The following is an 82,204-nucleotide window of genomic DNA, read 5'->3' as shown; positions in this document are numbered from 1 at the left end:
GACCCCGGCCGTCCACATGAACACCCGCATGTTCTGGACCCCCGCCGGCTGGTGGTTCGGCGGCGGCTCCGACCTCAACCCGGCGATCGAGGACGCAGCCGACACCGCCGACTTCCACGCCGCGCTCCGCGGCGCCTGCGACGCGCACGATCCCGCCTACTATCCCCGCTTCAAGGCCTGGGCGGACGAGTACTTCCTGATCCGCCACTGGAACGAGCCGCGGGGCGTCGGGGGCATCTTCTACGACGACCTCTGCACCGGCGACTGGGAGGCCGACTTCGCCTTCACGCGCGACGTGGGCGCGGCCTTCATCGCCGCCTTCCCGCCGATCGTCGCGCGCCACATGCGCCGCCCCTGGACCGAGGCGCAGCGCGAGATCCAGCTGGTGAAGCGCGGGCGCTACGCCGAGTTCAACCTCGTCTACGACCGGGGCACCAAGTTCGGGCTGGAGACCGGCCACAACCCCGAGGCGGTGCTGATGTCGCTCCCGCCCGTCGCCAAGTGGCCGTGACGCGGCTGCGTTCGGGCGGCCGATTAACTGAGCATCCGCACCTTGCTTGATCGACGCGGGCTGACGACTACCCTTCTGCGTCGTCGAAGCATTGCGAGGCCTCGGTGACGCCGTCTCCCTTTCGTGACAATGACCTCGGCGCCGGCGTCGACGACCTGCTGCGTCTCGCCGGTTCCTACCACGCCGCCGCCGAGGCCCTGCTGGCCGCCGGGGACGCCGACGACGCGTCGCGCGTCCCCGCGCGCTTCTGCGCGCTCCATGCCATCGAGCTCTACCTCGACGCCTTCCTGCGGGCGCTGGGCGAGCCTGCCGGCCGGCTCCGCGCGCAGGGCCACGACCTGCGCCCGCGCGCCGCCCTGGCCATCGAGCTCGGCCTCGAGATCCGGCGAAAGACCGCTCTCCACCTGGTGCGCCTGACGCTCGATCGCGAGAACCTCGCGCTGCGCTATGGCCCGGTGCGCCCGCTCGAGCCGTGCGAACTCAACCGGCTGCGGCGCACCCTCGACGAGATCGGGCGCAAGGTCCGCGCCGCCACGTCGCGCCCGCGCGGGGCGGTCGCCTGATCGCTCCCGCCTGCACGCGCCGGATCCGGCCCGCGACCGTCGCCGCCTCCTTCGCGACAGGCTTGCCGCCGCGCCTAGTCGTTCTCGCGCAGCGCCCTTCCGGCCAGGTAGAGCGAGCCGCAGATCAGGATGCGCGCCTCCGGCGCCTGCCGGGCGACGTGCGCCACGGCAGCGGCGAGATCGGGCGCGGCCTCGGCGGCGATGCCGAGGTCGCGGGCGGCGGCCACCGTTTCGGAAGCGGAAAGCGTGGCGGCCTCGCCGGGGATGTCGACGCCTTGCAGGCTTGCGGCGATCGCGGCGAAGGGACGCAGGAACCCGGCCACGTCCTTGGTCCGCAGCATACCCACGATCAGGTGCAGCGGCCGCGACGGCAGCCGGCCGACCGCCTCGGCGAGCGCGAGCCCCGCGGCGGCGTTGTGCCCGCCGTCGAGCCAGACCTCGGCCCCCGGCCCCGCCGCCTCGACGAGCGGCCCGCGCCGCAGCCGTTGCAGCCGCGCCGGCCATTCCGCCTTGGTCACCGCCGCCTCGCAGGCCGCCTCGTCCGCGCCGAGCGCGCGCAGGGCGGCGAGCGCCGCGCCGGCGTTGGTCACCTGATGCGCGCCGATCAGCGCCGGGCGCGGCAGGTCGAGAAGCCCGCGCATGTCCTGGTAGACGAGCCGCCCGTGCTCCTCCCAGACCTGCCAGTCCTGGCCCTCGGCCACCAGCGGCGCGCCGACGGCCTCGGCCCGCGCCACGATCGCGTCCCAGGCGGCGGCGGGTTGCGGGCCGACCACGCAGGGCGCCCCCGGCTTCAGGATGCCCGCCTTCTCGACGGCGATCTCGGCCACCGTCTCGCCGAGGTATTGCTGGTGGTCGATCGAGACCGGCGTGATCACCGTCAGCGCCGGCCGCTCCACCACGTTCGTCGCGTCGAGCCGGCCCCCCAGCCCCACCTCCAGCAGGCACCACTCCGCCGGCGTCTCGGCGAAAGCCATGAAGGCCGCCGCGGTGGTGATCTCGAAGAAGGTGATCGGCGCGCCGCGGTTCGCCTCCTCGCAACGGCCGATCAGCTCGACCAGCCGTTCCTCGGCGACCAGTTCGCCCGCCACGCGGATGCGCTCGTGGAACCGCGCCAGATGCGGCGAGGTATAGACATGGACCCGCCCGCCCGCGGCCTCGAGCCCGGCGCGGATCATCGCCACCGTCGAGCCCTTGCCGTTGGTTCCGGCGACATGGACCACCGGCGGCAGCCGCCGCTCGGGATGCCCGAGCGCGGCGAGCAGCCGCTCGATCCGGCCGAGCGACAGGTCGATCACCTTGGGGTGCAGCCCCATCACCCGCGCGAGCGCCGCATCGCTGCCGGCGTCGAGGCTCACGGCGCGGCCGCGGGCTCCGCGGCCGACAACTCGGGCGCGGCGAGTTCGCCCATCACCGGCGGCGGCTGGTTGGTAAGCTGCCGCAGGATGGTCGCCAGTTCCGCCCGCATCGCCTTGCGCGGCGTCACCCGGTCGAGCATCCCGTGGTCGAGCAGGTATTCCGCCCGCTGGAACCCCTCCGGCAGCGTCTCGCGGATCGTCTGCTCGATCACCCGCGGTCCGGCGAAGCAGATGAGCGCGCCGGGCTCGGCGATCTGCACGTCGCCGAGCATGGCGTAGGATGCGGTCACGCCGCCCGTGGTCGGATGGGTCAGCACGACGACATAAGGCAGCCGCGCCTCCTTCACCATCTGCACGGCGACGGTGGTGCGCGGCATCTGCATCAGGCTGAGGATGCCCTCCTGCATCCGTGCGCCGCCTGCGGCGGAGAACACCACCAGCGGCGCCTTCAGCTTGACGGCCCGTTCCGCGGCGGCGATCAGCGCGTTGCCGACCTGCATTCCCATCGAGCCCGCCATGAACGAGAAGTCCTGGGCGGCGGCGACGACCTTCAGCCGGGCGATCTCGCCCTCGGCCACCAGCATCGCCTCCTCCTCGCCGGTCGTCTTGCGCGCCTCGCGCAGGCGGTCGACGTATTTCTTCTGGTCACGAAAGCCGAGCGGGTCGGTCAGCGGCTTCGGCGCCCTCACCTCGACGAAGACGCCGCCGTCGAAGAGCGCCGTGAACCGCTCGCGCGGGCCGATCGGCATGTGGTGGCCGCAATTGGTGCAGACCTGCTGCGAGGCGGCGAGTTCGCGGTGGAACAGCATGGTTCCGCACTCGTCGCACTTGACCCACAGGTTCTCCGGCATCTCGCGCCGGTTGAACAGCGAGTTGATCTTCGGCCGGACGTAGTTCGAGATCCAGTTCATGCAGATCCTGCCCTCGCGGGAGCCCGCGCTGCCGGCCTAGATATGCGCCGCGCCACGCGAATGCAATCGCGAGGCCAGGGGTTGCGGCTGCCGGGAATCCCCGGAAACTGGGCGCGCGGGACAGGAGGCAGAGACGATGAGCGAGAGCCGGATCGGGTTGGTGGGCCTCGGGACGATGGGCGGGGCGCTCGCGCTCAACATCGCCGAGAAGGGTTTCGACATCGCCGTCTGGAACCGGACGGCCGAGGTCACGCGGCGCTTCCACGCCGGGGCGGGCGATCTCGCGGCGCGGATCACGCCGACCGAGACGCTGGCGGCGTTCGTCGCCGCGCTCGCCCGGCCGCGGGCGATCATCCTGATGGTCCCGGCCGGGAGGGCGGTGGACGAGCAGATCGCGGCGCTGAGGCCGCTGCTCGATCCCGAGGACCTGATCATCGACGCGGGCAACGCCAATTTCCACGACACCGACCGCCGGTCGCGCGACGGCGGCGGCGCCTTTCTCGGCATGGGCGTCTCCGGCGGCGAGGAAGGCGCGCGGCACGGGCCGTCGATCATGGGCGGCGGCCGGCGCGCGGACTGGGACCGGGTGGCGCCGGTCCTCGAGGCGATCGCGGCGCAGCACGAGGGCGAGCCCTGCGCCGCCTGGCTGGGCGAGGAGGGCGCCGGGCATTTCGTCAAGACCGTCCACAACGGCATCGAGTATGCGGACATGCAGATGATCGCCGAGATCTACGGCGTTCTGCGCGACGGGCTCGGGCGGAGCGCGGCGGAGATCGGGGCGACCTTCGAGCGCTGGAACCGCGGGCGGCTGCAATCCTACCTGGTCGAGATCACCGGCAAGGTGGCGGGAACCATCGATCCGCAGAGCGGCGGGCCGCTCCTCGACGTGATCGTCGACGCGGCGGGGCAGAAGGGCACGGGCCGCTGGACGGCGATCGAGGCGCAGCACCTCGCGGTGCCCGTGCCGGCGATCGAGGCGGCGGTGGCGGCGCGCAACCTGTCGGCGGCGCGGGCGGCGCGGCGCGAGGCCGAGGCGATCTTCGGCGCCGGGCCGCGGCGGCTGGCCGGGGGCGCGCTCGACGAGGCGACGCTGGAGCGCGCGCTCGTCTGCGGCAAGGCGCTCTGCTACGCGCAGGGCTTCGAGATGATCGCCGCCGCCTCGCGCGAGTTCGGCTGGCTGCTGCCGCTGCCGCTGATCGCGCGGATCTGGCGGGCGGGCTGCATCATCCGCTCGGCGATGCTCGACGACATGGCCTCGGCGCTGGCGGAGGCCCCGGACCGCAACCTGATCTTCGCGCCGTTCTTCGCCGGGCTGGTGAAGGAGACGCATGGCGCGCTGCGCGAGGTCGTCGCCGCCGCGGCGCTGAACGGGCTCGCCACGCCGGCGCTCGCCTCCGGCGTCGCCTATTTCGATGCGCTGCGCACGGCGCGCGGCACCGCCAACATGATCCAGGGCCAGCGCGACTTCTTCGGGCTGCACGGGTTCGCGCGGCTCGACGACGGGCGGACCGGGCAGCACGGCCCCTGGGCCGGATAGGACGCGGCCCCGGAAGGCGGGAAGCCTTGCCGGGGCCGGCCGGACGGCGCCTGACGGGGGTCAGGCCGCCTTGGCCGCCGACTTGCGGCGGGCGACGGCGCCGAGGCCGCCGAGACCGCCGAGCAGCAGCCAGGCGGCCGCGGGCAGCGGCACGGGCGCGACGTCCATGCGGACGACGAGATCGTCATAGTCGGTGTCGGAGGTCGCGCTGTCGTTGAAGAGCGCGAAGACCGTCGACGGCGACTTCTGGAACAGCGCGATGCTCTGGTAGAAGCCCCTGGACGCGCCGTTGGCCACCGTGCCGGCCGGGTTCGCGGTGCTGAACGAGAACGGCACGGCGCCGGCGTCGAGCTTCAGCGAGAAGCTGTCGTTGGCGGCCGCCTTGTTGTCGAACCCCGTCATGCCGTCGATCGAGAACTTGTTGTGGTAGTCGGCCTCGGTCCCGAAATAGGTGAACGTGACCTTGCCCGCCTTGTCGAGCGCGAGCGCCGCGTTGCGCTGGATCTGGACGCCCGGGGCGAGATCGCCCGAGGGAACGCCGGTGCCGAAGTTGGACGGCAGCCAGAACGCATCCCCGCCGGTGACGGCGAAGGTGGCGGCCTCGGCGGTCGCGGTGAAACCGAAAGCCGCGACGGCGGCGACGGCGAGGAACTTCATGATCGTTACTCCCTGGTACAGATCTCGGGAGCAATCTCGGCTTTCCTCGACTTTCGTTCAATCATGACGCGACATGGTGGTTAACTCGCGATCAACCCCAGACGGTCGCCGCGCCGAGTGCCGAGATCAGGAATCGTCGCTGGCCGGCTCGCCGGGGCCGAAGCCGTCCATGATGACGGCGAGGGCGGAGTCGAGCGCGGCGAGGCGTTCGGGCCCGAGACGGGCGACGAGCATGGCCTGTTGCTCGCGGGCGAATTCGACGAGCTCGCCGAACGCGCTCCGGCCCGCCTCGGTCAGCTCCAGGTTCTCGATGCGACGGTCGGCCTCGTCGGTCGAGCGGCGGAGCCAGACGCGACGTTCGAGCGCGGCGACGGCGCGGCTGACCTTGGTCTTGTGCATGCCCGAGCGTCGGACGATCTGCCCGGCGGTGAGCCGGCCCGAGCGCCCGAGCATCGCGATCACGCGCCATTCGGGTCGCGTCATGTGATGCCGGGCGCGAGCGAGTTCGACGAAGCCCGCGCTCGCGGCGTCGCCGGCCCGGTTCAGCCGATAGGGCAGAAACTCCTCGAGGTCGAACACGGCTTCCATGGCCCGTACTTCGGAGTCCCTTGCCGGATTGCTACGACCATATTCGACTTGCCTTTGCGCCCGCAACACGGGGGCGCCGAGGCCTGCGGCGGAGAACCGCCGCTTCGGCAGGCGACGATTCGGCGTCACGTTGGGCTTCGGGCCGATCGACACGCATTGTCCTCTCGGCCCGGCAGACCTAAACGCTTCCGGGTCAGCCTTCGGAGAGACGGGCATGGGCTTCACCGGCCGGCGGATCGCCGCAGGGCGCCTCATTGGCGGCCGGACTCCGCGCGCGCCCGCGCGGAGCGTCCGCGCGCGGCGCTGACGGAACGGGAACGCCATGTCCGGGGCCGCGCGCGGCGCATTGGCGATGGTCACGGCCTGCGTGATCTGGGGGCTGTCCGGGATCTTCTTCAAGGCGCTCGCCGCCGTGCCGCCGCTCGAGGTCCTGTCGCACCGGGTAGTCTGGACGGTCGCCTTCGTCGGGCTGGTGATCGCGGCGCAGGGCCGCTTCGGCGAGGTGGTCGCGGCGGCGCGCCAGCCGCGGACGCTCCGCGTTCTCGCCGCGACCGGCCTGCTGATCGCCGCCAACTGGTTCGGCTTCATTTCGGCGGTGCAGGCGGGCCGCGCGCTGGAGGCGAGCCTCGGCTACTACGTGTTCCCGCTGATCGCGGTCGTGCTCGGCTTCGTCGTGCTGGGCGAGCGGTTCACGCCGTTGCAGGGCGCTGCGATCGCACTCGCCGCGCTCGCGGTCGCGGTGCTGACCTGGGGTTTCGGCGCGCCGCCATGGATAGCACTTATGCTGGGTTCGACCTTCGGGCTTTACGGCCTGCTCAAGAACCGGCTCGGGATCGGTCCGCTGGCGAGCGTGCTGATCGAGACGGGCCTTCTGCTCGTCCCGGCGCTCGTCTGGCTCGCGGGGCTCCACGCGGGCGTCTTCGCCGATCCGAGCGGGCGGCCGGGCGGGTTCTTCGGCGCGGACCTGCGGCTCTCGGTCCTGCTCGCGCTCTCCGGCCCGCTGATGACGGGGGGGCCGCTCATCCTGTTTTCCTATGCAGCCAGGCGGCTTCGGCTCGCGACGCTCGGGCTGGTGCAGTATCTCAACCCCACGTTGCAGTTCCTCGTCGCCGTGCTGGCGTTCGGCGAGCCCTTCACCCGCTGGGACGCGATCGCCTTCCCGATGATCTGGGCGGCGCTGGCGCTCTATGGCTTCGAGACTTGGCGGAGGGCGCGCCTCGCGCCGCCCGGGCCTTCCGGCACGGTCGGGTGAGCCGTCACCCGAGGCGCCGGCGCAGGCGGGCGATCAGGTCGGGGACGGTGGGCGCCACCTCGAGATAGGTCAGGAACTCCGGTTCGGCGAAGCCCGCGGCGACGAGATGGCCGAGAAGGGCGCGCAGCGGCGCCCAGTAGCCGCCGACGTCGAGCAGGTAGACCGGCTTCTCGTGGAGGCCGAGCTGGCGCCAGGTGAGGACCTCGAAAAGCTCGTCGAGGGTGCCCGGGCCGCCGGGCAGGGCGACGACCGCGTCGGCGTTCATGAACATCACCTTCTTGCGCTCGTGCATCGTTTCGGTGACGACGAACACCGACAGGTCGCGCCGGGCGACCTCCCGATCGGCCAGGTGCTTGGGAATGACGCCGAAGGTCGCGCCGCCGGCCGCCTGCGCCGCACGGGCGGTCTCGCCCATCAGCCCGACGTCGCCCGCGCCGTAGACGAGCCGCAAGCCCGCCCCCGCGAGGCCGGCGCCGAGAGCGCGGGCGGCCTCGGCATAGGCCGGGTCGGCGCCGTAGCGGGAGCCGCAAAAGACGCAGACGGAGGCACGGGCGGCGACGCTCATGGACAGGCGGTCCGTTTCTCAGTAGCTTCAGGGCGTTGACGTGTTAGCAGGCGTTCGGGAGTTCGGCGAGCCCTGCCGCTCGCGGTTCTGCCTGCGCAAGGAGCAAGCCGGGTCATGGCGTTGCCGGCCCCCGCCATCGCGATCGTCGCCGTCCTCGCCGTCGCGGCGACAGGCGCAATCGTGGTCGCCGTGCGTCGGTCGGCCCCGCCCGTCGCCGATCCGCCGGCCGTCGCCGCGCCGTCGGCCGCGCCGGCCGCCACGACTTCGGCCGGGACGGCGGCGGCCGAGCCTGCCGCGCCGAGCCTCGACGTGGTGCGGGTGACGCCGGAGGGCTCCGCCCTCGTCGCCGGACGGGCCGAGCCGGGAGCGACCGTGACGCTCCGGACCGAGGACGGCGTCGTGGCCGAGACCACGGCCGACGCCTCCGGCGATTTCGTAGTGGCGTTCGAGACCACGCCCTCGGCCGAGCCGCGCACCCTGACCCTCGAGAGCAGGACCGGGACCGGCGAGCGCGTTGCCTCCGCCGACATGGTCGTGCTGTTGCCAGAGGCGCCGCCGCTGTCGTTCGAGGACCCGCCCGGCTTCGCCGCGGCGGCAGGATCCGACGAAACGCCGGTCGACGCTCCGCCCGGGCCCGCCACGGAACCGGCCGACGCGCCCGCCGAGGGCGGGCCGAAGCCACGGGTTGCGGCGACCGCGGTGGTGCGCGACGGCGGCGTCGAGGTGAGCCCGACCGACGCGGCCGGCGGACTGACCCTCGCGAGCATCTCCTATGGCGAGGACGGCGGCGAGGTCACGCTCGCGGGCATCGGCGCGGCCGGGGCCCGGATCCGCGCCTATGTCGACGATCGCTTCGCGCGGGACGGCGCCGTCGGGAGCGACGGGCGCTGGGTGCTCGCGCTCGGCGAGGTGGCGACGGGCGTGCATCGCCTGCGCATCGACGCGCTCCACGACGACGGAACCGTCGCGGCGCGGCTGGAGACGCCGTTCCAGCGCGATCTCCCCGACCTTTCGCCCGCGACGCCGCCGGGAATGGTCACGGTGCAGCCCGGCGGCAACCTCTGGACGATCGCACGGGCGCATTACGGATCGGGCGTCCTCTACACCCGCATCTATACGGCCAACCGCGATCTGATCCGCGATCCAGCCCTGATCTATCCGGGCCAGATCTTCGTGCTGCCCGAGGGCGAGACCGGCGAGTGACACCAACTCCGCTTGATCGCTGTTTCGCGCAGCCCCCGGCTGCGCCCATCCGATTTGCCAGTGGCGCCCCGCGCGATCCGATCGGCGCGCGCCGCAAGCGCGGGCCGAGGGGCCATCCGATATCTCCCGGGCTCGCATCGGCGCGCGACTGCCCTGGCTGGCGCGGAACGCGCCTGCCCTCGGAAGGGCAGTCGCGTGCCGATTTCGCCAACGGTCGAAATCGGCGGGGATATCGGCGAGATCACCGCGCCGCGTCGACCGAACCGATCAACCGGAACTCGTATGATACCGGAGAGTCTACCAAGCCACCCGGCGCAACACGGGCTAACACGCGTGATAGATAGGGTAACTATCTGAGTGCACACGATAAAAATGTCAAAGGTCAAAAGGTCCGCGAGTCGTTTCATGAGCCCGCCGGTATGACAGGCCTGCCGCCCACGGGCGCCGAGCCGCCTTCGGCCGGCTGGCGGATCATCCACAAGGTCGGTCCGCATCTCTGGCCAAAGGATGATCGTGAGGCGCGGGTCCGCGTCGTGCTCGCGATCCTGGCGCTTCTGGTCGCCAAGGGAGCGACCGTGGTCACGCCGTTCCTCTTCAAGGAGGCGGTCGACGGGCTGGCGCCGGCGCCGGGCGGGGCATCGGCCGGCGCGCTGCTGGCGCTCGGCGCGGTCGGGCTGACGCTCGCCTACGGGGTGATGCGCTTTCTCGGCGTCGCCTTCGCGCAGCTGCGCGACGCGGTCTTCGCCCGCGTCGGGCAGAACGCGCTGCGCGCCATCGCGCTCGAGACCTTCGAGCACATCCACGCGCTGTCGCTGCGCTACCACATCACCCGCAAGACCGGAGGCCTCAGCCGGGTCATCGAGCGCGGCGTCAAGGGCGTCGACTTCCTGCTGCGGTTCCTGCTGTTCTCCATCGTGCCGCTGGTCCTCGAACTGGCCCTCGTCGGCGTGATCTTCCTTTTCGCCTTCGACGTCTGGTATCTGGCGGTCGTGGCCGCGACGATCGCGGTCTATGTCTGGTTCACCTTCGTGGTCACCGAATGGCGGGTGAAGATCCGCGAGCGGATGAACGCCCGCGACACCGAGGCCAACCAGAAGGCGATCGACAGCCTGCTGAACTTCGAGACGGTGAAGTACTTCGGCGCCGAGCGACGCGAGGCGGAGCGCTACGACGCCTCGATGGAGGGCTACGCCGAGGCGGCGACCGAGACGCAGGTCTCGCTCGCCTGGCTGAACGCCGGGCAGACGCTCATCATCACGGCGGGCCTCGTCGCGGTGATGGTCATGGCCGCCCGCGGCGTCGACGCCGGGGCGCTGACCGTCGGCGACTTCGTCATGGTCAACGCCTACATGCTCCAGATCACCCTGCCGCTCGGCTTCCTCGGCACCGTCTACCGCGAGATCCGCCAGGCGCTGATCGACATGGGCGCGATGTTCGACCTGCTCGAGCAGCCGGCGGAGATCGTCGACGCGCCGGACGCGCGGCCGCTCGTCGTCAGCGCGGGCCGGATCGAGTTCCGCGACGTCAGCTTCGGCTACGAAACGGAGCGGTCGATCCTGCGCGACTTCTCGCTGGTGGTCGAGCCGGGCCAGACCGTGGCGCTGGTCGGCCCCTCCGGTTCGGGCAAGTCCACCGTCGGGCGGCTGCTCTTCCGGTTCTATGACCCGTCCTCCGGGGCGGTGCTGATCGACGGTCAGGACCTACGCTCGGTGACGCAAGCCTCGCTGCGCGCGGCGATCGGCATGGTCCCGCAGGACACCGTGCTCTTCAACGACACGATCGGCTACAACATCGGCTACGGCCGGCCGGGCGCGACCCGCGAGGAGATCGAGGCGGCGGCGCGGGCAGCCGCGATCCACGACTTCATCGCCTCGCTGCCGCAGGGCTACGACACCACCGTCGGCGAGCGCGGCCTCAAGCTCTCGGGCGGCGAGAAACAGCGGGTCGGCATCGCCCGGACGTTGCTCAAGAACCCGCCGATCCTCCTCCTCGACGAGGCGACCAGCGCGCTCGACACCGGGACCGAACGGGCGATCCAGGAGAGCCTCGCCGCCATGGGCCGCGGCCGCAGCGTGATCGTGATCGCGCACCGGCTCTCGACCGTGGTCGAGGCCGACCGCATCGTCGTGCTCGAAGGCGGCCGGGTGGTGGAGGCCGGCCGCCACGACGAGCTCCTCGCCCTCGGCGGCCGCTACGCCCGCCTGTGGCGACGCCAGCACGTCGAGGAGGCCGAATCGGCGCCCGAGCCCTCGGCCATCGGTTGACGCCGGCGCCACGAACGGAGGGGGCCGCGCCAGCCTTGCGGCGACGCGGCCCCCTCGTGGGTCGGGCGGGCCCGCGTGGCGCGGGCCCGGGGCGGATCACCAGGCGATGCGGAACCCGGCGCTGAGGCTGTTGGCGTAGGAATCCCCGAAGTTCTCCAGGCTCGTGCTCACCAGCCCCTCGCCATAGACCCCGTACTTGCCGTCGGCCCAGGTGTAGGTTCCCCCGACGCCGAGCGAGCCCCAGGCGCGGTCGGCCTCGGTGGTGAGCCCGGTCCCGGCGACGACGACCTCGGTGTCGCCGATCAGGTCGTAGTAGACGTTGGCGATCCCGTAGACATGGCTGCGCCGCGCGTCGCCCTCCTTGCCTTGCCAGGCCTTCTCCCGGTCGGCCGCAAGGCCGAGCCGCAGCGGCATGGTCGCGCCGTCGTCGTCCGCGACCCGGACGCCGAAGGGGTCGCGGAAGCTGTCGAACGACACCGACGAGTAATAGACCTGCGCCTGCGGCGTCAGCGTCCAGCCGGGCTTCGCGGCGATGCGCTTGCCCACCTCGACGCCGAGCGCGTAGCCGAACCCGTCGTTGCCGTCGGCGAGATCGCCGAGTTCGTGCGAGCGCAGATCGCTGTCGTACCACATCAGCTGCGCCTGCCCGTCGACATAGACGTCGTCGTCGCGCAGCCAGGTCAGGCTGCCGCCGATCCCGTAGCCGTCGGTTTCGATGCGGCCGTGGCCGTCGCGCGACGAGACGTCGGTGTCGACCGAGCCGGCGCTGAAGCTCAGCCCGCCGACCAGCAGGCCGTTCCCGACCTCGCGCACCTCGCGGTCGATGCCCACCTGCACCTTCCACACGTCCATGTCGAACGTCGGCCGCGTGCCGAGCGCGGCGTCGGGCTCGAGGCTCGCGCGCGTGCCCTCGATGCGCGCCCATGCCCGGCGTTCCTCGACGAGGCCGCCGCCGCCGAGCGGGCGGTCTCCCGCCATGACCTGCCCGGCGAGCGCCTCGGGATTGCCCCCGGCCTTCCAGTAGCGGTTGCCGATCCGCTCCTGCATGGTCGGGAGCTTGTTGAGCGCGAGGAGCGCGTAGGGATATGCCTCGTAGACCGGCACCGCCGGGTTGATGACGTCCGGGCCGGGGGCCGGTCCCACCGGCCGCGAGCGGAGATACCAGTCGCCGTCGGTCGGGGTGGCGACGCCGCCCTGGTAGAGCGAGTAGGCGTAGACGCCGCCGATCACCGCCGGCCGGCCGCCGACCACGAGGTCGCCGGCGAGGGTGAACTCCGCATCCGAGGCGCCCGCGACGTCGATCAGCTTGATGCCGTTGACGGTCTGCGCTCCCTGGCCGTTCCCGTTCTCTACTTCCACGACGCTGGTTCCGGACGTGTCGCCTTCCACCACCATCTGGTCGGTCGGCGAGTCGTCGTCGCCGAGTTCCGTCGTGAAGTGCAGCACGCCGCCGTCGCCGACATAGTCGCCCGCGACGACGAGCCGCGTGCCCGCCACCTGCCCGAGCGAGACCCGCCCGGAGTTGGAGAGCGCCGCCACCTCCTGGTCGAAGTCGGCGAGGTAGAGCGTGCCGCCGCCGGCCACCGCATGCGCGGAGGCGGCGCTGAACACGTTCGCCGCCCCGGCCCGGAGCGTGCCGGCCGTCACGAGCGTCGCCCCGGCGTAGGCGTTGACGCCCGAGAGCGTGGTCGTCCCCGCTCCCTGCTGGCGCACCACGCCGGAGCCGGAGATCGCGCCCTCGACCGCCAGCGCGTCGGCGCGGTCGAAGACCAGCGTCGCGTCGTTGACGACGTCGCCGGCGAGCGTACCGGTCGTCCCGCCGTCGCCGACCTGCAACACGCCGGCCGCGATCGTCGTGCCGCCGGCATGGGCGGCGTCGCCGGTCAGGGTCAGCGTGCCGGCGCCGGTCTTGGCCAGCGCGCCCGCTCCGCCGATGTCGCCCGCCTGCGCCAGCGTCACCCCGGCCCCGGTCTCGACCGTGCCGCCGTTCGCGCCCAGCGTCGTCGCCCGGTCCGTCGCGAAGCTCGCCGTCGCCCGCAGCGTGCCGCCGTCGAGGCCGAGCCCGCCCGAGGCCGCGCCGAGCGCCGCGTCGGCGGCGACGGCGAGGACGCCGCCCTCGACCGCCGTGCCGCCGGCATAGGTGTTGACGCCGTCGAGCACCAGCGTGCCGAGGTCGGTCTTGGTCAGCCGCGTCGCCCCGGCGAGGACGGAGGAGATCGTCGCGGTCACGCCGGCCCCCGCCGCCGTGCCGTCGCCGACGCGGATCACGCTCTCGGGCGCGCCGACCAGCGTGATCGCGTCGCCCGCGACGACGTAGCCGTCGGTGATGAACTGCATGCCGGAGGCCGCGACGGCGCCGAGGCCGTCGTCGACGCTCACGTCGCCGGCCGCGCCCATGAAGATGGCGAAGCCGCCGGTCTGCCACGGCGCGTTGATCGTGCCGGTCTGCTCGGTCCAGTTGTCGTTGCCGGCGCTCGACTGCCAGACGCCGTCGCCGCCGTCGATGACGCCGTCGTCCTTCGGGCCGGCGTCGCCGTCCCAGAAGGTGAGCGTCAGTCCCGATGTGTTGACGAGGTTGACCTGGTTCGCCACCGAGGTCTGCACGTAGAACTCGGGCGAGGGGATCGTGCCGATGGCGAGCCCGTTGTTCGTCAGCGCGCCGCCGTAGTCGAACACCCGGTAGATGCCGGGGTCGAACGACCCGCCGGGCGCGGTCGTCACGTTCAGCGTGCCGTCGAGGGTGAGGTCGCCCGCCACCTCGGTCAGGTCGTTGAGCGGGCCGCCGACCACATTGGCCTGGCCGAAGCTGTAGTCGAGGATCGAGCCGCCGACGAGCCCGAGGTCGCCCCCGATCGACAGCGTCCCCGGCGCCGCGCCGGCGCCGCCGGGCGCGAGCGTCGCGCCGTCGGCGATCGCCACGTCGCCGCCGATCGTGCCCGTGCCGCCGAGCCGCGTGCCCGTGGCCGCCGTGGTCGCGCCGGTCGCCGCCGACTGGTCGCCCATGACGTAGAGCGCGCCGGCGTCGAGCGCGGTCGGCCCGGCATAGGCGTTCGCGCCGGTCAGCGTCAGCGTGCCGGCGCCGGTCTTGGTCAGGCCGCCCGCGCCGCCGATCGCGCCCGAATGCGTCAGCGCCGCCGCCGTATCGAGCGTGCCGCCGCCCGCGCCGAGCGTCGTCGTCCGCGCCGTCGTCATCGCCGCGGTGTTGCGCAGCGTCGCCCCGTCGATCAGCAGCGTCCCCGCTGCCGCGCCGAGGTTGGCGTCCGCCCCGACCTGCAACGTGCCGGCGAGGATCTCGGTGCCGCCGGCGTAGCTGTTGGCCCCCGAGAGCGTGGTGGTCCCCGCTCCCTGCTGGCGCACCACGCCCGTGCCGGAGATCGCTCCGGTGACGGCGAGCGCGTTCGAGCGGTCGAAGGCGAGAGTCGCGTCGTTGACGACGTCGCCGGCCAGCGTGCCCGTCGCGCCGCCGTCGCCGACCTGCAACACGCCGGCCGCGATCGTCGTGCCGCCGGCATGGGCGGCGTCGCCGGTCAGGGTCAGCGTGCCGGCGCCGGTCTTGGCCAGCGCCCCCGCCCCGCCGATGTCGCCCGCCTGCGCCAGCGTCACCCCGGCCGCGGTCTCGACCGTGCCGCCGTTCGCGCCCAGCGTCGTCGCCCGGTCCATGCCGAAGCTCGCCGTCGCCCGCAGCGTGCCGCCGTCGAGGCCGAGCGGCCCGGCCGCGGCGCCGAGGCCGGCGTCGGCCGCCACCTCGACCACGCCTTCGTCGACCTGCACGCCGCCCGCGAAGGTGTTCGCGCCGTCGAGGACCAGCGTGCCCGCGCCGGTCTTGGTCAGCGCGCCGTCGCCGCCGATCACGCCGGTGAAGTCGATCGTCCCCGCCGTCGTCTCGATGACGCCGCCGCCCGCCTCCAGCGTCGTCGCCCGCGGCAGCGTGAAGCTCGCCGTCGTGCGCAGCGTGCCGGTATCGAAGGCGAGGCCGCCCGTCCCGAGGCTCGCGTCCGCGGCGATCTCGAGCACGCCGCCCTCGATCGTCGTCACGCCGGAATAGCTGTTCACCCCCTCGAGGACGAGCGTGCCGAGGTCGGTCTTGGTCAGGCCCGAGGCCCCGGTCAGTTCGGCCGAGATCGTCGCCGTGGTCGCGGCGCCCGCCGCCGTGCCGTCGCCGACGCGGATCACGCTGTCCGGCGCGCCGACCAGCGTGACCGAATCGCCCGCGATCACATAGCCGTCGGTGATGAACTGCATCCCCGACGCGGTCACCGCGCCGAGGCCGTCGTCGACGGTCACGTCGCCGGCCGCGCCCGTGAAGATCGCGAAGCCGCCGTCGGTCCAGGGGGCGTTGATCGCCCCGCTGTCGTTCGTCCAGTCATCGTTGCCGGCCGGGCTCTGCCACACGCCGTCGCCGCCGTTGATGACGCCGTCGTTCTTCGGGCCGGCGTCGCCGTCCCAGAAGGTGAGCGTCAGCCCGGAAGTGTTGATCAGGTTGACCTGGTTCGCGACCGAGGTCTGCACGTAGAAGTCGGGCGACGGGATCGTGCCGATGGCGAGCCCGTTGTCGGTCAGCGCGCCGGCATAGGTGAACACCCGGTAGATGCCCGGGTCGAACGCGCCGCCGGGCGAGGTGACGACGTTGAGCGTGCCGTCGAGCGTCAGGTCGCCGCCCACCTCGGTCAGGTCGTTGAGCGGGCCGCCAGGCACGTTGGCCTGGCCGAAGCTGTAGGCGAGGATCGAGCCGCCGCCGAGCGTCAGGCCGCCGGCGATGCCGAGCGTGCCCGGTGTCGCGCCGACGTCGCCCGGCGCGAGGGTCGCGCCGTCGGCGATGGTCACGCCGCCGCCGATCAGGCCCGTGCCGCCGAGCGTCGCGCCGGCCTGCGCCATCGTCGCCCCCGTCGCCGCGGACTGGTCGCCCATCACGTAGAGCCCGCCGCTCGCGACCGTCGTCGTCCCCTCGTAGGAATTGTCGCCGAGGAGCCGGGTGTCGCCGGTCCCCGCCTGGACGACCGAGCCCGCGCCGCTGATCAGGCCGGCCATGTCGAGCGCGTTCGAGCGGTCGAAGACCAGCGCGCCGTGGTTCGCGACGTTGCCGGCGAGCGTGCCGGTGGTTCCGCCCGCGCCGATCTGCAACGTCCCCTCGGAGATCGCGGTGCCGCCCGCGTGGGTCGCGTCGCCGGTCAGGACCATCGTCCCGCCCTCGGTCTTGGCGAGGCTGCCGTCGCCGGAGATCGCGCCGGCCTGGGTCAGGGTCGTGCCGTCCGCGGTCTCGAAGACGCCGTCGCCGAGCCCGAGCGTCGTCGCCCGGTTCATCGCCACGTCGGCGGTGTTGCGCAGCGTGCCGCCGTCGAGGCCGAGCGTCCCGGCCGCGGCCCCGAGATTGGCGTTCGCCCCGATCTCGACCACGCCGTCGTCGATCTGAGTGCCGCCGGCGTAGGAATTGGCGCCGGTCAGCGTCAGCGTGCCGGCGCCGGTCTTGGTCAGGCCGCCCGCGCCGCCGATCGCGCCGGTATGGGCGAGCGTTCCGGTCTCGGTCTCGATCGTGCCGCCGCCCGCGCCCAGCGTCGTCGTGCGCGCCAGCGTGAAGCTCGCGGTGGTGCGCAGCGTGCCGTCGTCGAAGGCGAGGTCGCCCGTGCCGAGGCTGGCGTCCCCGGCGATCTCGACGACGCCGCCGTTGATCGAGGTGGCGCCGACATAGCTCTTGGCGCCGTCGAGGACGAGCGTGCCGAGATCGGTCTTGGTCAGGCCCGAGGTCCCGGTCAGGTCGGCGGAGATCGTCGTGGACATCGCCGCGCCGGCGCCGGTGCCGTCGCCGACGCGGATCACCGTGTCGGGCGCGCCGACGAGGGTGATCGCGTCGCCGATGACGACATAGCCGTCCACGGCGTACTGCATCCCCGAGACGGTGACCGCGCCGAGGCTGTCGTCGACGGTGACCGTGCCGGGCGCTCCGGTGAAGACGGCGAAGGAGCCGTCGGAGAACGGCGCGTTGACGAGGCCGGTCAGCTCCGTCCAGTTATCGTTGCCGTCCGAGTTCTGCCAGGTTCCGTCGCCGCCGTTGACGACGCCGTTGTCCTTCGGCCCCGCGTCGCCGTCCCAGAAGTTGAGCGTCAGCCCGGTGGTGTTCACGAGGTTGACCTGGCTGGCCACCGAGGTCTGCACGTAGAAGTCGGGCGAGGGGATCGTGCCGATCTGCATCCCGTTGTCGGTCAGCGCGCCGGCATAGTTGAACACCCGGTAGACGCCGGGGTCGAACGAGCCGCCGGGCGTGGTGACGACATTGAGCGTGCCGTCGAGGGCGAGCGCGCCGCCGACATTGGTCAGGTCGTTGAGCGCGCCCCCGGCGATATTGGCCTGGCCGAAGCTGTAGCTGAGGATCGCGCCGGGCTGGAGCGCGAGGTCGCCCGTCACGGTCAGCGTGCCCGGGGTGGCGCCGAGATCGCCCGGCGACAGCGTTGCGCCGTTCTCGATCGTCACCGCCCCGCCGATCGTGCCCGACCCGCCGAGGGTCGCGCCGGCGCGCGCCACCGTGTCGCCCTGCCCGGTCTGCACGCCGTTGACGTAGAGGCCGCCCCTTTGGACCGTGGTCGTCCCGGCATAGCTGTTGTTTCCGAGGAGGCGGGTGGAGCCCGTTCCGGCCTGGACGACCGCGCCGGAGCCGCTGACGACGCCGGGGACATCGAGGGTGTTGGCGCGGTTGAAGACCAGCGTGCCGTTGTCGACGATGTCGCCGGACAGCGAGCCGCCGGCGCCGCCGTTGCCGAGCTGGAGCGTGCCGGCGGCGATGGTCGTGCCGCCCGTGTGGGTGGCGGCGCCGGTCAGCACCATGGTTCCGTCGGCGGTCTTCGTCAGGCTGCCGGCGCCGGTGATGGCGCCGGACTGCCTCAGCGTCGTGCCGGCGTCGGTCTCGAACGTGCCGCCGCCGGCGTCGAGCGTGGTGGCGCGGGCCATCGTCACGTTCGCGACGTTGTGCAGCGTGCCGCCGTCGAAGCCGAGCGGCGTCCCCGCCGCGCCGAGATTGGCGCTGGTGGTGATCTCCACGACGCCGCCGTCGATGTTCGTGCCGCCGCCGTAGCTGTTGAACTGGGTCAGCCTGAGCGTGCCCGGCCCGGTCTTGGTGAGCGCGCCCGTCCCGGAGATGTCGCCGTTGTGGGTCAGCGTCCCCGCCTGCGTCTCGAACGTGCCGCCGTTCGCGCCGAGCGTGGTCGCGCGCGCCGTGGCGAAGGTGGCGGTGCTTTGCAGCGTGCCGCCGTTCATCCCGAGCGTGCCCGTCACTGCGCCGAGATTGGCGTCCGACGAGACCCGCACCGCGCCGGTGTCGATCTGCGTGCCGCCGGTCCAGGTGTTGTTCCCGGTGAGCGCGAGCGTGCCCGTGCCGATCTTGGTCAGGCGGCCGATGCCGGAAACGAGGCCCGTCTCGGTCAGCGTCGTCGCGCCCGTCGTCTCGAACGCGCCGCCGTCGTCCTCGAGCTCGGTCGGCCGCGCCATGGTGAAGGTGGCGGTGGTGCGCAGCGTGCCGCCGTCGAACTCGAGCTCGCCCGCCGCCGCGCCGAGCGCGTTGTTGGCCGAGACCGCGATCGTGCCCTGGTTGAGCTGCGTCCCGCCCGTGTAGGTGTTGCCGGCCGGGGTCGAGGGGGCGAGCGTGGTGACGCCCGCGCCGGTCTTCTCGACGACGCCCGTGCCGACGATCTGGCCGAGATACGTGCCGTTGTCGTCCTGGGCGAAGCGCAGCCGGCCGTTGTTGCGGATGTTGTTGACGTTGTTCACCGGGTTCGACTGCTCGGGCAGGCTCTGCGCCCGCGCCTCCAGCGTGCCGAGCGGGTTGATGAGCACGCCGGCGGCGTAGTTGACGTTGTTGCCGGTCAGCGCCAGCGTGCCCTGGTTCACCGTCGTCGACTGGAAGCCCGTCAGGGGCCCTGTGATCGTCCAGCGCCCAAGGCCGTCCTTGGTGAGCGTCTGGAAGTTCGTGAGCGCGCCCGCGAGCGTGTCGCTCGTCCCTGCCGCGCCTTCGAGCGTCAGCGCGTTGGTCCCGCCGCCGCCGTTGATGTTGCCGGTCACGGTCGATCCGGCGAAGAAGAACAGGCTGTCATTGCCGTCGGAGAAGGCGAGGCTGCCCTGCACCCGTGCGCCGGTGCGGTTGTAGAAGTCGATGCCCGCGCCGCCGCTCGACCCGATCACCGTGCCGCCGTCGAGCCGCTCGATGGCGCCGTAGTTGTCGACGACGTTCTTGGGACCGGACGTGACCAGATCCTCGAACCACAGCGCCGCGCTCGGCTGGCCGGAGATCAGGCCGTGGTTCTCGATCCGGTTGCCCACCCCGTGGACGTTGACCGCCTCGGCCTGGCCGCTCGTCCCGCGCATGATGACCTGCGCGCCCTGCTCGACCAGCAGCGTGCCGTTGCTGTTGAACTCGATCGCCTGCGGACCGGTGCCGTAGTTGCCCGAGCCGGAGTTCGAGTCCGAGCGCACGAGCGAGCCGGTGCGAAGGTTGATGTTCGCCCCGTCGCCGAGGCTGATCGCATTGCGGTTGGTGACGCGGATCTGCGCGCCGTTCAGGACCTCCACCGTCCGGTTGTTCGTGGGACGACCGGCGCCCACCGTGCTGGTGTAGGGGTTCGGGTTCGCCGTGGTGCAGGTCGTCGTCGATCCGGAGGTGGTGCAGTTCGCAAGCGCGGGCGCCGGCCCCATCGCCGTGGCCGCGAACGCCAGGACGAGGGGGAGCGCACTGGTGGTGGTCAGGCTCCGGACGCGCGAAGTCTTCATCGTCGTTCTCCCCTCCGGACGGCGGCCGGACGTCGTGGTGAATTTCGGGGGCCCAGATCGGGCCGCGAGCACACCGTATTTGGCGTCCGGCACGAAAGGCAAACCGAAAAACTGCGCGGTCTTCGGTGTCAGTGAGATTTCGATCGGGCGTAGAGCCAGTCCATAATGGAGAGCAGCACGCCGCCGACCACGAAGGTCAGGTGAATGCCCACGAGCCAGGCCACCTGCTTGTTCTGGAACTCGTCGCCGGAATCGGCGTTGCCGATCCACAGGAACCACTTGAGCAGGTGGATCCCCGAGATCGCCACCATGGCGCCGATCAGCTTTATCTTCAGCCCCGCATAGTCGATCGTGCCCATCCAGGCCGGCCGATCCGCGTCCTCGCCGATGTCGAGCCGCGAGACGAAGCTCTCGTACCCCGCAAAGAGCACGATCAGCACGAGGTTCGCCGTCAGCGTGATGTCGATCAGCGACAGCACCGCCACCACCACCTCCTCGTCGCTGAGCGTCAGCGCATGGCCGGCGAAATGGACGATCTCGCGCAGGAACACCACCACGAGAAGCAGCAGCGACAGCGCGAGCCCGGCATAGAGCGGGGCCATGAGCCAGCGCGAGGCGAAGATGCCACGCTCGAGGCCCCGTTCGAGGCGCTTGGGATCCACGGGGACGTCCTCCGGGTCTGGACGGGCGATGAATTCTGGCCAAAGGCGAAGGCCCGCCGTCAACCGCAATCTTCGCCGCGCGCGGCCGGCGCGCCCTTGGCGCCACGGGGGGCGGACGGTATACGGGCGCGCCGGCACTCGGAGACGTCGCGTGAGCGAGACCGATTCCTTCATCAGCGAGGTGACCGAGGAGGTCCGTCGCGACACGCTGTTCCGCACCTTCCGGCGCTATCGCTGGGCGCTGGCCGCCGCCGTCCTCGCGATCGTCGGCGGCGCGGCTTGGCACGAGATCCAGACGCTGCGCGAGCGTGCGGGCTCGCAGGATCGCGGCGACGCCCTCCGCGCGGCGATCGCCACCTCGGACCCGGGCGAGCGGGCGGCGGCGCTGAAGGGGCTCGACGTCGGCCCGGCGACGGCGGTGGGACGGTTCGCCGCGGCCGCCGCGGCGCTCGAGGCCGGCGACGCGGATGACGCCGCCGCCACGCTCGCGGCGCTGGCCGCCGACGGCGCGACGCCGCAACTCTATCGCTCGCTCGCCTCGCTCCAGCGGGTGATGGCGCTCGGCCCGCGTCTCGACGCGAGCGAGCGGCTCGCGGCGCTCGACACGCTCGCCGGCCCCGGCGAGCCCTTCCGGCCGCTGGCGCTCGAGCAGCGCGCGCTCCTGCGCATCGAGCAGGGCGACACGGCCGCGGCGCTCACCGACCTTCAGGCGATCGCCGATGCGCCGGAGGCGCCGCCGGCCCTCGCCGAGCGGGCGCGCCAGCTCGTGATCGCGCTCGGCGGCGGCCCGGCTGCCGCGGCGGCGGCGCCGGCCGGGTCGGGCGGCTGAGGTTCTGGGCGGAGCGGGTGCGATGACAAACGGAACCGCCGCGCGCCGTGCGCTCGTCCTGCTCGCGCTCGCCGCGGCGCTCGCCGGATGCCAGGGGCGCGACCAGCCGCTTCCGGGCGAGCGCATCGCCGTGCGCCCCGACGCCACGCCGATCGTCGCCGAGGCCGCCCGGCCGCTGGCGCTGCCGGCGCCGGTCGTCAACGCCGACTGGAGCCACCGCAACGGCGCGGCGCGCGGCCGCTTCGTCCACCTCGCCTTCGCCGCCAACCCCCGCGAGGTCTGGAGCGTCGACCTCGGCGAGGGCGACGCGCGGCGCCGGCGCCTCATCACCGCGCCGATCGTGGCGGGCGGCCTGGTCTTTGCGATGGACGCCGCGGCGCAGCTTTCGGCCTTCACCACCGCGGGCGAGCTGGTCTGGCGGCGCAGCGTCGTCGCCGAGGGGCAGCGCGCCGATTCCGGACCGGGCGGCGGCATGGCCGTCGAAGGCGGCGTGCTCTACGTCACCACCGGCTTCGGGCAGGTGCTCGCGCTCGACCCCAGGACCGGCGGCGAACGCTGGCGGGTGACGCTCGACGCGCCGATCCGCGCGGCTCCGGCGGTTTCGGACGGCCGCGTCTTCGTGGTGGCGCGCAACGACAGCGCCTATGCGCTCTCTGCGGCCGACGGCTCGATCCTGTGGCGGGTGCAGGGCGCGGGCGGCCCCGGCATCCTCGGCGGCGCGACGCCCGCCGTCGACGGCGAGCTCGTCGTGATCCCCTTCGCCTCGGGCGAGGTGCTGGGCGTCCTCGCGCGCTCCGGCCTTCAGGTCTGGGGCACGGCCGTGACCGGCGGCCGCCGCGAGCTGGTCCGAAACCGCATCAGCGACATCACCGGCGACCCGGTGATCGACGGCGGCGCCATCTACGCGTCGAACCAGAGCGGCCGCTCGATCTCGCTCGACCGGCTTACCGGCGAGCGCAACTGGACGATCTCCGAAGGCTCCTGGGGGCCGGCGTGGCCGGTCGGCGGCTCGGTGTTCCTGCTCTCCGACGAGGGCGCGCTCGCGCGCATCGACGCGGCGACCGGCGGGGCGGTCTGGCTCACCCAATTGCCGCTCTACTACAACGCCAAGCGCAAGGAGGCGATCGTCCATTTCGGGCCGGTCCTCGCCGGCGGCCGGCTCTGGGTGGCAAGCTCGGACGGGCTGCTGCGCGCGTTCTCGCCGAACGACGGGGCGCAGGTCGGCTCGGTCGACCTGCCCGGCGGCGCCGCGGCCGCGCCGGCGATCGCGCGCGGGGTGATGTATGTCGTGACCCGCGACGGGCGCCTTCGCGCTTTCCAATAGCCGGAGGCTCGGCTAGAGCGGGACACGCGGGGCCGGGCCAACCCGGCCGTCCGCGCACTGCATCCTGAACACCGGCGATCGTTCCGGGCTGCCTGCCGGACGCACGCCGATCCCCAAGGCCGGCCCATGCCATTCACCCTCGCCATCGTCGGTCGCCCCAATGTCGGCAAGTCCACCCTGTTCAACCGGCTGGTCGGCCGCCGCCTCGCGCTCGTCGACGACCAGCCCGGCGTGACCCGCGACCTGCGCGAGGGGGCGGGCCGCCTCGGGCCGCTGCGCTTCCAGGTGATCGACACCGCCGGGCTCGAGGAGGCGACGGACGACAGCCTGCCGGGCCGGATGCGGGCGCTGACCGAGCGCGCCGTCGACATGGCGGACGTCTGCCTCTTCCTCGTCGACGCCCGCGCCGGCGTCACCGCGACCGATCGGGTGCTGGCCGAGCTGCTGCGCCGTCGCGCCGCGCGGGTGATCCTCGTCGCCAACAAGGCCGAGGGCAAGGCGGGGGACGCCGGCTATTACGACGCCTTCGGGCTCGGCCTCGGCGAGCCGGTGGCGATCTCGGCCGAGCACGGCGAGGGGCTCGACGACCTGATGCGGGCGCTCGAGCCCGTGGCGGCTGCGTTCGAGGACGCCCAGGCGATCGTCGAGGTCGACGTGGACGATGTCGACGACGACGTGGACGAGGAGGGCGAGGCCGCGATCCTGCCCCCGGGGCGTCCGATCCAGATCGCGGTGGTGGGCCGGCCGAACGCCGGCAAGTCGACGCTGGTCAACGCGATTGTCGGCGAGGACCGCCTGCTGACGGGACCGGAGGCCGGCATCACCCGCGATTCCATCGCCGTCTCGACCGACTGGGGCGGAACGCCGTTCCGCATCTTCGACACCGCCGGGATGCGGCGCAAGGCCAAGGTGCAGGCGAAGCTCGAAAAGCTTTCGGTCTCGGACGCGCTTCGGGCGGTGAAGTTCGCCGAGGTGGTGGTCGTCCTTCTCGACGTGCAGGCGCCCTTCGAGAGCCAGGACCTGCGCATCGCCGACCTCGCCGAGCGCGAGGGCCGGGCGGTGGTCCTCGCCGTCAACAAGTGGGACCTCGAGGACGACCGCCAGGAGAAACTCGCGGAGCTGAAGGAGACCTTCGGGCGGCTGCTGCCGCAGTTGCGCGGCGCGCCGCTCATCACCGTCTCGGCGCTGACCGGGCGCGGACTCGATCGCCTGCGCGACGCGGTCGTGAAGGCTCATGCGGTGTGGAACACCCGCATCTCCACGGCCCGGCTCAACCGCTGGCTGTCGCTCGTCGTCGCCGACCACCCGCCGCCCGCCCCCTCTGGCCGGCGGATCCGCTTGCGCTACATGACCCAGGTGAAGACCCGGCCGCCGACCTTCGTGCTCTTCGCCTCGGTCCCCGATGCGTTGCCCGACGATTACCGGCGCTTCCTCGTCAACGGGCTGCGGCGCGACTTCGACATGCCGGGGACGCCGATCCGGCTTCTCGTGCGGGGGGGCGACAATCCCTATGCCGGCCGCCGCAAGCACAACGCGACGAGCCTCGACAAGCACAAGCCGCGGCGATTGACGGAGTAGCGCGATGGCGGCGGAACAACCCGTGGTGCTCGGACCCGGCGAGGGGCGGCGCTACGAGATGGGGCCGATTTCGGCGGTGTTCAAAGCCGACGGGGCCGAGACGGGCGGGCGCTTCTCGATCTCCGAATGGTGGCTCGAGCCCCGCTGCGAAGGCCCGGGCGCGCACAGGCACGACGACAACGACGAGATCTTTTACGTGCTCGAGGGCGAGGCCTCGATCCTCGTCGGCGCGGACTGGCGCCGCCTGCCCAAGGGTTCGCTCTGCGTGATCCCGCGGGGGGTGATGCACGACTTCCGCAACGAGGGCGCGACCCGGATGGGGCTCCTCAACGTGTTCCTGCCCGGCCCCTTCGAGACGATGATGCCCGCCATCGTCGACTGGTTCCGCGACAACCCCGCCCGCCGGATGAAGTGAAACGGGCCGCTCAGCACCGCTCAGTCTTCAGTTTCTCCCGAAGGAAGTCGATGAAGCGCTGTACCCGGGCGGGAAGCAGGCGGGTTTCCGTCACCGCGTGAATTGCGCTTGGGGCGCCGCGCCAGTCAGGCAGCACGGGCACGAGATGGCCCGACGCAAGTTCGGCCTCGACCGCGCGTTGGGGCAGAAGCACCACGCCCATCCCCTGGACCGCAAGGGAGCGCATGAGCGCGACGTTGTTCAACCGAAAGCGACTCTTCGCAGCCAACTCGCAGGACTGCGTGCCCGCATGCAGGGTCCATGTCCCACGGCTCGCCATGGCAAGGCAAGGCAGTCGCTCCAGGTCCGAGGGATGCCTCAGCGGCTCGGCGGTCTGAAGAAGGACGGGCGCCGCGAAGAGTTCTGCCGTGACCCGCCCGATCACCCTGGAGATCAGCGTGTTGCTTGTCGGTCGGGCCATCCGGATGGACAGGTCGAACCGTTCGGAGACGAGGTCCACGTTGCGCGGCGTCAGATCCAGATCGAAGTCGATCCCCGGATAGAGGCGGGCGAACTCGGGCAGGATCGGGGCCAGCCAGATCGTGGCGAAGTCGACCGGCAGGGATACCCGCAAGGTCCCCGTGGGCCGTGCCACCAACTCGCCCAGTTCCTCGTGGGCGATGCGGGCCTCCTCCACGATCCGCCTGGCGCGGTCGTGATAGATCCGGCCCGCCTCGGTCAGCTCCACCTTGCGCGTCGTGCGGTTGAGAAGCCGCAGCCCGATGGACGCCTCGAGCGCCGCAATGCGACGCGACAACGTGGAGGCCGGCACCCCCGCCGCTTCGGCCGCGCCACGAAAGCTGCCGGTTCGTGCGACCTCGACGAACAGGGCCATGTCGTTCAGGTAGTCCATAATTGTCCCGAATCCGGAACAGTAACTTCCATTGATCAGCGTTTATCCCACCAGTGCAAGGATTCATCTAGGGGGCACGCAATTGAAGGAGTTCGCTCGTGTCCCCGCTCTTCACCCCTGCCCATCTGGGCAGGATCGACCTCGCCAACCGCCTTGTCATGGCTCCCATGACTCGCTCCCGTGCCGACAACGCAGGGGTTGTTGGCGAGTTGACGGCCACCTATTACGCGCAGCGCGCCAGCGCCGGGCTGATCGTCACCGAAGGCGTCTTCCCGACCGCCGACGGCAAAGGCTATGTCCGCACGCCGGGGATCGAGACGCCGGCACAGATCGCCGGCTGGAAGGCCGTGGCCGAAGCGGTTCATGATGCCGGCGGCCGGATCGTCATGCAGTTGATGCACACGGGCCGGATTTCTCACCCTTCGATGCAGCCCGGCGGGGCGCTGCCGGTCGCACCTTCGGCGATTCGTCCCGCCGGCCAGGCCTGGACCGACGAGGGGCTGAAGGACTTCGTCACCCCGCGCGCACTCGGCCAGGACGAGATCAGGACGATCGTTGCGGGCTATGCCCGCGCCACCCGCAATGCGCTGGACGCCGGTTTCGATGGGGTCGAGCTGCACGGCGCGTCCGGCTACCTGCCGGAACAGTTCCTGTCGTCGGGCAGCAACATCCGCAGCGATGCCTATGGCGGCAGCATCGGGAACCGCGCCCGCTTCATGCTGGAAGTGCTGGACGCCATGATCGAGGTCGCCGGCACCGGCCGCGTCGGACTGAAGCTGTCGCCCGAGATGAACCTCAACGACATCCATGACGACACGCCGGTCGAGACCTACAGCTACCTGGTCAGCCAGTTGCCCGCCGAAGAGATGGCGTATCTGAACGTGACGCTCTTCGGCAAGCCGCAGGCGGACTATCATGCCCTGCTGAAACCGCTTTTCGCCGGCAACTACCTGATCGGCGGCGGGCTGACGAAAGACGCTGCCGAAGGCTTGCTGAAGGACGGTGACGCTGAAGCGGCCGTCTTCGGCGCGTCCTTCCTCGCCAATCCCGACCTGGTGGAACGCTTCCGCAAGAACGCGATCCTGAACCGGCGTGATCCCGCCACGACTTACACGCCCGGGCCGAAAGGCTACACTGACTACCCGACGCTGGAGGGCTGAACGATGAAGCGCGACAAGAGCTTTACCTACTCGGTCCCGGCCAACCTCGACTTCACCGGCCGGCGTGTCGCCATCATCGGCGGCACCGGAGGCATCGGCCGCGCCTTTGCCCGCGCCGTTGCCGCCAAGGGCGCTTCAGTCACCATCGTCGGGCGGAAGTTCCGCGACCCGGACGTGACGGGCATCGACTTCGTGTCCGCCGACCTGAGCCTGATGACCGAGGCCCGCCGGATCGGCGAGACGCTACCCGCCGAAACCTATGATCTCGTTGTCTTCACCACCGGCATCATGGCAGGCCCGAAGCGCGAGGCAACGGCCGAGGGGATCGAGCGTGATCTCGCGATCAGCTATCTCAGCCGCCTTGTGATCCTGCGCGGCATGGCGGGCCGGATGGGCAGCGACAACCGCCGCCCGCGCGTCTTCGTCATGGGCTTCCCCGGCTCGGGGCAGAAGGCGGTGATCGACGACCTCAACTCGGACAGGAACTACGGCCGCATGAGGGCGCACATGAACACGGTCGCAGGAAACGAGGCGCTGGTGCTCGATGCCGCGCGCCGCTATCCGCAATTCGACACCTTCGGATTGAACCCCGGCTTCGTGAAGACCGACATTCGAGGCAACCTCTTCGGCGGAAAGAACCTGCTCTATCGGGTGATGGAAGGGCTGGCCGGCATTCTGACCAAGGACGCGGACAGCTATGCCCGCCGGATCCTGCCATTGTTCGTCGCGCCCGAGCTTCGAGGCCAGGCGGGACGGATGTTCGATGACAAGGCGCGGGCGATCGTTGCGTCATCATGGCTAACCGAGACCAGCGTCGAGCAGGTCATCGCAGCCTCGGCAGCTCTGGTCGAGGAACGTGCGGGGTTCGCAGTGTAGCGGACCAGGCTTGCGCCCCACGCGCGGGGCGATGTCATACGGGCCCCCGCCTGAATGCCTCGCGCCTGCACTAACGATTCAATCCCGACTCTTTTGCCTGACATATGCGTTGTGCATACGTTGTGCATGGAGCGTGCATCGAAGGATCCGCCGTAAACCCTTGACGCCGAAGTCTTCAGGCGGAAACCGTATCACAGAAAACAGTCCGCGCGGCCGTCCTGCCGGATCGTCGCGGCCCCGGACTGGATCGCCCGGCCGCGGCTGGCGATGAAGCTGGTGCCCGAAACCGGAGAGCGGCGCTTGGGATCGGGCAGCACCGCCATCAGCCGCGCCGCGCGCTGCGGCCCGAGCTCGCCCGCCCCGATCCCCCAGTAGCGCCGCGCCGCCGCCTCGACGCCGAACACGCCCTCGTCGAACTCGGCGACGTTGAGATAGACCTCCATGATCCGCCGCTTCGGCCAGAAGACCTCGATCAGCAAGGTGAATCCGGCCTCCAGCCCCTTGCGCAGCCAGGTCCGGTCCGGCCAGAGGAAGACGTTCTTGGCGACCTGCTGACTGATCGACGAACCGCCGCGCAGCCGGTCGGAATCGGCGAAGGCGGCGCGGATGCCGTCGAGGTCGAAGCCCCGGTGCAGGCAGAAATTGGCGTCCTCCGCCGCGGCCGCGCTCAGCGGCACGACCTCGGCCATCGCCGAAAGGGGGACCCAGTCGCGCTCGATCGACCCGAGCCGCAGCCATTCCCCGATCATCAGCCAGGTGACCGGCGGGGGCACGAACCGATAGACCAGCGTCATCCCGACCGCCGCCAGCACGAAGACAAGCGCCGCAAGCCGCAGCGCCCGCCAGGCCCTCCTCACGAGGCGACGTGTCCAGCGCGCGACCATGCCGGCCCTCTGCCCGGTTTCCCGCCGCCGCGCAAGCCGACCCTGCGGCGTCAGGCAGTCGCCCGCGCCTGCACGAACTGGTCGAAGGCCCGCAGCGCGTCGGCCGCATACATCAGCGCCGGCCCGCCGCCCATGTAGACGCACATGCCGAGCGTCTCGATGACCTCCTCGCGGGTCGCGCCGGCCTCGACCAGCGCCTTGCAGTGAAAGCCGATGCAGCCGTCGCATCGTTGCGTCACCCCGATGGCGAGCGCGATCAGTTCCTTGGTCTTGTGGTCGACGACGCCGCTGGCGGTCGCCGACTTCGCCATCGCCCCGAAGGCCTTCATCACGTCGGGGGCGGTCTGGCGCAACTGGTGGGTATAGGCCGAGATGCCCGCGATGATCGCCTTGTAGTCCTTGTCCTCGTCCATGATCGCCCTCCGGGGGATGTTCACTTCACGGAGTCATAGTCCGATCGGGTCGTAGAATGCAAAGGGCGGACCCTGGAGACTAACCTCCGATCCGGGTGCGAGAATCGCGGAGCGGGCCGGACCGGATGCGCGAGGACGCGCCCGACGGTGCTTTCGCCGGCCGCGCGACCCGGATGATATGATACCCGCGAGTCTACCATGCTACCCGGCGCAACACGGGCTAACACGCGTGATAGATAGGATAACTACCTGAGTACACACGATAAAAGCCACAAAGGTCAAAAAAAGGTCCGCGAGTCGTTTCATGAGCCCGCCGGTATGAGACGCTCAAACCCCCGGCGGCCGGTCGAGCACGACGAGCCGGCGCGGGCGCATCCCGCGCGCGAGCGCGACCAGACCGCCAGCCTGGCCCAGCAGCAGGTTCAGTCGCACCGGCCAGGGCGCCGCGCGCGCCGGGATCGGAGAGAAGCCCCAGGCCTCGTAGAAGCGGGCGCGCGCGAAGGCGGTGACGATGAGCGCACGCCGCGACCCCGCCGCCGCCACCGCCGCATCGACCAGCAACCGCCCCAGCCCGCCCCTTCGCCTGTCCGCACGGACCACCAGCGACCCGATCTCGACCGCGCCGACCCCGGCCGGCCGGAGCTGCACGATCCCGATGACCGCGCCGGCGTCCTCGGCCACGAGGAAGTTCCGCCAGTCGACGCCCACCGGATTCAGCCGCTCGCCCTTCATCAGCGCGCGGATGAGGGGGGCTTCGCCGACGAGCGCCGCGCGGATCTCCGTCACGGCGGGCCCCCGGGGACCCTACTTCGCCGGAATGCGCAGGACCTGACCCGGGTAGATCTTGTCCGGATCGCTCAGCATCGGGCGGTTCGCCTCGAAGATCTCGGTGTAGCGCGCGCCCTTGCCGAGGGTCTTCTCGGCGATCTTCCACAGCGTGTCGCCCTTGACGACGGTGTGGAACACCGGCTCGGGCGCCGGCTCCGGCGTCTCGATGGCGTCCTCGACCCTGGCGACGCCCGCGACGTTGCCGACGGCGAGGATCAGCTTCTCGCGTTCCTCGGCGCTGGCCGCCTTGCCGGTCACCTTGACCGTGTCGCCATCGACTGTGACCTGGAGCCCGTCCGCCTTGAGGCGGAGATCGCCGACCTCCTTCTTCAGCGCCTCGGGGGTCGGCGGCGCCTCGGCGGCCTCGGCATCGCCTATGCCAAGCGCCTTGCCGGCATTCTTGACAAAATCCCACAGTCCCATGGTCATTCTCCCTCGAGCAAGCGGCCCCCTGCGGACGTAGGCCGCGCTCGGGGCAAAGCAAACCGGCGCGGATTTCAACCCAAGCTGACGCTCACCGCGCTCTCGGGAAGCTCCTTGTCGAAGCAGCGCTGGTAGAACTCGGCCACTGTCTGGCGCTCGAGTTCGTCGCACTTGTTGAGGAAAGTGAGCCGAAAGGCGAATCCGACGTCGCCGAAGATGCGGGCGTTCTCGGCCCAGGCGAGCACGGTGCGCGGGCTCATCACCGTCGAAAGATCGCCGTTCATGAAGGCGGCGCGGGTCAGGTCGGCGACCGTGACCATGCGGCTGACGGTCTTGCGGCCCTCGGGCGTGTCGTAGCCCGGATACTTGGCCAGCACGATGTCGCCTTCGGCGTCGTGGGCGAGGTAGTTGAGGGTGACCACCATCGACCAGCGGTCCATCTGGCCCTGGTTGATCTGCTGGGTGCCGTGATAGAGCCCGGTCGTGTCGCCGAGCCCTACCGTGTTCGCCGTGGAGAACAGCCGGAAGTAGGGATGCGGGCGGATCACCTTGTTCTGGTCGAGGAGCGTCAGCTTGCCGTCGACCTCGAGCACCCGCTGGATGACGAACATCACGTCCGGCCGGCCGGCGTCGTACTCGTCGAAGCAGATCGCCACGGGATTCCTGAGCGCCCAGGGCAGGATGCCCTCCTGGAACTCGGTGACCTGGACGCCCTCCTTGAGGCGGATGGCGTCCTTGCCGATCAGGTCGATGCGGCTGATGTGGCTGTCGAGGTTCACCCGGACGCAGGGCCAGTTCAGCCGGGCGGCCACCTGCTCGATATGGGTGGACTTGCCGGTGCCGTGATAGCCCTGGATCATCACCCGCCGGTTGTGGGCGAAGCCCGCGAGGATGGCGAGCGTGGTGTCGCGGTCGAAACGATAGGTCGGGTCGACGTCCGGCACGCGGTCGGTCGGCTCCGCGAAGGCCTTGACCTTGAGGTCGACGTCGATGCCGAAGGTCTCGCGGACGTCGAGCTCGCGCGTCGGCACCGCCGCCAGGTCCAGTCCGCCATCCGCCATGTCCGTGCTCCCGTGCGCGGGTTCGGTCGCTTGGTCCCCGCGCGCCCGGTTATGTGTCGCAAAACCCCCTCCGATGCAAGCGAAGGCCCGCTGTATTGCGCCGGCGGAAGGCGGCGGAAATTCCGGGAAAGTCCGTCGCTCTCCGCGCGAGGCCGCGTCGGGGCCGTCTATGCTCGGCTGCGGGAGCATCGGACGGCCGGGAAGGCCAAGGGCGGCGGCGTGGGGGACAACACCGGCGGAACCCGGCGCGCGCGTCGAAGGCGTCAGAGACCGAGCGCCCCGCGCAAGGGCGGCAGCGCGGCGGCGGCCGCGAGGCCGACGAGCACGCCGGCCACGAAGCGGCCGGCGTGGCCGCCGAGGAAGGGACCCGCCATGCCGAGCAGGCCACAGACGGCGGCGTAGTAAAGCAGCGTGACGGGATCCATGGGCGACGCCTCCGCGCAGGGCCGCAAGGCGCCGATCATTGCGCGGGCCGCCCGTTCCCGCAAGGCCGCCACGCCGCCGTTGCCAGAAGGCCCCCGGGCATGGAACATCCCGCCGGCGCAAACAGGGAGAAAGAGATGGAAATCCAGCATTGGCGGCCGGGCGTCGGGCGCGCCGTCTCGGCGGCGGCGCTGCTGACGGCGGCGGTGACGTTCGCCGGTCCTGCCCGCGCCGACGCGGCGATGGACGCCGCCATCGAGGCGCTCGTGCCGGATCTCGAGGCCTATATCGAGAAGGGGATGGCGGAGTTCGACGCGCCGGGCGTTGCAATGGGGATCGTCAGCGGCGACCGGCTGGTCTGGAGCCAGGGCTTCGGCACGGCGAGCAAGGGCGGCGCGGCCGTGGACACCGACACGATCTTCCAGATCGGCTCGACCACCAAGGCCTTCCTCGCCACGACGATCGCCATCGCCGTCGACGAGGGCCGGCTCGCCTGGGACGACCGCGTCGTCGATCGCTACGAGCCGGGCTTCCAGATGAAGGACCCCTGGGTGACCCAGGAGTTCCGTGTGCTCGATCTCCTCGCGCAGCGTTCTGGCATGCCGCCGGCGGCGAACGACGCGCTCGGCTTCCTCGGCGTCCCGCCCGAGGGGATGGTCCACGCCATGCGCAACGTCGAGCCGGTCTCGAGTTTCCGCACCACCTTCGCCTACACCAACGTCACTCACATGCTCGCCGGCGACATCGTCGCCGAGGCCATGGGCGCCCCGGACTGGGCCTCGGTGGTGACCACCGAGATCGTCGAGCCGCTCGGAATGACCCGCACCTCGCTGACGGAGGAAGCGATCGAAGCAGCGGAGAACGCCACGATCGGGCACCGCTACACGCCCGAGGGCTCGGTCGAGGTTCCGTTCACGCCGCTCTTCCCGTACGCCTTCCAGGGCGCCGGCGCGATCAACTCCACGGTCAACGACCTCGTGCCCTGGGTGCGACTCCAGCTCTCGGGCGGAATGCACGACGGCACGCGCATCGTCTCGGAAGAGAACCTCGCCGTGACGAAGATCCCCCGCATCGGCATGGCGCCGACCGCAGGCTACGCGATGGGCTGGTTGCAGCAATCGACGCCGAACGGCCTGATCACCTGGCACAACGGCGGGACCACCGGTTATGGCGCCTATATCGGTCTCCTGGCCGCCCATGACGTTGCGGTGATCGTGCTGACCAACCTCCAGAACGTCGGCCTGCCGGACGCCATCGGCGAGTGGACGTTCGACCGGCTGCTCGGCAATCCGGAGGTCGACCACGCGGCGGCGAAGCTCGCGGCGGCGAAGGCGGCGGCCGCCCGCCTCGACAAGGTCTTCACCCGGCCGGAGAATCCATCGCCGTCGCCCGCCGCCGCCGGCCTCGCCGGCTCCTACTTCAACCCCTCGCTCGGGGCGGTGGAGCTGTCGGTCGAGGGCGAGGAGCTGACGCTCCTCGTCTCCGGCACGGGGGCGCGGCTCGCGCTCGCACCGTGGAACGGCGACGCCTTCACCGTCACCATCGTTCCCGAAGGGCGGTTCGGGGCGATCGCCGCCAACCTCGGCCCGCTGCCGGTGGGCTTCGCCCAGTTCCGGGTGAACGGGGACGGGGTCGTCTCCGGATTCGACTTCGTGTTGCAGGAAGACGGCCAGACCCTGCCCTTCGAGCGGAACTGAACGCGCGCCCGGGCGGCAGATCGCCGCCCGCGGCGGCAGGCCGAGGTTGATCTGGGCGGCGCAAAGGCGGACAAGGGCGGACCGAGCGACACAAAGACCGAAGGGCCGCGAATGCGCCGTCTCTACCACCAGACCCTGTCCCCGTTCTGCCGCAAGATCCGCCTCGTCCTCGCCGAGAAGGGCATAGAGGTCGAGTTGCGCGAGGAGCGGCCCTGGGAGCGGAGGATGGACTTCCTGCGGCTCAATCCCGCCGGGCAGGTGCCGGTGCTTCAGATCGACGACCTGACGCTTTCCGATTCCGGGGCGATCTTCGAGTACATCGAGGAGACCCAGCCCGAGCCGCCGCTTCTGCCCAAGGATCCCGCGGCGCGGGCGGAGGCGCGCCGCCTCGCCGCGTGGTTCGACGACAAGTTCCACCGCGAGGTGACGGCGAACCTGCTCTACGAGCGGGTGAACAAGAAGCTGGCGAAATCGGGCTATCCCGAGAGCGAGAAGATCAAGGCCGGGCTGAAGAGCATCCGCTACCACCTCGACTATATCGGCTGGCTGATGGAGCATCGCCGCTGGCTCGCCGGCAACCAGATGACGATCGCCGACTTCGCCGCGGCGGCGCAGCTCTCCTGCCTCGACTATGTCGGCGATGTCGACTGGTCGCGCAGTTCCGGGTTGCAGGACTGGTATGCCAAGATCAAGTCGCGGCCGGCGTTCCGCTCGATCCTGGCCGACCTCGTCCCGGGCTTCACCCCGCCCGCCCACTACGCCGATCTCGACTTCTGAAGGGGGGAGGAGCGGCGCGATGGGGCTCCGTTTTGCCCGGGAAGCGCGTCGGGAGGCGGCGGTGGAGGGCGGAGATCTCGCCTTGCGGATCAGGGAACGCGCCCGCGCCGAAGGGTTCGCAGCGGCGGGGTTCTGCTCGCCTCGGGCGATTCCCGAGGCGGCGGGACGGCTCGGGGCCTTTCTCGACGCCGGAATGCACGGGCGGATGGGCTGGCTCGCCGAACGGGCCGCGTGGCGGGGGGATCCGGCGGCGCTCTGGCCGGCGGCGCGCTCGGTCGTCATGCTGGCGGAGGTCTACACGCCCGAGGAGGATCCGCTTGTGGCGCTGGCGCGGCGCGGCCGCGGAACGATCAGCGTCTATGCCCGCGGCGCGGACTACCACGACGTAGTGAAGCGCCGGCTGAAGCGGCTGGGCCGCTGGCTGGTCGCGGAGACGGGCGCCGAGATCAAGGTCTTCGTCGACACCGCGCCGGTGATGGAGAAGCCGCTGGCGCAGGCGGCCGGGCTCGGCTGGCAGGGAAAGCACACCAACCTCGTGTCGCGCGAGCTCGGGAGCTGGTTCTTCCTCGGGGCGATCTTCACCACCCTGGACCTGCCGCCGGACGCGGCGGAGCGCGGACATTGCGGCTCGTGCCGGGCCTGCCTCGACATCTGCCCGACCGGGGCGTTCCCGGCGCCCTTCCGGCTCGACGCCCGGCGCTGCATCTCCTACCTGACGATCGAGCACGACGGGCCGGTCGATCCGGCCCTGCGCGAGCTGCTCGGCAACCGGATCTATGGCTGCGACGACTGCCTCGCCGTCTGCCCGTGGAACAAGTTCGCGCGGGCGGCATCGGAGGCGGTCTATCTGGCGCGTGCGGAGCTGGCCGCGCCGCGCCTCGCCGATCTCGCCGCGCTCGACGACGCGGGGTTTCGCGAGGTGTTCGCCGGCTCGCCGATCAAGCGGATCGGGCGAAACCGCTTCGTGCGCAACGTGCTCTACGCCATCGGCAATTCCGGCGACCCGGCGCTCCTGCCCGCGGCCGAGCGGCTGAAGGCCGATCCCGATCCGGTGGTGCGCGACGCGGCCGAATGGGCGGCGGCGCGGCTCAGCCGTCCGCCGCGAGATTGCGACGCGCATCGGTCGCAAGCGGGTGGTCCGGGTGAGCCGCGATGAGGCGCAGCCAGAGCGCCTCGGCGGCGGCGGCGTCGCCGGTCTCGGCGGCGGCGGCTCCCGCCTCGAACAGGCCCGCCGGCAGGTCCGGGGCGAGCGCCAGCGCCGCTTCCGCCTCGGCGCGGGCCGCCTGCGGATCGCCTCCGAGGCGCAGCGCCGCGGCGCGCAACGCCTTCGCCTCGGCGTCGCCGGGCTCGGCGGCCGCGAGCGTCGCGGCGGCGCCGGCGTGATCGCCCTCGGCCGCCTGGGCGCGGGCGCGCAGGATCAGGCGCGCCTCGGTGCGCGGCGGCGCGACGCGGTCGAGATTGTCGAGGATGGCGAGCGTGAGGTCCGGGCGAGCGTCGTTGAGCCACAGCCGGGCGGCGTCCTCGTAGATGGCGACCCTAAGCGCCGGGGCGAGCAGGCGGCGCTTGTTCTCGGCGAGGTTGGTGAGGATCAGCGCCGCGGAGCCGTAGGCCTGCATCGCCTCGAGCGCCGCGGCCTCGCACAGCTCCGCCTCGGTGCCGCCGCCGAGGCGCTTCCAGATCGAAGCCTCCTCGCGCGCGGTTTCCGGGCTGGCGGCGATGGCGGCCTTGCAGCCGGCGGCGTCGCGGATCTCGGCGGTCGCAGGGGCGGCCAGAACGAGAAGGGCGAGGAAGGCTCTGTGCATCGCGGACGCGATCCCCAAGACGGCGGGCGGAGGCGAGATGGGAGGCCCCGCGTGACCCGACCCGTGCTCCTGACGCTTGGCCATGGCTACTCGGCGGCGGCGCTGGCCGCAAGCCTCGGGCCGGGCTGGCGGAGGATCGGCACCATCCGCACGACGGCCCGGGCGGCGGAGCTGCGGGCGCAGGGCGTCGAGCCCGTCGACTGGGGCGATCCGGCGGCGCTGGAGGCGGCCGTTGCCGTCGCGAGCCACGTGCTCGTCTCGGCCCCCCCGGATGCGCTCGGCGATCCCGTCCTCGCCAGACTTGGCGGGCAGCTGCGGCGGCGGGGGCCGGACTGGGTCGGCTACCTGTCGACGACCGGGGTCTACGGCGACCGGCGGGGGGACTGGGTCGACGAGACCGGCCCGCTCGCGCCCGTCAGCGAGCGGGGGCGCTGGCGGGTTGCGGCGGAGCGAGCTTGGGCGGAGACGGGCCTGCCGGTCGAGGTGTTCCGGCTCGCGGGGATCTACGGCCCGGGCCGGAGCGTGTTCGACCGCCTGCGCGCGGGGCGGGCGCAGCGCGTGATCAAGCCCGGGCAGGTGTTCAGTCGCATTCACGTCGATGACATCGCCCAGGCGCTGGCGGCCTCGATGGCTACGCCGCGGCCGGGCGAGGCGTGGAACCTCGCGGACGACGAGCCAGCCGCGCCGCAGGACGTGCTCATGTTCGCCGCCGGGCTCCTCGGGATGGATCCTCCGCCGGAGATCGCCTTCGAGGCGGCCGAACTCGGGCCAATGGCGCGGAGCTTCTGGAGCGAGTCGAAGCGCGTCTGCAACCGCCGGCTGCGCGAGACGCTGGGCGTGGCGCTGCGCCATCCGGACTATCGCGCCGGGCTCCGGGCCGTCCTCGCCGCCGGAGGATGACGGGCGCCGGCGCAACATTGGCTGGAAATCCGCCGTCCGGGACTTTCTGCGCTGGCCATCCCCGAGCAGGGCGCCTAGACATTGGCCAAATCGGAGGAGCCGAAGCGCTCCGGGAAACGTGGGCAGGGCGAATGGCAAGGCCGCGCGGCGGCGCAGGGGTTTCGACGCTGATGCTCGTGGCGGCGACGGCGATGGCTGTCGCGGGAGCCGCGGGCGGGCAGGAGCGTGGCCCGGTGGTGGGCCGGCCGAGCGTCAACCTCTACGGCATGACCGGTCTCATCGACATGCCGAGCGCGCAGGACCAGCCCGACGCGCAGGTGACGCTCAGCTACAGCTATTTCGGCGAGACGCAGCGGCGGAACTTCAGTTTCCAGATCCTGCCCCGGGTCTCCGGCGCGGTGCGCTACGCGACGATCGACAACTGGGGCCAGCGCGACGAGGACACCGGGGTCTACGACCCGAGCTACGACCTGTTCGATCGCAGCTTCGACGTGCAGTTCACGTTGTGGCGCGAGGGCGACTGGCGCTGGTGGATGCCGGACATCGCGCTCGGGTTCCGGGACTTCCTCGGGACGGGGGTGTATTCGAGCGAGTACCTGGTCGCGACCAAGACGGTTCCGACGGAGCGGGCGGGCGACTTCGTGCTGACGCTCGGCCTCGGCTGGGGACGGCTCAGCCGGGTCAACGGGATCGCCAACCCGTTCTGCCAGGTCTCCGACTCGATGTGCGACCGCGAGAACGACTTCGGCGAGGGCGGCAAGCTCAGCTGGGACACATTCTTCACCGGGCAGAACGTCGCGCTCTTTGGCGGCGCGGAGTGGCGGACGCCGATCGATGGGCTGACCTTCAAGGTCGAGTACTCCTCGGACGACTACAAGCGCGAGCAGAAGAGCCCGTCCAACACGTTCCACCCGGAGAGCCAGGTGAACGTCGGCGCGGAATACACCATCCGCGAGGGGATCACGCTCGGCGCCTACTACATGTACGGCACGACCGTCGGCGTGAACCTCGCGCTCAGCGCCAACCCCAAGCGGCCGCTGGTGCCGCCAGATCTCGGCACCGGGCCGCTGCCGGTCAATCCCGTGCCGGTGGACGCGCCCGATGGCACGGGGTGGGCGCGCAACCCGGCCTCGATCGACAAGCTGGCCACGGCGCTCGCGGAGATCCTCAAGGCCGAGGGCATGCAGCTCGAGGGCTTCTACGCCGATCCGGACGGGCGCGGCGTCGAGGTCGCGATCGACAATGTGCGCTTCCAGCAGAACCCCAAGGCGATCGGCCGCACGGCGCGCGTGCTCCAGGCCGGGATGCCGGCCTCGGTGCAGACCTTCCGCATCACGCCGATGGAAGACGGGCTGCGCACCTCGACGATCACGATCGACCGGCGCGACTTCGAAGCCGAGGTGGACCGGCCCAACGCCGGCGAGGAAAGCTGGGAGAGCGTCGAAATCGCCGGCGCGACGCCCGCGCTGCCGGCGGGCGCCTGGTATCGGCCCGCCTATCCGGATTTCATCTGGAGCATCGTTCCGGCGCCGTTCCTGACGCTGCTCACGCCCGGAGACCCGATCCGGCTCGGGCTAAACATCGACCTCGAAACGCAGGTCATCCTGCGGCCCGGCCTGTCTGTCACCGCGAACATCAGCCAGCCGGCGATCAACATCCCGAACGACCCGGGGCCGTCGGAATCGAACCTCCACCCGGTGCGGAGCGATTCGCCGCGTTACTACGCCGACTACGCGCCGAAAATCGCGCAGTTGAGCGTCGACTACCTCTTCAAGATCAACGAGAGCACCTACGGGCGCACATCGGCCGGCCTGCTCGAACGCATGTTCGGCGGTGTCGGGGCGGAAATCCTGTGGAAGCCGGTCGACCAGAGCTGGGGTCTCGGCGCCGACATCAACTGGGTGGCGCAGCGCAACTTCGACGATCCGTTCGGCTTCGACTACTACGACTACGACGTGGTGACGGGGCACGCCTCGCTTTACTGGGATACCGGCTACTACGGGCTTGAGGCGCAGGTCGACGCCGGGCGCTATCTTGCCGGCGACTGGGGCGGCACGCTCACCGTGCAGCGGCGCTTCCCGAACGGCTGGGCCGTCGGCGGCTACTTCACGCTGACGGACGTCACCGAGTCCGACTTCGGCGAGGGCAGCTTCGACAAGGGCGTGTTCGTCGAGGTGCCGTTCCGCTGGACCGTGCCGTTCGAGACGCGGTCGAACAACTCGATCTCGCTTACCTCGGTCTCGCGCGACGGCGGCGCCCAGCTGGAAACCTCGAACGCGCTCTACCCGATCATCCGCGACTTCGACAAAGGCCGGCTCGGACGCGCCTGGGGGTCGTTCTGGCAATGAGACGCCTCCTCGCCCCCGTCCTCCTCGCGGCGCTGGCGGCCTGCTCGAACGGGCAGGTCAACCCGATCGTCGACGCGGCGGTCGATGAGATCCTGCCCGGCGAACGCGCCCCGGATCAGCCGAAGACCCGCACGCCGGTCACGCGGGAGGCGCTGACCCGCGCCGACGTTGCGGCGATCCGGGTCGGCCTTCTCGACCATCCGAGCCGGACGCTGCTCTTTGCGGCGAGCGAGAACGGCGGCTACATCACCTATTCCTCGGTGCTGCGGCAGAACTTCACCCTGCTCGGCGCCTACATCACCGGCGTGCGCGGCGTGGGCTGGGATCTTCTGTCGGCGGCGTCGAGCCGGCCCGATCCGCTGGTGACGCCGATTCCGCCCGGCCAGTGGCCCGCCGGGGTCAAGCGCACCTACATCTTCCCGAACTTCACGCCGCAGGGACGGGTGGAGGTCTATGACTGCCGCTTCGAGTTCGGGGCCGTGCAGGAGATGGTCGTCGTCGAGCAGCGCCACCGGGGCGTGCTGGTGACGGAGACCTGCACGGGCGACTACGGCACGTTCGAGAATCTGCACTTCGCCGATGTCGGCTCCGGTCAGGTGTGGCGCAGTCTGCAATGGGTCGGCCCGCAACAGGGCATCATCGACCTCGAGATCCTCGTGCCGTTCACCGGCCGCCGGAGCTGAGGCCCGACTCGTAGGATCACGCGCTGCCGCGGAGTCGTGCGCGCCAGATTTCCGGTCGCCCATCGCTACTTGCGGCAGTTTCAGGTGCTGGCAGGCGGTCGGATGGAGATTCCGGCTGGCGCTCGCTCGACGAGCGATTCGCGCTCCCGGACAATTCGAATCGCGCTGGAGCGCCATGCCTGAATGACCAAAGGCGACGCATGGCGCCGCCTTTGGTCGCACCCTGCTGGGGGCGCCGGCGCCACACTTGGGGGGCGCCGGCCCGGCCCGCCGTCAGGCGGGCCTCCCTCGCAAATCAGGAGTCGTCGTTCGAGATCGCGTACGCGACCGCGGCGAGACCGATCACCGGGATCAGCCAGGCGGCGTTGAAGCCACCAACGGGCTCGGGCTCGGCGACGATGATCTCTTCCTCGGCCGGCGCCTCGAAGACGAGGGCGCCAGCGAACGCCTGGCCGGCCAGCAGGAGAGCCGCCGCAGTGCTGACGATAAGCTTCATTCGTATTCCTCCTAAAGAGTGCGGGTCTGCGAAACTGCTAGCTCACCCGGACCTGCGAGCGGACAAGCTAATGACCGGAGATTAGCCCATCGCGCCGCACGTTCAATCTATGAAATCGGGGGGCTGGAGTAAATCCTGAATGTTGTCAAATGAGCAACACCGGGGTCCCCACCTGCACGCGGTCGTAGACCTCGAGGATGTGCTCGTTGAAGAGGCCGATGCAGCCGTTGGAGCTCTGCCGCCCGATCTTGCGGATGTCGTTGGTGCCGTGGATGCGATAGGCCCCCGGAAAGCCGAGGTTGAGCGCCCGGATGCCGAGGGGGTTGTCGGGACCGGGGCCGACATAGCGCGGCAGGTCAGGGTTGCGCGCGATCATGTTATCGGTCGGGCGCCATTCCGGATCGTGCCGCTTCAGCACCACCGAGGTGCGGCCGCGACGGGTCATGTCGCCTGTCATCGGCACCGAGGTCGGATAGATCCGGTAAAAGCCGTCCGGCGACCACAGGTGCAGGACCCGGTCGTTGGTGTCGACGAGAATCGCGCTGTTGCCGATGGACGAAAAGTACGCCTGCCAGTCGCGGCTGACCGAGCCCGACACCCGGCGTTGCAGCCTGGGCTTGTCAGCGCTGTCCGGCACGTATTGCCGCAGCGGATCGACGACGAGCGTGTCGGTGAACACGCCCTGCTGCGCCAAGGCAGGGCCGCCGACGGCGGCGCCGACGGCCGCGCCCGTCGCCAGAACGACGAAGCCGCGACGGTCAATGCTGGTAGGCTCCGACATGCCGCTCTCCTCCGAAATGTCCGGACAGGAACCGAAGCGTAGTAAAACCGTGGCCCCGCCGCAACTCACGCTTGCTTCAGCGAATCATCGCCGATTCCCGTCCCGATTGCGTTTGAACGGGCGGGTGAAAGCGGCTAGTCCTCGCGACCGTCACAAGGCTTATCCCCGGATATCCATGCTCGCCCGCATCGCCCTTGCTGCCCTCGCCTTCGCCGCCGCCTGCGCCCCGACCCAGCAGACGGGCGGCGTGCCCCGGTTGACGGCGGCCGACGCCGACCCGATCCGGATCCGCCACCTCGACGCGGTCAACGCGGCGCGCGCGCAGAACGGGCTCGCGCCCCTGCAACTTTCCGCCGAACTCAACGCCGCCGCCGAGACCCATGCTCGCGACATGTCGGTGCAGAAGCGCGCCTGGCATTTCGGCTCGGACCTGACGAGCTGGCGCGAGCGCGGCTTCCGCGCGGGGTATCGCGGCGAGGTGCTGGGCGAGAACCTCTACGAGGGCGCGGACAGCGACCTGACCGTGTTGAAGTACTGGCTCGAGGTGCCCGACACGCGGCGCGTCATCATGGCGCCGGCGGGGCGCGGCCTCGGGCTCGGCTGGCACCAGGACGCGGGCGGCAAGCTCTGGTGGGTGCAGCTCGTCGGCGCGTGACGCCGACGCGCGGCGCCGAGGCGGGGGCGCGGCCCGCCCTGGCTCAGGCGAGGATGGTGATCGGGGTCGCGAGCGGCGTCATCGCCCAGATCTCCTCGATCTCGTCGTTGGCGACGGCGATGCACCCCGCCGTCCAGTCCTTCTTTCCCTGCGCCGCCCTGATCTCCCGGGGCCGCACCGGCTGGCCGTGGATGAAGATGTCCCCGCCCGGCCTGACGCCCAGGGAACGAGCGCGCGCCTCGTCCTCGGCGTTCGGATAGCTTATGCCGATGCTGAGGAAATACTCGCTGCGCGGGTTGCGCCGGTCGATCCAGTACAGGCCCTCGGGCGTCCGGCCGTCGCCCGAGGCGGTCTTGTGCCCCTCGGGAGTGAACCCGAGCGCGATCCGGTAGCGTTTGAGGATTTCGCCCTTGGCGCGCAACTCCAGCACCCGCTTCGATTTCGAGACAACGATGTGGTCCGCGCGCGGCGCTACCGGCAGCGCGAAGGCCCGCGCGATCGCAGGCGTCCCCAGGCAGGCGGCTCCGGCCGCCAGCCCCAGGAGGCCCCGGCGTCCAAACCTCGGCGCCATTCCTTTCCCATGCTCGTTCATCTGCCTGCCCTCGTCGCAACGGGTCCTTAAGGACCTCATCGTTAACGCCTGATATCTTTACGGATAGTTCAGATGCGCCGCGATCAGGCAAGCGGAATCTCGCCGAGTCATCCCGTCACGCACCGTATCCGGCGGCGGTTGTGGCGCGGCGGACGCGCTCCGAGGCGCTCTTGAGTTGCCCGCAGGCGGCCATGATGTCCTCGCCGCGCGGCGTGCGGACCGGCGAGGCATAGCCCGCCCGGTTGACGATTCGGCCGAACGCCTCGATCCGATCCGGGTCCGAGCGCTCGTAGGGCGCGCCCGGCCATGGGTTGAACGGGATCAGGTTGATCTTGGCCGGGATGCCGGCGATCAGCTTGACCAGCCGCCGCGCGTCGGCGTCGCTGTCGTTGACACCCTTCAGCATCACGTACTCGAAGGTGATTCGCTCGGCGTTCGACAGCCGCGGATAGGCGCGACAGGAGTCCAGTAGCGCGGCGATGTTCCATTTCCTGTTGATGGGCACCAGCTTGTCCCGGACCTCGTCGGTCGTCGCATGGAACGAGATGGCCAGCAGGCAGCCGATTTCCTCGCCGACACGGGCGATCTCCGGCACGACGCCGGAGGTGGACAGCGTGATCCGACGCCGCGACAGCGCCAGCCCGGCGCCGTCCATCGCCACCAGCATCGCGTCGCGCACCGCATCGAAGTTGTAGAGCGGCTCGCCCATGCCCATGAGCACGACGTTCGACACCAGCCGCTTCTCGACCGGCGTGCGGCCCCAGTCGCCGAGGTCGTCGCGGGCGACGAGGATCTGGCCCACGATCTCGGCCGCGGTCAGGTTGCGCACCAGCCGCTGCGTGCCGGTATGGCAGAACGAGCAGGTCAGCGTGCACCCGATCTGGGAGGAGACGCAGAGCGTGCCGCGGTCCGACTCGGGGATGTAGACCGTCTCGACCTCGCCGCCGCCCGCGACCCGCAGCAGGTACTTGCGGGTGCCGTCCTCGGAGACCTGCCGCGCCACGACCTCCGGGCGTTCCAGGGTGAACCGCTCGGCGAGCCGTGCGCGGAGATCCTTGCCAAGGTTCGACATCGCCGCGAAGTCACGCACGCCCCGGTGGTAGATCCATGTCCAGACCTGATCGGCGCGCATCGGCGCCTTCTCCGGCGCGACGCCTGTCTCGACCAGCGCCGCGACGAGGGCGGGGCGGGCAAGGCCGATCAGCGAGCGCAGGCCATCCGCCTCCGGCGCGCGCCGTGGCAGGGCAAGTGCTTCGGGAACGATCGGAGCGGCGTGCATGGGCATGGATCCGGGCGACCGCGCCAGCAGGCGCGCGCCCTCACATAGTCCCGAAGCGCGGTTTGCGCCAGCCCGGGCGTTGCGCGCCGCCTGCGTGCCGGCACGGCGCGCCGGCGCGCAGGCCTACTTGCAGAGTTCGTCCGCCTTGTTGATCGCGGCCGTGAAGCCCGAGAGCGAGAACGTGTCGGTGGTGGTCGTGCCTCGCGCCGAGACGCCGGTGATCGTCGCCGTCGAGCCGCGACGCATCGCGGCGACGATGCCGCCGTCGTCCTGCGCGGCCGGCCAGGCCCAGCCGCTGGCGTCGCCTGGTCCGGGGGTCAGGTTGAAGCTCTCCGAGCCGACCTTCAACTGCACCGGCGTGCCGGCGCGCAGCGGATACCCGCCGGTGAAGCTCACCTCGTTGCGCACGCCCTCGCCGGGATTGAAGCGCACGAAAAGCCGGATGTCGCCCCGGTTCACCTGCACGTTCTGGCCGTCGCGCTTGGCCACGCTGCCCGTCGGCTGGGAGACGATGTAGCATTCCCTGGGGGCGCCGGTCTGGAACACCGTCCAGTCGTTGTGCGCCGCGACGCGCTCGGCGGCAGCCTGGGCGAGCGCCGGCGATGTTACGAGAGCGGCGAGAGTGAGGGCCAAGGCTTTCCACGTACCGGTGGGCATGGGGCTGAACTCCTGCTCGATCACTACCAGACTCGCCCGGTTGCCTTGGAACGGTTGCCGCCCCGCACGCCTCGGGCTTGTTGTTGTATTGAGGCCAACCACAATCTAGCGCGTCCCGGGGTGAGGTTTCCAGCCCCGAATTCATCCCCTTGCGCAGGATTTGACGCGCGCGCGCCCACGGGCCATGCTCGCGCCGCGTCGCGGTCCGGCGGCGCTGGGGGAGAGACTTCCCATGGCCGAGGCAGCGCCCCTCGTGGAACTCTGGCGCGGCGCCCTGCTCGAGTCCCGCCATCGCGGTCACGCGGTCGTCGCAGACGCCCGCGGCGCCGTCGTCGCGGCCTGGGGCGATCCGGGGGCGACGATCTACCCGCGTTCCTCGTGCAAGATGCTCCAGGCGCTGCCGTTGCTGGAGAGCGGGGCAGGGGCTGGCCTCTCGTCCGAGCGGATGGCGCTCGCCTGCGCGTCGCACGAAGGCGCGGCGATCCACGTTACCCGCGTCGCGGCCTGGCTTGCCGAAATGGGCCTCGGCGAGCCGGACCTGCGCTGCGGCCCGCAGATCCCGAGCGACGCCGACGAGCGCCGCCGCCTGCGCGAGGCGGGGCTGGGAACCGACCAGCTCCACAACAACTGCTCGGGCAAGCACGCGGGCTTCCTGATGCTGGGCCGCCATCTCGGCGGCGGCGCCGAATACGTCGAGATCGACCATCCCGTGCAGAAGGCGGTCCGCGCCGCCTTCGAGGAAATGACCGGGGCGGAGAGCCCGGGCTGGGGCGTCGACGGTTGCTCGGCGCCGAACTTCGCATGCAGCGTGACCGGTCTTGCGACCGCGATGGCGCGGATGGCCGATCCCTCCGGCCTCGGCCGCGCCCGCGGCGACGCGGCGCGGGCGCTCGTCGAGGCGATGTGCGCCCATCCCGACCTCGTCGCCGGCGAGGGCCGGGCATGCACCGAGCTGACGCGCGCCGCCAGGGGCGCCGTCGCCGTCAAGACCGGCGCCGAAGGCGTCTTCACTGCGATCCTGCCCGCGCGCGGGCTCGGCGTGGCGGTCAAGATCGAGGACGGGGCGACCAGGGCGGCGGAATGCGCGATCGCCGCGCTGCTCGTCCGGCTGGGTGCGGTAAGCGCCGAAGATCCGGCGACGCTGCGCCGGCTCAGCCCGCCGATTCACAGCCGGCGCGGCTTTCCGGCCGGCGCGACGCGGCCGGACCCGGGTTTCTTCGCCGAAGGGAGGGCGATCTGATGCGCCGGGCGACCCTCTCGGGGCTGCGTCCTGCTCCTGACCGGACCTTGCCGCGTCGCCGATTCGCGCGTATCTGGGCGCCATGACCCGGCGCATCGAGATGGACGACCACGCGCGGCTGCCCTGGCGGTTCTTTCCGCGTCGGCGCGGCCTGTGCGCCGGCGCCTGACGCAGAGGCCCCGCGTCCGCGCCGCCCGCCCCCTCCCGTCAGCCGTTCGAACCTCCGGAGGTTCACATGCCCGCGCAGTCCGCCCCCAAGACCCTCTATGACAAGATCTGGGACGCCCATGTCGTCAACGAGGCGCCCGACGGCACCTGCCTGCTCTACATCGACCGCCACCTCGTCCACGAGGTGACCTCGCCGCAGGCCTTCGAGGGCCTGCGCATGGCCGGGCGCACGCCTCGGGCGCCGGAGAAGACGGTCGCGGTGCCGGACCACAACGTTCCCACCTCGCTCGACCGCGCCCGCGGCATCGACGACGAGGAGAGCCGCATCCAGGTCGAGACCCTGAAGAAGAACGCCGCCGACTTCGGCATCGAGTACTACGGCGTCGACGACGTGCGGCAGGGCATCGTCCACATCATCGGCCCGGAGCAGGGCTGGACCCAGCCGGGTATGACCATCGTCTGCGGCGACAGCCATACCGCGACCCACGGCGCCTTCGGGGCGCTCGCGCACGGGATCGGCACCTCGGAGGTCGAGCACGTGCTCGCCACCCAGACGCTGATCCAGCGCAAGGCGAGGAACATGAAGGTCGAGGTCCGCGGCGCGCTCGGGACCGGGGTGACGGCCAAGGACGTCACGCTGTCGATCATCGGCGCGACCGGCACCGCCGGCGGCACCGGCCATGTCATCGAATACACGGGCGAAGCGATCCGCGGTCTCTCGATGGAGGGCCGCATGACCGTGTGCAACATGGCGATCGAGGGCGGGGCGCGGGCCGGGTTGATCGCGCCGGACGAGGTGACGTTCGCCTATGTGAAGGGGCGGCCCAAGGCGCCGAAGGGCGGGGCCTGGGAGATGGCCGAGGCGGCTTGGCGGGGGCTCTTCAGCGACGAGGGGGCGCACTACGACAAGGTGGTGCTCCTCGACGCGGAGAGGATCGCGCCGGTCGTCACCTGGGGCACCTCGCCCGAGGACGTGCTGCCGATCACCGGGGTGGTGCCGCGGCCGGAGGACTTCGAAGGCGGCAAGGTCGACGCGGCGCGGCGCTCGCTCGAATACATGGGGCTGACGCCGGGCACGCGGTTGCAGGACATCGCCATCGACACGGTCTTTATCGGCTCGTGCACCAACGGGCGGATCGAGGATCTGCGCGAGGTGGCGAAGGTGATGGAAGGCCGGCGCGTAAAGGACGGGATTCGCGCCATGATCGTTCCCGGTTCCGGCCTCGTCCGCGCCCAGGCCGAGGAGGAGGGGATCGCGCAGAAGCTGATCGAGGCGGGCTTCGACTGGCGGATGGCGGGGTGCTCGATGTGCCTCGGCATGAACCCCGACCAGCTCGCGCCCGGCGAGCGCTGCGCCTCGACCTCGAACCGCAACTTCGAGGGTCGGCAGGGGCGCGGGGGGCGGACGCATCTGCTGAGCCCCGCCATGGCGGCGGCGGCGGCGATCACCGGGCGGCTGACGGACGTTCGCGAACTGATGTGAAGGCGTCGGTCCGGGGGGCGGCGATCCCTCTGGAAAGGCTCGAAAAAACCGGGCTGGAATGCGGCTGGAATCGGGCTGGAATGTGGCTTGCCACTTCTTTACGGCCGGTTAAACCTCCCGCTCGACCGCAGCGCGGGGTTCGCGCCGATTTCGACCGTTGGCGAAATCGGCACGCGACTGCCCTCGCTTGGGCAGGCGCGTTCCGCGCCAGCCAGGGCAGCCGCGCGCCGATGCGGGCCTTGGGGATAGCGGCTGGCCCCTCGGCCCGCGCTTGCGGCGCGAGCCGACCGGATCGCGCGGGCGCCACTGGCGCCCGGCAAGATGCGATCCGGGGAGAAATCGGATGGGCGCAGCCGGGGGCTGCGCGGAGCAGGCCATGGCGAACGGACCGGGCGGAAATGCTGCCGCCGGACCCGTCTCAGCGGCGCGCCTGCGCCGCGGCGAGTTGCGCCTTCGTCTCGGCGAGCATCCACCGGTCCCTCGGCGCGAGGACGCCGCGCGCCTCCATGGCGGCGACCCGTTCGGCGGCCTCGGCCCACCAGGCGACGGCGTTGGCCGGATCGACCTGCGCCATCTTCGCCAGCGACACCACGACGTCGCGGGCCCACTCGGCGTTGCCCGCGTCGCGGGCGGCGAGGTCGCGCCGGATGGTCAGGCCCTCGGCGTAGGCTTTGAGCGCGCCGGCGAGGTCGCCCTGCGCGACGCGGACGTCGCCGACCCTGTCCAGGCTCACCGAGACGTCGCGGGCCCACTCGGCGTTGCCCGCGTCGCGGGCGGCGAGGTCGCGCGCGATGGTCAGGCCCTCGGCGTAGGCTTTGAGCGCGCCGGCGAGGTCGCCCTGCGCGACGCGGACGTCGCCGACCTTGTTCAGGCTCACCGAGACGTCGCGGGCCCACGCGGCGTTGCTCGCGTCGCCGGCGGCGAGGTCGCGCGCGATGGTCAGGCCCTCGGCGTAGGCGGCGAGCGCGCCGGCGAGGTCGCCCTGCGCGACGCGGACGTCGCCGACCCTGTCGACGCTCACCGAGACGTCGCGGGCCCACTCGGCGTTGCCCGCGTCGCGGGCGGCGAGGTCGCGCCGGATGGTCAGGCCCTCGGCGTAGGCATTGAGCGCGCCGGCGAGGTCGCCCTGCGCGGCGCGGACGTCGCCGACCTTGTTCAGGCTCACCGAGACGTCGCGGGCCCAGCCGGCGTTGCCCGCGTCGCCGGCGGCGAGGTCGCGCGCGATGGTCAGGCCCTCCGCGTAGGCTTTGAGCGCGCCGGCGAGGTCGCCCTGCGCGACGCGGACGTCGCCGATCTTGCTGAGGCTCACCACGACGTCGCGGGCCCAGCCGGCGTTGCCCGCGTCGCGGGCGGCGAGGTCGCGCCGGATGGTCAGGCCCTCGGCGTAGGCGGCAAGCGCGCCGGCGAGGCCACCCTGCGCGACGCGGACGTCGCCGACCCTGTTCAGGCTCACCGAGACGTCGCGGGCCCAGCCGGCGTTGCCCGCGTCGCGGGCGGCGAGGTCGCGCCGGATGGTCAGGCCCTCGGCGTAGGCGGCAAGCGCGCCGGCGAGGTCGCCCTGCGCGACGCGGACGTCGCCGAGGCCGTCGAGGGCCGCGGAGCGGTCCCTGTCCTGCGCCTGCGCCCGCGCGGCGCGCTCCGCCTCCCCAAAAGCGGCCTCGGCGCCGTCGAGGGAACCGAGGTCCTGCTTCGCCCGGCCGAGTTCGATCCAGTACCAGACCCCGGTCTGGGCGAGTTCGGCCGCCTCGGCGAGCAGGGGCGCGGCCTTCGAGGCTTCGAAGGGGTAGAGCAGGGTCGCCTCGGCGTATTTCAGGCGGGCGCGCTCGATCCGTCGCGCTGCGTCCTCGGCGTCGAGCGCGGCGTTCGCCTCGGCGAAGGCGGCGCGGGCGGCGGCCGGATCGTCGGCGTTGACGGCGCTGATGGCGCGGTCGACGTCGGATCTCAGGTCCGGCCGCTCGCGACGAACCGAGTCGAGCGCCTGCTCGGCGCGGACGAGGCGCTCGCGCAGGTCGGCGGCGTCGCCCGGGGCGAGGAAGCCCTGGGACTCGGCGGCCGACTTCAGCGCCGCGCCGAAGTCGATCACCGGCGTGATGTTCAGGTCGCCTTGGACGTTCGCCGTTTCGATATGGACGGCGGCTTGCGGAACGGGCTCGGCGGCGCCCGGACCGCCTAGGGTTTTCCCGGCGCGGTGTTGCCCTTGATGGTCATCGGACCCTTCGATTCGGCGAGCCGGGCGCGCACCCCCTCGTTGCCTTCGATCAGCAGGTCGGCGTCGGAGCGGATGGTCTCGATGTCGACGGCGCAGGCGGCGAGGGTCGCGGGCGGCAGGGCCTCGATGGCGGCGCGGAGAGCGGCGGCGAGCTTCGCGATCTCGGGGTCTTCGGCGATGTCCGGGGCGGCGAGTTCGGACCTCACCGCCGCGACGAAGCCGGGCCTGTCGAGGGCGTCGAGGCCCGCGACCTTGTGCTCGCCGGCGAGGCGGGCCTTGAGCGCCTCGAAGGCGGCCTTGCCGCCCGATTTGGCGAACTCGCCGACCGCGCCCTGGGCGGCGAGCGCCGCGCCGGCGGTGAGGAGCGGGAGGAGAGTGGCGGCGATGTCCATGGCGTCCCCCGGGGCAAGGGCAGGGCGGTCAATGGCGGCGATGATAGCGCCGGACGGGGCTGCGTGTCATCCGATTGTCCGGGCGGCGGTTCCGGCCCCCGGCGGATCAGGCGCGGCGGCGGGCGGTGGCGAGGCGGTAGGGGACGAGCGTGATCGAGGCCATGGCGAGCTTCACGCCGAAATCGGCCGCGGCGAGGCTGACCCAGAGCGGCAGGACCGGGCCACGGCCGAGGAGCGGCAGGGGCTCGTTCGCCCAGGCGACGTCGACGCCGGGGGCGAGGGTCGAGAGCGCGCCGGAAAAGGCGATGGTGAAGAACAGCGCGGTGTCGAGCGCGCTGCCGGCGAGGCTGGCCACGAAGGGCGCGCGCCACCAGTTGCCGCGGCGCAGGCGGTTGAACACCGTCACGTCGAAGAGCTGGGCGGCGAGGAAGGCCGCGCCCGAGGCGACGGCGACGCGGCTGGTGACGAGCGGGCCGAAGGGGCCCTCGATCTGCGTGCCGACGAAGCTGCACGCGAGACCGACGAGGAAGCCCGCGTAGACGACGCGGCGGGCGGCGGCGGGGCCGTGCAGGCGGTTGGTCACGTCGGTGACGAGGAAGGCGAGCGGGTAGGTGAAGGCGCCCCAGGTCAGCCACTGCCCGAACAGGAACTGCACGAGGATGTTCGAGGCGACGACGATCGCCGCCATGGCGAGGATCGGCGGCAGGAGGGCGGTCTTGGACATCGGGGCGCTCGCGGAGGGACGGGGCCTGATAGGGCGCGCGCCGCGGCGGATCAAGCGGAAGCGGGCTTGTGCGGCTCGAATCCCCTGACGCCGACCTGCGGCGAGCCGTCGCCCCGTCGCCCCGTCCGCAGGCGCTCCGGCCGCCGCGCGCGAGGCCGCCGCGCGCGAGGCCGGGCGCGCAGCGTGTGGTTCGGCGGAAGGTCGCAACCTCCGGTCGGTCCGACGCCGGGGAGTTCGGCAATTCCCGTTGCGGCGCTTGACGGGCGGGTTTTTTGACCGAAGGATCAGAATTGCGAGGGGGGCCGGACGCCGCAGGTGGCGCGGGGACGCCGCCGGGTCGCGTGGACGGTGTGTTTTGCCCAAGGCAGTGGTGACCTATGTGCGCTGGGTGGAGGCGGTCAGCCGCTTCTTCGGGCGCATCGCCATGTGGATGGTCTTTGCGATCATGGGCGTGCTGCTGTGGTCGGCCTTCATGCGCACCGGGTTCAACCGGCCGCCGCTCTGGGCGGTGGAGATGTCGCAGTTCCTGCTCGCGGCCTACTTCATCCTCGGCGGGGCCTGGAGCATGCAGGTCGACGCGCATGTGCGGATGGACCTGCTCTATGCCCGCTGGACGCCGCGCCGGCGCGCCTTCACCGACACGATCACCTCGGTCTGCCTCGTCACCTACCTCGTGGTGATGATCTGGGGCGGGGTGTCGTCGAGCGTCTACGCGCTCGAGTACGGCCAGCGCGCCGCGACGAGCTGGCGGCCCTACATGGCGCCGATCAAGCTGATCATGACCTTCGGCGTCGTCCTGATGCTGCTCCAGACGGTGGCGTTCTTCTTCCGCGATCTCGCGCGGGTGCGGGGGATCGAGTTCGAATGAGCCCGAGCGCCGTCGCCATCACCATGTTCGCGTCGATGCTCGTGCTGCTCCTCAGCGGGCAGCGGGTCTTCGGCGCGATCGGCTTCGTCGGCGTCGTCGGCGCGCTGCTGCTCTGGGGGACGGGCGGGCAGGAACTGCCGTTCAACCAGGCCATCACCGTGATGAACTGGTATCCGCTGCTGACGGTGCCGCTGTTCATCTACATGGGCTACGTATTCTCCGAGAGCGGCATCGCCGACGATCTCTATCGCACCTTCCATGTCTGGTTCGGGCCGGTGCGCGGCGGGCTCGCCATCGGGACGATCGCGCTGATGGTGGTGATCTCGGCGATCAACGGGCTCTCGGTCGCCGGCATGGCCATCGGCGCGACGGTGGCGCTGCCGGAGCTCTTGAAGCGCGGCTACGACAAGACCATGGTCACCGGGGTGATCCAGGGCGGCTCGACCCTCGGGATCCTGCTGCCGCCCTCGGTCGTGCTGGTGCTCTACGCGATGATCGCGCGCCAGCCGGTCAGCGAGTTGTGGCTCGCGGGCGTGTTCCCGGGGCTGCTGATGGCCGCCGTCTTCGTCGCCTACATCTACATCCGCTGCCTTCTCCAGCCCGAGCTCGGCCCGGCGCTGCCGCCGGAGGAGCGCAACGTGCCGCTGGCCGAGAAGCTGCGGCTGCTGCGCGCCGGGATCCTGCCCTTCGCCATCTTCTTCTCGATGACGGGGATCTTCCTGATGGGGATCACCAACCTGACGGAGAGCAGCGCCGTCGGCGCGCTGGCCTCGACCGTCGCGGCCTGGTGGCGCGGGCGGCTGTCGTGGAAGATCGTCGACGCGATCGTGCGCCAGACGCTGGCGATCAGCGCGATGTTCCTGTGGATCATCCTCGCGGCGCTCTGCTTCAGCTCGGTCTTCGACGGGCTGGGCGCCGGCCGCGCGCTGGCGAAGCTCTTCGTCGAGGGCTGGGGGCTCAGCCCTTGGGAGATCCTGCTGATGATGCAGCTCTCCTTCATCATCATGGGGATGTTCCTCGACGACACCGCGATGCTGGTGATCGTCGCGCCGCTCTACGTGCCGCTGGTCATCCAGCTCGGCTTCAACCCGGTCTGGTACGGCATTCTCTACACGATCACCTGCCAGATCGCCTACATAACGCCGCCCTTCGGCTACAACCTGTTCCTGATGCGCGCGATGGCGCCGCCGGAAGTGACGTTGCCGGACATCTACCGTTCGATCGTGCCGTTCACGGCCCTGATGATCCTCTGCCTGGGGTTGATCATCGTGTTCCCGCAGATCGCCCTCTGGCTGCCGGAGAACTTCGACCTTCGCTGACGACCGACAGAAGAAACAACAGGGAGAAGGAGAACGACCATGACTGACCGCCGCGGATTCCTGAAACGGGCCGGCCTCGCCGGCGCCGGCGCGATCGGCGCCTCCACCCTCGCCGCCCCCTACGTCAAGGCGCAGGCGCCGATAAAGTGGCGCCTCCAGACCTATGCCGGCGCGCCGCTCGGCGCATACGTGATCCAGCCCTCGATCGAGGCGTTCAACAAGGCGGCCAACGGCGAGATGGAGATCGAGCTCTATTTCGCCGACCAGCTGGTGCCGCAGGGCGAGCTGTTCCGCGCCGTGCAGCAGGGGACGATCGACGCCGCGCAGTCGGACGACGACTCGATGGGCTCGCCCGCCGACGTCGCGGTGTTCGGGGCGTACTTCCCCTTCGCGACGCTCTACAGCCTCGACGTGCCGGCGCTGTTCCACAACTACGGCCTGAACGAGATCTGGCAGGAGGCCTATGCCGACACCGGCGTGACCTGGCTCGGGGCCGGGGCCTGGGATCCGTGCAACCTCGGCACCACCGTGCCGGTCAAGAGCCTCGCCGACCTGCAGGGCAAGCGCATCTTCACCTTCCCCACCGCGGGGCGGTTCCTGACCCAGTTCGGCGTCGTGCCGGTGACGCTGCCCTGGGAGGATGTCGAGGTCGCCATGCAGACCGGCGAGCTCGACGGCATCTGGTGGTGCGGCGCGACCGAGATCCATTCGGTCGGCTGGTCGAACGTGCTGAAATACTACCTGACCAACAACATCAACGGCGGCTGGATCGGTTCATACTTCGTCAACTCCGAGCGCTGGGCGGAGGTGCCGGAGCATCTGAAGCAGCTCTACCTGCTCAGCATGGACAGCTCGAACTATTACCGCCAGCACTGGTACTGGTGGGGCGAGGCGCACTACCGCACCTCGGGCGACCTGGAGCTGACCACGATTCCGGCCGAGGAATGGGCGACGGTGCAGGCGGCGGCGGAGGTGTTCTGGGACGGCATCGCCGCCGAGAGCGAGCGCAAGGCCAAGGTGGTGCAGATCCTCAAGGACTACGCCGCGGTGATGGAGCGCGCCGGTCCGCCCTATCGTAGCTGACGCGGTCAGCGCCGATCGGGCCGTGCCTCCGGGTCCGGCCCGATCCTCCCGCGGGAGCCCCTTCAGAAGCGGATGCGCAGGCCGATCGTGCCGTACTGCGCGCCGCCCCAGGCGTCGGAAACGAGGCCGAAGATGCCCGAGCGGTGGTGGAAGCGGAAGAGAAGCTCGTATTGCGGGCGACTCGGCAGGGCGAAGGTGATCTCGGGCGCGAAGAAGTGCATCAGCCGCGACCCCTCGCCGTCGTTGGCGCGATCCTGTTCCTTCTCCGAGATGTCGGTGGCGTAGTTGAAGCCGGTCGAGACGGCGGCGGTGGTGACGATGGTCCCGTCCCACGGGAAGCCGCGCCAGCGGAAGAAGAAGGCGCCCCAGACCTCGGTCTCGTCCTGCTCCTTCCAGCGCTGGCCGATGCCGAGCTCGGGCTCGACGTCGACGTGGCGCCAGAGCGTGGCGATGCGGCGCGAGATGGTGGTGGCGACGAGGTAGTCGCCCTCGTAGTCCCAGGTGAACGGCGTTTCGGGGCTGGTGACGAGGACCTGGCCCATCGAGTTGTCGACATACCAGCCGGCATAGACCGCCGTGGCGCAGTTGCCGGCGCAGGGGCCGCGCAACGGGTAGAGCCGGTACCACGAGCCCTCGCCCTCCGCGGCCGCGGCCGCGCAGACCGAGAGCGCCAGGACGAGCCCGGTCAGGAGAAAACGAATCAGGCGAATCGGCAATCTCCGCAGCAGCGACGATTCGCTAGCACACCCGACCCGGTTCGCGGAAGCCGGGACTTGTGAGCGCGTTTGCGGCGGAGGGTGATTCAATCCACCGCATTGCGGTCGGGTGCGAAGTGGATTTCATATGACATCAGACAAACCCAGAGCCGGATCGGACTGCGCGGTGCGGAGGCGGGTCAGCGCGGTCACGGTCAGGTGGAGCGCATCGTGGCGGCCGCCGCGCCAGCGGCGATCAGCGCCGCGCCGCCGGCGCGGTTGACGAGACGGACCGCCTTCGGGCTTGCCGCGAGGCGGCGCGCGCGGGCGGCGAGGATCGCGTAGGCGAAGGCGTTCAGGAACGCGAGCACGACGAACGTCGCCTCGAAGATCGCCATCTGCGGCCAGAACGCTCGTTCAGGGTCGATGAACTGCGGCAGGAAAGCCACGAAGAACACGATGGACTTCGGGTTGAGCGTCGTGACGATCCAGGCATGGGCGAGCATCCGGGCCGGGAAGACCGGGTCGGTGCGGGCCTCGGCGTCCAACGCGGCGCCGGCGCGCCAGAGCTTGATCCCGAGCCAGACGAGGTAGGCGGCGCCGATCCATTTCAGCGCGGTGAAGAGCGCGGCGGAGGATGCGAGCAGGGCGCCGACGCCGAGCATGGAGAGGGTCATGGCGGTGAGGTCGCCCAGCGCGACGCCGGTCGCGACCGGCGCGGCGACCTTCCAGCCGCGGCCGAGCGCGTAGGACACGACGAGGAGGACCGTCGGGCCGGGAATGAGGAGGAGAACGGCGGAGGCGGCGGCGAAGGCGGCCCAGGTCTCGACGCTCATTCAGTCCTCCAGCAGCCGGATGGCGGCGGCGAGGTCGAGCCTGCCTTCATAGAGGGCGCGGCCCGAGATGGCGCCGTCGAGGGGCGCCCCGCTCGCCTTCAGCGCGCGCAGGTCGTCGAGCGAGGAGACGCCGCCCGAGGCGATCACCGGGATCGCCACGGCGCGGGCGAGCGCCGCGGTCGCCGCCACGTTCGGGCCGGCCATGGCGCCGTCGCGCTCGATGTCGGTGTAGACGATCGCGGCGACGCCGGCGTCCTCGAAACGGCGCGCAAGCTCGGTCGCGGTCGTGGCGGTGGTCTCGGCCCAGCCCTCGATCGCGACGCGGCCGTCGCGGGCGTCGATGCCGACGGCGATGCGGCCGGGATGGGCGGCGGCGGCGGCGCGGACGAAGGCGGGGTCGCGCACCGCGGCGGTGCCGAGGATCGCCCGGCGCACGCCACGCGCGAGCCAGCGCTCCAGCGTCGCCATGTCGCGTATGCCGCCGCCGAGCTGCACGGGGACGTCGACGGCGGCGAGGATCGCCTCGACCGCGGCGGCGTTCTTCGGCGCGCCGGCGAAGGCTCCGTCGAGGTCGACGAGATGGAGCCAGCGGCAGCCTGCCGCGACGAAGGTCCGGGCCTGCGCGGCCGGGTCGGTCCCGAACACCGTCGCCGCGGCCATGTCGCCACGCAGCAGGCGGACGCAATGGCCGTCCTTGAGGTCGATGGCGGGGTAGAGGATCATCAGGGCGCGCCTCGTCTCGCGGAACGGGCGCGGCATAGCCGGTTTCGGCCGCGATGCCCAGCGGGCGCTCTATTCCACGGTGACGGACTTCGCGAGATTGCGCGGCTGGTCGACGTCGGTGCCCTTCAGCACGGCCGCGTGATAGGCGAGGAGCTGAACCGGCGCGGCGTAGAGGATCGGCGCCACGAACGGGTCGCAGGCGGGCAGGATCAGCGCCTCGCCGATCTCGCCGGCGTGGGCGGCGCCGGCCGCGTCGGAGAGCAGCACCACCTGGCCGCCCCGCGCCATCACCTCGTGGATGTTCGAGACCGTCTTGTCGAAGAGCGCGTCCGAAGGCGCGAGCGCGACCACCGGGGTCTCCTCGTCGACGAGGGCGATGGGGCCGTGCTTCAGCTCGCCAGCCGCATAACCTTCGGCGTGGATGTAGCTGATCTCCTTCAGCTTCAGCGCGCCTTCGAGCGCAAGCGGATACATGGAGCCGCGCCCGATGAAGAGCACGTCGCGCGCCCGCGAGACGCTGCGGGCGACCTCGGCGACCTGGTGCTCCTGCGCCAGCGCCTGGGCCATGAGCCCGGGCAGGCCGCCGAGGGCGGCGGCGAGCCTCGCCTCCTCGGCCGCGTCGATCGCGCCCCGGGCGCGGGCGGCGGCGATGGCGAGGACGGCGAGGACGAGGAGCTGGCAGGTGAAGGCCTTGGTCGAGGCGACGCCGATCTCCGGCCCGGCGAGGATCGGCAGGGCGAGGTCGCTCTCGCGGGCGATGGTCGACGAGGGGACGTTGATCACCGAGACCACCCGCGCCCCCTGCGCGCGGACGTAGCGCAGCGCGGCGAGCGTGTCGGCGGTCTCGCCCGACTGGCTGACGAAGATCCCCATCGCCCCCGAGCCGAGCGGCGGCTCGCGGTAGCGGAACTCCGAGGCGACCTCGATCTCGACCGGCAGCCGCGCGATGCTCTCGAACCAGTAGCGCGCCACGTGGCAGGCATAGTGCGCCGTGCCGCAGGCGACGAGCGACAGCCGCTCGACGCCCGCGAGGTCGATGCCCTCGGGCAGCGCCACCCGGTCGCGCGAGGGCGAGAGATACTTGCCGAGCGCATTGCCGAGGACGGTCGGCTGCTCGTGGATTTCCTTGGCCATGAAGTGCTTGTAGGGGCCCTTCTCGGCGCTGAACGCCTCGGCCGGCATCGACTGGATCTCGCGCCGGACGGGCGTGCCCGCAGCGTCGAAGATCTCCGCCGAGGTCCGGGTGATGCGGGCGTGGTCGCCCTCCTCGAGATAGGCGATGCGGTTGGTGAGCGGCCCGAGCGCGAGCGCGTCCGAGCCGACGTACATCTCGCCGTCGCCATAGCCGATGGCGAGGGGCGAGCCGCGCCGCGCGACGATGAGCAGGTCGTCCTCGCCCTCGAACAGAAACACCAGCGCGAAGGCGCCTTCGAGCCGCGCCAGCGCCGCGCGCACCGCCGACAGGGGATCGCCGCCGTTCCCGAGCCCCCGGTCGACGAGGTGCGCGACCACCTCGGTGTCGGTCTCGCTCTCGAACGTCCGGCCTTCGGCCTCCATCTCGGCGCGGAGCGCGCGGAAGTTCTCCACGATGCCGTTGTGGACCACCGCCACCCGGCCCGTGGCGTGGGGATGGGCGTTGCGGATCGAGGGCGCGCCGTGCGTCGCCCAGCGGGTGTGCCCGACGCCGGCGCGGCCGCGGATCGGATCCTCGACGAGCAGGTCGGAGAGCGCGATCAGCTTGCCGAGCGCGCGCCGCCGCGCGATGCGTCCCTCGTGGATCGTGGCGATCCCGGCGCTGTCGTAGCCGCGATACTCCAGCCGCTTCAGCGACTCGACGATCAGCGGGGCGACCTCGTGGTTGCCCAGCATTCCGATGATGCCGCACATCTCAGTGAGCTCCCCGCGCCCTGGCGGCGCGCAGCCGCTCCATCAACCGTTGCCCGAGCCCGGCCTTGACCGACTGGCGCGCCCGGCCGAGCGCGAGGCTGCCTTCGGGGACGTCCTCGGTGATCGTCGAGCCGGCCGCGACGACCGCGTGCGCGCCGATGCGCACCGGCGCGACGAGGGCGGCGTTGGAGCCGATGAAGGCCCCGGCGCCGATCTCGGTGCGGTGCTTGAACACGCCGTCGTAGTTGCAGGTGATCGTCCCCGCGCCGATGTTGGCGCGCGCGCCCACGCGGGCGTCGCCGATATAGGTGAGATGGTTCACCTTGGCGCCTTCCTCGACGATGGCGTTCTTGACCTCGACGAAGTTGCCGACGTGGACGTCCTCGGCGAGCTCCGCGCCCGGACGCAGGCGGGCGAAGGGGCCGACGACCGCCCCGCGGCTGACGTGGCAGCCCTCGAGGTGGCAGAAGGCCCGGATCGTGGCGCCGCTCTCGACCGTGACCTCGGGGCCGAAGACGACGTTCGGGCCGATCTCCACGTCGCGACCGATCACGGTGTCGAAGGCGAACCATACCGTCGCGGGGTCCGTCAGCGTCGCGCCGTTCGCCATCGCCTCGGCGCGGGCTCGCGCCTGAAAGGCGGCTTCGGCGCCGGCGAGATCGGCGCGGGAGTTCACGCCGAGCGTCTCGGCCTCCGGGCAGACGATGGCGGCGGCGGCGAGCCCGCGGCGGCGTGCGAGACCCACCACGTCGGTAAGGTAGTACTCGCCCTTGGCGTTGTCGGGCCGCACCTCGCCGAGAAGCCCGAAGAGCAGCGCCCGGTCCGCGGCGACGACGCCGGAGTTGCAGAGCGTGATCGCCTTCTCGGCGGCGGTCGCCTCGCGCGCCTCGACGATCGCCTCGAGCCCGCCGTCGGCGCCGCGGACCAGTCGGCCGTAGCCGCCGGGCTCCGCCGCCTCGAAGCCGAGCACGACGACGGCCGCCCCGCCGATGCGCGCGTCGAGCATCGCCTGCAACGTGTCGGCCTGCACGAAGGGCGTGTCGGCATAGAGCACGACTACGTCGCCGGCGAAGTCGCCGAGCGCCCCGGCCGCTTGCAGGACGGCGTGGCCGGTGCCCTTGCGCTCCGCCTGCACCGCGACCACCGCCTCGGGGGCGATCCCGGCGAGCGCGGCCTCGACCGCCTCGGCGCCGTGGCCGGTGACGACGACGATCCGCTCGGGCCCGAGCGCGCGGGCGGCGGCGAGGGCATGGGCGATCAGCGGCGCGCCGGCGAGACGGTGCAGCGGCTTGGGGATGTCCGAGTTCATGCGCGTGCCCTCGCCGGCGGCGAGCAGGATGACGGCGGTTGGCATGGGCGGTCTCCGGCGCAGTCGGTTTCCGCAGGCTTCTAGCCTGCGCTCGCGGGGCAGGGAAAGGCCGCAAGGCTTCAGATATTGTTTCGCCAGGTTGCTGCGGCCGCGTGGAGGCGCCAGAAGGAGCCCATGCGCCTCGCCGTGTTCGACCTCGACGGCACCCTCGCCGACACCTCGGCCGACCTGATCGCCGCCGCCAATGCCGCGCTCGCCGAGGCGGGCTTCGGCGCGCCGCTCGATCCGGAGGCGGACAAGGTCCACGCCTTCGCCGGCGGACGGGCGATGCTGCGGGCCGGCATGGCGCGCGCGACTGGCGGGTGGGAGGCCGACCGCGTGGAGGCCGGCTATCCGCGCCTCCTCGAAGCCTATGCGGCCGACATCGCCCGTCACACCCGGCTCTATCCCGGCGTCGTGCCGGCGCTGGACGCGCTGGAGGCGGACGGCTGGGGTCTCGCCATCTGCACCAACAAGCCCGCGGCGCTGGCCGAGACGCTGCTGGCGGCGCTGGGGATCCGCCAGCGCTTTCGCGCCATGCTTGGGGCGGACAGCCTCGCGGTGCGCAAGCCCGATCCGCTGCATCTCCTCGAGACGATCGCCCGCGCCGGCGGCACGCGGGAGCGGTCCGTGCTGGTCGGCGACACGGCCAATGACCGCGAGGCCGCGCTCGCGGCGGGGGTGCCCTGCGTCCTCGTCGGCTTCGGACCGGAGGGGGAGGCCGTCGCCGCGATGGAGCCGGAGGCGATGCTCGACGACTATGCCGCGCTGCCCGCGCTTCTCGAGCGCCTGGTTCCCGCCTGATACCGGGCGGGATCATGAAACGACTCGCGGCCCCTTTTGGCCTTTCGCTTTTTTATCGTTTGTACTCAGATAGTTACCCTACCTATCACGCGTGTTAGAGCGTGTTGGCCCGTGTTGCGCCGGGTAACCTGGTGGGCTCGCCGGTATGAGGGCCTTGCCTGCTCCGACCTTCCGCGTGTTGGCTGTGTCTGTGTGCTCGCCGCTTGACTCTCGCCCGGGAGATCCCAGTCTCCGGGGGCTATACGGGCACGACCAGCGATCGGTCGTCACGACCCGGCCGAGGGGGAGACAGACATGGCGGTGATCAACCGGATCGCGGCGTTCGAGGCCGATGCGACCGCCTGGCGGCGTCGGCTGCACGAGATGCCGGAGCTCGATTTCGACCTGTACGAGACGGCGGCCTTCGTCGCGGAGCGGTTGCGCGAGATCGGGGTCGACGAGATGCACGAAGGCATCGCCAGGACCGGGATCGTCGCGCTGATCCGCGGACGTGCGCCGGGGCCGGTCGTCGGGCTGCGCGCCGACATGGACGCGCTGCCGATCGCGGAGGCGGTCGACCGGCCGTGGAAGTCGCGCAATCCCGGGGTGATGCACGCCTGCGGGCATGACGGGCACACCACGATCCTGCTGACCGCGGCGCGCTACCTTGCCGAGACGCGCAACTTCGCCGGCACGGTCGCGCTGATCTTCCAGCCATCGGAGGAGCTGTCCGGGGGCGCGCGGGTGATGGTGGAAGAGGGGATCATGGAGCGCTTCGGCGTCTCGCGGGTCTTCGGCCTCCACAACTCGCCGGGCGTCGAGCTCGGCCGGATTGAGACCCGGCCCGGGGCGATCATGGCGGCCGCCGACCAGTTCGACATCACCCTGACCGGGCGCGGCGGCCATGCCGCCCACCCGCACGACTGCGTTGATCCGGTGGCGGCGGCGCTGTCGCTCGGCCAGGCGCTGCTGGCGATCCCGGCGCGGCGCGTCGACCCGATCCGCTCGGGCGTGCTGTCGCTCACGGTGATCCATGCCGGGGACGCGACCAACGTGGTGCCGGCGACGGCGCGGCTCGCGGGCACGGTGCGCACCCTCGACGCGGCCGAGCGCGAGCTGATCGCCGACGCGGTGGCGTCGGCGACATCGGCGATCGGCGCGGCCTTCGGCGTCGAGGCGAAGCTCGACTACGAGTTCGGCTATCCGGTGACGCGCAACGATCCCGACGAGGCGGCCTTCGCCGCCCGGGTGGCACGCGAGGTCGTCGGCGCGGCGAACGTCGACGCGGACCGCCGGCCCGAGATGGGGTCGGAGGACTTCTCCTACATGCTGGAGGCGCGGCCGGGGGCCTATGTCTTCGTCGGGGCCGGCCCGGGCGCGGGCCTGCACCATCCCGCCTACGACTACAACGACGCGGTGACCCCGATCGCGGCGTCCTTCCTTGCCCGGCTGGTGGAGACGGCCCTGCCGATCGAGGGGTAGGGCAGGGGACGCGTCCGGATCACCGGCGGCGAGGGAACTACGGCTGGCCGCCGAGGTCCTTGGTCCAGCGGCGGTGGAGCCAGAGGTACTGGCCGGGATGGGCGCGGACGTGGCGGGCGAGGCTGTCGTTGACGACCTGCATCATCTCGGCGGGCGTGGTGTGCGGCACCGGCGGGTCGAGCTGGATCGCGATGCTCACGCCGTCCGGCTGGCGGATGCCGCAGCCGGGTATGAGGGGCGCGCCGAACTTCAGCGCCAGGTCCGCGGCGAGCGTCACCGTGGGGGCCGGGCGGCCGAGGAAGTCGAGCCGCGGGGCGCGCCGGTCGTACTGGTCCACGAGGATCGCGGCGAGCCCGCCCGAGCGCAGATGCGCGACCAGGCCGCGCAGGCCGGCGGCGCCCTTGGGCAGCATGGGCCGCCCGCCGATCTCGAGCTGGCGGCGGTAGATCGGCTCCAGCCAGCGGTTGTTGAGGGGACGGTAGACCGCGGCCGCCTCGCGGTGCGTGGCCTTCGCCCAGGCGCGCCCCGCCTCCCACTGGCCGAGATGGCCGCTGACGACAATCGCCGGGCGGCCTTCGCGCGCCGCGGCGGCGACGGCTTCCGCGCCCGGACCCGTCGGCGCGATCCAGGCGCGGGCGGCCTGAAAGTCGGCCATGCAGAAGGTCTCGACGAAGGTCCGCCCGAAGCTGTCGCCGACCTCGGCCGCAATCGCGCGGCGTTCCTTCGCGTCAAGCTCCGGCATCACGTAGCGCAGGTTGGCGTCGACCCGGCCGCGGAGCTTCGGCAGGCCGAGCACGATCCGCCGCCCGAGCCAGCCGCCGAAGCCCAGCCGCGCCCGCCAGGGCAGCGCGCGGACGAGCCCCAGCGACAGCGCCGCAGGCGCGAAGGCGAGCGCCTCGGCGAGGGGGCGGCCGCGGCGGGACACGTTCAGGACTCCGTCACGGCGAGAGCCGTGGCGCGGGGGCGGGATCGCGGAACGCAAGGCATCCGATCACGGGCGCGGTCGCCCGTCCGGCTCAGTGGCGGACGGGGTTGATCATCATGACCATCTGCCGGCCCTCGAGCCGGGGAATGGCCTCGACCTTGCCCAGCTCGCTCACGTCCCCGGCGACGCGCTCGAGCAGCTTGCGGCCCAGGTCGGCGTGGGCCATCTCGCGGCCACGGAAGCGAAGCGTGATCTTGACCTTGTCGCCGCCCTCGAGAAACTTCATCACGGACCGCATCTTGACCTCGTAGTCATGCGTATCCGTGTTGGGGCGGAACTTGATCTCCTTGATCTCGATGACCTTCTGCTTCTTGCGGGCCTCGGATTCCTTTTTCTGGGTCTCGTACTTGTATTTTCCGAAATCCATGATCTTCGCGACGGGCGGCGTCGCGTTCGGAGAGATCTCGACGAGGTCGAGGCCTGCCTGCTCGGCCAGGAGCATCGCCCTTTCGGGCGTGATCAAGCCGATGTTCTCGCCCTCGGCGCCGATGAGACGGATCTCGGGGGCGCGGATGCGGTCATTGACGCGGGGGCCGGTGTCGCGCGTGGGCGGCGCGTTGTGAGGTCTGCGAGCTATGGTTTTCAGGTCCTTCGTATCGTTTCCCGGATGAAAAACCGGGGCACACTGCGCCCCGGAGCGCGTAGGATAGTGCAATCGCGCGTGCAAGTGAAGGGGGCGCGGCGACGGCGCCACGCCTTGCGGCGTCGTTGGCGGCGCGCCGTGATTTCTGTTGCATCGCCACGGGCTCGGCGTTCAGTTCGCGCGATTGGCGCGCGCAGGTGCGCCGCGCCAAAATGTCTGGGAGAGCGCAATGCGCATTCTGATCCTGATCGCGGGCGCCGTCCTCATCGCGCTGGCGCTCTATTTCGGCTTCGGCGCCAAGGAGCCCGAGGCCGCGGCCGAAAAGGCGGGAACTGCGGCCGAGGGCGCTGCGGCTGCCGTCGGCGAGGCGGTCGAGAACGCAGGCGCCGCGGTCGAGAGCGTGGCCGAGGGCGCTGCGACTGCCGCTGGCGAAGCGGTCGAGAAGGCGGGCGACGCCGCCGAGGCCGCGGGCGAGGCGATCAAGGAGGCGGTCGAGGGCGCCCCTGCCGCTCCTGCCGCTCCGGCGGGAAACTGAAGCGCGCCTTCCGGCGGTTCCTCGGCGACGTCAGGGCAGCCGCCGCGGCACGTGCGGCAGCAGGATGGTGAGCAGCCCGAGCAGCGGCAGGAACGACACCACTCTGTAGACGAACGCGATGCCGTGGCTGTCGGCGAACCCCCCGAGCAGCGCCGCCCCGAGCCCGCCGAAGCCGAAGGCGAAGCCGAAGAAGACGCCACCGATCAGCCCCACCCGCCCGGGGACCAACTCCTGGGCGAAGACGACGATCGCCGGGAAGGCCGAGGCGAAGACGAAGCCGATGAGCACGACGAGGATGGCGGTCCAGAACAGCGACGCATATGGCAGCATCAGCGCGAAGGGGATCACGCCGAGGATCGAGAGCCAGATGACGAAGCGCGCCCCGAACCGGTCCCCGATCGGGCCGCCGGCGAACACACCCACGGCGGCCGCGCCGAGGAACAGGAACAGGTAGAGCTGGGCGTCGCGGGTGGAGAGGCCGAACTGGTCGATCACGTAGAAGGTGAAGTAGCTCGACAGGCTCGCCATGTAGACGTTCTTCGTCGCCGTCAGCAGGACGAGGAGCCCGAGCGCGAAGCGCACCCGTGGCGCGGGCAGGGGCAGGGCCTTGCTCGCCGCCGGCGCGCCCGCATTCGCCCGCCGGTGCGCGGCGTACCAGCCGCCCACCCGCGTCAGCGTGACCATCCCGACCATGGCGATGCCGGCGAACCAGGCGACGCTCGGCTGGCCGAGCGGCAGCACGACGAAGGCGGCCAGCAGCGGCCCGATGGCATGGCCGAGGTTGCCCCCGACCTGGAAGAACGACTGCGCGAAGCCGTGCCGCCCGCCGGAGGCCAGCCGCGCCACCCGCGACGCCTCGGGATGGAACACCGCCGAACCGAGGCCGATCAGGCAGGCCGCCAGCACCAGCATCGTGTAGTCATGCGCATGGCCGAGCAGGATCAGCCCGAAGAAGGTGCTCGCCATGCCGACCGGCAGCGAATAGGGCATCGGCCAGCGGTCGGTGACGAGCCCGACGATCGGTTGCAGCAGCGAGGCCGTCACCTGGAAGGCGAAGGTGAGCAGTCCGATCTGCACGAAGTCGAGAGAGTAGTTGGCCTTGAGCACCGGATAGAGCGACGCCAGCAGCGACTGCATGATGTCGTTCAGCATGTGGCAGAAGCTCACGGCCACGAGGATCGACACCGCGGTCCTCTCGTAGCGGGCGCTCCCGCCGGCAAGCGCGTCGGCCATCTCGGTTACTCCGGATACGTGATTCGCCCGCACGGCGTCGGCGCGGGCGAATGTCCGCGCGAAACGGTGTGATAGCGCGGTTGCCGCCGCCCGTCTTTCGTGCTGTGGTCTATCTTCTTCGCGATCGGGCCAATGAGGATGTCCCAGGCGACGCCCCGCATGCAGCGCGTGGAGCGCCCGGACGCCGTGCTCCACCTCCTCGACGAGCAGGCCCCCGCCGGGCACCGCGCGCCGCGGCACAGCCACGACCGCACCCAGTTCCTGTGCGTGCTCGCGGGGCTCGCTGCGGTGACGACCGATCGCGGCCGCTGGATGGTGCCGCCCGGCCATGCGCTGCGCATTCCGCACGGGCTCGAGCATGAGGTCGAGATGCTGAGCGAGGTCGACGTGACCTCGCTCTACCTGCCCCCGCGCGCCGACGAGCCCGTCGACGAGGCCCCCAGCGTGCGGGCGATCTCGCCGCTTGCCCGCAGCCTGATCGAGGAGGCGATCCGGCTCGGCGACGCCCCGGAGGGCGACCGCAAGGCGACGCTGGTCTATGCGCTTCTCGCCGAGGAGGCGGCGGCGCTGCCGGTGCGTCCGCTCGGCCTGCCGTTCCCGTCCGACCCGCGCCTCGCCGCGCTCTGTCGCGGCTTCATGCGCGATCCCTCGACGGAAGCGCGGATCGACGACTGGGCGGCGGCGCTGGCGATGAGCCGGCGGACCTTCACCCGCTTCTTCGCCCGGCAGACCGGCGCGGGCTTCGCCACCTGGCGCCAGCAGGCCAGCATCTTCGCCAGCCTGCCGCACCTCGCCGCCGGCGAGCCGGTGTCGCGCGTCGCCATGCGCGCCGGCTACAGCAACGTCTCCGCCTACACGACGATGTTCCGCAGGATGCTCGGCGCCGCGCCGCGCGACTACGTGCGCGCGCGGCGGCCTACCGGATGATGGCCGCCGTCTGCTCGGCAGGCTCGAAGGCGCGGGCGATCGATTCCGGCACATCCGCCACGACGCCGAAGCGCTCGGTGATCGCGGCTGGTTCCAGCGGCACGTCGCGCACCGCGCGGGTCCCGCTGCCGAGCGGCCCCCGCAGCTCCTGCCCGAGCCGGACGTAAACGGAGCCGGAATTGCCGGCCCAGATCTTCGGCTCGACGAGATCGGGCGGCAGGGCGTAGCTTTCGCCGGTCTCGAGGATGCGCTCGAAGACCACCGTCTTGTCGGCGAGATAGACCCGCACCCAGGCGGCGCGCTCGGCGACGATGGTGATGGCCGGCTCCGCTGCGGCGACGTCGGTGGCCGGAACCGCCGGCGCGCCGGCCGGTTGCGGTCCGAAAGGCGTCGCGGCGGCGCCCTGATGCTGGCCGCCCTCGGCGATGACGCGCGGCCCGCTCCCGGACGCGACCGCCCCCGACCGCGCCGCGGCCGCCTCGGCGGAGGCGAGCAGGCCCACGCTGTCGGGATCGAGTGCTGCGATCGGTCCGTCGCGCGGGGCGAGGATCGGCACCTCGAGTTCCTGGCTGCGGTAAAGCTCGGTCAGCGCCGTCGCGGCGACCGGCTTCGCGAGTTCGGTCAACTCCGGCTCGCCCAGCGAGGGGGTCTCGGGAGCGGCGACCGGCGCGACGGCGGCGAGGGCCGTCGGCGTCTCCTCCACCGGGGCGAACTGCACGCGCTGGATGTTCTGGAGCACGGTCCAGCCGCCCCAGCCCAGCGCGCCGACCACGGCCGCGAGCACGGCAAGCGATCCGAACGCCGAAAGCCCCGCCGCCGACAGGCCGAGCCGCCGCGGCTCGGCAAGCGGAAACCTCGGGAGCCCGATCCTGCTCGCCCCGGGCGTGTCCTGCCGGCCGGACTTGCGCCCCGCGGGCGGCGTCGCGCCGAGGCCGACCGGGTGGCGGAAGCCGCTGTCGGCGCAGAAACGCCCATAGACCTCGTCGGGGTCGCGCCCGAGATAGCGGGCATAGGCGCGCACGTAGCCCGGCACGAAGCTCGGGTTGGGGAACACGCTCGGGTCGGTGTTCTCTATGGCGGAAACGTAGACCGCCTTGATCCGCAGGTCGCGCTGAACGTCGAGCAGCGACTTTCCGAGCGTGGCGCGATCGCCGCGGAGCTCGTCTCCGATCGGAAAGTCGAAGGCGCCGTGACTGGAACTCATACCGTGACTCGTACCCATCCGATCGCCTGCCGAATCCTGCATGCTGCCCAGTGTTTTATGGGGTTCCCGACGAATCGCTTCGCACCGGGCCCTGTTTCCATGCAGGATACCACCATTGCAGGGGAATAGTCAGCCGGAACGCGTTATGGTTGAGGAAACTTTCCCGAACCGGTCCCCGACGGCACACCCTCCGGACGCCTGTCCGTCGCGACCGCCGCGCTTGCCCCGATTCGGCCCGAGAATCAGTAGATGTAGCGGATCTGGTCGGTCCAGTAGTGCTCCATCCGGCGCAGGCTCGCGTTGATGTCGGCGAGCCGCATGTCGCCGAGCACCTCGCGGCTGAGGATGCCGGCGGCGTGGCGCTGGAACAGTTCGGCGATGACGCTACGGATGTGCCGGCCCTTCTCGGTCAGCCGCACCCGTACGGCGCGCCGGTCGACCTCGCAGCGCTGGTGATGCATGTATCCGCATTCGACCAGTTTCTTGAGGTTGTAGCTGACGTTCGAGCCCTGGTAGTAGCCCCGCGTCTTCAGTTCGCCGGCCGTCACCTCGTTGTCGCCGACGTTGAAGAGCAGGAGCGCCTGCACCGAGTTGATGTCGATGATCCCGATGCGCTCGAATTCGTCCTTGACCACGTCGAGCAGGAGGCGGTGCAGCCGTTCGACCATGGAGAGCGTTTCAAGATAGGATCCGAGGAACTCGCCGTCCAGGACGGGTCCGGGAACCTTCGCCACCGAGGCGTGCACGCTCATGATCTCTCTCCGCATGACCCAGTGCGCGGACCGTTGCCCAGATTCCTGTACAACCCGTTAAGATCGGCCTACCCGTCGCCTGCCTTCAGGCCATGCCATGGAACGCGGCGATACGTCCCACGATTGCGTCGAAATGGCCCGGTTGTCCACTGTTGCGACTGATCCACAGATATAGGTCCTGGTCGTTCTCGTGCAACAGGGACTCGAACGCATCGAGTTCGCTCGGCGAAAGCCGCCCGAGCTCCGCGTCGGCGAACGGTCCCAGAAGCAGGTCCGTCTCGCGCATGCCGCGCCGCCACGCCCGGAGCCGCAGCCGCTTGAGCCGGGGATCGGCGTCGGTCACGATGCGCTCCCGTCATTCCCTGCGAGCGCCGCGACGAGCCGCTTCTCCACCCGCGCCATGCGCCCGGCGAGGAGCGTCTGTTCGGCGCGAATCCGGCGCAGCTCGCGCAGGCACGCGGCTGCGTCCGCCGCTGCGGGCCGCGTCTGCGGCGCGGCCGCCCACCGTGGCGCCGGCCCGTCCCCGCTCAGGAGCCAGACCATCGGCGCGTTCAGCGTGGCCGCGAGCATCTGGAGCCGCGTCGCGCGCGGCTCGGCGCGGTCCTCTTCCCAGTTGCGCAGCGTCTGGGGCTTGACCCCCATCCGGCGCGCCAGTTCCGACTGGCTGAGGCCCATGGCCTCCCGCGCATGGCAGAGGCGGTCGCCGAAGGTGGCGGCGGCGTCGCTGAAATCCTCCGGTGGCGCGGCCGCCTCGCGCGGCCCGGTCAGGTCGGGGGGCATGGCCTCTCTCCTTGGGCGGCCGGCTGCCGGACCCTAGGGCACGCCGAACATCATTGCAAACCGGACGCCCGTTCATGGTCTCCCCCGGCCGCGCGCCGCTTCGCGTCGGCCGACGTCCACTCCGAATCCGGACTGCCGGAACGCCTTGGCCAGGTCACGCTCCGACGCCCAGGATGCCGTTGCGTATTCTGGCACGGGCGCGGGCCCCGGAGCGAACGCCGCCGGCCGGGGTGCTGGACAGGGCGAGGCCGGCGGGCGATGGTTGGCGCCGGCGGTAGCCGAGGCCGCTGGCGAGGGCGCGGCATGCAGTTTCCCGACGACCTGAGCGTGGGCGCGATCTTCGTCGGCAGGGTCGCCGCGCACTGGCACGGCAAGCCGCCGAGCGGGATCGTGAAGCTCGCGGTCGTCGGCCGGCAATGGCTGACGGAAACCGGCATCTGCGGGGACGAGCAGGCCGACCCCGCGCATCACGGCGGCCCCGAGAAGGCGGTCCACCACTATGCGGCGGATCACTATCCGTTCTGGGAGCGGGAAATGCCGGATGTCGCCGCCAGGTTCGTGCCAGGCGGCGTCGGCGAGAACGTCTCGACGCGCGGACTGACCGAGGAGATGCTGTGCATCGGCGACGTCATCCGCATCGGCGAGGCGGTCGTCCAGGTGACGCAGGGACGCCAGCCGTGCTGGAAGCTGTCGGCCCATGTCGGGCGCGCGGACATGGCGGCGCGGTTCCAGAAGTCCGGCCGCACCGGCTGGTACTACCGCGTGCTGCGCGAGGGCTTCATTGCGGCCGGCGACGCGATCGCGCTGCTGGAGCGCCCGCAGCCCGACTGGCCGCTGCCGGCGGTGATCGCGGCCCGCTTCGACCCCAAGCTCGACCCCGGGCTCGCGCAGCGGCTGGCGGGGCTCGGGGAACTGTCGGGCTCGTGGCGCGCCGGCTTCGCCCGCAAGTCCGACCCGACCTTTGTCGAGGACACCGGCCCGCGTCTGGCCGGCGGATAGGCGGCGCGGCGCAGGCGGGACAGCGCAGGCTCCCTGCGCCCCGGATCGCACATTGCGGGGCGACAGTGGCGCACTGCTCGCAGATGGGGATGAGGGCCCGGTTGCCTCCGCTGACGCCATCTGGAAGCCGAAGGCGCCATCGCCATGAATCGGACCGCCCGCCCGGCCCAGCCGTTTACCTCTCAATCCCGACTCTTTCCCTTGGCATACGCGTTGTGCATGCGTCGTGCATGCGTCGTGCATTCGACGAATCCCCGTTAATCCTTGAACTCCCGGCCAAAACCGTGATCGAGATCCCACCCGGCTTCATCGTCCGCACCGAGGCCCAAAAGGCCGTCGCCGACAACGGCTACAGCCTGCCGGCGCGAGTTGACCGACGGCCTCGTGCGCCGGCGGCGGATCGACCTTTGCGAAATCGTCAATGCCGAAGTCGACTTCCGCGGCGAGAAGCGCTCGAACGCCACCCATGCCTCGACCACCGATCCGGACGCGCGGCTTTACAGGAAATCATACCGGCGGGCTCATGAAACGACTCGCGGACCCTTTTTTGACCTTTGTGGCTTTTATCGTGTGTACTCAGGTAGTTATCCTATCTATCACGCGTGTTAGCCCGTGTTGCGCCGGGTAGCATGGTAGACTCGCGGGTATCACTCGGCACGGGCGCCTTGCTCTGCTTCATGGGCCATACCCTGTTGGGTTTGAGGCGCATTCCGCCACTGGTCCGAGGAATGCGCCGAAAGGCAACAGCCTGATCGTCCCGGCCGAGCTGACCCGGGCCGACGGCCATGCCGAACGGCAGGCGGCGCTCGCCATGATCCGGCGCCATTCCCCCGGCTCGACCCGTCGCCGGACGCTCGGGGCCGACAAGGGCTACGACAGCGCCGACTTCGTCGCCGATCTCCGACGAGCCCGCGTCACCCCGCATGTCGCGCAAAAGGCCCGCCATTCCGGCATCGACGGCCGGACTCCCCGTCACGAGGGCCATGCAGCAGCGATGCCGCAAGAAGATCGAGGAACCGTTCGGCTGGGCGAAGACCGTGGGCGGCATGACCCAGACCGTCTATCGCGGCGTAGAACGCGTCCGGGCCCGCTTCACCCTCGCGATGGCCGCCTGCAACCTCGCAAGACTCCCCAAGCTGCTCGCAACATGACCAAGGGATGGGCTCCGCGACGAGAGTGACGCCGATCCCGGAAGTCCGCAATGCACAGACATCCGGGAAGTCGTTCTCGCAGAGCAGCTATTTCAGCGGCCAGCTAGAGACCGACCTCGAACCCGGGGAAGGAGGGTGGGATGATCTCGCAGGCAGCGATGTCGGCGATGCGCACGACGCCGCCCGGGCGGCCGACGAGGTCGAGGCCGACATGCGCGTAGAGAGCGCGGGCGTTCCACACGAGGTCGATGCGCGGACCGGGCGTGGTGGAAACGACGAGGCGCAGTTCGACGGCCGCGCCGTCGGCGGGCAGGTCGGCGAGGGGGCCGCGGGCCGGAAGGTCGGCGAGGATGCGGCCGGCGCCGCCGCCCGGGCGGGCGGCGACGCGGGCGCGGGGCAGGGGTCCGGCCAGCGCGCGGAGGCGGAGCCGGATCTCGACCGCCGAGCCCGGGCGGACCGGCAGCTCGCCCATGTAGCGCAGGCGTTCCTCGCGCCTGGTCATGCGGATCTCGAGACAGTCGCCGAGCAGGGGATCGCCGCAGACGATCCGGGCGGCGGACCAGCCCTCGCAGGAGGGGGCTTCCGCCGCGCCGTCGCCGCGCGACCAGTCGGCGAGCCCCTCGACGAAGCGGGGCGGGGTCAGATCGAGGGCGGTGGCGTGGATTGCTGGCATGGACGCTCCCGTCGCCGTCACGCGGCTGTGGGCCGCGTGGACAAGGGGCGGGCGGATAGCATGGCTTCGATTAAGGAGGGGTAAACGCGACGACCGACGGCGCCGACGCCCGGACCGGGCGTGATTCCGGTTGACTGGCCGGCGTTTGCCGGGAGTAGTCATCCTGTTGGAAACGCTTGGAAAACTTTGGCTGGAATGCGGCTGGAGACAGGCTGGAATCAGCCTTGCCACTTCTTTACGGGCTGTTAGCGTGCGGCGTCGCTCAGGCGGGCGCCGCGGCGGGAGGGACGTCGTCGGGGGTGAAGACGCCCTCGGCGTCGGGCTCCATGTCGAGATGGCGCTCGTGGAAGGCGAGCAGCGTGCTGCGGTGGCCGATCGAGACGATGGTCGTGTCCGGCAGGCGTTCGCGCAGCAGGCGGTAGACGTCTTCCTCCATCGACTCGTCGAGCGCCGCGGTCGCCTCGTCGAGGAACAGCCAGTCCGGTCGGGCGAGGAGCGCGCGCACCACGGCGACGCGCTGTTGCTCGCCGCCCGACAGCGCCTGGCTCCACAGGCCGGATTCGTCGAGGCGGGGGATCAGGTGGCCGAGGCCGACGGCGCGCATGGTGTCCGTCATCGCGGCCTCGTCCACGTTGTCCGGGGTCGCCGGATAGGCGAGCGCGCCGCGCAGCGTGCCGAGCGGCAGATAGGCGCGCTGGGGCAGCAGCATCGCGTGCTCGCCCTTCGGTGACACGACCCGGCCGTCGCCGAAGGGCCAGATCCCGGCGATCGCGCGGAAGAGCGTCGATTTCCCCGAGCCGGAGGGGCCGGTCAGGATCGTGCTCTGGCCCGGCGCGAGATCCAGTTCCGGGACGCGGGCGATGGTCCGGCCGTCCGGCAGCCGCAGCGCGAGGTCGCGCACGGAGAGGTCGGCGCCCGCCCCCGCCTCGACGGCGATCGTGCGGGTTCCGGCGGTCGCGCTGGCCTGCACCAGCGCGGCGCGGAAGCCGTTGATGCGGTTCACCGCCGCCTTGTAGAGCGCCAGCGTCTCGTAGAGGTCGAGGAAGATCGAGAAGCCCGACTGCACGCGCGAGAACGCCCCGGCGGTCTGCTGCAGCCCCCCGAGCGAGCCCACGCCGGCGAAATAGGCCGGCGCGACGAGGACGTAAGGGAGCACGTCGGTCATCTGGCTGATCGAGAAGCTGAAGACGCGCAGGTCGCGCGTGGTGCGCACGAGGCTGTAGGTCGCCTCGACCTGGCGGTCGTACTTGTCGTAGAGCGAGTTCCGCTCGGCCTTCTCGCCGCGGAGAAGCGCCACCTGCTCGCTGAATTCGCGCATGCGCGCCATTCCGAAGCGGAAGTCGGCCTCGGTGCGCTCCTTGTTGTAGTTCTTCTGGATCAGCGGCCGGCCGATCAGGTGCCCGACCACGGTGGCGAAGGCCGCGTAGGCGAGGCAGACCCAGACCAGAAAGCCGGGCACGGCCGTCAGCCATTCCAGGAAGGGATGGCCCGCCTCGACGCGGAAGCGGCCGGAGAGATCCCACAGGAGCTGCACGAAGGCGGCGAGGCTGAGGAAGGTCGAGAACAGCGAGGAGGAGATCGAGTAGGTGTTGGTGACGTAGGTGCGGATGTCCTCGGAGATGCGCTGGTCGGGGTTGTCGGCGATCTCGCCGATGAACTGGATGCGGTAGTGGCGCTCGTCCTCCAGCCAGTCGGCGACGTATTCCCGCGACATGTGGCGCCGCCAGCGGATCAGCATGTACTGGCCGAGCAGGTATTCGATCACGGCGAAGACCACCCACTGGCCGGCGAGGAACAGGAAGGTGGTGATGAGGAGCCAGAAGGCGGCCTCGTTCATGTTCTGGAAGCTGTCGAACAGCGCCCCCTGCCAGGTGTTGAACAGGATGAGCAGGTAGGTCTGGACGAAGTTCATCAGGATGATGCCGATGAGGAAGGCCCGCCCGATGCCGCCTTCGGTCAGCCCGAGGCCCGGCAGATAGCGCAGCCGGCTCGGGTCGCGGCTGGAGAAGTAGTGTTCGGAAAGGCCGATCGTCTCGCGGATCAGCGGCAGCCGCGCCATCAGCGTCGCGGCGACGGCGAAGACGGTGAAGGCGAGCGCGAGGAACGGCCGCGGTTGCAGCGTCTGCATCCAGCCCGGCGTCCAGTCCGGCAGCCCGCCGTTGCCGAAGACGATGAAGCCGACGGCAAAGGCGGAGAAGGCGACGGCATAGCCGGCCACGAACATCCGCATGTAGGTGATGATCCCGGCCGCGCGCCAGGTCGCGAGCGCCATGACGACGCCGGACCAGATCACGTATTGCGGCACCGCTTCGGGGCTCGCGACATGGGTTGCCGCCATTCCGGCCGTCAGCGCGGCGACGACGACGCTCAGGAGGATCATGCGGCTCGGGCTCCTACGGGGGTCCGCGAGGTTTGGTTCGGGGCCTGGCCCCTGTCAACGGATGGCCGGTCACGCCTAGGTCACGCCTCATACCGGCGAGTCTACCAGGCCACCCGGCGCAGCACGGGCTAACACGCGTGATAGGTAGGGTAACTAACTGAGTACACACGATAAAAGTGCTAAGGCTCAAAAAGGTCCGCGAGTCGTTTCATGAGCCCGCCGGTATCATCCATCGGCGCGGCCGTCGCGTGCCAATCTCGCCAACTGTCGAAATCAGCGGGACTCTGCGTCCACGGGGTTGGCGCCCGCGACGGGCCGCACGGGGTCAGCTTTGCGCGGCAGGCTCAGCGGCGACGAGATTGCCGGCCAAGGCCGAGTCGATCAGGTCGGCGGTCTCGCGCAGGCCGTAGAGGGCGACGAAGCCGCCGAAGCGGGGGCCCTGCCCGGCGCCGAGGAGCGTCTCGTAGATGGCGGCGAACCAGGCGCGCAGCGGCTCGAAGCCGTGCGCCTTGCCGATGGCGTAGATCTCGTTCTGGATCGCCTCGGCGTCGGCGGGGCCGTCCCAGGCGCGCAGGCGGTCGCGCAATTCGGCGAGCGCGGTCGCCTCGCGGGCGTCGGGGGCGCGGAACCGCTTCGCCGGCTTCACGAAGTCCTGGTAGTAGCGCACTGCATGCGCCGCCGCCGCGTCGAGGCCGGGGTTCGTCTCCGCGCTCGCCTCCGGCGCGTACTTGCGGATGAAGCCCCAGAGCGCGGTCTTGTCCTCGGCGTTGGCGACGCTGGCGAGGTTCAGGAGCATCGAGTAGGCCGCCGCCATGTCGGAGGCGGGCGGATGGCCGGCATGGATGTGCCAGGCCGGGTTTTCCAGCCGCGCCGCGGTCTCCTGCGCCTCCCAGGCGCGCAGGTGGGCGTCGTGCTCGTCCATCGCCTTGGGGATCACGTCGAAGTGGAGCCGCTTGGCCGTCCGCGGCTTGCCGTACATGAAGAGCGCAAGGCTCTCCGGGCTCGCATAGGCGAGCCACTCGTCGATCGAGAGGCCGTTGCCCTTGGACTTCGAGATCTTCTGACCCTTCTCGTCGAGGAACAGCTCGTAGATCATGTGCTGCGGCGCGCGGCCGCCGAGGATCTCGCAGATCCGGTCGTAGATCGGGGCGTTGGTCGCGTGATCCTTGCCGAACATCTCGAAATCGACGTCGAGCGCGGCCCAGCGGGCGCCGAAGTCGGGCTTCCATTGCAGCTTCACCTGGCCGCCGGTGACGGGGAGCGTCGTCTCCTCGCCGTCCTCGTCGTCGAAGGTGATGGTGCCGTTTGCCGCATTCACCTCCTTGAGCGGCACGTAGAGCACGCGGCCGGTCTTGGGCGAGATCGGCAGGAAGCAGGAATAGGTCTGCTGGCGCTCCTCGCGGAGCGAGGCGAGCATGACCTCCATGATCGCGTCGTAGCGTTCGGCGGCGCGGAGCAGGATCGCGTCGAAGCGCCCGGACTTGTAGAAGTCGGTCGCCGAGATGAATTCGTACTCGAAGCCGAAGGTGTCGAGGAAGCGCCGGAGCATGGCGTTGTTGTGAGCGCCGAAGCTCTCGTACTCGCCGAACGGGTCGGGGACCGCGGTGAGCGGCCGCTGGAGGTGCTCGCGCAGCATCTCCGGGTTGGGGACGTTGTCGGGAACCTTGCGCATCCCGTCCATGTCGTCGGAGAAGCAGATCAGCCGGGTGGGGATGTCGGAGATCGCCTCGAAGGCGCGGCGGACCATGGTGGTGCGCGCCACCTCGCCGAAGGTGCCGATATGCGGCAGGCCGGAGGGTCCGTAGCCGGTCTCGAAGAGGACGTGGCCCTTGGCGGGCGGGTTGGCCTCGCAACGGGCGAGGAGCCTGCGCGCCTCCTCGAAGGGCCAGGCTTTTGCTTCCAGCGCCGCGGCGCGCGTTTCGTCCATCGTCCTCTCCTTCGGTCGCGCCGCTTCTAGCCCAGCCGCCGGCCGGAGTCAGGCGCATCGGGGCGCCTGCCGCCGAATTTCGCGGGTCTGGTGCGGCGGCATCGGGGCCGGGTCCGATCGGCGCGGGCGCGGTCGTCGCTCGGGCTTGATCGTACGGCCGCGCACGGGCAGGATCCGGCGAGGCCGTTCGCGAGGGGTCCGATGCGCCTGGTCGCCGTTCTCGCCTTGCTTCTCGCCGCTGGCGCCGCCGCGGCGCAGGGCGTCTGCCCGACCTCGGCGGAGGGCTTCGCCCGGCCGACCGAGACGCGGCCGGTGGACTGGTCCTTCACCGACGGGCCGGACCGCGTTGCGGCAGGTCTGGCGCCGTCGTGGGTGCGGTTCCATGCGCTCGGGGGCGACGACGCGATCTTCGTGGTCGCTCCCGCCGCGAGCGCCACCGTGACGGCGGGGCTCGGCGCCGATGTCGTCGTGGTCTGCGCCTTGCGCGCGCCGTCGCTTCAGATCGTCGTGGGCGAGGACGAGGCGGTGGTCGGCGACGGCGCGCCCGACCGCATCGTGATCGAGCCGGGCGTGTTCCTCGGCGCGCCGCCGGGCGTGACGATCCAGATCATGGTGCAGGGATTCACGGCCGCGCAGGATCGCATCCGGCTGCGCCTGCCGCCGGGGGTGGCCCCGGTGTTCGGGCCGCATCTCGGCGCGACGCTGCGCGCCGGGCCGGTGGAGATCCTGGTCGCTCCCGTGGACGATCCGATGCCGGTCGGGCGCGAGGTCTTCGATATCGAGCAGGCGGTCCCGGCGGCGGCGCCGGCATGGCCGGCGGTCGCGCCGGCCTTCTCCGGCTACGACCCGCGCCTCGGATGCGCGGCGGCGCCGGCGACGCCGGCCACGCCGGAGCGGGAATGGCCGGCGGGGTTCGCGCTCTTCGGCGCCGCGTCGGAACCGCTGCGGATCGAGGTCGCGGACAACGTGGTGGCGCAGGCGAGCGACGCGGCGGACCGATTGCTGCTTTTCGGCGGCGCCATGGTCGCGGCGGGCGCCGGGGCGGATCAGGTCGTGGTCTGCGGCTTCGAGGGCGAGGACTTCGCCGTGGCCGCCGGGCCGGGCTCGGTGCCGGGGCTCGACCTCGACCCCGACACCATCGTGATCGACGCCGGGCGGTTGCAGGGCGCGCCGCGGCGGCTGAGCATCGTGAACCTCAATCCGCTCAACGACCGGGTAGTGGTGCGCGTGCCTCCGGGCTGGAGCCGGTGTTCGAGAAGCCGCGCTTCGGCACGGGCTTCCTGCGCATCGGAACGCTCGAGGTCCGGACCTTGGCGCAGGTCTGGGAGCGAGTCCTCGACTTCGAACTCGACCACGCCGCGTTCGCGATCGACCGGGTCGCCGCCCCTTGAGCGTTCAGGCGGCCGGGAGCCAGACCTCGACGCGGCCGCGGGGCAGGTTACGGTAGCGGCCGGCGAGCGAGAGCGTCGCGAAGGGGGAGCCGAAGGCGGAGCCGAGCGCCTCGGCGAGGCGGGCGGCGCAGGCGGCCTGCTCGGGCCAGTAGAAGCGGACGTCTCCGGCGGTGCGGGCGGCGGCGACGAGGTCGAGCCCCTCGGCGACCGGCCAGCCGGCGGCGAGGAGGAGGTCGCGGGCGGCCGCCGCGCGGGGGCGGTCCGCCTCGGCGACGAACTGGATGAAGACGGTCGGCGGGGCCGCGCCGCAGGCGTCGCCGGGACCGAGCGCCATGGTCGGGGCCGGTTCGTCCGTCGCCGGGGCGGGCGGCGCGACCTGCGGCGTGGGCTCGGCCGACGGGGACGGCGGCGTGGGCGCCATGCCGATCCAGCCGTCGGGGAGGACGACGGCCTCCGGGGGCGGCGGCGCGAGGGCGGCGGCGGCGAGGCGGGTGGCCTCGGCCTGGCACTGGGCCTGGGCGAAGGTGGCGAGGAGCAGACGGCAGTCGGTCCACATCAGCGGGCGGGCGTACCAGGCGAGGTCGGGGCCGAGGCGGGGGCAGTCGGAGGCGGCGCCGCCGTCGCCGGCGGCGGCCACGGCGAGGGTCTGGAGCGCGTCGAGCGAGCTGCCGCCCTGGGCGGCGAGGCGCTCGATCTGGGCGCCGATGGCGTCGCCGATCGGCTTGACGCTGGCCCGCGCCGTCTCGTCGTCGGCGAGGCGGCCGGCTTCGGCGACGTAGTAGCCGAGCGCGGCGCAGAAGGCGTGCTCGGGATAGGTGGCGCGGAACTCGACGAGGGTGCTGTGCGGGTCGGCGCGGAAGGCGGCGAGGTGCTCGGCGTCCTTGGCCTCGTCGACGGCGGCGCGGTTGAGGTCGAGCTGCTTGCGGCGCTGGTCGTCGAAGCCGAACCACAGCGCCGTGGCCGCGGCGATCGCGGCGACGACGACCTGCCACTGTTGGAACAGCGCCGCGAGGTCGCCGAGGATCCCCTTCTTCGCTTCGTCCGCCATGGCCGCCGCCCCCGCGCCGATCGCACGAGGATACACTGACGCCACGCGCCGCGCGAGCGGTTCGATCGCGCCCGTCCCACAGTGGGACGCTGACTATCTATCTGTTATCATTGAGATAAAGTGTTAATCCCGTAGTTATCCACAGGTCAGGCGGCGGCCACGACGATCGGGGCGAAGTCCTCGGCCTTGAGCGAGGCGCCGCCGACGAGGGCGCCGTCGACGTTCGCCACGGCGAAGATCTCGGCGGCGTTGCCCGGCTTGACCGAGCCGCCGTAGAGGAGGCGCACCCCGGCGGCCTCGGCGCCGATGCGCTCGGCGAGGCGGGCGCGCAGGAAGCCGTGCATCTCGCCGATCTCGGCCAGCGACGGGGTGCGGCCGGTTCCGATCGCCCAGACCGGCTCGTAGGCGATGACCAGGTTCGCCGCGGTGGCGCCGTCGGGGATCGAGCCGGCGAGCTGGCGGCCGACGACGTCGAGGGCGTGGCCCGCGTCGCGCTCGGCCTCGGTCTCGCCGACGCAGACAATCGCGACGAGCCCGGCGCGCCAGGCCGCCGCGGCCTTGGCGGCGACGTCGGCGTCGGTCTCGCCGTGGTCGGCGCGGCGTTCGGAATGGCCGACGATCACCGCGGTCGCGCCGGCGTCGGCCAGCATCTCGGCCGCGACGTCGCCGGTATGGGCCCCCGAGGGCCTCGCGTGGCAGTCCTGTCCGCCCACGGGCCAGCCGCGCCCCGCGAGCGCCGCGACGAGCGTCGCCGGCGGGCAGATCAGCACGTCGCAGGCCGGCGACGGCAGCGTCCGGACGAGCGTGTCGAGGACGCCGGTGGAGGCCCGGAGGCCGTTCATCTTCCAGTTGCCGGCGACGAGCTTCTTGCGGGCCATGGCGGGAACTCCGGAACGCGTGTGCGGGATGCCGGGTCCGGGTAGCAGAGGCGCCCGCGGAGGGGAAGGGTCAGGGCCGACCGGCGGGCCCTGGCCCGGAGAAACGCCGGCCGATCGCTCCGAGGGCGAGGAAGGGCTCAGCTGCGCAGAAGCAGGAGGTCGGCGCGCATCCAGAGCAGATAGCAGACCAGCAGCAGCGCCGGGGCGGCCAACTCGGCCGGGGCCGGGCTGCCGGGCGCGGCGAGCGCGCCGCCGATCGCGAGGAGGACGAGGGCGATTGCCGGCAGGCGGCTCGCCACCACGGCGGCGCGGAACGGATCGGGCCAGCGCGCCGCCGGCGCGGCCGGATCGGGCCCCTTGAGGGCGCTGCCGAGCTTTCCGGCCGCATGCAGGAGGCCGGCAGTGGCGGCGAGCAGCGCCTCGCCGATCAGGAAGAGCCCGAGGCCGAGCGCGAGCGCTCCCACCGCCGAAAGGAGATCGCCCCAGCGGTTCAGGCGCGCGTCCGGCGGGAAGCCGTTCGCCCAAGCGCGGTGATAGGCCTCGCCGCCCCAGAAGAAGATCAGCATGGCGACGGTTATGCTGAGCGCGCTGGCGCTACCGGCGAGGTGGTCCCAGGCCGCGCGCGCGCCCTCACTGAGCGTCGGGCCGGAGGCGGCCACCGCCAGCGCGACGCCGCCGGCGAGGCCGAGCGCATTGCCGACGTTGTAGAAACCGCCGGGGCCGGTCATCCGGTCGCGCAGCGGGCGCCAGAGCTGGGGATGGTCGGTGGTGGGAAAAAGGACGTGGAACGCGTTGGTGCGAGGCATGGAATGTCTCCCGCGAGAGTTCGCAATAGCTCGCGCCAAACCCCTCGCGCCGCGGCGGGTCGGGCGCAGTGCTGGGCAAAGTCTCAACCCGACAATTGGACGGCAGACGACGCAATCAACGATTGAAGGTTAGCACGTCTCCCGTGCCGGCGCCACGGGATCGCGCGGGATCAGCGGGCGTCGAACTTGATCGATTCGCCGCAGCCGCAGGCGTCGACGACGTTGGGGTTCTTGAACTTGAACCCGGACTCGATCAGGCCGGACTCGTAGTCGATCTCGGTGCCGAACAGGAACATCTGCGCCATGGGGGCGATCATCACCCTTGCGCCGTTCTGCTCGACCACCGCGTCGTGGGGGCTGACCTCGGAGGCGAACTCCATGGTGTATTCCATGCCGGCGCAACCGCCCTTCTTGAGACCGATGCGCAGGCCCTGCGCGCCCTTCGCCATCAACCGGACGATCTGCGCCTCGGCGGAGGGCGTCAGCGTGATGGGGGGATTGCCGGGGATGCCGAACATTGCGCTCTCTTTCCTGACCGTCCCCACAAGGTAGGCTCTCGGCGGCGGCGCCTCAAGGGGCGAGGGCGTGCGTGGCCGCCTGCGTGACGAAGCCGACGCCGATCGCCCAGGCGAAGCTCGCGAGCGTGCCGATGATGACGTACTCGCTGGCGCGGCGGTCGGAAGCGTCCTTGGCGAGCTCGTTGAAGCGCAGGATCGACTTCGCCGCGATCAGCAGGCCGATGCCGTCGGGCTGGTCGGCGACGAGCAGCATCAGGATCATCAGCCGCTCCAGCCGGCCGATCATCTGGCCGCCGTTCGGCAGGCTCATGTCCTTTTCCGGGTCGTCGGGGAAGTCCTTGAGCCCGTGCATCAGCTCGCGCACCGCATAGCCGCCGGCCCAGACGGCGCAGACGAGCCCCGCGCCGAGCGCCATCGCCTCGGGCAGGCGGGCGAGGCCGGGGAGGCGCTCGATGAGGAAGGGCTGCGCCCAGAGCCCCTGCGCCCAGGTCCCCGGCCAGAGCGAGGCGACGATCCAGATGGCGGCGAGATGCGCGGCCTGGTCGAGCGAGAAGCCGGCGAAGCCGCGCGGCGCGAGCCGGGCCTTGGCCATGTCGGTCAGCCCGTGGGTGATGACGACGGCGAGGATGGGCAGCGGCGCGGGCGGCATGCCGAGGGCGATCCAGCTCGCCGCGGCGACGACGCCGAGATGGGCGGCGAGCGAGGCGGGCCGCGCTTTCGTCCGCGCCATCCGGTCGCTCTGGAGCAGGAAGTCGGCGACGAGATGGCCGAGCACGAGGGCGACGGCGGTCTCTAGCATGGCGCCGCCCCGGCCGGCATCGGGCAATACAACTGATTACGGTTGTGCAGACAATTACAATCTGATGAGGTTGTAACCGAGAAAACAACCGGGACGGATTGTCTCATCCCTCCGCCTCCAGGGCGGCGAGCGCCCGGCGCAGCGCCCAGTCGCCGCCGCGGCTGAGGTGCTTGGCGATCGCCTGCTGCGAGACCCCGTGCTGGGCGGCGAGCCGCTCCTGCGGCTCGTCCCCCGGCGAGAGGGTCGCGACGAGAAGCGCCGCCTGTTTCGCCGTCCAGAGCCGCGAGACCTCGTCGGCGAGGGCGAAGACCGCCCCGATCACGGCGGCCGCCGGCGGCGGGTCGGCCCAGGAGATGGCGATCTGCTGGGCGCGGGCCATGCGGTCGAGGCCGCGCCCGGAGACCTCGAAGGCCGTGCCGCTCGCCGCCGCGAGACCGTCGGGATGCAGGACGCCCGTGCCGACGCCAACCGAGATGCGGGTATCGGCGTCGCGGTCGGTGGCGCGCAGGTGGGCGCGCAGGAAGAGCGCCGCCCGCAGCGCCATCGGTGGGGCCGGGGCGAGGCATTGCCATCCGTCGCCGCGGAAACGGTCGAAGCGGGCGGGCTCGGCCCCTTCCCAGGTCGACATCGCGGCGGCCCCGCCGGCGAGCGCGTCCATGGCCGCGTCGAGCGCCTCGGGCGCCAGGCGGGACGAGCGGATGATGTCGCCGGTCAGGACGGCGAGAGGGCGCGGGGAGGGCGAAGCGGCCTGCGGCATGGCCGCGGACGATGCCGGGCGCAGCACCCGGCGGCAAGCCTCACAT

Annotated in this window: 75 protein-coding genes and 1 pseudogene; 31 read left to right on the top strand and 45 right to left on the bottom strand. The window is 71.3% G+C overall.

The genetic code is table 11. The features are described 5' to 3' along the window. Together KBA23_RS00380 and KBA23_RS00375 are read left to right on the top strand one after the other, a co-directional pair. Positions 1 to 511, top strand: a 511-nt coding sequence (locus KBA23_RS00380; RefSeq protein ID WP_290735213.1) for a coproporphyrinogen III oxidase, incomplete at its 5' end; no start/stop codon positions are given. A 104-nt stretch (positions 512 to 615) separates the two neighbouring features. Next, entirely contained in the window at positions 616 to 1,074 is a 459-nt protein-coding gene (locus tag KBA23_RS00375; RefSeq protein ID WP_290735210.1) for a hypothetical protein, read from the top strand. 74 nt (positions 1,075 to 1,148) lie between these two features. On the opposite strand, the gene KBA23_RS00370 is transcribed toward KBA23_RS00375, so the two are convergent. Continuing rightward, positions 1,149 to 2,429, bottom strand: a complete 1,281-nt coding sequence (locus KBA23_RS00370) for a folylpolyglutamate synthase/dihydrofolate synthase family protein (RefSeq protein WP_290735207.1) — start codon at positions 2,427 to 2,429, stop codon at positions 1,149 to 1,151. Continuing rightward, positions 2,426 to 3,340 carry an acetyl-CoA carboxylase, carboxyltransferase subunit beta gene (accD, locus tag KBA23_RS00365; protein ID WP_290735204.1) on the bottom strand — a complete coding sequence of 305 codons (915 nt, stop codon included), beginning with the start codon at positions 3,338 to 3,340 and terminating at the stop codon, positions 2,426 to 2,428. Before accD ends, KBA23_RS00370 begins: the two co-directional genes overlap by 4 nt. Before the next feature lie 136 nt (positions 3,341 to 3,476). Here accD and gndA point away from each other — a divergent pair, with 136 nt between their 5' ends. Further along, positions 3,477 to 4,877, top strand: a complete 1,401-nt coding sequence (gene gndA / locus KBA23_RS00360) for an NADP-dependent phosphogluconate dehydrogenase (RefSeq protein ID WP_290735200.1) — start codon at positions 3,477 to 3,479, stop codon at positions 4,875 to 4,877. 60 nt (positions 4,878 to 4,937) lie between these two features. Here gndA and KBA23_RS00355 read toward each other — a convergent pair whose 3' ends face one another. Both KBA23_RS00355 and KBA23_RS00350 read right to left on the bottom strand, forming a co-directional pair. Then, positions 4,938 to 5,534 carry a VPLPA-CTERM sorting domain-containing protein gene (locus tag KBA23_RS00355; RefSeq protein ID WP_290735197.1) on the bottom strand — a complete coding sequence of 199 codons (597 nt, stop codon included), beginning with the start codon at positions 5,532 to 5,534 and terminating at the stop codon, positions 4,938 to 4,940. Positions 5,535 to 5,660: 126 nt separating this feature from the next. Next, entirely contained in the window at positions 5,661 to 6,521 is an 861-nt protein-coding gene (locus tag KBA23_RS00350) for a MarR family transcriptional regulator (RefSeq protein WP_290735194.1), read from the bottom strand. On the opposite strand from KBA23_RS00350, the gene rarD reads away from it, so the two are divergent. Then, positions 6,475 to 7,374, top strand: a complete 900-nt coding sequence (rarD, locus tag KBA23_RS00345; RefSeq protein ID WP_290735191.1) for an EamA family transporter RarD — start codon at positions 6,475 to 6,477, stop codon at positions 7,372 to 7,374. The genes KBA23_RS00350 and rarD overlap by 47 nt on opposite strands. Positions 7,375 to 7,378: 4 nt before the next feature. Here rarD and KBA23_RS00340 read toward each other — a convergent pair whose 3' ends face one another. Next, entirely contained in the window at positions 7,379 to 7,939 is a 561-nt protein-coding gene (locus KBA23_RS00340) for a TIGR00730 family Rossman fold protein (RefSeq protein ID WP_290735188.1), read from the bottom strand. A gap of 114 nt (positions 7,940 to 8,053) precedes the next feature. Between KBA23_RS00340 and KBA23_RS00335 the strand changes: the two genes are divergently transcribed. Next, the gene (locus tag KBA23_RS00335; RefSeq protein ID WP_290735186.1) at positions 8,054 to 9,142 is read left to right on the top strand and encodes an Ig-like domain-containing protein; all 1,089 of its coding nucleotides are present in this window, start codon (positions 8,054 to 8,056) and stop codon (positions 9,140 to 9,142) included. A gap of 419 nt (positions 9,143 to 9,561) precedes the next feature. Then, the gene (locus KBA23_RS00330) at positions 9,562 to 11,406 is read left to right on the top strand and encodes an ABC transporter ATP-binding protein/permease (RefSeq protein ID WP_290735184.1); all 1,845 of its coding nucleotides are present in this window, start codon (positions 9,562 to 9,564) and stop codon (positions 11,404 to 11,406) included. Between the two features lie 96 nt (positions 11,407 to 11,502). On the opposite strand, the gene KBA23_RS00325 is transcribed toward KBA23_RS00330, so the two are convergent. Continuing rightward, complete coding sequence (locus KBA23_RS00325) at positions 11,503 to 20,157, bottom strand: autotransporter-associated beta strand repeat-containing protein (protein ID WP_290735181.1); 8,655 nt, start codon at positions 20,155 to 20,157, stop codon at positions 11,503 to 11,505. Between the two features lie 128 nt (positions 20,158 to 20,285). Beyond that, a complete protein-coding gene (locus KBA23_RS00320; protein ID WP_290735178.1) occupies positions 20,286 to 20,819 on the bottom strand; it encodes a TIGR00645 family protein in 534 nt (177 codons plus the stop codon). Between the two features lie 151 nt (positions 20,820 to 20,970). Between KBA23_RS00320 and KBA23_RS00315 the strand changes: the two genes are divergently transcribed. The 4 genes from KBA23_RS00315 to KBA23_RS00300 all read left to right on the top strand — a co-directional run bounded on the left by KBA23_RS00315 (position 20,971) and on the right by KBA23_RS00300 (position 24,965). After that, positions 20,971 to 21,648, top strand: a complete 678-nt coding sequence (locus KBA23_RS00315; protein ID WP_290735175.1) for a hypothetical protein — start codon at positions 20,971 to 20,973, stop codon at positions 21,646 to 21,648. 22 nt (positions 21,649 to 21,670) lie between these two features. Beyond that, on the top strand, positions 21,671 to 22,972 hold the full coding sequence (locus KBA23_RS00310) for a PQQ-like beta-propeller repeat protein (protein WP_290735172.1): 1,302 nt from the start codon (positions 21,671 to 21,673) through the stop codon (positions 22,970 to 22,972). A 126-nt stretch (positions 22,973 to 23,098) separates the two neighbouring features. Further along, positions 23,099 to 24,550 carry a ribosome biogenesis GTPase Der gene (gene der / locus KBA23_RS00305; RefSeq protein ID WP_290735169.1) on the top strand — a complete coding sequence of 484 codons (1,452 nt, stop codon included), beginning with the start codon at positions 23,099 to 23,101 and terminating at the stop codon, positions 24,548 to 24,550. Between the two features lie 4 nt (positions 24,551 to 24,554). Then, positions 24,555 to 24,965 (top strand): cupin domain-containing protein, encoded by a 411-nt coding sequence (locus KBA23_RS00300; RefSeq protein ID WP_290735166.1) that lies wholly within the window; start codon positions 24,555 to 24,557, stop codon positions 24,963 to 24,965. A 10-nt stretch (positions 24,966 to 24,975) separates the two neighbouring features. Here KBA23_RS00300 and KBA23_RS00295 read toward each other — a convergent pair whose 3' ends face one another. Further along, on the bottom strand, positions 24,976 to 25,857 hold the full coding sequence (locus KBA23_RS00295; protein WP_290735161.1) for a LysR family transcriptional regulator: 882 nt from the start codon (positions 25,855 to 25,857) through the stop codon (positions 24,976 to 24,978). Positions 25,858 to 25,955: 98 nt separating this feature from the next. Between KBA23_RS00295 and KBA23_RS00290 the strand changes: the two genes are divergently transcribed. Both KBA23_RS00290 and KBA23_RS00285 read left to right on the top strand, forming a co-directional pair. After that, the gene (locus KBA23_RS00290; RefSeq protein WP_290735158.1) at positions 25,956 to 27,017 is read left to right on the top strand and encodes an alkene reductase; all 1,062 of its coding nucleotides are present in this window, start codon (positions 25,956 to 25,958) and stop codon (positions 27,015 to 27,017) included. 3 nt (positions 27,018 to 27,020) lie between these two features. Beyond that, positions 27,021 to 27,893, top strand: coding sequence for an SDR family NAD(P)-dependent oxidoreductase (locus tag KBA23_RS00285; protein ID WP_290735156.1), 873 nt, complete (start codon positions 27,021 to 27,023; stop codon positions 27,891 to 27,893). Between the two features lie 191 nt (positions 27,894 to 28,084). On the opposite strand, the gene mtgA is transcribed toward KBA23_RS00285, so the two are convergent. The 6 genes from mtgA to KBA23_RS00255 form a co-directional block, all read right to left on the bottom strand. Then, a complete protein-coding gene (mtgA, locus tag KBA23_RS00280; RefSeq protein ID WP_290735153.1) occupies positions 28,085 to 28,750 on the bottom strand; it encodes a monofunctional biosynthetic peptidoglycan transglycosylase in 666 nt (221 codons plus the stop codon). A 77-nt stretch (positions 28,751 to 28,827) separates the two neighbouring features. Next, positions 28,828 to 29,190 (bottom strand): carboxymuconolactone decarboxylase family protein, encoded by a 363-nt coding sequence (locus tag KBA23_RS00275; protein ID WP_290735150.1) that lies wholly within the window; start codon positions 29,188 to 29,190, stop codon positions 28,828 to 28,830. Between the two features lie 327 nt (positions 29,191 to 29,517). Then, positions 29,518 to 29,976, bottom strand: a complete 459-nt coding sequence (locus KBA23_RS00270; RefSeq protein ID WP_290735146.1) for a GNAT family N-acetyltransferase — start codon at positions 29,974 to 29,976, stop codon at positions 29,518 to 29,520. Between the two features lie 18 nt (positions 29,977 to 29,994). Beyond that, positions 29,995 to 30,441: a peptidoglycan-binding protein LysM gene (gene lysM / locus KBA23_RS00265; protein WP_290735216.1), complete on the bottom strand. Its 447-nt coding sequence runs from the start codon at positions 30,439 to 30,441 to the stop codon at positions 29,995 to 29,997. Between the two features lie 74 nt (positions 30,442 to 30,515). Further along, positions 30,516 to 31,502, bottom strand: a complete 987-nt coding sequence (cobS, locus tag KBA23_RS00260) for a cobaltochelatase subunit CobS (protein WP_290735143.1) — start codon at positions 31,500 to 31,502, stop codon at positions 30,516 to 30,518. A 263-nt stretch (positions 31,503 to 31,765) separates the two neighbouring features. Further along, entirely contained in the window at positions 31,766 to 31,927 is a 162-nt protein-coding gene (locus KBA23_RS00255; RefSeq protein ID WP_290735141.1) for a hypothetical protein, read from the bottom strand. A 135-nt stretch (positions 31,928 to 32,062) separates the two neighbouring features. Here KBA23_RS00255 and KBA23_RS00250 point away from each other — a divergent pair, with 135 nt between their 5' ends. The 3 genes from KBA23_RS00250 to queG all read left to right on the top strand — a co-directional run bounded on the left by KBA23_RS00250 (position 32,063) and on the right by queG (position 35,555). Beyond that, on the top strand, positions 32,063 to 33,622 hold the full coding sequence (locus KBA23_RS00250; protein WP_290735139.1) for a serine hydrolase: 1,560 nt from the start codon (positions 32,063 to 32,065) through the stop codon (positions 33,620 to 33,622). A gap of 111 nt (positions 33,623 to 33,733) precedes the next feature. After that, positions 33,734 to 34,399: a glutathione S-transferase family protein gene (locus tag KBA23_RS00245; RefSeq protein ID WP_290735136.1), complete on the top strand. Its 666-nt coding sequence runs from the start codon at positions 33,734 to 33,736 to the stop codon at positions 34,397 to 34,399. A 19-nt stretch (positions 34,400 to 34,418) separates the two neighbouring features. Continuing rightward, a complete protein-coding gene (gene queG, locus KBA23_RS00240) occupies positions 34,419 to 35,555 on the top strand; it encodes a tRNA epoxyqueuosine(34) reductase QueG (protein WP_290735133.1) in 1,137 nt (378 codons plus the stop codon). Here queG and KBA23_RS00235 read toward each other — a convergent pair. Then, positions 35,488 to 36,201 carry a hypothetical protein gene (locus KBA23_RS00235; protein WP_290735129.1) on the bottom strand — a complete coding sequence of 238 codons (714 nt, stop codon included), beginning with the start codon at positions 36,199 to 36,201 and terminating at the stop codon, positions 35,488 to 35,490. The genes queG and KBA23_RS00235 overlap by 68 nt on opposite strands. Positions 36,202 to 36,252: 51 nt before the next feature. Between KBA23_RS00235 and KBA23_RS00230 the strand changes: the two genes are divergently transcribed. The 3 genes from KBA23_RS00230 (at position 36,253) to KBA23_RS00220 (ending at position 40,132) form a co-directional block, all read left to right on the top strand. Continuing rightward, entirely contained in the window at positions 36,253 to 37,101 is an 849-nt protein-coding gene (locus KBA23_RS00230) for an SDR family oxidoreductase (RefSeq protein ID WP_290735126.1), read from the top strand. Positions 37,102 to 37,232: 131 nt separating this feature from the next. Continuing rightward, the gene (locus tag KBA23_RS00225; RefSeq protein ID WP_290735122.1) at positions 37,233 to 39,449 is read left to right on the top strand and encodes a YjbH domain-containing protein; all 2,217 of its coding nucleotides are present in this window, start codon (positions 37,233 to 37,235) and stop codon (positions 39,447 to 39,449) included. Next, positions 39,446 to 40,132, top strand: a complete 687-nt coding sequence (locus tag KBA23_RS00220; RefSeq protein ID WP_290735119.1) for a YjbF family lipoprotein — start codon at positions 39,446 to 39,448, stop codon at positions 40,130 to 40,132. Before KBA23_RS00225 ends, KBA23_RS00220 begins: the two co-directional genes overlap by 4 nt. Positions 40,133 to 40,427: 295 nt before the next feature. Here KBA23_RS00220 and KBA23_RS00215 read toward each other — a convergent pair whose 3' ends face one another. Then, positions 40,428 to 40,628, bottom strand: coding sequence for a hypothetical protein (locus tag KBA23_RS00215; protein WP_290735116.1), 201 nt, complete (start codon positions 40,626 to 40,628; stop codon positions 40,428 to 40,430). Positions 40,629 to 40,773: 145 nt separating this feature from the next. Then, positions 40,774 to 41,409 carry a L,D-transpeptidase gene (locus tag KBA23_RS00210; protein WP_290735113.1) on the bottom strand — a complete coding sequence of 212 codons (636 nt, stop codon included), beginning with the start codon at positions 41,407 to 41,409 and terminating at the stop codon, positions 40,774 to 40,776. 175 nt (positions 41,410 to 41,584) lie between these two features. On the opposite strand from KBA23_RS00210, the gene KBA23_RS00205 reads away from it, so the two are divergent. Beyond that, positions 41,585 to 42,064 (top strand): CAP domain-containing protein, encoded by a 480-nt coding sequence (locus tag KBA23_RS00205; RefSeq protein ID WP_290735111.1) that lies wholly within the window; start codon positions 41,585 to 41,587, stop codon positions 42,062 to 42,064. A 43-nt stretch (positions 42,065 to 42,107) separates the two neighbouring features. Here the strand turns inward: KBA23_RS00205 and KBA23_RS00200 are convergent, their stop codons facing one another. From KBA23_RS00200 to KBA23_RS00190, 3 genes are all read right to left on the bottom strand, one after another. Further along, the gene (locus KBA23_RS00200; protein ID WP_290735109.1) at positions 42,108 to 42,635 is read right to left on the bottom strand and encodes a L,D-transpeptidase family protein; all 528 of its coding nucleotides are present in this window, start codon (positions 42,633 to 42,635) and stop codon (positions 42,108 to 42,110) included. Between the two features lie 136 nt (positions 42,636 to 42,771). Then, positions 42,772 to 43,935 (bottom strand): 23S rRNA (adenine(2503)-C(2))-methyltransferase RlmN, encoded by a 1,164-nt coding sequence (gene rlmN / locus KBA23_RS00195; protein ID WP_290735105.1) that lies wholly within the window; start codon positions 43,933 to 43,935, stop codon positions 42,772 to 42,774. A gap of 123 nt (positions 43,936 to 44,058) precedes the next feature. Next, complete coding sequence (locus KBA23_RS00190) at positions 44,059 to 44,592, bottom strand: invasion associated locus B family protein (protein WP_290735102.1); 534 nt, start codon at positions 44,590 to 44,592, stop codon at positions 44,059 to 44,061. A 232-nt stretch (positions 44,593 to 44,824) separates the two neighbouring features. Between KBA23_RS00190 and KBA23_RS00185 the strand changes: the two genes are divergently transcribed. After that, a complete protein-coding gene (locus tag KBA23_RS00185; RefSeq protein WP_290735098.1) occupies positions 44,825 to 45,832 on the top strand; it encodes an asparaginase in 1,008 nt (335 codons plus the stop codon). 235 nt (positions 45,833 to 46,067) lie between these two features. Beyond that, positions 46,068 to 47,483, top strand: coding sequence for a 3-isopropylmalate dehydratase large subunit (gene leuC, locus KBA23_RS00180; protein ID WP_290735095.1), 1,416 nt, complete (start codon positions 46,068 to 46,070; stop codon positions 47,481 to 47,483). Positions 47,484 to 47,901: 418 nt separating this feature from the next. Here the strand turns inward: leuC and KBA23_RS00175 are convergent, their stop codons facing one another. The 3 genes from KBA23_RS00175 to KBA23_RS00165 form a co-directional block, all read right to left on the bottom strand. Beyond that, positions 47,902 to 49,566 carry a hypothetical protein gene (locus KBA23_RS00175; protein ID WP_290735093.1) on the bottom strand — a complete coding sequence of 555 codons (1,665 nt, stop codon included), beginning with the start codon at positions 49,564 to 49,566 and terminating at the stop codon, positions 47,902 to 47,904. Between the two features lie 86 nt (positions 49,567 to 49,652). Then, entirely contained in the window at positions 49,653 to 50,084 is a 432-nt protein-coding gene (locus tag KBA23_RS00170; protein ID WP_290735090.1) for a hypothetical protein, read from the bottom strand. A 106-nt stretch (positions 50,085 to 50,190) separates the two neighbouring features. Then, entirely contained in the window at positions 50,191 to 50,808 is a 618-nt protein-coding gene (locus KBA23_RS00165) for a queuosine precursor transporter (RefSeq protein ID WP_290735087.1), read from the bottom strand. Positions 50,809 to 51,163: 355 nt separating this feature from the next. Here KBA23_RS00165 and KBA23_RS00160 point away from each other — a divergent pair, with 355 nt between their 5' ends. The 3 genes from KBA23_RS00160 to KBA23_RS00150 are packed head-to-tail and all read left to right on the top strand — an operon-like array spanning position 51,164 to position 54,078. Continuing rightward, on the top strand, positions 51,164 to 51,676 hold the full coding sequence (locus tag KBA23_RS00160) for a TRAP transporter small permease subunit (RefSeq protein ID WP_290735086.1): 513 nt from the start codon (positions 51,164 to 51,166) through the stop codon (positions 51,674 to 51,676). Then, on the top strand, positions 51,673 to 52,995 hold the full coding sequence (locus KBA23_RS00155) for a TRAP transporter large permease subunit (protein WP_290735083.1): 1,323 nt from the start codon (positions 51,673 to 51,675) through the stop codon (positions 52,993 to 52,995). The genes KBA23_RS00160 and KBA23_RS00155 overlap by 4 nt, the downstream gene beginning before the upstream one ends. A 39-nt stretch (positions 52,996 to 53,034) precedes the next feature. Beyond that, complete coding sequence (locus KBA23_RS00150) at positions 53,035 to 54,078, top strand: TRAP transporter substrate-binding protein (RefSeq protein WP_290735080.1); 1,044 nt, start codon at positions 53,035 to 53,037, stop codon at positions 54,076 to 54,078. Between the two features lie 62 nt (positions 54,079 to 54,140). On the opposite strand, the gene KBA23_RS00145 is transcribed toward KBA23_RS00150, so the two are convergent. The 5 genes from KBA23_RS00145 to glmU all read right to left on the bottom strand — a co-directional run bounded on the left by KBA23_RS00145 (position 54,141) and on the right by glmU (position 59,573). Beyond that, on the bottom strand, positions 54,141 to 54,794 hold the full coding sequence (locus tag KBA23_RS00145; protein WP_290735077.1) for a hypothetical protein: 654 nt from the start codon (positions 54,792 to 54,794) through the stop codon (positions 54,141 to 54,143). Positions 54,795 to 54,988: 194 nt separating this feature from the next. Next, positions 54,989 to 55,609 (bottom strand): LysE family translocator, encoded by a 621-nt coding sequence (locus tag KBA23_RS00140; RefSeq protein ID WP_290735074.1) that lies wholly within the window; start codon positions 55,607 to 55,609, stop codon positions 54,989 to 54,991. Further along, positions 55,610 to 56,332 carry a 1-(5-phosphoribosyl)-5-[(5-phosphoribosylamino)methylideneamino]imidazole-4-carboxamide isomerase gene (hisA, locus tag KBA23_RS00135; protein WP_290735071.1) on the bottom strand — a complete coding sequence of 241 codons (723 nt, stop codon included), beginning with the start codon at positions 56,330 to 56,332 and terminating at the stop codon, positions 55,610 to 55,612. A 69-nt stretch (positions 56,333 to 56,401) separates the two neighbouring features. After that, a complete protein-coding gene (gene glmS / locus KBA23_RS00130; RefSeq protein ID WP_290735067.1) occupies positions 56,402 to 58,219 on the bottom strand; it encodes a glutamine--fructose-6-phosphate transaminase (isomerizing) in 1,818 nt (605 codons plus the stop codon). Between the two features lies 1 nt (position 58,220). Further along, positions 58,221 to 59,573 carry a bifunctional UDP-N-acetylglucosamine diphosphorylase/glucosamine-1-phosphate N-acetyltransferase GlmU gene (gene glmU, locus KBA23_RS00125; protein ID WP_290735064.1) on the bottom strand — a complete coding sequence of 451 codons (1,353 nt, stop codon included), beginning with the start codon at positions 59,571 to 59,573 and terminating at the stop codon, positions 58,221 to 58,223. A 129-nt stretch (positions 59,574 to 59,702) separates the two neighbouring features. Here glmU and KBA23_RS00120 point away from each other — a divergent pair, with 129 nt between their 5' ends. Beyond that, positions 59,703 to 60,371, top strand: coding sequence for an HAD-IA family hydrolase (locus tag KBA23_RS00120; RefSeq protein ID WP_290735062.1), 669 nt, complete (start codon positions 59,703 to 59,705; stop codon positions 60,369 to 60,371). Positions 60,372 to 60,665: 294 nt separating this feature from the next. Next, on the top strand, positions 60,666 to 61,832 hold the full coding sequence (locus KBA23_RS00115; RefSeq protein ID WP_290735060.1) for a M20 aminoacylase family protein: 1,167 nt from the start codon (positions 60,666 to 60,668) through the stop codon (positions 61,830 to 61,832). Positions 61,833 to 61,869: 37 nt separating this feature from the next. On the opposite strand, the gene KBA23_RS00110 is transcribed toward KBA23_RS00115, so the two are convergent. Both KBA23_RS00110 and infC read right to left on the bottom strand, forming a co-directional pair. Next, positions 61,870 to 62,757 (bottom strand): lauroyl acyltransferase, encoded by an 888-nt coding sequence (locus tag KBA23_RS00110; RefSeq protein ID WP_290735057.1) that lies wholly within the window; start codon positions 62,755 to 62,757, stop codon positions 61,870 to 61,872. A gap of 91 nt (positions 62,758 to 62,848) precedes the next feature. After that, entirely contained in the window at positions 62,849 to 63,394 is a 546-nt protein-coding gene (infC, locus tag KBA23_RS00105; RefSeq protein ID WP_366935281.1) for a translation initiation factor IF-3, read from the bottom strand. A 235-nt stretch (positions 63,395 to 63,629) separates the two neighbouring features. Here infC and KBA23_RS00100 point away from each other — a divergent pair, with 235 nt between their 5' ends. Beyond that, a complete protein-coding gene (locus KBA23_RS00100) occupies positions 63,630 to 63,935 on the top strand; it encodes a hypothetical protein (RefSeq protein ID WP_290735050.1) in 306 nt (101 codons plus the stop codon). A 30-nt stretch (positions 63,936 to 63,965) separates the two neighbouring features. On the opposite strand, the gene KBA23_RS00095 is transcribed toward KBA23_RS00100, so the two are convergent. After that, positions 63,966 to 65,168 carry an MFS transporter gene (locus tag KBA23_RS00095; RefSeq protein ID WP_290735047.1) on the bottom strand — a complete coding sequence of 401 codons (1,203 nt, stop codon included), beginning with the start codon at positions 65,166 to 65,168 and terminating at the stop codon, positions 63,966 to 63,968. A gap of 159 nt (positions 65,169 to 65,327) precedes the next feature. Between KBA23_RS00095 and KBA23_RS00090 the strand changes: the two genes are divergently transcribed. Further along, entirely contained in the window at positions 65,328 to 66,095 is a 768-nt protein-coding gene (locus tag KBA23_RS00090; RefSeq protein ID WP_290735044.1) for a helix-turn-helix transcriptional regulator, read from the top strand. On the opposite strand, the gene KBA23_RS00085 is transcribed toward KBA23_RS00090, so the two are convergent. The 4 genes from KBA23_RS00085 to KBA23_RS00070 form a co-directional block, all read right to left on the bottom strand. After that, positions 66,085 to 67,299 (bottom strand): helix-turn-helix domain-containing protein, encoded by a 1,215-nt coding sequence (locus KBA23_RS00085; RefSeq protein ID WP_290735041.1) that lies wholly within the window; start codon positions 67,297 to 67,299, stop codon positions 66,085 to 66,087. The two genes, KBA23_RS00090 and KBA23_RS00085, sit on opposite strands and share 11 nt — an antisense overlap. A gap of 242 nt (positions 67,300 to 67,541) precedes the next feature. Beyond that, a complete protein-coding gene (locus KBA23_RS00080; RefSeq protein ID WP_290735037.1) occupies positions 67,542 to 68,051 on the bottom strand; it encodes a MarR family winged helix-turn-helix transcriptional regulator in 510 nt (169 codons plus the stop codon). A gap of 85 nt (positions 68,052 to 68,136) precedes the next feature. Then, the gene (locus KBA23_RS00075) at positions 68,137 to 68,394 is read right to left on the bottom strand and encodes a succinate dehydrogenase assembly factor 2 (RefSeq protein WP_290735035.1); all 258 of its coding nucleotides are present in this window, start codon (positions 68,392 to 68,394) and stop codon (positions 68,137 to 68,139) included. Then, on the bottom strand, positions 68,391 to 68,831 hold the full coding sequence (locus KBA23_RS00070) for a helix-turn-helix transcriptional regulator (protein WP_290735032.1): 441 nt from the start codon (positions 68,829 to 68,831) through the stop codon (positions 68,391 to 68,393). Before KBA23_RS00070 ends, KBA23_RS00075 begins: the two co-directional genes overlap by 4 nt. A 303-nt stretch (positions 68,832 to 69,134) precedes the next feature. Between KBA23_RS00070 and KBA23_RS00065 the strand changes: the two genes are divergently transcribed. Beyond that, complete coding sequence (locus KBA23_RS00065; protein WP_290735029.1) at positions 69,135 to 69,830, top strand: MOSC domain-containing protein; 696 nt, start codon at positions 69,135 to 69,137, stop codon at positions 69,828 to 69,830. 257 nt (positions 69,831 to 70,087) lie between these two features. On the opposite strand, the gene KBA23_RS00060 is transcribed toward KBA23_RS00065, so the two are convergent. Further along, positions 70,088 to 70,294, bottom strand: coding sequence for a hypothetical protein (locus KBA23_RS00060; RefSeq protein ID WP_290735219.1), 207 nt, complete (start codon positions 70,292 to 70,294; stop codon positions 70,088 to 70,090). Positions 70,295 to 70,483: 189 nt separating this feature from the next. Between KBA23_RS00060 and KBA23_RS00055 the strand changes: the two are divergent. Then, a pseudogene (locus KBA23_RS00055) lies at positions 70,484 to 70,981 on the top strand (transposase); the annotation flags it as partial. Between the two features lie 103 nt (positions 70,982 to 71,084). Here KBA23_RS00055 and KBA23_RS00050 read toward each other — a convergent pair. The 3 genes from KBA23_RS00050 to KBA23_RS00040 form a co-directional block, all read right to left on the bottom strand. Beyond that, positions 71,085 to 71,654 (bottom strand): hypothetical protein, encoded by a 570-nt coding sequence (locus KBA23_RS00050; RefSeq protein ID WP_290735026.1) that lies wholly within the window; start codon positions 71,652 to 71,654, stop codon positions 71,085 to 71,087. 262 nt (positions 71,655 to 71,916) lie between these two features. Beyond that, a complete protein-coding gene (locus tag KBA23_RS00045) occupies positions 71,917 to 74,034 on the bottom strand; it encodes an ABC transporter ATP-binding protein/permease (RefSeq protein WP_290735023.1) in 2,118 nt (705 codons plus the stop codon). A 325-nt stretch (positions 74,035 to 74,359) separates the two neighbouring features. Beyond that, entirely contained in the window at positions 74,360 to 75,961 is a 1,602-nt protein-coding gene (locus tag KBA23_RS00040) for a lysine--tRNA ligase (RefSeq protein ID WP_290735020.1), read from the bottom strand. A 1,247-nt stretch (positions 75,962 to 77,208) separates the two neighbouring features. Between KBA23_RS00040 and KBA23_RS00035 the strand changes: the two genes are divergently transcribed. Then, positions 77,209 to 77,352: a hypothetical protein gene (locus KBA23_RS00035; RefSeq protein WP_290735016.1), complete on the top strand. Its 144-nt coding sequence runs from the start codon at positions 77,209 to 77,211 to the stop codon at positions 77,350 to 77,352. A 4-nt stretch (positions 77,353 to 77,356) separates the two neighbouring features. On the opposite strand, the gene KBA23_RS00030 is transcribed toward KBA23_RS00035, so the two are convergent. The 6 genes from KBA23_RS00030 to KBA23_RS00005 all read right to left on the bottom strand — a co-directional run. After that, on the bottom strand, positions 77,357 to 78,400 hold the full coding sequence (locus tag KBA23_RS00030; protein WP_290735013.1) for a hypothetical protein: 1,044 nt from the start codon (positions 78,398 to 78,400) through the stop codon (positions 77,357 to 77,359). Between the two features lie 146 nt (positions 78,401 to 78,546). Next, positions 78,547 to 79,278: a triose-phosphate isomerase gene (tpiA, locus tag KBA23_RS00025; protein ID WP_290735010.1), complete on the bottom strand. Its 732-nt coding sequence runs from the start codon at positions 79,276 to 79,278 to the stop codon at positions 78,547 to 78,549. Between the two features lie 137 nt (positions 79,279 to 79,415). Next, positions 79,416 to 80,084, bottom strand: a complete 669-nt coding sequence (locus KBA23_RS00020) for a hypothetical protein (RefSeq protein ID WP_290735007.1) — start codon at positions 80,082 to 80,084, stop codon at positions 79,416 to 79,418. A 170-nt stretch (positions 80,085 to 80,254) separates the two neighbouring features. Next, entirely contained in the window at positions 80,255 to 80,602 is a 348-nt protein-coding gene (locus KBA23_RS00015) for an iron-sulfur cluster assembly accessory protein (protein WP_290735004.1), read from the bottom strand. Between the two features lie 52 nt (positions 80,603 to 80,654). Then, complete coding sequence (locus tag KBA23_RS00010) at positions 80,655 to 81,401, bottom strand: DUF3307 domain-containing protein (RefSeq protein ID WP_290735002.1); 747 nt, start codon at positions 81,399 to 81,401, stop codon at positions 80,655 to 80,657. Between the two features lie 103 nt (positions 81,402 to 81,504). After that, positions 81,505 to 82,204, bottom strand: a 700-nt coding sequence (locus KBA23_RS00005) for a hypothetical protein (protein WP_290734998.1), incomplete at its 5' end; no start/stop codon positions are given.

Source organism: Amaricoccus sp. (genome assembly GCF_017995835.1).
Classification (GTDB): Bacteria; Pseudomonadota; Alphaproteobacteria; order Rhodobacterales; family Rhodobacteraceae; genus Amaricoccus.
Note: the sequence above shows the minus strand (reverse complement) of the source record. Positions and strands in the feature narration are given on the sequence as shown.

Excerpts from the sequence above, each read along its gene's own strand:
- KBA23_RS00255 (WP_290735141.1), bottom strand. The coding sequence starts at position 31,927 with ATGGATCCCGTCACGCTGCTTTACTACGCCGCCGTCTGTGGCCTGCTC.
- accD (WP_290735204.1), bottom strand. The coding sequence starts at position 3,340 with ATGAACTGGATCTCGAACTACGTCCGGCCGAAGATCAACTCGCTGTTC.
- KBA23_RS00030 (WP_290735013.1), bottom strand. The coding sequence starts at position 78,400 with ATGGCGGACGAAGCGAAGAAGGGGATCCTCGGCGACCTCGCGGCGCTG.
- KBA23_RS00325 (WP_290735181.1), bottom strand. The coding sequence starts at position 20,157 with ATGAAGACTTCGCGCGTCCGGAGCCTGACCACCACCAGTGCGCTCCCC.
- KBA23_RS00070 (WP_290735032.1), bottom strand. The coding sequence starts at position 68,831 with ATGCCCCCCGACCTGACCGGGCCGCGCGAGGCGGCCGCGCCACCGGAG.
- KBA23_RS00355 (WP_290735197.1), bottom strand. The coding sequence starts at position 5,534 with ATGAAGTTCCTCGCCGTCGCCGCCGTCGCGGCTTTCGGTTTCACCGCG.
- rarD (WP_290735191.1), top strand. The coding sequence starts at position 6,475 with ATGGTCACGGCCTGCGTGATCTGGGGGCTGTCCGGGATCTTCTTCAAG.
- KBA23_RS00310 (WP_290735172.1), top strand. The coding sequence starts at position 21,671 with ATGACAAACGGAACCGCCGCGCGCCGTGCGCTCGTCCTGCTCGCGCTC.
- rlmN (WP_290735105.1), bottom strand. The coding sequence starts at position 43,935 with ATGCACGCCGCTCCGATCGTTCCCGAAGCACTTGCCCTGCCACGGCGC.
- der (WP_290735169.1), top strand. The coding sequence starts at position 23,099 with ATGCCATTCACCCTCGCCATCGTCGGTCGCCCCAATGTCGGCAAGTCC.
- KBA23_RS00165 (WP_290735087.1), bottom strand. The coding sequence starts at position 50,808 with ATGTCCAAGACCGCCCTCCTGCCGCCGATCCTCGCCATGGCGGCGATC.
- KBA23_RS00340 (WP_290735188.1), bottom strand. The coding sequence starts at position 7,939 with ATGAGCGTCGCCGCCCGTGCCTCCGTCTGCGTCTTTTGCGGCTCCCGC.
- KBA23_RS00335 (WP_290735186.1), top strand. The coding sequence starts at position 8,054 with ATGGCGTTGCCGGCCCCCGCCATCGCGATCGTCGCCGTCCTCGCCGTC.
- KBA23_RS00205 (WP_290735111.1), top strand. The coding sequence starts at position 41,585 with ATGCTCGCCCGCATCGCCCTTGCTGCCCTCGCCTTCGCCGCCGCCTGC.
- KBA23_RS00295 (WP_290735161.1), bottom strand. The coding sequence starts at position 25,857 with ATGGACTACCTGAACGACATGGCCCTGTTCGTCGAGGTCGCACGAACC.
- KBA23_RS00120 (WP_290735062.1), top strand. The coding sequence starts at position 59,703 with ATGCGCCTCGCCGTGTTCGACCTCGACGGCACCCTCGCCGACACCTCG.
- tpiA (WP_290735010.1), bottom strand. The coding sequence starts at position 79,278 with ATGGCCCGCAAGAAGCTCGTCGCCGGCAACTGGAAGATGAACGGCCTC.
- glmU (WP_290735064.1), bottom strand. The coding sequence starts at position 59,573 with ATGCCAACCGCCGTCATCCTGCTCGCCGCCGGCGAGGGCACGCGCATG.
- KBA23_RS00285 (WP_290735156.1), top strand. The coding sequence starts at position 27,021 with ATGAAGCGCGACAAGAGCTTTACCTACTCGGTCCCGGCCAACCTCGAC.
- KBA23_RS00185 (WP_290735098.1), top strand. The coding sequence starts at position 44,825 with ATGGCCGAGGCAGCGCCCCTCGTGGAACTCTGGCGCGGCGCCCTGCTC.
- gndA (WP_290735200.1), top strand. The coding sequence starts at position 3,477 with ATGAGCGAGAGCCGGATCGGGTTGGTGGGCCTCGGGACGATGGGCGGG.
- KBA23_RS00040 (WP_290735020.1), bottom strand. The coding sequence starts at position 75,961 with ATGGACGAAACGCGCGCCGCGGCGCTGGAAGCAAAAGCCTGGCCCTTC.
- KBA23_RS00275 (WP_290735150.1), bottom strand. The coding sequence starts at position 29,190 with ATGGACGAGGACAAGGACTACAAGGCGATCATCGCGGGCATCTCGGCC.
- leuC (WP_290735095.1), top strand. The coding sequence starts at position 46,068 with ATGCCCGCGCAGTCCGCCCCCAAGACCCTCTATGACAAGATCTGGGAC.
- KBA23_RS00100 (WP_290735050.1), top strand. The coding sequence starts at position 63,630 with ATGCGCATTCTGATCCTGATCGCGGGCGCCGTCCTCATCGCGCTGGCG.
- KBA23_RS00045 (WP_290735023.1), bottom strand. The coding sequence starts at position 74,034 with ATGATCCTCCTGAGCGTCGTCGTCGCCGCGCTGACGGCCGGAATGGCG.
- KBA23_RS00140 (WP_290735074.1), bottom strand. The coding sequence starts at position 55,609 with ATGAGCGTCGAGACCTGGGCCGCCTTCGCCGCCGCCTCCGCCGTTCTC.
- KBA23_RS00115 (WP_290735060.1), top strand. The coding sequence starts at position 60,666 with ATGGCGGTGATCAACCGGATCGCGGCGTTCGAGGCCGATGCGACCGCC.
- KBA23_RS00250 (WP_290735139.1), top strand. The coding sequence starts at position 32,063 with ATGGAAATCCAGCATTGGCGGCCGGGCGTCGGGCGCGCCGTCTCGGCG.
- KBA23_RS00225 (WP_290735122.1), top strand. The coding sequence starts at position 37,233 with ATGGCAAGGCCGCGCGGCGGCGCAGGGGTTTCGACGCTGATGCTCGTG.
- KBA23_RS00065 (WP_290735029.1), top strand. The coding sequence starts at position 69,135 with ATGCAGTTTCCCGACGACCTGAGCGTGGGCGCGATCTTCGTCGGCAGG.
- KBA23_RS00015 (WP_290735004.1), bottom strand. The coding sequence starts at position 80,602 with ATGTTCGGCATCCCCGGCAATCCCCCCATCACGCTGACGCCCTCCGCC.
- KBA23_RS00080 (WP_290735037.1), bottom strand. The coding sequence starts at position 68,051 with ATGAGCGTGCACGCCTCGGTGGCGAAGGTTCCCGGACCCGTCCTGGAC.
- hisA (WP_290735071.1), bottom strand. The coding sequence starts at position 56,332 with ATGATCCTCTACCCCGCCATCGACCTCAAGGACGGCCATTGCGTCCGC.
- KBA23_RS00200 (WP_290735109.1), bottom strand. The coding sequence starts at position 42,635 with ATGGCGCCGAGGTTTGGACGCCGGGGCCTCCTGGGGCTGGCGGCCGGA.
- KBA23_RS00010 (WP_290735002.1), bottom strand. The coding sequence starts at position 81,401 with ATGCTAGAGACCGCCGTCGCCCTCGTGCTCGGCCATCTCGTCGCCGAC.
- KBA23_RS00190 (WP_290735102.1), bottom strand. The coding sequence starts at position 44,592 with ATGCCCACCGGTACGTGGAAAGCCTTGGCCCTCACTCTCGCCGCTCTC.
- KBA23_RS00150 (WP_290735080.1), top strand. The coding sequence starts at position 53,035 with ATGACTGACCGCCGCGGATTCCTGAAACGGGCCGGCCTCGCCGGCGCC.
- KBA23_RS00235 (WP_290735129.1), bottom strand. The coding sequence starts at position 36,201 with ATGCACAGAGCCTTCCTCGCCCTTCTCGTTCTGGCCGCCCCTGCGACC.
- KBA23_RS00170 (WP_290735090.1), bottom strand. The coding sequence starts at position 50,084 with ATGGACATCGCCGCCACTCTCCTCCCGCTCCTCACCGCCGGCGCGGCG.
- KBA23_RS00020 (WP_290735007.1), bottom strand. The coding sequence starts at position 80,084 with ATGCCTCGCACCAACGCGTTCCACGTCCTTTTTCCCACCACCGACCAT.
- glmS (WP_290735067.1), bottom strand. The coding sequence starts at position 58,219 with ATGTGCGGCATCATCGGAATGCTGGGCAACCACGAGGTCGCCCCGCTG.
- KBA23_RS00210 (WP_290735113.1), bottom strand. The coding sequence starts at position 41,409 with ATGTCGGAGCCTACCAGCATTGACCGTCGCGGCTTCGTCGTTCTGGCG.
- KBA23_RS00245 (WP_290735136.1), top strand. The coding sequence starts at position 33,734 with ATGCGCCGTCTCTACCACCAGACCCTGTCCCCGTTCTGCCGCAAGATC.
- KBA23_RS00300 (WP_290735166.1), top strand. The coding sequence starts at position 24,555 with ATGGCGGCGGAACAACCCGTGGTGCTCGGACCCGGCGAGGGGCGGCGC.
- KBA23_RS00050 (WP_290735026.1), bottom strand. The coding sequence starts at position 71,654 with ATGCCAGCAATCCACGCCACCGCCCTCGATCTGACCCCGCCCCGCTTC.
- KBA23_RS00095 (WP_290735047.1), bottom strand. The coding sequence starts at position 65,168 with ATGGCCGACGCGCTTGCCGGCGGGAGCGCCCGCTACGAGAGGACCGCG.
- KBA23_RS00085 (WP_290735041.1), bottom strand. The coding sequence starts at position 67,299 with ATGAGTTCCAGTCACGGCGCCTTCGACTTTCCGATCGGAGACGAGCTC.
- lysM (WP_290735216.1), bottom strand. The coding sequence starts at position 30,441 with ATGGGACTGTGGGATTTTGTCAAGAATGCCGGCAAGGCGCTTGGCATA.
- KBA23_RS00090 (WP_290735044.1), top strand. The coding sequence starts at position 65,328 with ATGCAGCGCGTGGAGCGCCCGGACGCCGTGCTCCACCTCCTCGACGAG.
- KBA23_RS00215 (WP_290735116.1), bottom strand. The coding sequence starts at position 40,628 with ATGAAGCTTATCGTCAGCACTGCGGCGGCTCTCCTGCTGGCCGGCCAG.
- queG (WP_290735133.1), top strand. The coding sequence starts at position 34,419 with ATGGGGCTCCGTTTTGCCCGGGAAGCGCGTCGGGAGGCGGCGGTGGAG.
- KBA23_RS00330 (WP_290735184.1), top strand. The coding sequence starts at position 9,562 with ATGACAGGCCTGCCGCCCACGGGCGCCGAGCCGCCTTCGGCCGGCTGG.
- cobS (WP_290735143.1), bottom strand. The coding sequence starts at position 31,502 with ATGGCGGATGGCGGACTGGACCTGGCGGCGGTGCCGACGCGCGAGCTC.
- KBA23_RS00155 (WP_290735083.1), top strand. The coding sequence starts at position 51,673 with ATGAGCCCGAGCGCCGTCGCCATCACCATGTTCGCGTCGATGCTCGTG.
- KBA23_RS00220 (WP_290735119.1), top strand. The coding sequence starts at position 39,446 with ATGAGACGCCTCCTCGCCCCCGTCCTCCTCGCGGCGCTGGCGGCCTGC.